Source organism: Rathayibacter sp. AY1F3 (assembly GCF_002931975.1).
Classification (GTDB): Bacteria; Actinomycetota; Actinomycetes; order Actinomycetales; family Microbacteriaceae; genus Rathayibacter.
This window is the reverse complement of record NZ_PSVF01000006.1, coordinates 56,095-136,996: the sequence shown is the minus strand read 5'-3', so window position 1 is coordinate 136,996 and position 80,902 is coordinate 56,095. Positions and strand designations below refer to the sequence as shown.

Here is an 80,902-nt window from a genome sequence, read left to right as displayed (position 1 = left end):
CGTACACCTCCGTCGGCGAGTCGCGTGCCGGAGCGGCATCTCGCGGGGCGCCCGACCCCTCCCCGCGAGATGCCGCTCCGGCACGCGACTCGCCGACGGAGGTGTACGAGAGCGGAGTCTCGCGGAGGGGAGACGGGGGCCGGTCACCCGTAGAGTGGCCGGGTGGAAGCAGCCGACATCGCCGACGACATCACCGAGGTCCTCTACACCGAGGCCGAGATCCACGAGCGGATCCGCGCCCTGGCCCGCGCCATCGAGCGCGACTACGCGGGCGAGAACCTGCTCATCGTCGGGGTGCTGCGCGGCGCCGTGATGGTGATGGCCGATCTGGCCCGCGAGCTCAAGCTCGACATCGTCATGGACTGGATGGCCGTCTCGTCCTACGGGAGCGGCACCAAGTCCTCCGGCGTCGTGCGGATCCTGAAGGACCTCGACTCCGACATCACGAACCGCAAGGTGCTGATCGTCGAGGACATCATCGACTCCGGCCTCACGCTCTCGTGGCTGCAGGGCAACCTCCGCAGCCGCGGCGCCGAGTCCGTCGAGATCTGCGCGCTGTTCCGCAAGCCCGCGGCCGCCAAGGTCGAGGTCGACGTGGCCTATGTCGGCTTCGACATCCCGAACGAGTTCGTGATCGGGTACGGGCTCGACTACGCCGAGCGCTACCGCAACCTCCGCGATGTCGCCGTCCTCGCCCCGCACGTCTACGAGTAGCCCCGCGGACACCGCGCAGGAGAGCCTCGAGCGGCTCTTCGCGGTGCCGCTGCTGGGCTACCACATGAGCTACCCGACCTCGCTGCGGGCCGACCTCGAGTTCAACTACTGGTGGCTCGCGCACGCGATCGACGCGGCCGTCGACGCCTTCGAGCGCACGGGCGACGAGGCGCACCTGGAGCGGGCCCGGCGGATCCATCGCGCGATCCGCCTCCGAAACGGCGGGCGCCTGGTCAACGGCTACTTCGACGACATGATGTGGCTCGGTGGCGCGCTCGCCCGCCTCGGGGAGGCCTCGGGCGACCCGCGCTTCCTCGACCGGGCCGACCGCCTGTGGCGCTTCGCCGTCGCGAAGGGCTGGAACCTCCGCCACGGGGCGAGCCTCGCCTGGCGCCGCCGGCAGCTGGACTACAAGAACGCGCCCGCGAACGGCCCGTTCGCGATCCTCGGCGCGCGCCTGGAGCGGCTGCGGCCCGACGGCCGGGAGGAGCTCTCGCGCGCCGCCCTCGACTGGATGCACGTGCGCCTCCGCGACGACGACACCGGCTTCGTCGCCGACGGCATCGGCCGCGAGGGAGGTTCCGCGCGCGACGACTGGGCCTTCAGCTACAACCACGCCGTGTACATCGGCGCGGCGCTCGCCCTGCACCGCCTGCGGCCCGACCTCCGCCTGGTCGCCCACGCCTCCCGCACGGCCGAGGACCTGCTGGACCGGCTCGCCCCCGACGGCGTCTTCGTCGACCAGGGATCGGGGGACGGTGCCCTGTTCGGCGGCATCGCCTACCGGCACCTCGTCGACCTCGCCACGACGAGCGGAGTCGCGCCCGCGGTGGCCGCCCGCCTCCGCGGCTTCGTCGCCGGCAGCGTCGCCGCGCTGCAGAGCTCGAGCGTCCGCCGCGGCGTGCTGCTGGCCGGGCCCCGCTGGGACGCGCCTCCGTCGCTGCCCGCCACGCTCTCGGCCGAGATCGGCGCCGTGCTCGCCCTGGAGGCGTCAGCGCGACTGGACCGGTCGCCGGTGCCGTCAGACTGACGGGGTGAAGGCACCCGAGAAGCGCACCGTCGCCGTCGTGATCAACCCGAGCAAGTTCGACGACGTCGGCGCCGCGGAGGACCTGGTCGCGACGATCGCGCGCCGCCACGGCTGGAACGAGCCGCTCTGGTTCGAGACCAGCCCGGGCGACTCCGGTGCCGCCGCGGCCCGCGCCGCACTCGAGGCGGGCCCGGACCTGGTCTGCTCGATGGGAGGCGACGGCACCGTCCGCGCCGTCGCCACGGTGCTGCGGGGGACCGGCGTCCCCTACGGCCTGCTGCCCAGCGGCACGGGCAACCTCCTCGCGCGGAACCTCGGGATCCCGCTCGGCTCGCTGCCCGAGGCGGTCGAGATCGCCCTGCTCGGGCAGGACCGCGCGATCGACGTGGGCACGGCCGCGTTCGACGACGGCGAGGAGCGGGTGTTCATGGTGATGGGCGGGGTGGGCCTGGACGCCGAGATCATGGACAAGACGGACGAGGAGCTGAAGAAGCGGGTGGGCTGGGGCGCCTACTTCGCGGCGGGGGCGCCGGCGATGTTCAAGGCCGGATTCGAGGTGACCCTCACGATCGACGGCGCGGAGGAGCCTCCGCAGCGCTGCTTCATGGTGCTGGCCTGCAACTGCAGCTCCGTGGTGGCGAACATCGAGCTGGCCGCGGGCGCGGTGCTCGACGACGGCGACCTGGAGCTGGTGCTGCTGCGTCGGCGCTTCGGCCTCGCGCTGGATGTCGCGACCGGCAACCGCAACGGGCTCGCCTCCCTCCGGCAGTGGCCCGGCCGCGAGTTCTCGTTCGAGCTCGACCAGCCGGTGCTCGCCGAGCTGGACGGCGATCCGGTCGGCCGCACCCGCTCCGGGCGCTTCGGCGTGGATCCGGGCGCCCTGCTCGTGCGCCTGCCGGTGCCGACGCCGCGGAGCCCGGGACTGACTCCGCACGACTCGGTGATCGTCGACACGTCCGCCATCGCGACGCTGCTCCCGGAGCCGCCCTCCTCCTGACGCTTGCGCGCTCTTCTTTACGGTTGTAAGTTATCTGACGGACGTAAAGAAGGCGCTCCTCGCGCCGGGAAGAAGGACCCCGTGACCGATCCGCGGCTCACCCGCTCGCGCGAGCTCCTGCTCACCGCGATCACGACGGCCCTCGACCGCCCGGGCGACGACCAGCCCTCCATCACGGAGCTCTGCGGCGCCGCGGGCGTCAGCCGCCCCACGTTCTACCAGCATTTCGGCGATGTGCCGTCCCTGATCGAGGCCGCCGCGGTGGAGCGGATGCACGCGCTGTTCGGCGACGTCGCTCCCGGCACCGCCCCCGCCGACTGGGAGGGCGCGGTCCCCCGCATCGTCCGCGGGCTCCTCGAGGGCCTGCTCGTGCACGCCGACTTCTACCGCCGCGTGCTGAGCGGAGGCACGGCCCGCGCCGTGCAGGAGTCGGTCGTCGCGTTCCTCGCGCAGCGGCTCCTCGCCTTCTCGCCCCTCGCCGAGCGCGGATCGGGCGGCGGCGACCACGCACGCGTCGAGCGCTTCGCCGTCCTCCTCGCCGCCGGCACCACCTGGCTTGTCGTCGGCTGGCTCCTCGACGGCGACGCCCGCCGTCCCGCGGCCTCGGCCTCCGCCGACATCGCCGAGCTCCTCGTCACCGGAGTCGCCTCGCCGCGGCTCGCCGCCCTGCACTCCACGAAGTAGAAGGACCATGACCACCTCCCCGCTCCGCCGCGCCCTGCGCGCCGTGAACCCGCGCCTCGTCGTCGTCTTCGCCGCGATCGCGCTCATCCCGCTGATCTACGCGGGACTGCTGACCTCGGCCAACCTCGATCCCACGCACCACCTCGGCACGGTGCCCGCCGCGATCGTCAACGAGGACACCGGCGCGACCGCCTCGGACGGCTCCGCGCTCGCCCTCGGCGACGACCTGACCGAGCAGCTCACCACCGACACGTCCGGCTCGGACTTCGCCTGGACGGCGACCGGTGCCGACGAGGCGTCCCGCGAGCTCGCCTCCGGCGACGTCCTCGCCGTGCTGACGGTGCCGGCCGGCTTCTCGGCCGACGTCGCCTCCGTCGGCGGCGACGACCCCGCCGCGGCCGTGCAGGCGAAGCTGTCGATCGAGACGAACGACGCGGCCAACCTGATCGTCGGCAACATCGCCTCCACCATCGGCACCACCGTGACGAAGACGCTGGAGGAGAAGGTCGGCGCGACCTACCTCGAGAACGTCTACCTCGGCTTCACCGACGTGCACTCGAGCCTCGAGCAGGCGGCCGACGGCGCCGCTCAGCTGGCGGACGGCGCCGGGACCGCCGCGTCCGGCTCCTCCGAGCTGGTCGTCGGGCTCGCGCAGCTGCAGGACGGCACCGCGCAGCTGGCGACCGGCGCCGACTCCCTCCGCTCGGGCACGGGGAGCGCGGCCTCCGGAGCGTCCGACCTCTCGTCGGGACTCCAGCGGATCGCGAGCGGGACCGGGCAGCTGCCCGACCAGGCGGCGGCGCTCGACACGGGAGCCCGCACGGTCGCCGCCGGCGCCCAGCAGCTCGACGGCGGAGCGGCGTCGCTCGCCTCGGGCGCCACCGACCTCGCCGCGGGGACGTCGACCCTGAAGGACGGCGCGGTCTCGGCGGCATCCGGTGCCGCGGCGCTGGCCACCGGGTCCGCCTCCCTCTCCGACGGAGCGGGGAAGGCCCTCGCAGGAGCCCAGCAGCTCGCGACCGGCGCGGGAGCGCTCGCGACCGCCACTCCGCAACTCGCCACCGGAGCGACCGGAGTCGACTCCGGCCTCGCCTCCCTGCTCTCGCGGTACGACTCGCTGTCCGACGCCCAGCGCGTGGCCGAGCTGACCGCCCTCGAGCAGGGTGCGGCCGCTCTCGCGGGCGGAGCCGCCTCGGCGGACGCGGGCGCGCAGACGCTCGCCTCCGGTGCGACCGCGCTCGTCGGCGACGACGGGAGCGGACTGACGGCGCTCGCCGCCGGTGCCGCCACGGTCTCGGGCGGAGCCGCCGACCTCGCGACCGGCACCGCCGCTCTGTCCACCGGGGCGACCTCCGCCGCCGACGGCGCCCAGAAGCTGCAGACCGGTGCGCAGGCCCTCGCCCAGGGAGCTGCGACCCTCGACGGCGGAGCCGCGCAGGTCGCCGGCGGAGTGGACACCCTCTCCGGCGCGGTCGGCCCGCTCACCAGCGGCATCGCGTCCGCGGCCGCCGGCGCCTCCGACCTCGCCTCCGGGACGGCCGCCCTCGCGACGGGCGCCTCGGACCTCGCGGACGGCGCCGAGACCGCCGCGACCGGCTCGGCTGACGCGGCCACCGGTTCGCAGGACCTCGCCGACGGGATCGACTCGCTCGCCTCGGGATCGCGCACCCTCGACACGAAGCTCTCGGACGGCGCGGACGACGTGCCCACCTACACCGGCGAGCAGGCTCAGGAGCTCAGCATCGTCGCGGCCGCCCCGGTCGGGATCGACGCCGAGCGGATGAACCGCGTGCCGTCCTACGGCTACGGCCTCGCCCCCTACTTCATGGCGCTCGCGCTCTGGGTCGGCGCGCTCGCCTTCTACCTGATGAGCGCCCCGCTCAGCTCCCGCCTCCTCGCCGCGCGCCGGCCCGCCTGGGTCAGCGCGCTGCGCAGCTACCTGCCCGGCGCGCTGATGGCGGTCGCCCAGGGCGTCCTGGCCGCGCTCGTCATCCGCTTCGGAGTGGGCGTCGAGGCGTCGAACCTGCCCGGGCTGATCGGGATCGCCGTGCTCACGAGCCTCACCTTCGTGGCGATCAACCAGGCGCTGATCGCGCTGCTGGACGCCCCGGGCCGGTTCCTGGCGCTGCTGATGATCGTGCTGCAGCTGTCCTCGGCCGGAGGAACCTACCCGGTCGAGACCGCGCCCGCGTTCTTCCAGGCGATCCACGGCGTGCTGCCGCTGACCTGGACGGTGGAGGCGTTCCGCTCGCTGATCGCCGGCGGCAGCATCGGAGTCGCGCACGCGGTCCTGGTGCTCGTGCTCTGGCTGGTCGGGGCGCTCGCCGTGACCGTGCTGGCCGCCGCCCGCCGCCGCCGCGGCCTCGTGCCCGTCCTCCGCGACCCGGAGCCCCTCCTCGAGTCGGCCTGACCCGGGCCGGGCGGGCCCGGCCTGCCCGGTCCGCGCCTGCTGCCCCTTCTCGCGGCACGCCCCGCTCGGACGCCAGCGCCCCCCGAGACCGCAGTAGTTGTCGCTGTCGAGCTCGAGTGCGACAACTCCTGCGCTCTCGCGGCGCGCCCTGCCCGTGAAGCACCCGCCTCCACCCGCAAGGCAGAGGACGCGGACCGGGAAACGCGTGTCAGCGTTTCCCGGCAGTCCGACGAGACCCGCTCTGCGGAACGCACCCCGTCGCGAAGCCGACCGCGCGCGGGGATGCGGCCCGCCGCATCCCCGCCAGACCACACAGCCCGCGGCCGTTCGGCCCACGGCGAACGCGTGGGCGGCGCTCAGAGTGCGGGAGGTAGCCTGGCAGGCACAATCTCCTCGTCAGAAAGGCGCCGGGTGTCGCACCCGCAACAAGCATGAACGTGAAGCGCATCTTCCGGGGTCCCATCCTCTACGTCGTCCTGGCGATCGTCGCGGTGTGGATCGGCTCCTCGCTGATCACCATGTCCGGCTTCCGGCCGGTCACGACGCAGGAGGGTCTCGACCTCCTGAAGGACGGCAAGGTCGACTCGGCGAAGATCGTGGACGGCGAGCAGCGCGTCGATCTCACGCTCAAGCAGGCCGACGGCGACAACGGCACGCAGGTGCAGTTCTACTACGTGGCCCCTCGCGGCGCGGAGGTCGTCGACGCGGTGTCCGCGGCCGATCTCGGCAGCACCGGCTACAACGACGAGGTCCCGCAGACCAACTGGTTCCTCTCGGCTCTCGGCTTCCTGCTCCCCATCCTGCTGATCGGCGCGTTCTTCTGGCTGATGCTCTCGGGCATGCAGGGCGGCGGCAACCGCGTCATGCAGTTCGGCAAGTCGAAGGCGAAGCTCGTCTCGAAGGAGTCGCCCAAGGTCACGTTCGGCGATGTCGCCGGCGCCGACGAGGCGATCGAGGAGCTGCACGAGATCAAGGAGTTCCTCAAGGAGCCCGCGAAGTTCCAGGCAGTCGGCGCCCGCATCCCGAAGGGCGTCCTGCTCTACGGCCCTCCCGGCACCGGCAAGACCCTGCTGGCGCGCGCGGTCGCGGGCGAGGCGGGCGTCCCCTTCTACTCGATCTCCGGATCGGACTTCGTCGAGATGTTCGTCGGCGTCGGCGCGAGCCGTGTCCGCGACCTGTTCCAGCAGGCGAAGGAGAACTCGCCGGCCATCATCTTCGTCGACGAGATCGACGCCGTCGGCCGTCACCGCGGCGCCGGCATGGGCGGCGGTCACGACGAGCGCGAGCAGACCCTCAACCAGCTGCTGGTCGAGATGGACGGCTTCGACGTCAAGACGAACGTCATCCTGATCGCGGCGACGAACCGCCCCGACATCCTCGACCCCGCACTGCTGCGTCCGGGCCGCTTCGACCGCCAGATCGGCGTCGACGCCCCCGACCTGCTCGGCCGCAAGCGGATCCTCGAGGTCCACGGCCGCGGCAAGCCGCTCGCCGGCGGAGTCGACCTCGAGGTCGTCGCCCGCAAGACCCCGGGCTTCACCGGCGCCGACCTGGCCAACGTCCTCAACGAGGCCGCACTGCTCACCGCCCGCTCCAACGCGCAGCTGATCGACAACCGCGCGCTCGACGAGGCCATCGACCGCGTCATCGCGGGGCCGCAGCGCCGCACGCGGGTCATGCGCGACAAGGAGAAGCTGATCACCGCCTACCACGAGGGCGGACACGCTCTGGCGGCGGCGGCGATGCGCCACACCGACCCCGTGACCAAGGTCACGATCCTTCCGCGCGGTCGCGCCCTCGGCTACACGATGGTGCTCCCGCTGGAGGACAAGTACTCCACGACCCGCAACGAGCTCCTCGACCAGCTCACGTACGCGATGGGCGGCCGCGTCGCGGAGGAGATCGTCTTCCACGACCCCACCACCGGAGCGTCGAACGACATCGAGAAGGCGACCTCCATCGCCCGCAAGATGGTCACCGACTACGGCATGTCCGCGAACGTCGGAGCGGTCAAGCTCGGCCAGTCGTCGGGCGAGATGTTCCTCGGCCGCGACATGGGCCACCAGCGCGACTACTCCGAGCAGATCGCCGAGACGGTCGACGCCGAGACGCGCCAGCTCATCGAGCAGGCGCACGACGAGGCGTGGCAGGTCATCAACGACAACCGCGACATCCTCGACCGCCTCGCGATGGAGCTGCTCGAGAAGGAGACGCTCGACCACGACCAGCTGGCCGAGATCTTCAAGGACGTCCGCCGCATCGACGAGCGCCCGCAGTGGCTCTCGAGCGACAAGCGCCCCCTGTCCGACCTGCCGCCCATCGCGGTCCCGGTCGCCAAGGCGCCGATCGACTCGGGTGCGACCGACGGGGGAGTCTCCTCCGCTGGTGCCGACGAGGTCGCGCCGAAGCGCCCGCCGCTGATCAACCCGCGCCCCGCGACGGCGTAGCGCGCGCGTGCCCGTCGACAAGGCGCGCATCGAGGCGGCCGTCGCCGAGATCCTCGCGGCCATCGGGGACGACCCGGGCCGCGAGGGACTCCTCGACACGCCGCGGCGGTTCGCCGAGGCGTACGAGGAGTTCTTCGGCGGGTTCGACGACGACGCCGCGGCCCAGCTGACCGAGACGTTCGCGGTGGTCGAGGGCGGCCAGGAGTCGCCGCTCGACCAGACGGTGATCGTGCGCGACCTCGCCTTCCGCTCCGTCTGCGAGCACCACCTCCTGCCGTTCCTCGGCGTCGCGCACATCGCCTACCGGCCGCAGGAGCGGGTCGTCGGCCTCGGCCGGCTGCCGCGCGTGGTCGAGACGGTCGCGTCGCGACCGCAGATCCAGGAGCGGATGACCGAGCAGATCGCCGACGCGCTCGAGCAGGGCCTCGCTCCCGAGGGAGTGCTCGTCGTGGTCGACGCCGAGCACGGCTGCGTGCGGATGCGCGGGCCGCGCCAGACCGCGAGCTCGACCGTGACGGTCGCCGCCCGCGGTTCCCTCGCCGACCCGGCCGCCCGCGCCGAGATCATCGCGCTGATCGGCGCCGCGCGGGGGGAGTGACGTGGCCACCACCGTCGCCGACCTCACGCCGACCGGCCGCGCCGCGCTCCTCGGGATCCTCAACGTCACTCCGGACTCGTTCAGCGACGGCGGACGCTGGCTGTCCGTCGACGACGCCGTCCGTCACGGCCTCGACCTGACCCGGCCCGCCGGGGACGGGCCCGCCGCGTTCGGCGCGGACCTGGTCGACGTCGGCGGAGAGAGCACCCGCCCCGGTGCGGCGCGCGTCGACTCCGCCGCCGAGCAGGGCCGCGTGCTGCCCGTCGTCCGCGCCCTCGCCGCGGAGGGGGTGCGCGTCAGCATCGACACGATGAGCGCCGCCACGGCCGAGGCCGCCCTGGATGCCGGCGCCGTCGTCGTCAACGACGTCTCCGGCGGCCTCGCCGATCCGCGGATGCTCGCGCTCGTCGCCGAGCGCGGCGCCGTCTACATCGCGATGCACTGGCGCGGGCACAGCGCGGGCATGACCGCTCTCGCCTCCTACGGCGACGTGGTGGCGGACGTCCGCGGCGAGCTCGAGCGCCGCGTCGACGCCGCCCGTGAGGCCGGGATCCGGGACGACCGCCTCCTGCTCGACCCCGGCCTCGGCTTCGCGAAGGTCGGCGCGCACGACTGGGCGCTGCTGGCCGGGCTCGACGCGATCGTCTCGCTGGGCTTCCCGGTCCTGGTCGGCCACTCGCGCAAGCGGTTCCTCGCTCCGTTCGCCCCCGCCGGCGCCCCGGCCGCCGAGCGCGACGAGGTCTCCGCCATGCTGAGCCTCATCGCCGCCGAGCACGGCGCCTGGGGCGTCCGGGTCCACGACGTCCGCTCGTCCGCCCGTGCCCTGGCCCTCGCCGCCCGACTCCAGGAGGAGACCCCGTGACCGCGATCGACCCCGCCGCCCTCGCCGTGCGCGACTCCATCACCCTCACCGGGCTGCGCGTGCGCGCGCACCACGGCGTCTTCGACTTCGAGCGCGAGAACGGACAGGACTTCGTGATCGACGCGACGGTCTGGCTCGACACCGCGCCGGCGGCCGAGGACGACGCGCTGGCCGAGACGGTGCACTACGGCGAGCTCGCGATCGCCCTGGCCGACGCGGTGACCCGCGACCCGGTCGACCTCATCGAGACCCTGGCCGAGCGCCTCGCCCGGGTCGCCCTGGGCTTCGCCGCCGCCGACGTCGTCCGCATCACCGTCCACAAGCCGGACGCGCCGATCCCGCTGCCGTTCGAGGACGTCGCCGTGCAGATCACGAGGACCCGCTCGTGAGGCCACGGCAGGAGCGCGTCCGCCCGGTGCGCCACGTCGTGCTCGCGCTCGGCAGCAACCTCGGCGACCGCCTGGCGCACCTCGAGGAGGCGCTGCGGGCCCTCGCCACGACGCCGGGCCTGCGCATCGAGGCGGTGTCCAAGGTCGTCGAGTCGCCCGCGTGGAAGCCCGAGGGCGTCGACGAGGACGCGCCCGGGTACCTCAACGCGGTCGTGACCGGCTCGACCGTCCTCGAGCCCGACGACCTGCTCGCGGCGACGGCGGCGATCGAATCGGCCGGCGGCCGGATCCGCGGCGAGGGCGAGGAGCGCTGGGGCGACCGGACCCTCGACATCGACGTGATCGCGGTCGGCGGCGTGCTCCGCGACGACCCGCACCTGACCCTCCCGCACCCGCGGGCGGCCGAGCGGGCCTTCGTGCTCGAGCCCTGGCTCGACGCCGAGCCGGCGGCGGTCCTTCCCGGAGCCGGACCCGTGGCCGAGCTGCGCGCACGGGCGACCGACCGCGTGACCGACCACCCGGCCGGGCTGACCTGGCCTGGGCGCGACTCCGCCCGCGGCAGCACCGCCGACCCCGAGAGCAGGACCCCGTGAGGCGCACCCGCATCAGCACCCTGCTCGGACTCGGCCTCGCCGGGGCCGTCGCGGGGTTCCTCCTCGACCTCGCGATCGCCGCCGCCGGCCGCCCCGTGCTCATCCCGCCGCTGACGGTTCCGCTGACCCTGATCGTGGTCGCCGCCCTCGTGCTCGGCTTCGCCGTGCCGATCCACCGCGCCACGAAGGGCACGCTGCGCCGGGCCATCGATCCGTTCCGGGCGATGCGCGTCGTGGTGCTGGCGAAGGCGTCCAGCCACGTCGGTGCTCTGCTGCTCGGAGCCTCCGGCGGCATCCTGGTGTACCTGCTGAGCCGTGCGATCCCTTCGCTAGGCTCCGTGTGGCAGGACGTCGCGACCATCGTGGGTGCGCTCGTCCTGCTGGTGGCCGGCCTGGTCGCCGAGCATCTGTGCACCATCCCGCCGAGCGACGACGACGACAGCGCCGTCGGCGAGGTGAACCACGCCTGACGCCGACGCCCGGATCGCCGCGGGCAGTGAGGACGACGCCATGCCCGCCGAGCCCGAGGACGCGTCGCCGACGACCCGCCGCGACGCGAGGGGACGCCGGCGGGACCGCCTCGACATCACGGGGGAGTGGCGCCGCGTCTCGCCCCGGTACGTCGCGGTCGAGATCGTGTCGGCCGTCGTGTCGAGCGTGCTGCTGCTCGCCGTGCCCGTGGTGCTGATGCTGATCGGCCTGCCGTGGGGCTGGATCCCGCTGGCCGCCGCGGCCGCACTCGCGGTGACCCTCCTGATCGTGGCCCCGCGCCGTGCGCGCGCCTACGGCTACCTCCTGCGCCAGGACGACCTCCTCTTCCGCCGCGGCATCATGTTCCAGCGCTTCGTGTCGGTGCCGTACGGGCGGATGCAGCTCATCGACGTCAACCGCGGGCCACTCGCCCGGGCGCTCGGCCTCGCCGACCTCCGCTTCGTCACCGCCGCCGCGGCCACCGGCGTCAGCATCCCGGGCCTGGCCGAGCAGGACGCGGAGGAGCTCCGCGACCGCCTGGTCGAGCTCGCCGAGTCGCGCCGGGCCGGCCTGTGACCGAGCTCCGCGCCGTCGAGACGGACCTCGCCGACGGGGAGTGGCACCGCCTGCACCCCGCGACACCGGTCCTCAAGGGCGGGATCGGCCTGCTGGTCGTCCTCGGCATCGTGATCACGAACCTCCGCGAGCGCCTGGTCGAGCTGTTCCTGCCCGGGCCGGAGGGGTACGAGAGCGGCGATCCGGTCGACGAGCTGCTGCGCCGCGGTCTCGTCGGCTGGGCGCTGCTGGCGGTCGCGGTGGGCCTGGCGGTCGCCGTCTTCGCGTTCTGGCTGTCCTGGCGGATGCACACCTTCCGCATCACGGACGAGCTCGTCGAGGTGCGCTCCGGCGTGCTCTTCCGGACCAACCGGCGGGCGCGGCTGGACCGCATCCAGGGCATCGCGGTGCAGCGTCCGCTGTTCGCCCGGCTGTTCGGGGCCGCGAAGCTCGAGGTGAGCGTGGCCGGGCAGGACGCGAACGTCCAGCTGTCGTACCTCGGGTCGCGCTTGGTTGACGCCCTGCGCCGCGACATCCTGCGGCTCGCGTCCGGGGTGCGCGAGCGGGAGGCGACGGTCGACGGTGCGGCTCCGGCGGGCGGCTTCCTGGCGCGCCGGCTGGAGGAGTTCGGTGAGCCTCAGGACGAGACGCCGCCCGAGTCGGTCGTCTCGATCCCGCCGGGCCGACTCCTCGGCTCGCTCGTCTTCAGCGGCTTCACGCTGTTCCTGGCCGCCTCGGTCGTCGCCGTGGTGTTCGTCGCCGTCTACGGCTCGCCCTACGTGCTCTTCGCGATCCTGCCGGGCCTGATCGGCTCGGGCAGCTACTACGTCCGCCAGTTCGTGCGCTCGCTCCGGTACTCGATCGCCGCGACGCCCGACGGCGTGCGGGTCGGCTACGGCGTGCTCTCGACCAGCAGCGACACGATCCCGCCCGGCCGGATCCACGCCGTCGAGATCACTCAGCCGCTGCTCTGGCGCCCCTTCGGCTGGTGGCAGGTGCGGATCGACCGCGCCGGCCACGCGGCCTCCCGCGGGGCGAACGGCGAGCCGAACACCACGATCCTGCCCGTCGGCGACCTCGCCGCGGTCGAGCGCGTCCTCGCCCTCCTGCTGCCCGGACCGGCTGAGGGAGCGGAGTCGACGCCCGTCGGAGACGCACTCCGGCACCGCGACGCGGCCGGCTTCACCCGGGCGCCGCGCTCGGCGGTGTGGCTCCGCCCCTTCTCGTTCCGGAGGACCGGGTACCGGCTGACGGACGAGGTCGCGATCCTGCGCAGCGGAGCGGTCTGGCGGCGGGTCGCCGTGGTGCCCCTGGCGCGGATGCAGAGCGTCGGGGTTCAGCAGGGACCGCTCCAGCGCCTGCTCGGGCTGGCCTCGGCGCGCGTGCACACGGTGGCCGGCCCCGTCACTCCGCTCGTGCCGGTGATGAGCGCGGCCGACGGACTCGCCTTCTTCGAGAGCCTCGCGACGGCCGGAGTGCGGGCCGCCGACCGCGACGCGAGCCACCAGTGGGGGCGGCGCGCGGCCGCACCCGCCCTGCCCGACTGGCCCGCTCCGGAGGGGGAACCGCATGCCTGAGAACCGCCGCGACGGACGCCTGGGCGTCGGCGTGATCGGTGCCGGACGCGTGGGCCCGGTGCTGGGTGCCGCGCTCGCCGGGGCCGGCCACGCCGTGATCGGGATCGCCACCACCAGCGAGAGCGGCCGCGAGCGCGCCGACGCGCTGCTCCCCGGAGTCCCCGTGCTCGCGATCCCCGAGCTCGTCGAGCGCAGCGAGCTGGTGATCGTCGCCGTTCCCGGGAGCGAGATCGCCGCCCTGGTCGCGGGGCTCGCCGCGACCGGAGCGTGGCAGCCCGGCCAGCTGGTGCTGCACACGGCGCCCGAGCACGGCTACGGGGTGCTCGCGCCGGCGCTCGCCTCCGGGGTCATCCCCCTGGCAGTCCACCCGGCGATGGCCTTCAGCGGCACCAGCCTCGACCTGGCGCGCCTCGCCGAGACCTACTTCGCCGTGTCGGCGCCGGGCCCGGTGCTGCCGATCGCGCAGGCGCTGGTGGTCGAGATGGGCGGGGAGCCGGTGACCGTGGCGGAGTCGGACCGCGCCGCGTACGCGGAGGCCGTCTCGACCGCCACGACCTTCTCGACGGCGATCGTCGACCAGGCGGCGGGTCTGCTGGCGGGCATCGGCGTCGAGAAGCCGGGCTTCTTCCTCTCCAGCCTCGTCCGCTCCTCCGTCGACGACGCCCTGCGCCGCGCGGCGGGCTGACGGGCGGCGCCGCTCGAGACGCCGCTCCCGGGTGGGACGCCGCTCGGGAGGCGGTGCCTCGCGGAGGAGCACGGCGTCTCCGTGCCGAGGGCCCCCGGTGGTCGCGGGCCCGCCGGTAGCATCGTCGGGTGATCAGCACCGTCCACCGCATCGGCGACCTCCGCGAGCGGCTGCAGGAGGCGCGGCGGGCCGGTCGGCGCATCGCGCTCGTGCCGACGATGGGCGCCCTGCACGCCGGGCACCTCGCCCTCGTCGAGCGGGCGCGCGAGCTGGCCGACGTCGTCGTCGTGTCGGTGTTCGTGAATCCGCTGCAGTTCGGCCCGTCCGAGGACCTGGACCGCTACCCGCGCGACCTCGAGGGCGACACCGCCCTGCTCGACGCGGCCGGGGCCGACCTCCTCTTCGCTCCGGGAGTCGCCGTGATGTACCCCGACGGGCCGTCCTCGACGCGGGTCGTCGCGGGCGAGGTCGGCGGCCTCTACGAGGGGCGCGCGCGGCCGGGGCACTTCGACGGGATGCTCACCGTCGTCGCCAAGCTCCTGAGCATCGCCCAGCCGGACGTCGCGGTCTTCGGGCAGAAGGACGCGCAGCAGCTGTTCCTCGTGCGCCGCATGGTCCGCGACCTCGACCTGCCCGTGGAGATCGAGGGCGTCGGCATCGTGCGGGAGGAGGACGGGCTCGCCCGCTCCAGCCGCAACCGCTACCTCGACGAGGAGCAGCGCCGCGCGGGCCTCGTGCTGCCGCGCCTCCTCGCGGCCGCCGCGGAAGCCGCGGACCGCGGTGCCGCCGCGGCGATCGAGGCCGCCGAGGCCGTCGCGCACGCCGAGCCGCTCGTTAAGCTGGACTACCTCGTCGTCGTGGATCCCGCGACGCTCCTCCCGGTCGACGCCGACCACCGCGGCCCGGCACTCGTGCTCGTCGCCGCGATCGTCGGCACCACCCGCCTCCTCGACAACGCCCCGATCCTGCTCGCCTGATCGCGGCCGTCCGCCCCGAACCGAAAGCACCGCGACCCCTCATGGCCGACACCCCCGACGTCCCCGAGTCCACGACCCCCGCCGCCGAGCAGTCCGACTCCGAGCAGGCCGCCGCCGAGCAGGCCGCCGCCGAGCGGGCCGCGCAGCAGGAGGCCTCCGAGCAGAAGGCCGTCCGCCTCGCCAAGCGCGAGCGCCTGCTCGAGCTCGCGGGCGACGACCTCGGCGCCGGCGCCTACCCCGTCGCGGTCGGAGTCACCGACACCATCGCGGCCGTCCGGGCGCGCCACGAGGGCATCGAGCCGGACGTGAAGACCGGCGAGCGCGTCGGCCTCGCGGGCCGCGTGGTGTTCCAGCGCAACACGGGCAAGCTCTGCTTCGCGACGCTGCAGGCCGGCGACGGCGAGCGGATCCAGGCCATGGTCTCGCTCGGCGACGTGGGCGAGGAGTCGCTGGCGGCGTGGAAGGAGCTCGTCGACCTGGGCGACCACCTCTTCGTCGAGGGCGAGGTCGTCTCGAGCAAGCGCGGCGAGCTGAGCGTGTGGGTGTCGGAGTGGACGATCGCCGCGAAGTCGATCCTGCCGCTGCCGAACCTGCACAACGAGCTCGGCGACGAGACCCGGATGCGCCAGCGCTACCTCGACCTGATCGTGCGCCCCCAGGCCCGCGAGACGGTCGTCACCCGCGCCCACGTGAACGCCTCCCTCCGCGACACCTTCGCCTCCCACGAGTTCCTCGAGGTCGAGACCCCGATGCTGCAGGTGATGCACGGCGGCGCCTCCGCCCGCCCCTTCGCCACGCACTCGAACGCGTTCGACACCGAGCTGTACCTGCGCATCGCGCCCGAGCTCTACCTCAAGCGGGCGGTCGTCGGCGGCATCGACCGGGTCTTCGAGATCAACCGCAACTTCCGCAACGAGGGCGCCGACTCCACCCACTCGCCCGAGTTCGCGATGCTCGAGGCCTACCAGGCGTACGGCGACTACAACTCGATCGCCGACCTCACCCAGGAGCTGATCCAGAACGCGGCGCAGGCCGTCGCGGGCTCGCACGTGGTCACCTGGGCCGACGGCACCGAGTTCGACCTCGGCGGCCGGTGGGACCGCATCTCGATGTACGAGAGCCTGTCGCTCGCGGCCGGCATCGCGATCACGCCGGAGACGGAGCTCGCCGAGCTCGAGACCCTCGCCGCGCGCGAGGGCGTCGAGGTGCACGTCCCCACGCACGGCAAGTACGTCGAGGAGCTGTGGGAGCACTTCGTGAAGGGCGGCCTGACGCGTCCGACCTTCGTGATGGACTTCCCCGTCGACACCTCGCCGCTCGTGCGCGCGCACCGCAGCATCCCGGGCGTCGTCGAGAAGTGGGACCTCTACGTCCGCGGCTTCGAGCTGGCCACCGGCTACTCCGAGCTGATCGACCCGGTCGTGCAGCGCGAGCGCTTCGTCGAGCAGGCCCGCCAGGCCGCCGCGGGCGACGACGAGGCGATGCGCCTGGACGAGGACTTCCTCCGCGCCCTCGAGCACGGCATGCCCCCCACCGGCGGCATGGGCATGGGCATCGACCGCCTCCTGATGGCGATCACCGGGCTCGGGATCCGCGAGACGATCCTGTTCCCGCTCGTCAAGTAGGGTCGCAGGAGCCGAGGGGGAGACATGGTCAGGGCATCGAGCATCGTCGCGGCCGTCGCGGCGGGCGTCCTCACGATCGCGCAGTTCGGAGTGGGGACCGCGGTCGCCGCGAGCGTCCTCACCTCCTCCGGCGACGTCGGCACCGCGCTGGCCGACCGGCGGGCGGCCGAGGCGTTCACGCCCGACCCCACGATCGCCGGCTTCGCGGAGCGGACCGCCATGTCCGACCGCGGCCGCGCCCTCTACTACGCGTCGAGCCCGTCGGTCGAGCCGACCGCCGGCTTCAACGACCTCTGCGGCTACGGCGCCTCCGACGACATCGTCCTCGGCTGCTACACCGGCACCAGCATCTACATCTCGGACGTCGCCAACCCCGACCTCGACGGGATCCGCGACGTGACGGCGGCGCACGAGATGCTGCACGCCGCGTGGGTGCGGCTCGACGCGGAGGAGCAGGCCGAGCTGGGCGACGAGCTCGAGGCCGCGTACGAGACCCTCCCTCAGGACGGCACGATCGCCGAGCGCCTCGAGCTGTACCGCACCGGCGGCCTCGGCGAGCGCGTCAACGAGCTGCACTCGATCCTGGGGACCGAGGTGGCCGACCTGCCGCCGGCGCTCGAGGCGCACTACGCCGAGTTCTTCGACGACCGCTCCGTCGTCGTGGGCCTGAACGCCCGCTACGAGGCGGTCTTCACCGATCTCGAGAACCGCATCGAGGACCTGGTCTCCCGGATCGAGACGATGTACGCGGACCTCACGGCGCGGGTCGACGCGAACAACGCCGAGTACGACGCGCTCAACGTCGAGATCGACGACTTCAACTCGCGCGCCGACAGCGGCGACTTCGGATCGACGGCCGAGTTCGAGACGGAGCGCGCCGATCTGCTCGCCCGCAGCCAGGCCGTCGACGCCACCCGCGCCGCCATCGACGCGGACATCGCTGTGTACGACGGCCTGCGCTCGGAGCTGGAGGGCCTCAACTCCGATGCCGCGGCGCTGAACAAGTCGGTCGAGAGCCAGTAGCGCCCAGCGCCCGCGAAGGCCGCTGGGCGCACGGGCCTCCGGGCTCACGGCTCCCGCGCCGGTGCCGCGGGTAGGATCGCCGCATGGACTGGGAGCTGTGGAACCAGGGGCTGTGGGCCCTCGTGCCGACGATCACGGTCGGAGCCATCTTCTGGTTCGTGATGCGCGCCCTCATCCGCTCGGACCGCAACGAGCGCCGCGCGTACGACCGCATCGAGGCCCGCGAGCGCGAGCGCCGCGGCCTGCCTCCCCGCGACGCCTCCTGACCACCGCCGCCGCGCGGGTGCCTCCCGCGCCCGCTGAGCGGCTCCGCACGACGAACGAGGAGGCGCGGTGCCCGCACCCGACTGGGCCGTGATCCTCCCGATCGCGGCCGTGGTCGTCGAGCTCGTGGTCCGCGTGATCGCCGTGATCGTCGTGCCGCGGAACCGTCGTCCGACCACCGGCCTCGCCTGGCTGATGGCGATCTTCCTCATCCCGTACGTCGGCATCCTGCTGTTCCTCTTCATCGGGAGCTACCGGCTGCCGCGCAAGCGCCGCCGGAAGCAGCAGGAGATCAACCGGTTCATCCTGGAGTCGACCGACGGCATCGACCGCGTCGCCCGGGAGCACCCGTGGCCGCAGTGGCTGGAGTCGGTGGTCACCCTCAACCGCAACCTCGGCGCCATGCCGCTGGTCGGCGGGAACGACGCGCGCCTCCAGGGCGACTACGAGCAGACCATCCGCGCGATGGCCGCCGAGATCGACCGCGCCCGCCGCTACGTGCACTGCGAGTTCTACATCCTCGCCGCCGACTCGACCACCGCGCCCTTCTTCGACGCGCTCGACCGCGCGGTGGCGCGCGGGGTGCGGGTGCGGATCCTCCTCGACCACATCGCGTCGATCCGCGTGCCCGGCTACTACAGCGGCACCCACCGCCGGCTGCGCGCCCTCGAGCGGGCGGGCGCCTCGTGGTCGTACATGCTCCCCGTGCGGCCGTGGCGCGGGCAGTACCAGCGGCCGGACCTGCGCAACCACCGCAAGCTGCTGATCGTCGACGGCAACGCGGCCTTCATGGGCTCGCAGAACGTCGTCGACTCCAGCTACAACAAGCGCGGCAACATCCGCCGCGGCCTGCACTGGCACGACCTGATGGTGCGCCTCGAGGGGCCGGTGGTGCAGGGCATCAACGCCATCTTCATCACCGACTGGTACAGCGAGACCGACGAGCTGCTCCTGCGGGAGTCGGAGCCGATGGAGGCGCTGCAGCAGCGCGACACGATCGACTGCCAGGTGGTGCCGAGCGGGCCGGGGTTCGAGGGCGAGAACAACCTGCGCCTGTTCCTGACGCTGCTCTACTCGGCGCAGAAGTCGATCATCATCACCAGCCCGTACTTCGTGCCCGACGAGGCGATGCTCTACGCGATCACCACGGCGACCCGGCGGGGCGTGCACGTGGAGCTCTTCGTCTCCGAGATCGGCGACCAGGCCGTGGTCTACCACGCCCAGCGCTCGTACTACGAGACGCTGCTGACCGCGGGCGTGCGCATCTGGATGTACCGCAAGCCGACCATCCTGCACGCGAAGCACTTCACGATCGACGACGACGTCGCCGTGATCGGCTCGAGCAACATGGACATGCGCTCCTTCACGCTCAACCTCGAGGTCTCGCTCATGGTGCGCGGCTCGGAGTTCGTCGAGGACCTGCGCCAGGTGCAGCAGGACTACCGCGAGCACTCCCGCGAGCTGACCCTCCGCGAGTGGCGGCAGCAGCCGCTCCGCTCGACCCTGCTCGACAACCTGGCGCGGCTCACCTCGGCACTGCAGTAGCGCGGCTCCCGTCCGCCCGCAGGCGGAGGATGCGCGGCCCCGACTCGTCGCGCAAGTCCCTGTGCGGGCCGCCGCGCCCCGCGTAGCGTCGGAGCGTCCTCAGCACCATCCGGTTCCGCCTGCCCGGCGCCGGGTTCGAGAAGGGAACGGACATGACGGCATCCCGTACGACGCGCATCCTCATCCTCGGCGGCGGCTACGTCGGCCTGTACACGGCCTGGGGCCTCGAGAAGAGACGGGGGGAGGCGCCGATCGACGTCACCGTCGTCGAGCCGAACCCCTACATGACCTACCAGCCGCTGCTGCCCGAGGTCGCCGGCGGCCACGTCCAGCCGCGCCACGTCACGGTGCCGCTGGTCTCCGCGCTCAAGCGCACCCGCGTGATCCGCGGCGCGATCACCGGCGTGAGCCTCGCCGAGCGCAGCGCCACCGTCGCCGCGATGGACGGCTCCACCCGCACGATCGAGTTCGACCAGGTCGTCTTCGCGCTCGGAGCCGTCACCCGCACGTTCCCCACGCCGGGCCTCGCCGAGCACGGCATCGGCTTCAAGACGGTGGAGGAGGCGGCGCACCTGCGCGACCGCGTCATCGAGAACATCGCGAAGGCGGCGCTCACCACCGATCCCGCCGAGCGCCGGCGCCTGCTCACCTTCGTCTTCGTCGGCGGCGGCTACACCGGCGTCGAGGCGCTGAGCGAGCTGCTCGACCTCAGCCGCAAGACCCTCGCCGCACAGCCCTCCCTCTCGATGGGCGACGTGACCTGGCACCTCGTCGAGGCGCTGGACCGGGTCGCCCCCGAGGTCGGTCCCGAGCTCTCGAAGTGGACGCTCGACCACCTCCGCTCGCGCGGCGTGCACGTGCACCTGAAGACGACGATGCCCTCCTGCGAGGACGGCGTCGTGGAGCTCTCCTCGGGCGAGCGCATCCCGACGGCCACGATCGTGTGGACCGCCGGCGTGAAGCCGAACCCGATCCTCGACGCGACCGACGCGCCCCGCGGGCCGAAGGGCCACGTCATGGCGGATGCGCGCCTGCGGGTCATCCGCGAGGACGGCGAGCCGGTGGGCGGCGCCTGGGCGGCCGGCGACGGCGCGCAGGTGCCGGACCTCACCAGTGAGAAGCAGCCCGCGTACTACCCGCCGAACGCGCAGAACGCGGTCCGGCAGGCCAAGCTCCTGGCGCGCAACATCATCGCCGACCTCACCGGAGGCACCGTGGAGGAGTACCGCCACGCCTCCGTCGGGACCGTCGCCGAGTACGGCATCGGCAAGGGCGCCGGCCTGATCAAGGGCGTGAAGCTGCGCGGCCTCCCCGCCTGGCTCGCCCACCGCGCCTACCACGGAGCGGCGATGCCGACCCTGGATCGCAAGTGGCGGATCATCACGGGCTGGCTCGTCGACGCCGTCACTCCGCGCGACCTCTCGCCGATGAGCGCGCTGCAGGATCCTCGCCGCGCCTTCCGCGAGACGGCCGAGGCCACCGACCGCGAGGCAGCAGCGAAGGCCGCCGCGAAGAAGGAGTCGGACGCGTCCTGACGCGCCGGTGAGAGCGCGGGAGTCGCGGTGGTCGAGCGGGATCATCGCGACTCCCGCGCTCCCGAGTCGTGGGCCCCGCCTCGGAGCGCCTCGGCCTGACGGTCTCGGCTCAGGCCCGGCGGCGCGGCTTGAGGCGCACGGTCGGCAGCACGGGCGCGGGGAGCGCGCGTCCGCCGTACCCGTCGACGGTGCCGAACGGTCCCGCGGGATCCGCCCCGGCGATCACGTCGGACTGCCAGCGCTCGCGGGCGGCCGCCACGTCGTCGTGGCTGCGGCCGACGAAGTTCCACCACATCACCAGCTCCTCGGCGAACGGCTCGCCGCCGAGCAGCACCACGCGGGCTCCCGCGTCCCCGGCCGTCAGCACCAGGTGCGAGCGGCCGGGCGCCAGGTAGGCGAGGTCCGAGCGCGGGACGTCCGCGCCCTCGACCGCCACGGGGCCGGCGTCGACGAGCACGCCGTACTCCCACGACTCCTCGACCGGCAGCTCGACCCGGGCGCCCGGCTCGAGGTCGATCTGGGCGGCGACCAGCGGAGTGAAGGTGCTCGCGGGCACCGACGCGCCCAGCATCCCTCCGACGAAGACGCGCACCAGCGCGCCGGGCAGATCCACGGGCACGCCGCGGTGGTGCTCGAAGAACGGATCGACGAGCCGCGCCTCCTCGGGCAGCGCGACCCAGAGCTGCACCCCGTGCAGGACGGGCGCGCCCCCGGTCGAGACCTCCGAGTGCGAGATGCCGCGTCCGGCCGTCATCAGGTTGAGCTCGCCCGGGCGCACCACGGCGAGGCTGCCGACGCTGTCGCGGTGCTCGATCTCGCCCTCGAAGAGCCAGCTCACGGTCTGCAGGCCGGTGTGCGGGTGCGGCGGGACGTCCATCCCGGCCTCCTCGCCGAGCCGCACCGGGCCGTAGTGGTCGGCGAAGCACCATGCGCCGATCGTCGAGCGCGAGCGCTGGGGGAGGGTGCGGCGCACCTCGATCGCGCGCGGACCGCCGAGCGGGACGAGTCGCGCCTCCAGGATCTCGACCGCGCCGGACTCGCGAGGGACCGGCTCCGCGGCGACGGGGAGCTCGTCGGGATGCTCCTCCAGGTTGCTCATGCGGGAAGTGTATGCCTTCGCATGGACCGGTGAACGGGACCGCCGCCCGCACCCCTCCGGATCGCGTGCACGCCCAGGGCGAACAGGCCTGCTCACCGGGGGGAGCGCTGGTTACAGTCGACGTATCGGAGCCCACCCCTGCGGGTTCTGTAGGGAGTGACAGCATGTTCGAGAGATTCACCGATCGCGCGCGGCGCGTCGTCGTCCTGGCCCAGGAAGAGGCCAAGATGCTCAATCACAACTACATCGGCACGGAGCACATCCTGCTCGGCCTGATCCACGAGGGCGAGGGAGTGGCCGCCAAGGCGCTCGAGTCCCTCGGGATCTCGCTCGACGCTGTGCGCGAGCAGGTGCAGGACATCATCGGCCAGGGGCAGCAGCAGCCGACCGGCCACATCCCCTTCACGCCTCGGGCGAAGAAGGTCCTCGAGCTGTCCCTGCGCGAAGCGCTGCAGCTCGGCCACAACTACATCGGGACCGAGCACATCCTGCTCGGCCTCATCCGCGAGGGCGAGGGCGTCGCCGCTCAGGTGCTGGTCAAGCTCGGTGCCGACCTGAACCGCGTGCGCCAGCAGGTCATCCAGCTGCTCTCCGGCTACCAGGGCAAGGAGCAGGTCGCCGTGGGCGGTGAGCAGCAGCAGCCTCAGGGGGGATCGCAGATCCTCGACCAGTTCGGCCGCAACCTCACCCAGGCGGCGCGCGACAACAAGCTCGACCCGGTCATCGGGCGCGAGAAGGAGATCGAGCGGGTCATGCAGATCCTCTCCCGCCGCTCCAAGAACAACCCCGTCCTGATCGGCGAGCCCGGCGTCGGCAAGACCGCCGTCGTCGAGGGCCTCGCCCAGGCGATCGTGCGCGGCGACGTGCCCGAGACGCTGAAGGACAAGCAGCTCTACACGCTCGACCTCGGGTCGCTCATCGCCGGATCCCGCTACCGCGGTGACTTCGAGGAGCGCCTCAAGAAGGTCACGAAGGAGATCCGCACCCGCGGCGACATCATCACCTTCATCGACGAGATCCACACCCTCGTCGGCGCAGGGGCCGCTGAGGGCGCGATCGACGCCGCCTCGATCCTCAAGCCGCTGCTCGCCCGCGGCGAGCTGCAGACCATCGGCGCGACCACGCTCGACGAGTACCGCAAGCACTTCGAGAAGGACGCCGCTCTCGAGCGCCGCTTCCAGCCGATCCAGGTCGCGGAGCCGTCGCTGCCCCACACGATCAACATCCTCAAGGGCCTGCGCGACCGCTACGAGGCGCACCACAAGGTGTCCATCACCGACGGCGCGATCGTCTCGGCGGCCAATCTGGCCGACCGCTACATCAGCGACCGCTTCCTCCCCGACAAGGCGATCGACCTGATCGACGAGGCCGGCGCACGCCTGCGCCTCTCGATCCTCTCGGCGCCGCCGGAGCTGCGCGACTTCGACGACCGCATCGCCGTTGTCCGCTCCGCCAAGGAGGCCGCGATCGAGGACCAGGACTTCGAGAAGGCCGCGTCGCTCCGCGACGAGGAGAAGCAGCTGCTCGGTGAGCGCCTGCGCCTCGAGAAGCAGTGGAAGTCGGGCGACGTCAAGGCCACCGGCGTGGTCGACGAGGGCCTGATCGCCGAGGTCCTCGCCCAGGCGACGGGCATCCCGGTCTTCAAGCTCACGGAGGAGGAGTCCTCGCGGCTCGTCTTCATGGAGAAGGCCCTGCACCAGCGCGTCATCGGCCAGGAGGAGGCCATCGCGGCACTCTCGCGGACGATCCGCCGCACCCGCGCGGGCCTCAAGGACCCCAAGCGCCCCTCGGGCTCGTTCATCTTCGCCGGCCCCACGGGCGTCGGGAAGACCGAGCTGGCCAAGGCGCTCGCCGAGTTCCTCTTCGACGACGAGAACGCGATGATCTCGCTCGACATGTCGGAGTACGGCGAGAAGCACACCGTCTCGCGGCTGTTCGGCGCCCCTCCCGGGTTCGTCGGCTTCGAGGAGGGCGGCCAGCTCACCGAGAAGGTGCGCCGCAAGCCGTTCAGCGTGGTCCTCTTCGACGAGATCGAGAAGGCGCACCCGGACATCTTCAACTCGCTCCTCCAGATCCTGGAGGAGGGTCGACTGACCGACGGCCAGGGCCGTGTCGTCGACTTCAAGAACACCGTCATCATCATGACCACCAACCTCGGTGCTCGTGACATCGCCGGTGGTCCCGTCGGGTTCCAGATCGAGGGCGACAACGCCACCGGCTACGACCGCATGCGCGGCAAGGTGAACGAGGAGCTCAAGAAGCACTTCAAGCCCGAGTTCCTCAACCGCGTGGACGACGTCATCGTCTTCCCGCAGCTGTCGAAGCCCGAGCTGCTCCAGATCGTCGACCTCTTCATCAAGCGCCTGGGCGACCGCCTGCTCGACCGCGACATGACGGTGGAGCTGACGCAGCCGGCCAAGGAGCGCCTGATCGAGGTCGGGTTCGACCCGGCCCTCGGTGCGCGCCCCCTGCGCCGCGCGATCCAGCGCGAGATCGAGGACCAGCTGTCCGAGCGGATCCTGCACGGCGAGCTCGGCGCCGGAGACCACATCCACGTGGACTTCGCCGAGAACAGGTTCGTCTTCACCACGACCCCGCGTCTGATCTCGATCAGCGCCGGCGCGTCCACCGGAGCGGCCACGGCCGGCCCGGCGACGCCCGACCTGATGTCGTAGCAGGCTGCCGAACGACCCCGTGCCCGTCCCCTCTCGCGAGGGGGCGGGCACGTCGTCGTCCGGGGGGGTGGGCGCCTGCTCGCAGGATCCCGCGCCCTGTGCGGCCTAGGCTTGTCGAATGGCCGATTGGAAGTACCCGGTGCGCCGCGCGCGCACGAGCGATGTCCCCTTCATCCAGGAGCTGAGCGAGCCGCTCGTGAACGAGCGCATCCTCCTGGGCAAGGACCGCGTGGTGCTCTACGGCGCCGTGCAGGAGTTCCGCATCGCCGAGGACGGCCATGGGACGGCGATCGGCTGCGGTGCGCTGCATGTGATGTGGGACGACATCGCGGAGGTGCGCACCCTCGCGGTCGCGCAGGACTGGCTCGGGAGGGGTGTGGGCCACCACATCCTGGAGCGCCTCGAGAACGACGCGCGCGAGCTCGGCCTGAAGCGCCTGTTCTGCCTCACCTTCGAGGTCGACTTCTTCACCCGCCACGGCTTCGAGCCGATCGGCGAGAAGGTCGTCGACCCCGAGGTCTACGCCGAGCTGCTCCGCTCTCCCGACGAGGGAGTCGCCGAGTTCCTCGACCTCGCCCGGGTGAAGCCGAACACGCTCGGCAACACCCGCATGCTGAAGACGCTCTGACCGCCGCCACGTCGTAGCCTGTCCCGGTGACTCCGCCGCCCCGCCGCCTGCCCTCCCGGGTCTACCGGCGACGCCGCGCCGGAGTGCTGCTCGCGCTGGTCGTCATCGTCGCGGGCCTGGCGGTGGTGCTGTCGCTGCTCCCGCGGATGACCGGCTCCGACGCCGCGTCGAGCCCCACGCCGACCGTCGTGCTGCCGACGCTCTACCCGACCACCTCGCCCGGTGCGACGCCCGGCGCCGCACCCGCCTGCTCGGCCGACTCCGTCGCCGTCACCGCGGTCACGGACGCCACGAGCTACGCGCCCGGCGAGGATCCGCAGCTCTCGCTCTCGCTGGCCAACATCTCGAGCACCGACTGCGTGATCGACGCGGGCACGAGCAAGCAGGTCTTCACGATCACGAGCGGCTCCGAGCAGATCTGGACCTCCACGGACTGCCAGACCGGCGCGGCCGATCTGCCGGTGCTCCTCCAGGCGGGCCGCTCGGTGATGGGCAGCGCGCTGACGTGGGACCGCACCCGCTCCTCCGCCGACACCTGCTCCGGCGGACGCGAGGCGGTCGAGGCGGGCGGCGCCGCCTACAACCTGTCGGTGTCGGTCGCCGGCATCCCCTCGGGCTCGCCCACGCAGTTCCTGCTCCAGTAGTCCGCCCGGGGGACGTGCCGGGCGTGCGTCGGCGCGTAGCATCGCAGGCATGTGGGGGCTGCTCGGCACGATCCTGTCCGCCTCGACCGGCCGGGCGGGGGTGGTCGCGCGGCGCGCGGCGGCCGTGGCCCTCGCGGTTCCGCTGCTGGTCGGCGGGGCGGCGGCGCAGGCCGTGGCGGCTCCGCAGCCCGTCGCGGGTGTCGTGCGCGCGGATGTGGACGGCTTCCGGTTCTCGGAGTACTCGGCCGACTTCCGCCTCGACCGCGACGAGGAGGGCCGCTCGACGCTGACGACTGTCGAGACCTTCGTCGCCGAGTTCCCGCCGTCGCAGAACCGCGGCATGCAGCGCGCGATCCCGCTCGACTACGAGGGGCACCCGACCGACGTCGACCTGGTGTCCGTCACCGACGGCGACGGGGCGGCGCGGCCGGTCGACTCCGAGCGCGAGGACGGCTTCCTCCTGGTCACCAGCGCGGCGGACGAGTTCGTCAGCGGCAGCCAGACCTACGTCTTCACCTACACGCAGCACAACACGACCCTCCCTGGATCCGGCACGCGCAGCGGCGAGGACGAGTTCTACTGGGACGTCAACGGCACGGGCTGGCGCCAGTCCTTCGACCGCTACGACGTGCGCGTCGAGCTCGCCGGGTCGCTGGCCTCCGCCGCGACGGGGACCGTCAGCTGCTACCGGGGACCGGAGGGCTCGACGACGCCCTGCCCGATCGGCCGCGACGGCGCGGTCGTCACGGCAGCGGGGGAGTCGCTGGCTCCGGGGGAGAACGTGACCGTGGCGATCGGCTTCGCTCCCGGGACCTTCACGCCGCGCGACGACCGCTACCTCGCCTCCGGCTGGTCCTGGGTGCAGCTGGGCGGCCTCGCCGCGGTCCTGATCGGCCTCGCGCTCGCCGTGCACCGCCGCCGGACCGTGCTCCGCGACGCTCCCGGCCGCCCGACCGTCGTCGCCGAGTACGACCCGCCCGCGGAGGGGCTGTTCCTCTCCGCCGCGCTGCTGCGGAAGACGTCGAAGGCCCCCGCGGCCGGACTCCTGGACGCCGCCGTCCGCGGTCTCGTGCGCATCGAGGAGACGGGGGAGGGGCGGAAGCAGGAGTACGCCGTGCGGGTGCTCGACCCAGCGACGACGCCGACGCGACGCGCGGGACGCCCGCGGCCCCTCGCCTCCGACGACCGCGAGTTCCTCGACATCGCCCTCGGCCGGGCGCCGGGGACGGTGCGTGAGCTCTCGGGCAAGGACAAGGAGTTCGGCAAGGCCGTCGGACAGTTCCAGACCGCGCTGGGCAACCGGGTGACCGAGGCGGGACTGAAGAAGGCCGGGACGATCGGCGGCAGCGTGCTCGTGATCGTCCCGCTGCTGCTGGGTGTCATGGCCGCCTTCCTGGGCGCGATCCTCCTGATGACCCGCTCCTTCGGCGGAGCGCTCCCGCTCGTGCTGATGCTCGTCGCGATCGTCGCGGGCGTCGTGGGGACGATCCTGGTCTCGAGGGTGCCGCTGACGCCCGCGGGGGCTGAGTTGCGCGACCATCTGCGCGGGCTCGAGCTGTACATCCGCCTGGCCGAGGCCGACCGGATCGCGATGCTGCAGTCGCCCCGCGGGGCGGACCGGCGCACGGTCGGACCGGTCGAGGTGGTCGAGGTGACGGAGCGCCTGCTGCCGTGGGCCGTGCTCTTCGGTCTCGAGAAGGAGTGGTCGGCGGAGCTCGCGTCGGCCTACGAGCGCACCGGCGAGGAGCCGGTCTGGTACTCCGGACCGAACGGCTTCCACGCGGCGGCCTTCGCCGGCAGCGTGTCCTCGTTCTCGTCGTCGACGTCGAGCTACGTCGGATCCTCGTCGAGCTCCTCGAGCGGCGGCGCGGGCGGTGGCGGCAGCTCGGGCGGGGGCGGCGGAGGCGGCGGCGGAGGCGGCGTCTAGGGGCAGGCTGCGACGGGCGGCCGCGGCGGATCGGACGCGTGCGGTGGTCGCGGGGAGCCGTCGGGAAGTGCCCACGGAGCCGGTGTTCGCCTCCGGTGTCGATGCTCGACGATGCGGTGGACGGGGGCACCCGCGGCTCCGAGCGGTGGACGGGCGCCTGTGCAGCGTGCCGGGGACGCGGCCGTCAGTGCGTGGGGACCCGCTCCGGACGGATGCGCTCGGGAACGGGGACGAGCGCGTGGGTGATCGCGCTTGAGAGGGTGAAGGCGCTGGAGTCGAGGTGCGAGGAGTGCCCGAGTCGTGTCGCTTCGGAGGCGCGCTGCTTCGCTCCTGAGGCGGGCCGGATGTCTCCCGAGAGGCTGATCTCGCCGAACGCGGCGATCCCGGGCCGCAGCGGCGTGTAGGCGTGGGCGGAGGCGATGGCGACCGCGATCGCCAGGTCCGCCGCCGGCTCCATGAGCTTCACGCCGCCGACGGTCGACACGTAGACGTCGCAGCGCCGCAGGGGGATGCCCGCCTGCCGCTCGAGGACCGCGAGGATCATCGCGACCCGGGACGCGTCGACTCCGTTCGTGACGCGGCGGGGGTGCTCGCCGTCGTTCGCGATCACGAGCGCCTGGATCTCGACGGGGAGCGCGCGGCGTCCCTCCATCGCGACCGTGACGCAGATGCCCGGGGTGGGGAAGCGGGTGCGGCTGAGGAACAGACCGCTCGGGTCGGGGATCTCGGCGATGCCCTCGGCGGTCATCTCGAAGCAGCCGACCTCGTCCGTCGGGCCGAAGCGGTTCTTGAGCGAGCGGACGAAGCGCAGCGCCGTCTGCCGGTCGCCCTCGAAGTGGCAGACCACGTCGACCAGGTGCTCGAGCAGGCGCGGCCCCGCGATGGAGCCGTCCTTCGTGACGTGTCCGACGAGCACGAGGGGGAGCGCCCGCTCCTTGCAGACGCGGATGAGGGTCGCGGCGACCTCGCGGACCTGGCTGGGACCGCCGGGCAGGCCGTCGACGGTGTCGCTCGCGACCGTCTGCACCGAGTCGACGATGAGCAGGTCCGGCCGGACCTCGTCGATCTGGCCGAGCACGGTGGCGAGGTCGGTCTCGGCCGCGAGGAAGAGGCTGTCGTGCATCGCGCCGGTGCGCTCGGCCCGCATGCGCACCTGCGCGGCCGACTCCTCCGCGCTGACGTAGAGGACCCGCTGGCCCTCGGCCGCGGCGCGGCTCGCGACCTCGAGCAGGAGGGTCGACTTGCCCACGCCGGGCTCTCCCGAGAGCAGCACGACCGCACCGGAGACGATCCCGCCGCCGAGCACGCGGTCGAGCTCGCCCACGCCGGTGGGGCGGTGCGCCGCCGACGTGGTCTCGATCTCGGTGATGGGCCGCGCGATGCGGCCGGCGGCCGGAGCCACAGCGGCGACCGCGCGGACGAGGCCGGTGCGCTCGGTGCTCTCGATCACGGAGCCCCACTGCTGGCACTCGCCGCAGCGGCCGACCCACTTCGCGGTCGTCCATCCGCACTCCGAGCAGCGGTACGGGGCGGTGCGCGTCTTCGAGGAGGCCATGAGGTCCTTTCGGGGCGGAGGAGGGGGACGAGCGCGACGCTACGGGGGACCCCCGACACAGCCGCTCGTTCGAACGTGTCTTCGACAGTACAGTCCACCACCGACGCCGCGAGCGGGGCGCGCCAGGCCGGGGGAGAGGTCTCGTGGAAGCCGTTTATGGAGGAGCGTCGTCGCGGGGGAGCGGAGGCGGAGGATCGCGCCACGGAAGACGACGCCGCCCCGAGCGCCGCCCCGTCGGCGTCGGACGTCTGCGGGAGACTGGGGGACATGCCCTCGACAGTGCACGTCCTCAAGTCCGGCCGCCCGCTCGGAGTCAGCTGGTCCGGCCCCGAGGGCGCCGAGCGGGTCGTCGTCCTGGCGCATCCTGCTCCCGGCTCCTCGGACCTCGACCCCGACCCGGAGGCGACCGCGCGCCACGGGGTGCGCCTGCTCTCGTTCGACCGCCCGGGCTACGGCGCCTCCTCCCTTCTGACCGACCTCGACCCCGCCGGAGCGGGCGTCGGAGCCAGCCCCGAGCAGGCCGCCGCCGACATCGCCGAGTACCTCGCGACCGTCGGCATCGCCTCCGTCAGCGTCGCCGGCTGGTCGGCGGGAGGCCGCGTGGCCCTCGCGCTCGCCGCGAACTACCCCGGCCTCGTGGAGCGCGTCGCCCTGATCGGCACGCCCGCTCCCGACAGCGCCGTGCCGTGGGTCGGCGACGAGAACCGCGCCGAGCTCGCCCGCCTGGCCGACCTCCCGCTCGACGAGGCCGTCCGCTCGCTCACCCGCACCCTCGAGGGCGCCTTCGGCCCGACCCCCGCCCCGGACGCCCTGCTCGGGATGCTCGGCTCCGGCGACGCCGACACCGCGGTGCTCGAGACCCCCGAAGTCCGCGAGCGCCTCTCGCGCATGCTCGAGCGCGCCGCCGCCCAGGGCGCCCTCGGCATGGCCGCCGACCTCATCGGCTACGGCGTGCAGGAGTGGGGCTTCGCCGTCGAGTCCGCCGAGCCGCCCGCGCTCCTCCTCTACGGCGCCGAGGACGCGGTCGCCGGCCGCCGCCACGCCGAGTGGTACGCCGCCCGGCTGCCCGACTCCCGCCTCGAGGTCGTGCCCGGACGCGGCCACCTGCTCGCGATCCCGGAGTGGGACCGCGTGCTCGGCTTCCTCCTCCCCGCCTGACGGCGGCCCGTCCGCTCGATTGGCGCGACTTCCGGCCGTCGCGTACACTCGACCCCGGTACCGTGTCCGAGCGGCCGAAGGAGCATGTCTCGAAAACATGTGTGGGCTTGCGTCCACCGTGGGTTCAAATCCCACCGGTACCGCCAACGAGAAGAGCCTCAGATCCCGTCATGACGGGCATCTGAGGCTCTTTCGCTTTTCTTGACGACTGATCGGCGACCTAGCAATAACTGAGTTTTAATCGCACGTGCAGGCACCCGCAATATGAGGCCGCTTCAGAGCGCCGCTGATCGCAGGAAGAGACTTGTCGGGCACCTTCCTCGGAGGCCGTGGCCTAGCGGTGATGCGGTTTACCGGCAGTCATCGCCGTCATCGAGTGGTCGAGCTCCCGCGGTTGCGGCGAGCGGCCACCGTCGGTGTGGGACGTTCCCTTCTATCGGGCTAGTGCTGCATCGTCGGCGGATGCGGACGACGAACCAATAGCGTCGACGGCGATCGGGTCTTAACCGACTGTCGAGGATGACGACGCGAAAAGGTGCGGACGGAAGGGCTGTCGGCGGTCGCGGACCATCATCTGCAGCTCGGCTTTGTGCACAAAAGCGGCGATAGCTGTTTTGGTGTCGGGGTCGCTGGCGAGCATCCACGCCGTATCGGGGATGCCAATTTCCTCAAAGTAGTACCGCACGACACGACATTGACTAAGCACATGCGCGCGGTACGTGACGACGACCGTCTCCGCGTTCGGTGGCTCGGCGAGCGCTTTTGCGCGCCGTTGCCGGCTGGCTCGATGGGGCGACTCAGGTGGTCGGAGGGCCTGCGGGAGTGGATGACGTACGTCCCTGACGGCCCTAACCCCTTCGCAACCAGCGCTGGCGCGTCGGTACATTGAACTCGGCGGATGCTTACTCAATCGTCATCGGCAGTAATACTCGATAGCTCTACGAATTTTTACGTTGACGTTGATACCGGGGTAAGTGCATTTGCTGCCGCACTCGGACGAGGCCTATGACATCGGTTTCCCTTCGCCACTCGCGCGAAAATCGCCAGCAAAGCCTCTCCTTGCCGTTCTCGCCGAACAGCAAGTGAAGATTCGACTGGCGTTGCGCGACTGTTGGTCTTCCCTAGATTAGCCGGCTATCAAGCTAGAAGATCTTCGAGTAGTTTTTTCAGATCCGCTGCGAGAGGAGCGCCAAGAGATGATGGAATTACCTTTCCGAATTGCGCGCTCTGCAAGAGACCGCGACTTTGAGTAAGATCGCGTAGTCCTGCCATCATCGTTTTTCCGAGGACCGTGAATTGAGGGCCATCTATTGAATATTCCGTGATTACATCCGTGTCGCCGTAGTGAGGTAGTGACCCCTTGCTGTTTACAACTTGTAACGCTTCACTACGTTTATTTCGCATCTTCTTGAGCGCTACGCCGTCCGTGTTCGCTTTATTAATAGCGTCTTGTAGCAAAGTCTCCGCCTCAAGATCCGTCAAGCCGAAGTGGCGAGCTACGACCTCGTTGCTCATCCAATAGGCCTCGATGTCTGAATACTTGGTAGGCCAAAGTGTGTGGTCCTGGGCTGCGTAAGGGGCGACAATCTTATCAACCTCGAGGGGCATCATGAAGTCTCGATCTCGATGAACGAGGAGCTTCACATCACTCCCTAGAAGGCTCCTTAGTCCAGTTAGAGTTTCGGGTGGCGGAAGTTTCGCTGAACCATGGAAGGGCCAGATTGCTACGAAGCGTTCTATATCGGGCCACTGAGCGATAATTCGTTGAAGCATTTCAGTGCCTGTGTCTTCCGTCAAAACCAAGACCCTACGATCGAGCAGACCCCAGCCCATAAGCCGACGGCCTTCGTCGTTCCCCTCCGGATGGACGGATCCGTTCTCCATCCAAGTGACCTTGGATTCTTTTGGTAGTGACCGAACGATGGACGGGCTGTGGGTGGAGAGGAGAACCTGAGAGTCGAAGCGCTCTGCTGCCGCTGCAAGTACCCGAACTAGTCGTTCCTGCGCGACCGGGTACAGGTGTGCGTCGGGTTCGTCGACCAAAAGTAGAACGGGCTGAAAGTAGACAAGGTAGGCAAAAATCTGAAGTACCTGAAGATATCCAATGCCAGCTAGCTCGAGCGGTCGGTATAAGCGGTCATCTGTCTTTTTCATCTCTCCGGTCCGGAAGGATGCGACGATGCGGGTATGCTTCTCCTCATTAAATTCGACTTTCAGTGAAAATTCGCCCATGACTTGCGAAACCAGCTCTTCCACCACTGCAAGACCGTTCTGGCCTTTCACAGTTACCTGCTCTAGCAAGGCGAGCATATTCCGCAGCACAGTGTTTGCATCGCCAGCGGCGGCGGAACGGTGCACCAAGAGCTTCGAGCGCTTCTCCTCGATGAGAGGGATCCCCGCTACACCGGGAATGTAAGCACTGAACTCGCGCCCGCGGTCACGGATCGCAGCCGTAATTCGATTGCCCGTAGGGATGTGGACCGAGATCCCCTCGTTGCGGGCAGACTTTAACCATAAGTCGGCCGAAAGGGCTGTCCCGTCCTCGTGTAAGGCTTCCACGCTGAGGTCGAGTTGTGGTTTGCCTTGATTATTTCCATACTCACTCCCGTGCCCTGCGCTCCGATAGTCCGGCGAAGGCATGAAGATCGCGTCCTGTTCGGAAAGCGTGGACGCAAGTCCAACAGCTCGGGGTTCAACGTTTACGTTACGGCCCGATTGGAAAATCCAATGCAATGCTTGAAGTACGGAACTCTTCCCCGACCCATTCGCGCCTACCAGAACGTTCATGGTCGGATGAAGCTTGATAGAGGTGTTTTTAATTGCTTTGAAATTTGATATTGAAATTGAGGTAATTTTCATACTTTCGTCGATCCTCCCTGCGCTACTTGCCTCGCGCCGAACAGATACGGCACTGCACCGTTGCCGTGCAAGCCCCATCCAGATGTCTCAATGAGGCGTGATCAGGGTATAGCAAAAAGGTAAATTTCTCCGCGCAGGTGGAAAGGTGAGTGCGGAGGCGAGGCGACCCGACGGGAGCTAGCGGTAACGTGCCGTTGGCGATGACGTGTCGCGAAGTGAGGCCATTCGCTTGGGTCCACCGGGTGTTCAATCACCACGGGTACCGCCATTGAAAGGGCCCCGCTTCCCCGGGAGCAGGGGGCCTTTCTCGTTCCCAGGCCGAGCGCGAGTCCGGGTCAGCCGGCGCGGAGCAGCCAGGAGCGGCCGGCGCGCAGGGCCCGGTACAGGCGCGTGACCGCGTGGTCGGCCTCGGCCGAGCCGACGTCCGAGAAGGAGCCCGCCCCGCCCCAGAGCCCGAGCGCGTCGGCGGCCGCCGCCCGGACCTCTCGGCGGGTCGTCGCTCCGGCGAACATCTCGTCGAGCCGGTCCGCGACGCGGGCCCGCGCGCCGTCCTGCTGCGACCGCGCGACGTCGCGCACCTCAGCGACGGCCGCCGTGATCTCGGCGAGCACAGCGGGGATCGTGCGGTCCATCCTCCTGAGCCTAGGAGCGGGAGCGCGAGCGCTGCGAGGCGGCGTGGGTCAGGAGCGTCGCCACGACTCCGACGAGCACGCCCAGCGCGGTCTCGAGCGCCCGGTCGCGCAGCAGCACGAGCTCGTCGACGGGATGCGCGAGCTCCACCATGAGGATCGCGAGCGGAGTGACGAAGGCGAGGGTCAGGCCGTAGTTGCGGCCGACGACGAGCTCGGCGGTCATCTGGAGGAGCACCACCACCACGATCACGGCGAGCGGGGAGAGCGGCAGGGCCAGGAGCGCGGCCGCGATCAGCACTCCGACGATCGTGCCGAGCATCCGGTGTCCCGCGCGCACGAGCCGGGCGCCGGCGTCCGCTCCTGAGACGGCTGCGACGGCGGAGACCATCGCCCAGTAGGGGTGGCCCAGGCCCGTCGCGGTCGGGACGGTGCCCGCCACCAGGACGACGGTCCCGAAGCGGAGCAGGGCGGCGCGCGTCGCCGGACGGGCCGCCGCTGCGCGGAACGAGGTGCGCCACGGCGTCGGGGCGAGGCGGCGTGCGCGGGGGAGCGCGAGACCGCTCAGGCCGACGACGAGCGAGAAGGCGGCGGAGCCCGCGGCGAGAGCGACGGCGAGCGGGATCCGCGAGGGCTCGGACGGGACGGACGCGCACGCCGTGACGGCGAACACCGGGAACAGCGGGCCGGGCGGATGCCAGTGCAGGGCGTCGCTGAGATAGGCGGCCGCGACGGTCACGGCGACCACGACGGGGATGATCAGCCAGTCGCGGTGAGGAGAGAGGGAGACGACGGTGCCGAGGGTCACGGTGGTGACGAGGAACGCGGCTGCCGACAGCTGCATCAGCAGGCGCGGCCGGTGCGTGTGCTGGCGTCCGTAGAGGGCCGTGAAGGCGCCGAAGGTCGCGTAGAGGGCGAGATCGGTGCGGCCGAGCGCCCAGAGGACGAGCAGCGGGACGGCGATCGAGACGCCGGCGCGCAGGGCGACGCGATGGGCGCCGGCGTGCGGGCCGAAGGCGAGGAGCTCGCGGGGGTGGGGCAGAACGGGGGTGGCGGCCATCGGGTCCTCTGATCGGGGTCCGAGCGGCGGCGGCCGGAGAAGTGTTTCACGGGTGAAGCAGATATACTTTACGTGTGAATCAGTCTGAAAGCCAGCCGGGCGACGCGGTCGACGAGATCAGGGCGGGCTGGGCGGTGCTGCGGCCCGAACTCGACACCTCCGCCGTCGACGTCGTCGGGCGGGTGATCCGCGCCTCCGCGCTGATCGTCCGGGCGACGGAGGAGCTGCTCGCCGCCCACGGGCTGACCCGAGGCGAGTTCGACGTGCTCTCCACGCTGCGTCGCGCCGGCGCTCCGCAGTCGCCGACGACCCTCCGGACCATCGCCCTCGCCTCCGCTCCCGCGATCACCAAGCGCGTGCACTCGCTGGAGCGGCGGGGCCTGGTGCGGCGGGCCGCGAACCCGGCGGACGGGCGCGGCTCGCTCATCACGCTGACTCGCGAGGGGGAGGAGCTGGTCGACCGGGCCTTCCCCGAGGTGCTCGACGCCGAGCGGGCGCTGCTCTCGGGGGTGCCCGCCGATCTGCGGGCGGAGGCGTCGCGCTCGCTCCGCGCGGTGCTCGCGAGCGTCGAGACCGCCGCGAGCCGGTGACCCGCGCGGGGACCGCGAGGCAGCGGGCGCTCGCTACCGTGGTCCCATGCGCCTGACCTCGAGCTTCACCGTGCCGACGCGGCCGCCGGTGCTGCAGCTGGTCAAGACGGCGGCGGCCACGGTCGTCACCTGGCTCCTCGCCGGCGTCGTCTTCCCGGGGACGCTGCCCGTCTTCGGCGCGATCGCCGCGCTCCTCGTCGTCGCGCCGAGCATCAACCAGTCGTTCTCCAAGGCCCTCGAGCGCTCGGTCGGCGTCATCATCGGCGTGATCGTCGGATCAGTGATCGGCACGGTGCTCGGCGGCGAGAGCATCATCGTTCTCCTCGCGATCGTGGCCGCGATCGCCGTCGGGTGGGCCGTGCGCCTGACCCCCGCCTCCGCGGTGCAGATCCCGATCAGCGCGATGCTCGTGCTCTCGGTGGGCGCGGTCACGCCGAACTACGCGCTCGACCGCATCCTCGAGACCCTCCTCGGCGCGGCGGTGGGAGTCGTCATCAACGTGCTCATCGTCCCTCCGGTCGTGCTGGCACCGGCCGAGCGGGCGATCGGAGACCTCACCGCTCAGCTCGCCGCCGCCCTCGACGACCTCGGCGACGCCCTCCAGGCCCCCGTCCCGCGACGTCGGCTCGACGAGCTGCTCATCAACGCCCGGCTGCTGCAGACCATGCAGAGCAAGGCGGAGGAGGCGATCGCGACCGGCGAGGAGTCCCTCCGCCTCAACCCGCGCCGCTCCGCCCACCGCGACCGGCTGCTGGCCCTCGACTCCGTCGTCCCGCGGCTGGGGCGCATCGTGACCCGGGTCCGCGGCATGACGCGGACCGTGCACGACCTCTACGACGACGAGCTCGTCGGGGAGCCGACGATCGCCGACATCGCCGTCCAGCTGCACCGGGCCGCCCACGATCTGCGGCTCCTCGTGCAGTCCTCGGTCGACGTTCCCGAGCCGGAGGCGATCACGGACGAGCTGCCCGCTCTCACCGCGCCGCTCGTGATCGCGACTCCGCACCCGCAGCACTGGATCCTGCTGGGGGCGCTCGCCGAGGACCTGCGGCGCATCCGCGAGGAGATCGTCGGCGCGGAGTCCTGACGGGCGGGCGCCGAGTGGCGTCGGTGAGAGGGCTGCTCTTGCTGCGCTCGGCGTCTCACGCCGCGCGACGTGCGGGTGGTGGCGGCCTGCGGTGGTCAGCCGTCCTGCTCGCCGTCCTTCCTCGGTCCGCCGCCCTCGACGAGTTCGCCGTCGCCCGGGTCCGGAGCGACCTGGTGCAGTGCCTCGGGATCGCTCGCCTCGGCGTGGAGGGTCTTGCCCTCGGCGATGAGGGAGTCGTCGTCCACGAGGATCCCGGCCAGCTCGGTGATGCGTCCCCGGAGAGCGCCGATCGGGTCCTCGGTGGGCGCGTCCTCCTCGGCGTGATCGACCTCCGAGTCGGGGTAGCGGCGGAGGGCGGCCTCGTCCCGGTCGGGCCGCGGTGCACGGGCGTGCTCGACGCAGAGGCGGGCGACCTCCTCGGCGTGCGCGTGCATCACGGAGTGGGAGGCGTCGGGGATCTCCCAGGCCCGCGCATGCGGCATCGACCGGGCGATCTCCTCCGCCCACTCGCGCGGAACGAGCCGGTCGAACTCGCCGCGGATGACGAGGGCGGACGCGCGGATCCGGGGGACGGTCTCCTCGATCCGGTAGTGCATCATCTCGGGCAGCACGCGGGAGAACCAGCGCGGTCCGCAGAGGAGGTAGGCGCCCGCGGCGAGGATCGCGACCTTGAGGGGCTCGCGGACGCTCGACTGGGCGAAGCGGAGCGCGGCGGTCGGGAGGCGGCGCTCGTGCCGGTTCATCACGGGTCCGAGCAGGACGATGGTGGTCAGCTCCGGACGGCGCGCGGCGAGCTCGGCCACCACCTGCGTCCCCATCGAGTGGCCGAGGACGACGGGATCGTCGAGGCCGAGCTCGTCGATGACGGCGCCGACCAGCTCGGCGTAGTCGCCGATGTCCATGCGCCGCGCGTCGATCGGGTGCGGCACGCCGCCGAAGCCCGGCAGGTCGAGAGCGTGCACCGGGCCGAACTCGTTGAGCGCGGGCGCGAGGCGCTCGAAGTACGTGGCCGCGACTCCGATCCCCGGCACGAGGACGAACGTGCGCTCGCCGTCGCGCCCCACTGTGCTCACCCGCGCCCAGACGTCGCGGTGGTGCACGCGCTGGACCGAGACGTCGGTGCTGCGGGTGCGGCGGTGAGGATCCCGCCCCCGGGAGCGCGTGGTCGCGAAGACGTCGCGGACTCCGCGCCGGAGAGTCGTGGCGAGAGTGGGGAGGAGGTCGCTCGGGCGGAGCACGGGGCCTCCTTCGATCGGGGGAGTCGGTCGCTGCGAGCCTAGGCGCTCGCCGCCGGGCTCAGATCAGCATGTCGTCCGACCTGTGGAGGATCAGGCGGGCCGGCCCGGTGTGGAGGACGCCGTTGGTCAGGGGGGCGGTCCGGACGCCGCCGCGCCTCCGCATCGCCCGGAACGCCCCGGGGGCGAGCACGACGTCCATCCAGGCGCAGGGGTTCGCCGGTCGTCCGCCCTGGAACTCGATCCGCTCCCCGCCCTGCTCGATCGCGAACGTGCGGCCGGCGAGGGCATCGACGTCGGCGCCGCGGACGATGATGTTGCGGCGGGCGTCGGCGGGGTCGAAGGGCCCTGCGCCGAGCTCGGCGGCGATGTGCTCGAGGGTCTCGACCGCGAAGAGCGTGATCGCCGCGGGGCGGTGCGCGCGCTGGGCGAAGAAGCGGTCGCCGACGATGCCGAGGCCTGCGCGGATCTCGATCCGCTCGGGCTGCTCGTTGCCCTCGGACGGCACCGGGCCATCGGCGGGGCGGCCCTCGTAGCGGTGCAGCGGAGAGACGACGAAGCCCACGAGCTCGATCGCGGCGGCCTCCATGAGCCCACGGTACGCCGTGAGGGGGAGCAGCGGCGTCCGCCCGTCGGAGGCTCTGCGAGGCGCTCCGGGACACCGCGACGGAGCCTGGGTCCTCGTGGCTGCGGCGGCGTCCCGAGAGGGAGCCGTCTGCGCCGCCGCCGCCGATTCGCGGAGGGGGCTCCCGGCATGTATAGTCGTACCTCGTTGCGTGCGCCTCTGGCCCACGCGATGGACTGCGCCCGTAGCTCAACGGATAGAGCATCTGACTACGGATCAGAAGGTTGGGGGTTCGAATCCCTCCGGGCGCACTCTGGTTGAGACAGAGCAGAACGGCCCGCTTCGGCGGGCCGTTCTCGTTTTAACGGTCGCTCGTTCCGGTGGCTGTCGGCGTCGGTCTCCCGGTGAGTGCAGGGCGAGGGAACAGCCGGTTCTCCGCCTCGCAGGACGCCTCTTCGCGCCGTCGACGACGTCGACCGTCTTCCGCCCGCATCCGCGATCAGTCCGCGCCCGTGCTCGCGATCAGTCCTCGCAGGCTCTGCGATCACCCGTCGCGAGCACGCCGCTCGGCTCTTCTCGCGCGCCGTTTCCTCCTCCACAGCGCCCATCTCGCGCCGTTCTCCACGGATGCAGCCGTACCGGCCGCGGTGACGTCGAACCGAGCAATACTCTCCTTCCGTGGGGCTGAACGGTCGCCGCCGACGCAGTGCGCTCGGTCGGCAGAGGAGAGGACATCGGATGAGTCGAACGGAACAGTCGGGGCAGGACGAGCGCGGACGACCCCGAGCGCGGACGGCGCGAGCGCTGGTCGGCACGACGGCGGGCTGCGTGCTCGTGAGCGGGCTGCTGGGCGGAGGCCTCGCGCCGCCGCCCGCCCTCGCCGCCGACGGTCCTCACACGACGATCGAGAACACCCTCCTGCAGGGAGGCGCGACGAACGCCGGAGTGACGACCGTCTCGGCCTGGGTCCAGAAGGGCGAGACGCTCCGGGTGGACCTCCACCCGCTCCAGGCGGGCTCGGGCGCCGGCGAGGGCGAGACCGGCGGCGGTACCGCCCGGGTGACGGCTCCGGGCGGAGTCGTCCTCGACGAGCAGGACTTCGCGCCCGGAGCGCCGCCCTCGGTGTCCGCCGGCGGCTCGTTCGTGGCGGACGAGACCGGCGTCTTCCAGATCCGGGTGTCCGACGACGACGTGACGGCGCCGGTGAACCTCGTCTGGAGCATCGGCGTCCAGGACGCGCGGGGCGCGGCGGTCGCGGGCCGGGTGTGGTCCGACTCCTATGCGATCCAGTCCGGGGCGAAGGAGTCCTACTCCTCGCCCGAGGAGCGGCGCTCCTCCTTCACGCTCCACGCCGTCACGGAGACGGGCGCCCGCTACGAGCTGGGGCTGCGCGGCTACGACGGGGTCGCCTCGACGGTCCAGGCCACGAACAAGGGCAACGTGAAGGCCGGGTCGTCCGATCCGTCCTACCTCTCGGTCCCCATGCCGCAGTCGAGCGAGGCGGGCGGGATCGGGGCTCAGTACGTGCAGGCGTCCGGACGCTCCGGGATCAACGGCCTGCAGACCTACAAGCTCTTCCTGGACCCGCCGTCGTCCGACCTGCCGGAGTCGATCGCTCCGCCCTACCAAGCGCCGACGATCGAGGGCCTCGCCTTCCGGCGGTCGTCCGCCGGCTCCGACGCGGGCACGCTGACCGGCGTCCTGGGGACGCAGCCGGGCACCGTCGTCGTGGACGTCGATGCGGACGGGGACGGCTCCTACGACGGCGAGCGCGACGTGCACCTCACCCGGATCGCGGGGACGACCGGTCCCTTCTCGGTCGACTGGGACGGACGGGACGCGAAGGGCGGGACGGTCGACGTGACCGACCCCGACGTCACCTTCCGCGCCTCCATCGGCCGCACGAACGAGTTCCACTTCACGCGGGTCGACGCCGAGACGTCCGCCGGCGGCGTGTCCGTCGTGAGGTCGACCGGCGGCGGCGACGACCCGTCGATGGTCCACTGGGACGACTCGCTCCTCGCCGGATCGAACTCGGAGCGGTACTCCGGCACCTCCGCGGTGACGTCCGGCGACGGCGGCACCGACTCGTCCGGCGGGGTGCACCGCTGGGAGGGCGACGACTCCGGGCGGGGCCGCGTCCCCAACGCCAACGACTCGGTGCACGGCTCCTACGGCGACCTGCGGGCGATCGACGACTGGGCCTACGGCTCGGACGGTGCGGTCGCGGTCGCACGCCTCGATCCGCTCGCGCCGCACGTGAGCATCGCGAAGACCTCGTCGGTCGACTCCGCCACTCCGCTGCTCCGCGGCGCCCGCGTGCCCTACCGGGTGACGCTGACCTCGGACGGGACCGGGGACTACTCCGACGCCGCCGTCATCGACTACCTCGACAAGGGCGTGCTCGACGACGCCGAGCTCGACGCCGGCTCCCTCCGCGCCTCGCAGGGCACGGCCACGATCGACGCGGAGACGGGCCGCATCTCCTGGGCGGCCGGCAGCCTGCCGGTCGGGGCGACGGCCGAGCTGACCTTCGACGTGATCGTGACCGCCGAGGGGGACCGTGCGCTGACGAACACGGCCTGCCTCGCCGGTGCGCCCTTCGCTCCCGCCTCGTCCGGCACGGGGACCGACGCGAACCCCTGCGCCACCGTCCCGCACGACATCGGCGAGGGGTCGCTCCTGATCCGGAAGACCGCGTCCCAGGCGAGCGCCGAGCACGGCGGCACGGCGGGCTTCGACATCGTCGTGGCGAACACCGGAACGGTCGACGCGACGGACGTGACCGTGACCGACGTCCCGACGCTCGACCACCTGCTCGAGGCGACCATCGAGAACGGCGCCGGAGGAACGCAGCCGGCCACGGAGCCCGTCACGGGTCTCGACATCCCCGCCGGCGGCCAGGTGTCGCTGCACGTCAGCGGCCGGGTCGCCGACGGGTACGACTCCGCGACCCTGCCCAACCGCGTCTCGATCACCCACCAGCCCGAGGGCTTCGACCCGCCGACGGTCGAGAACGCCTGCGCTGACGATGCGACGTCGTCCTGCGCCGAGATCCCGGTGCCGCCCGTCGAGGGCAGGCTCTCCATCGAGAAGACGGCGATCGGGAATCAGGTCGACCACGGCGGGCGTGCCGGGTTCCGGATCGTGGTCGCCAACGAGGGGGCTCGGCCGGCGGACGGGGTGACCCTCACCGACATCCCCGAGCTCGCGCACCTGAGCGACGTCACGATCTCCCGGGACGGCGGCCCGGCGTCGTCCGACCTGACTGTCGAGAACCTGTCTCTGGCACCGGGAGCGTCGACGACGTTCACCGTGACCGGACGGGTCGCCGACGGCGTGGACGCGTGGACCATCCCCAACCGGGCGCGCCTGACCGAGGTCCCGGAGGGCTTCGATCCGACGACCGTCCTGCACCCGTGCGCGGACGACGGCGGAGCCAGCTGCGCCCAGGTGGCGGTGCCTCCGGTCGGACTCGTGCCGACGGTCCTCGCCTCGACGGGAGCGGCGGCCGGGCCCCTCGCGGCCGGAGCCGGCGCTCTGCTCCTGGCCGGCGGCGCCCTGACGGCGCTGCGCCGTCGCTCGACCCGCATCTCGTGAACCGGAGCCCGGGCCGCTGCAGCGCGGCCCGGGCTCCCGGACCTTCTCCTCGAAAGGCACTACTGCATGACCGAGCACGGCCTCCCCTACCGCATCACCGAGCGCTTCCCTCTCCCCGATGGACGCGTCGGCGTCAGCACCTGGTGGTCCGCCGACCCGGAGCAGCTGGAGCAGCAGCTCCGCACGCGCTCCGGGCATCCGCATCCCGAGAGGGAGCCGATCCGGAGACTGCACCTCGCGACCGCGACGATCGTGCTGATCGAGGAGCGGACCGCGGGAGGCTTCCGCCCGCTCGACCCCCGCCTCCGGGCCCGCACCGATCCGCGCTGGCGCCGGGCTCTCCTGCGGTCGCGCAGGTCGGCCCGGCTCCGACAGATCATCGGTCCGCGGGACCTGCCGAGGACGGATCCGCCGTCGAGCGTCCACCGATCGGTCAGCTGAGACCCATCGGTCGGAGCACGAGTTGTGGCACTTTCCGAGCGCCCTGCTTGGGACCTAGTGTCGCATTGTGACTGCCCCCGCCGGTTGGTACCCGGATCCGACAGATCCCACCCTCCTTCGATACTGGGATGGTTCCGCTTGGACTGACCACACGCATCCGCTAGCAGCAGTGCAGCAAGAGGCTCGGGAGTCGCAGAGTTCGGCGTCGCAGCCCTTGTCCCGTCGCGAGCGGCGGGCCGCGGAATCCCAAGAGCAGGCGGAGCGGGAACAGATTCGCGGAGGCGTTGACCGACAGGAGGAGCAGCGCGGCGAATCCTCCGAGGTGACGAGAGAAGGAGCCGCGCCGGTCCGACCTCCTTCCGGCGGGGATACGAGCGAGGCCCGCTCCGGCGGAGACGTGCCGTTCTTCGGGGCTCGGAAGATCGCCAGAGAACTTCAGGCGCGAGTGGCGGAACTCGAAGCATCGATGGACCGCTACGGTCTGCTGGAGCTCGCGGCACTCGACACGGAGAAGAGACGGCGACGAGAGGAGATCGCAGCGGATCAGCGTGCACACGAGGTCGAAGCGGCGCAGGTCGCCGCCGCGGCGCACCGTCGAGAATCGGAACTCGAAGCTGCGCTGACCGCTCTACAGGCCGAAATCGCCGCGCGGAGGACGGAGTTGGCGGATCTGGATCGCGAGATCATCGGGGTCCGTCACTCGATCGAGGTGCAGGAGCTCGGCCTCTACGACTACGAACACCCCGCCGAGTCGTCCGCCGACCTCGCTACTCGATTGGAAGCGCTGCGCTCCGAGATCAAGAGCGCCGTTCGAGAGAAGCGGGCTGCCCACGCAGCTAGCAATTTCACCTTCAACAACTCGCAGGCGCAGGGGCGCAAGTTCGTCGGTGACATGACCAAGATCCTGCTGCGGGCGTACAACGCGGAGGCGGAGAACTGCGTGAAGTCGGTTCGAGCCGGAAATCTTGCAACGGCTCAAGCCCGCCTGAGCAAGGCTTCGGAGATGATCGAGCGTCAGGGCTCGATGGTGTCGCTCACGATCGATCCGCAATACCACCACCTGAGGCTCACTGAGATCCAGCTCGCCAACGACTATCTCCAAGCACTTCAGCGGGAGAAGGAACTGGAGCGGGCGCGACGCGAGGAGCTCCGCGAGCAACGCAAAGCGGAGCAGGAGCTGGCCCGTGAACACGAGCGTCTCGATAAGGAACGCGCGCATTACATCGCGACGCTTTCCGCCCTCGAAGCGAACGGAGACGTAGACGGGGCAGCCAGGCTGCGCGCCCGGATCGAGGACGTGGACAGGGCGCTACACGACGTCGACTACCGCGCGGCGAACATTCGAGCAGGGTACGTGTACGTCATCTCCAACGTCGGCGCGTTCGGCGACGAGGTCGTCAAGATCGGTATGACGCGTCGACTCGAGCCGATGGACAGAGTGAACGAACTGGGCGACGCCTCCGTTCCCTTCCGCTTCGACGTACACGCGCTGTTCTTCGCAGACGACGCCGTCGGCATCGAGGCGATGCTGCATCAGACGTTCGCGGACCGACGCGTGAACCGGGTCAACCTTCGCCGGGAATTCTTCTACGTCAAGCCGGAGGAGGTACTGGCGCAACTGAAGATGCATTCCGTCGAGATCGTCGAATTCCGGACCGATGTCGCTTCGGAGGAGTATCGGGCGAGCGTCGCGCTTGCCGCGCCTGCTCGCTGACGCGCGCTCCGCTTATCAGGCGGCAGCGGTGAGGTCGAGGTCCGCATCGTCCGCCGAGCGGTCTCCATGAGCGTCGTCCTCGACTGGGGATGCCGAGGCCGCGATGCGCGAGCGCTCGAGCCCGGCGAGGAGCACGGCGAAGGCCTCCTCGAGCTCGGCGGTGTCGCGGAGCAGGACGCGCTCACCGCTCGTCGGATCGAGGCGGACCGTCCGATAGGCCGGGCGGGGGAGGTCGGAGACCAGGGTGATGATGCCGAGGACGACGCCGCTGCGGCGGGCGCGCGCGGTCCAGCGGTTGGCGTGGGTGCGGAGAAGGATCATGACCGGGGCCGTCCTCGGTGACGTGGTGCAGGAGCGGGGGGAGGGGGTGTCGCTGGCGGTGCGGGGATCCTCTCGAAGCTTGCTGCACGAAGTGCCTCCGCTTCCTGTGCTTGACAGCAGAGCCGAGCAGCGGTCACCGGCGCCGGGCGGCCGCCGCGGCGTGCAGGGCCCGCAGGAACTCGGGGACGACCGGGTTTCCGGTGTCGCGGGCGAGCACACCGATCTCACGGCTCGCGCCCGGATCGTCGATCGGGATCTCGCGGACGTCGTCGTCGACCGAGGACGGGCTCGGCGGCAGGATCGTGAGTCCGAGGCCGGCTGCCGCGAGTCCCCGGGCGGCGCGGTAGTCGCCGACCTCGAACGCCGGCACGGGGTCACGGCCGTCCACGGCGAGCAGGCGCCGGGCCGACTCGTGGAGGCCGTAGCCGGGCGCCAGCATGATCAGGTCGAGGCCGCGGAGGTCCTCGACCGTGACCGAGCGCCGCGAGGCCAGCGGATGACGGGGGTCCACGACCGCGAGAAGAGGCTCCGAGTAGAGGGTCGTCGTGGTGGTGCCGGGGAGATCGGGCGGATCCGCGACGATCGCCAGCTCGGACTCGCCCTCCGCCACGGCCCTCAGGCAGAGGGCTCGGGAGCCGTGACGGAGCCCGAAGCCCACCTGCGGCCAACGTCGGCGGAACCGGCGGATCACATCCGGCACGAAGCTCTCCCCGAGGAGCGTCTGGAAGGCGAGGTCGATCCGGCCGTGCTCCACGTCGCCCGCCTGCCGCACCTCCGCGAGGCCGGCGCGGATCACCGACATGCCGTCCTGAGCGACCTCGGCGAGACGGGTCCCCGCCTCCGTCAGCACCACCCCGCGGCCCTCCCGGCGGACCAGGGGAGTGCCGACCAGGGCGGACAGCCGGGCGAGCGACCGGCTCGCGGTCGGCTGCGGGATCCCGAGCTCGGCGGCCGCCGCCGTGACGCTCCCGGTCTGGGCGACCGCGACGAGCAGGGGCAGGAGGCGGAGGGCCGCGGGCCAGTCGTCGGACACGCCACCACCCTAGATCCGGACATGACCAGAACGCATGAACAGTACGAGAAAGGGCATTAGTGATGCACCCGCAGGCGGTCTACCGTCGGAATCATGAGCACCGCCGCACGCACCCGACCGATGCGCGCAGCGGCGCCCTTCTCGCAGCGGCGGCTGACCATCGCCCTCCTCGCCGCCGGGGTCGCGACCTTCGCCGAGCTCTACGCCGTGCAGAGCGTCCTCCCGCAGCTCGCGCGGGAATGGGCCCTCGCCCCGTCCGACGCCGCGCTCACCGTCTCGGCCGCGACCCTCGGACTGGCGCTCTCGGTGCTGCCGTGGGCCTCGGTGGCCGAGCGCATCGGACGGCTCGAATCCATGCGGATCGCGGTCCTCACGTCCGTGGTCCTGGCGCTGCTCGCCTGCGTCGCCCCGACCTTCGAGCTCCTGCTCGTCCTGCGCTTCCTCGGGGGAGCGGCACTGGGTGCCGTCCCGGCGCTCGCCGTCGCGGCGATCCACGACCGGGTCGGGGGCGCCGGAGCGACGGCCGCCGCGACCGCCTACGTCTCCGGGACCACGATCGGCGGTGCCGCCGGACGCCTGCTCGCCGGACCGCTCGCGGCGGCGCTCGGATGGCGCGGAGCCCTGCTCGTCGTGACGGCCGTCTGCGCAGCGGCGGCGATCGTCTTCGCCGTGCTCGCGCCCCGGGGCGGCGGCGCGCGCGAGACTGCTCCCGGCGGCTGGCGAGCAAAGACGGCGCAGGTGCTCCGCGATCCGATGCTCGTCGCGATCGCGCTGCAGACGTTCCTCGCGGTCGGCGTGTTCGTCGCGGTCTACAACTACCTGGCGTTCCGGCTCGAGGCGCCCCCGTTCGCACTCGCGCCCGCGCTCGTCTCCCTCCTCTTCGCCGCCTACCTCGCGGGAACCGTCTCCTCCCGGCTCGCGGGGAGATGGGGGCCGCGGATTGGCCCCCGCCTCGTCATGCGGATCGGCGTCGCCCTGATGATCGTCGGACTGCTGGTGATGCTCGCCGAGAACGTCGCCGTGGTGATCGCCGGACTCCTCGTCTTCACGGCCGGCTTCTTCGCCCTGCACGCGACCGGCGCCGCCTGGACGGGAGCGCGCGCGGCTCCGGCACTCCGCGGGCACGCCGGCGCGGTCTACACGATCGCCTTCTACGCGGGCTCGGCCGCCGGCGGGTGGCTCCTCGGCCTGGCCGTCGGAGCCGGTGGCTGGCCGGCGCTGACGGCGGTGACGATCGGCCTGCTGCTGGTCGGAGCGGGGATCGTCAGCCTCCCGTCGCGCACCACCGCGGCCGGGCGCTGAACCCCCGCCTCCGTCGACCGCACCCGGTCGCCGCCCGGCACCTCCCCGCAGCGGGCGAGGTGCGACATGATGGCCCGACTGCACGAAGCGGGGGACGGCATGGCGCGGAGCACCGGAGCGGACGGCTTCCCACGCGAGAGCGGCGGAACGGACGAGGGCGGCACCGACCCGCGCTACCACGCGGGCTTCCAGCGCGGCTACGACGGACGCGAGGCCGAGCGGCGCGGCAGCGGCGAGGAGCGCCTCCGCTCCCCGTTCCTGTCGGGCGGGACCTCGGGCATCGGGCGATCGGCTGTCCGGAGAGGCGGCGGGTCCGCTCCCGATCAGGAGGACGTGCGATCGGTCGGCGGTCCGACGGGCTCCCGAGTCTCCGGCCGACGGACAACTCCGGAGCGCGCGAGAGCGGCGGTGCGGGCCGTCCCGACACCCGCGGAGCCGACCGCGCCCCGACCCGCGGAGCCGACAGTTCCACTCCCGACCGAGCCGACCGTCCCGCTCCCCACCGAACCCGACTCCGCTCCCGGCGACGCGGCACCCGACTCCGGTGACCGTCGCGACGCGACCGACGCCGACCCCCGCCCCGCCGTCCCCACGCGCCGCATCGCCGGAGCCCTGGCGGTCGTCGGCGCCGTGAGCGTCCTCGTCGGACTCCTCGCCCTCTGGAACAGCTCCCACAGCTGGTACGACTACTCGCCGTCGCAGAGCGCCTTCGGGCCCGAGCAGTACCTCCGCGTGCTCAGCGACAACGCGATCGGACCGTTCCTCACCGTCGGCCTGATCGCGCTCGGCCTGGCGGTCGTGGTCCCGCTGCTGAGGGCTCCCCGCCGATGACGCGGGTCCGCCTGCTCTGGGCCGCCGCCATCGCGGTCACCGTCGTCCTCTGGGCCGCAGTGCTCGCGCTCCCGGTCGTCGTCCTCCTGCTGCCGAACCAGTACCAGGGCGACTCGATCACGGTCCCGCCGGAGCTCTACGTGCGGCAGGCGCTCGCGATGGTCGCGCCGCCGCTCCAGACCGCCGCCCTGGTGATGCTGGGGGCGCTGATCGTCGTCGCGGTCGCGCGGCGCCCGCCGGCGAAGGCCCGTACGACGGACGCGGCGAGCGGCTGGGACGACGCCGTGCTCCTCGACCCGGACGGCCGCGAGCAGCACGGGACGGGCCCCGCAGGCCACTGAGCATCCCCTGCTCGATCGGAATCCGCCTTCGGGAGCACCCGCTCCTCCCCGGTCGGAAGCCGCTCCTCCGGACGGACCCGCCCCTCACGCCGGCAGCAGCTGGAACCGCTCCCGCGCCGCCCCGCCGGCGACGAGGTCCGCGAGCAGCTCGCCCAGGACCGGTCCGAACGTGAAGCCGTGCCCCGAGAACCCGGTCGCCAGAGTCACGCGGCCCACGCGGTCGATCACGAAGTCCTCGTCGGGCGTGCTGTCGTAGAGGCAGCTGATCGGAGCGGCGCTCGCCGCGTCCACGCCCGGGATCCACTCCGCGACGTAGCCGACGAGGCGGGCGAGCGCTCCGGGCCCGGGCTCGAAGGTGCGCTCGTCCGGATCGACGACGACACCGGTGCTGTGCTCGCCCACCTTCACCCCGACTCCGGGCGTCGCGAGCCCGTAGACGACGGGCAGGCCGGCGCGGTGGTGGGCGAAGCTCGGCCAGGAGTCGAGGGGCAGGTCGGTCGCGAAGTGCGCGGGCTGCTCCTGCGTCACGCGCAGCGGAGGGAGGCGTCGGCCGGCCGCGCGGACGAGGCCGTCCACGAGCGGAGGCGTCCAGGATCCGCCGGCCACGACGACCGCGTCGGCGTCGAGGGCGCCGTCGGTGGTCAGCACGCGCACGTCGTCGGCGCGCTCCTCGATGCCTAGCACTCGCGTCCGCGTCCGGAGGACGGCGCCGCGTCCGAGGGCGGAGTCAAGCATCGCGTCGATCGCGGCCGCCGCGTCGAGGCGTCCGCCCTCGGGGTGCAGCAGGACGTCGGTCTCGAAGCGGAGTCCCGGCCAGCGCCGCTGCGCCTCGTCCGCCCCGATCCGCACCACGGGGATCCGGTCGCGCAGGAGGACCGCCTCGACGGCGGCCAGGACGGCGGGGTCGCCGTGGTCGATCGCGCCGACCGGATGCAGCAGGCGGCGGCCGGTCTCGGCCTCCAGCCGTGCCCAGGCGCGCCCGGCCCGTCCGGTGAGGGCGCGGTAGTCGTCCTCGAGGTAGCCGCGGCGGAAGATGCGCGTCTCGCCGTGGGACGAGCCGCGGTCGTGGCCCCGCTCGAACTGCTCGACGAGCACCACGCGATCGCCGCGCTCGGTGAGGGCGCGGGCTGTCGCCGCTCCGACCAGGCCGGCTCCGACGACGACGACCTCACGGGTCACGGGGTCTCCCGGGAGGCGCGGCGCACGCCGAGCAGGACCACCAGACGGAGGAACCCGACGAGTCCCATGCCGATCAATGCGGCGATCAGCATCAGCACGGCGACACCGGCCACCCAGGTCGTGTCGCCGGTCACCGACTGCGCCGCGAACTCGGTGCAGAACAGCGCCAGCCCGGCGTAGCTCAGGATGAGGACGGTGATCGTCCCGGGACGGCGGAGGCGCTGCGCCGGCGTCCGCCAGAGGGCCGGCGGCTCGAGCCAGCGGCGCAGCAGCCGGATCACGAGAGTGCCGACCAGGCCGAGGAAGCCGGCCGCGATCAGGATGATGCCCGCGCCGCCCAGCCCCGACGCCTCGACGCCGGCCAGCTCGAGGGCGATCCCGATCGCGACGCCGACGGCTCCTGCGCCCCCCGCGATCATGGCCGCCCACACCCCGAATCCGCCGCGGAGGACGCTCTCACGCTCGGGACGCGACGGTTCGGCGTCCATCGGACGCTGCTGACGCGGACGGATCGGCGCAGGAGGAGCCGACGACGGCGCTGCTGCCGGAGCGGCCGCGGCCTCGGACACGCCCCAGACCGGAGCGGCGTCCGGCGTCTGCGACTCGATCACGTTCTCGCGCACCGGCACGTAGCGCAGCGGCGCGTCGATCCGCACCTGCGGCCGCCCGCGCACGACGATCGTCGCCCCCAGGTCGGCCCCGCGCTCCAGCGCGACGGGTCCAAGCAGGAGCCCGACCGCCGGATCGATCCGCCACGCGTCCGACCGGGGAGCCGAACCGTACCACTCCGCCGACACGGCCCCGCCGAGATCGACCGAGATCGGCCGCCCGTCGCTGTAGCTCGTCACCGGCACGAGCGACCGGCCGGAGTTGCGCACCCGCGCGCCCACCCGCCACCAGTCGTCCCCGGCGTGCGTCAGCCGCACCTCGACGTCGACCAGCGACGCCGGCACCGCCCGCCGCCGTCCGATGACCACCGCGACGACCGCGAGCCCGGCGATGACCAGCCCGCCGAGCAGGCCGACCACTCCGATGAAGATCTCCATGGGAGCAGTCAATCAGGCGCGGGTCGACGGCGCGGGCGCGACGAGATGGCCTCCGCGACGCTCGATCCCGGCCGTCGACGCCGTCGCTCCGCGCGGCCGCCACCCCTGTTCCCGACCCTCCGCCCGACCGTCGAGCCCGGAGCGGGTCACTCCGCATACTGAGGAGGCGCGTCGCGTCGACCGCATCGCGGGTCTCGTGGCAGGAGGGGTCGATCATGCGCCACTGGCCTACGTCCCCCGTGCGCCGGCGCCCTCGTCGACGGGCCGGTGCGATCCTCGCTCTGCTGGGGGCTGCGGCGCTCGCCGTCGCAGCCGTCGCACTGTCGGACACGGCGGGAGGAGGCGGACCGGAGGCGGTGCCCTCCCCGGCCGGTGCTTCTGCGGCGTCGAGCAGTCCGGCTGCTCCCGCGCCGAGCAGCCCCTCGGCGGACGTCGAGCCGTCCGCTCCGGAAACGGAGCCGTCCGCTCCGGAAACGGAGCCGTCCGCTCCACAAACGGAGCCGTCCACTCCGCCCCTCGCGACGCTGGCCGCTCTCGCCTCGGTCGAGGGCCCCGCCGCCGTCCCCTACGACCGCGACCTCTTCGGGCAGGCGTGGTCGGACGTCGACCGCAACGGCTGCGACACCCGCAACGACGTCCTCGGCCGCGACTTGCTCGCCCCCGTGTTCAAGCCCGGCACCCGCGACTGCAAGGTGCTCACCGGTACCCTGATCGACCCCTACGACGGCGCCTCGGTCGCCTTCGTCTCCGGGACCGACACGTCCCGCCTCGTGCAGATCGACCACGTCGTCGCCCTCGGCTGGGCCTGGCACCACGGCGCCTGGTCGTGGACGGACGACCAGCGCCTCGCCTTCGCGAACGACCCCGCGAACCTCGTCGCCGCCTCCGAGCAGACCAACCGCGCGAAGAGCGACGCCGGCCCGGGGGAGTGGCTGCCACCGGCCGCGGAGCTGCGTTGCGGGTACGTGGAGCAGTTCGTGGAAGTGCTCAGCGTCTACGGGCTCGGGATCGACGCGCGGGACCGGGCGGCGTCGGAGGCGGTGCTGGCGGGGTGCGGGGAGTGAGGGGGAGAACCTCTTTCCTCTGATGGAGGGTCGTCCCGACGCCGCAACAGCGGCAGGCGTGACCGCAATAGCGTCGTTCAACTCTGCGATAGTGAGTAATGGTCTCTTCTGTGACCTCTCTTCTGGGACACATGCGGCACAAAGTTCAGCACTTAGGCAATATGAGTAACTCTGTCGCTAACACGAGTACATCTCGACAGAACGTGCTCCGAGCATTCCTAGTCTCGCGAGATGCCTCCCGTTACTCCCGCCACACTCTCACTTGAACTGGGCGTTTCTCAGCGTCGAATCCGAAGCCTCCTCCGCTCCTCCTACGGAACTCTTCCGGCTGAGGAATCTCGGTGGGATCTGACCGAAGCGCAGGCGGAGGCTGTCCGCTCCCGTCTGCTTCGACGAGACACCACCGAGCGTCGGTTCACCTTGGAAGTGGGCGACCAGGTCCTCCGACGTGATATTCACCGCGCATACGGAGGGCAGCAGCAGCAGGGAATCGTGACGCCGCGAGCGCTCCGTGAAATCTTCATCTTCACCGATCCGGCGAAGGGAGCTCGATACGGCTACGACCGGTTCGAGGGACTTCGCGAGGACGGGTCCTACTCCTACACGGGAGAAGGGCAGGTCGGTGACCAGGTTTTTCTTCGCGGCAACAGGGCTCTCCGGGACGCGGCACAGGATGGGCGGGTGCTTCGACTCTTCACGGTGCAGGGAACGAGCGTGACCTACATCGGTGCCTTCACGACAGGGACTCCGACCTACCGGTGGGAGATCATCCCGGACACCGAAGGGACGCAGCGACGCGGCATCATCTTCACTCTCCTGCCGCTTGCGGCGGACATCACTCGGCTGCCGACCTACGGTGGCACACAGGAGTCCGCCGCCTCGCTCGGCGACTGGACGCCTCCCGAGCACTCCGACATCGTCATCGCGGGTGCGGATGTCAGCCCTCTCGATGACCGGGTCGTCTCCCGAATCGAGTTCGAGCTGCAGTCCGACTTTGGGCTCTGGCTGACCGAGAACGGCACGCCGCCCAGTCGTCTGACGCTCCCGGTCGGCAGCTCACGGGTCGAGCCGGACCTCTACGTCCGATCGAGCGGCTGGATTGTCGAAGCCAAGAAGTCGACCGCCCGGTCCTTCGTCCGCATGGCCATCGGGCAGGTGCTCGACTATGCCCATCTTGCGCAGCGCGAGGGCTACGCGGCAGTCCCCGTCATCCTGCTTCCCGGTCGCCCGGAAGAGGACATGCTGGATCTCATCCGCAGCCTCTCGATCATCACAGCGTTCAGGTCTGACGAGGGCTTCGACCTCATCGATCCGTAGAGGAAAGAAGCCGAACGGCCGGCAGATCGGGGTGGGCCCACTCCAGTCCGGGGAGTTCGCTCGGAAGGAGCCAGAGGAGTTGGTCGTGGTCGGTGCTCTCCGTGGGGCGTGGGCCACGAACCACGGCTCGGAAGCAGTGCAACCGAATGGTGAGAGCGCCGACCTCCGTTTCGTCTGACGTCAGCTTGGGGCCGACCTCGATCTCCACGCTCAGCTCCTCGCGGATCTCCCTCGCGAGGGCGCCTTCAGCCGTTTCGCCAGGTTCTCTCTTGCCGCCGGGAAATTCCCAGAGCCCGCCCGCCGCCTTGTCCGCCCGCCGACGGCAGGCGAGAATACGGCCGCGATCGCTGATGACCGCCGCAACGACGTCGAGAGTGTCCACGTGTCCATCATGCCGACACCGGTGCAACGACCGCCCTATACGCGATGGCCGTGCGCACCCCCCCTCTTTGACGCCCCACCCACCCCCGTGTTACGTTCGCTCTCGGACATGTGACTGGTCGTGCAGGCAGGATCCGACGAAACGCGTAATGAGCGTCGTCGGGTCCTTTTTTTGTGCCCGGATGCCTCCTGACGCTCCGCCGGAGCACCGATGACGGTGCCGGAGGGGGCGGGGACGGCGACGGACGGCCGGGCAGCACAGCGCAGGGAAGCGCGCGTCCCCACACACCCGGAGGAGTACCGATGAGTACCCAGGAGAGCGCGAAGGCGATCCTCGAGCACGTCGGCGGCGCCGCCAACGTGGCGAAGCTGCAGCACTGCTCGACCCGTCTGCGGTTCGCGCTGGCGGACGACGCGAAGGCCGACGTCGAGGCATTGAAGGCGGTGCCCGGCGTGATCGGCGTCGTCACCGGCCCGCAGACGCAGGTCATCGTCGGCAGCGGCGTCAGCGAGATGTACGCGGCGGTCGAGAAGCTGCGCGGCGGCACCACCGCATCCGCAGAGCAGGCGAAGCGGCCGCGATCCCTCAAGCGCCTCGGCGCGACGATCATGGACTTCGTGGTCAGCGTGTTCACGCCGATCATCCCGGCCATCGCGGGCGCCGGCATCTTCAAGTCGTTCCTCGTCCTCGCCTCGGCGCTGGGCTGGCTCGACCCGGCCTCCGACAACTTCAAGCTGCTGTCCGCCATCCCGGACGCGGTGTTCGGCTTCCTGCCGCTGCTCGTCGCGTACACGAGCGCGAAGAAGCTCGACGTGAACCGGCCGCTGGCGCTCGGGCTCGTCGGCGTCCTGGTCTTCCCGGCGTTCACGACGCTGCTCAACCAGGAGGGCGGCGTCGCGCTCTTCGGCATCCCGGTGCCGGTCATCGCCTACAACGCCCAGGTGTTCCCGGCGATCCTGGCCGTGCTGCTGCTCTCGTTCGTCGAGCGCTTCTTCACGAAGCACTCGTGGGGCCCGATCCGCACGTTCTACGTGCCGCTGATGTGCCTCGTGATCGTCGCTCCGGCCACGATCTTCCTGCTCGGCCCCCTCGGCTACTGGCTCGGCTCCATGCTCACCGGCGCGATGATCGGCCTCTACGGGGCGCTCGGCTGGGTGGCCGTCGCGCTGCTGGCCGGCGTGCTCCCGCTGATCATCTCGGTCGGCATGCACAAGGCGTTCATCCCGCCGACCATCGCGACGATGGCCAGCGCGGGCAAGGACACCTTCTACCTCGCCTCGTCGCTCGCCCACAACGCGGCGGAGGCCGGCTCCAGCCTCGCGATCGCCCTGCGCACCAAGAGCGCGACCCTCCGCGCCACCGCCTTCTCGGGCGGCCTCTCGGCCCTCTTCGGGATCACCGAGCCGGCGCTCTACGGCGTCACGCTGCAGAACAAGCGCGCCCTCGTCTCCGTCATCACGGGCAGCGTGGTCGGAGGCGCCTACATCGGCGCCACCCAGGTCGCCGCGTTCGCCCTGGTCAGCCCCGGCGTCGCCAGCATCTCGATGTTCATCGACGGGCTGAACCCCTGGAACCTGCTCAACGCCGTGATCGGCCTGCTGATCTCGGTCGCCGTCTCGTTCGTCGTCTCCTTCGTCATCTGGCGCGACGACGCCTCCGCCAGCGTCCAGGCGCTCGGCGACGTGGCGGCCGACGCCGGGAGCCCGCTCGCGCTGCAGGCGCCGCTCACCGGCTCCGTCATCCCCCTCTCGGAGGTGCCGGACCCCGTGTTCTCGGCCGGCGTGCTCGGCGAGGGGCTCGCGATCCGCCCCACCGACGGAGCCGTCCGGGCGCCGTTCGCCGGCGAGGTCATCGCACTGCTGTCCTCCCGCCACGCCGTGGGGCTCCGCCGCGCGGACGGCGTCGAGGTGCTCATCCACGTCGGCATCGACACGGTGCAGCTGGACGGCGCGCCGTTCGAGGCGCACGTCGCGGTCGGCGACCGGGTCGAGGCCGGGCAGCTGCTCCTCACCGCCGACCTGGCCGCGATCACCGCGGCCGGCTACGACACCACGACCCCGGTGCTCGTGACCAACTCCGCCGAGTACACCGTGCTCGTCGAGGCCGCCGAGCGGATCACCGCCGGCGACCGGATCATGACCGTGACGCAGAGAGAGAAGGAGCTCGCTGATGGCGCTTCCTGACGGATTCCGATGGGGCGGCGCCCTCGCCGCCAACCAGGTCGAGGGCGCGTGGCGCGAGGGCGGGCGCGGCCCGGCGGTCAGCGACGTCGCCTCCTACAAGCCGAAGGCGGACCCGAAGGAGTACGCGATCCACCACCGCAACACGGTGGAGAGCATCACGGCGGCGATGTCCGACGACGACACCGAGTACTACCCCAAGCGCCGCGGCATCGACTTCTACCACCGCTACCCCGGCGACCTCGCGCTGTTCGCCGAGATGGGCTTCACCACCCTCCGCGTCTCGATCGCCTGGACCCGCCTCTACCCGACGGGGGAGGAGGCGGAGCCGCTCGAGGAGGGCATCGCCTACTACCTCGCCCTCTTCACCGAGATGCGGCGCCTCGGGATCGAGCCGCTGGTCACGCTCTCGCACTACGACCCGCCGCTCGCGCTCGCGCTGAAGCACAACGGCTGGGTCGACCGCCGCACGATCGGGCTGTTCGAGCGCTTCGCCCGCACCTGCTTCGAGCGCTTCGGCCACCTCGTCGACATGTGGCTGACCTTCAACGAGATCGACGGCATCATCCGCCACCCGTTCACCTCGGGCGGGATCATCGAGGAGACCGTCGAGGGCAGCCTGGAGCAGGCCTGCTACACGGCCCTGCACCACCAGTTCGTCGCCTCCGCCTCGGTCACGAGGACGCTGAAGGAGCTGTGGCCCGAGTCGCGGATGGGCTGCATGCTCACGATGCTGACCACCTACCCCAACACCTGCCACCCCGACGACGTCGCGGCGACGCAGGCGAAGGAGCGGATGCTCTACCTCTGCACCGACGTCCAGGCGGGCGGCGCCTACCCGCGCCTGGCGCTGCGGGCGCTCGAGAGCCGCGGGGTCGAGATCCCGTTCGAGGCGGGCGACGTCGAGCTGCTGCGCGAGCACCCGGTCGACTTCATCTCGTTCAGCTACTACATGTCGATGACGGAGTCCGTCCGCCCCGACGCCGAGCGCACCCCCGGCAACACGGTCCTCGGCGTCAAGAACCCGTTCCTCGAGTCGAGCGAGTGGGGCTGGCAGATCGACCCCGTCGGCCTGCGGATCTCGCTGATCGACCTCTACGACCGCTACGGCAAGCCGCTGTTCATCGTCGAGAACGGGCTCGGGATGCGCGACGAGCTGACCGAGGACGGCCGGGTCCACGACCCGTACCGGATCGACTACTTCCGCGCGCACTTCGAGCAGATGATCCAGGCGGTGGACGAGGGCGTGGAGCTGCTCGGCTACGTGAGCTGGGCGCCGATCGACCTGATCAGCGCCTCCAGCTCGCAGATCTCGAAGCGCTACGGGTTCGTCTACGTCGACATGGACGACCTCGGCCACGGCAGCACCGAGCGCTACCGGAAGGACTCGTTCTTCTGGTACCAGAAGGTCATCGCCTCGAACGGCGCGGATCTGGGATGATCCTCCTCTGCCCGGAGGCGCCGTCCGGCTCTCCGGGCAGAGGCCCCGCCACCCCCACCCCAGCCCTGACGCGGCCGTCGACGGAGACACGCATGCAGACCATCAAGAAGGTGCTCAACTCGAGCGTCGTCCTCGTCGTCGACGAGCGCGGCGTCGAGCGCGTGCTCCTGGGCAGGGGGATCGGCTTCGGAGCGAAGGCCGGCGAGGCGATCGAGCCCTCGAGCGTCGACCAGGTGTTCGTGGCGCTGGACGACTCGGATCAGCGCAACCTCGTCGAGCTCCTGGCGCAGATCCCGCCGGAGTTCGTCGAGCTCACCCGCGCGGTCGTCGCCGACGCGGAGGAGCAGGGGCTGAAGCTCGACCCGCACGTGTACCTCGCGCTCACCGACCACCTGCACTTCGCGGTGGAGCGGCAGCGGCGCGGGCTCTCGGTCGCCAACCGGCTGGCCTGGGAGATGCGGACGGTCTACCCCGTGCAGTACGCGGTGGGGGAGCGGGCGGTCGAGCGGATGCGCGAGCGCCTGGACGTGGAGCTGCCCGCCGACGAGGCCGCGAACGTCGCGTTCCACCTCGCCAACGCGGAGCTCGGCAAGGTCGGGATCGACTCGCTCCGGATCGTGCAGCTCATCCGCTCGGTGACCGCGATCATCCAGCACTCCAGCGGAGCCGCGCTCGACCGCGACGACCTCCGCTCCGCCCGCTTCGTGGCGCACCTGCAGTACTTCGCCGAGCGCTTCTTCTCGGGCGGCCTGCTCGAGAGCGAGGACGACTTCCTCTTCACCAGCCTCAGCGCCCGCTACCCGCGCGCGATCGCCTCCGCCGAGCGCGTGCGCTCCTTCGTGGCGGCCGAGTACCAGGCCGCCCTGCCCAACGAGGAGGTCGCCTTCCTGGCCCTCCACATCGCGCGCGCCGCTCCGGAGTAGCGCGCTGACCCCGGAGAACCGCATGCACCGCACCACCCCCGCCCGTCCGACGACGCCCGCGAGCGCGCGCCCGTGAGCGGCACGATCCACCTCGTGCGCCACGCCGAGACCCTCTTCAACGTCGCCGGCCAGCTGCAGGGCTGGTGCGACTCGCCCCTGACCGAGCGCGGCGAGCGCCAGGCGGCGGCCCTCGGCGAGCGGATGCGCGAGGTGCCGCTCGTCGCGGCGTTCACGAGCGACCTCACCCGCACCCGCACCACGGCGGCGGCGGCGCTCGCCGGGCACCCGTCGCTCGAGGCCGAGCCGATGGTCGAGCTCCGCGAGTGGCACTTCGGCGCCTTCGAGGGGCAGCCGAACGCGTCGCTCTGGGAGCCGGTGTTCGCCGATCACGGCTACTCCTACGTGCCCTCCTCCGCCGACTGGCCGCGGATGACCGACGCCGGTCTCGACTCGGTACTCGACGCGATCCACCGCCACGACCCCTCCGGCCGGGCCGACAGCAGTGCCACCGTGCGCGCCCGCGTGGAGGCCGCGATCGCGCGGTTCGCGCCGGCGGCCGAGCACGGGGACGTGCTGGTCGTGACGCACGGAGCGGTGCTCGGGAGCATCCTCCGCGCGCTCGACCCCGCGCACCGGCCGCAGCGGGGCTACCCGAACTGCGCGGTCGTGTCGGTGACGGACGGCGTCATCGGCGAGGTCGACGGGAGCTGCGCGACGGCCTGACCCCGCTCCTCCTCCTCCACGGACGCCCCTGTGCGCTCCGGTCGCCGACCGGACGAGCACGGGGGCGTCCGTCGTGCTCGGGACGCCGGCGGCCCGCACCCGGGCCGCCCCCGGACCTGCACGCGCGGCCGCCTCGGGACCTGCACGTCCGGTGATCCGGGACCTGCACTTTCGGCCACCTCGGCGCTGTACCGAAGTACAGGAGCCCGTCGCGAGAGCGTCCGTAGCGTCTGAGGAGTCAAGAGAAACGACTTCGAGGAGATGACATGCGAGGGCTTCAGCTCAGCGGCGTGAGCCGTGCATTCGGCGGCCACCGGGTCCTGCACGACGTGGACCTGTCCGTGGGCCGCGGCGAGATCGTCGGCTTCATCGGCGGCAACGGCGCCGGCAAGACCACGACGATGCGGCTGATCCTGGGCCTGCTCACCCCCGACACGGGGACCATCACCTGGGACGGCGCGCCGATCACCGCCGAGGACCGCCGCTCGATCGGCTACATGCCGGAGGAGCGCGGCCTCTACCCGCAGATGCGGGTCCGCGAGCAGGTGATCCACTTCGCTCTGCTCGAGGGGCACGACGCCCGGGGAGCCCGTGAGACCGCCGAGGAGGTGATCGACGCGCTGGGCCTGGCCGAGCGGGCCGACACCCTGGTGCAGGACCTCTCGCTCGGCAACCAGCAGCGCGTGCAGCTGGCCGTGTCCCTGGTGGGCGATCCGTCGCTCCTGGTGCTGGACGAGCCCTTCTCGGGGCTCGACCCGGTCGCCGTGGAGACGATGGCCGGCCTGATCCGGCAGCAGTCCGCCCGCGGCGTCGGCGTGCTCTTCTCCTCCCACCAGCTCGACCTGGTCGAGCGCCTCTGTGACACCGTCTGCGTGCTCGACTCCGGCCGCGTGACCGCGAGCGGAGCGGTGGCCGAGCTGCAGGACGACGGCCGCAGCCGCTGGCAGCTGCAGTTCTCCCGCCCCCTGGACGACCTGCTCGTCGCCGAGCTCGGCGTCACACCGGGACTGTCGGCCGAGCCGGTCCCCGGTGAGCCGGAGTCGCTGCTCGTCTCGATCGAGGGCAGCGGCCGGGACGTCCCCGAGCAGGTGCTCGCGACCCTCACCCGCCACGGCGGCCTCCGGAGCATCCGCACCGCGCAGCGCTCGCTGACCGAGCTGCTGTCCGAGCGGCTCACCGCCGCCTCCACCCCTGCGGCCGAGCGCCGCCTCGAGATCCAAGGAGCAGGACGATGACCACCACGCACCCCCGCGCCGCCCACGCCCGGACCGCCGAGAGCTCCGCTCCTCCGACGCCGGCCCGGGGAGCCGCGACGATCGTCCGCCGCGAGATCCTGACCCGCACCGGGAACCGCACGATCCTCACCGCGACCCTCGCGCTGGCCGCGATCGCCGGCCTCGGCGCCGGGATCGGCGGCTGGTTCCTGGTCGACGCGACGAGGGAGGCGGGGACCGTGGTCCTCGACACCCGGATCCTGTTCGCGACCGCGATGATCAGCGCCCTGCTCGCCGCGATGGTCTACTCCTCGTCGAGTCTGGCCTCGGGGGTGGTCGAGGAGAAGTCGTCCCGGATCGTCGAGATCCTGCTGACGAAGATCGGCGTCGCCCCGCTGCTCGCCGGGAAGATGATCGGCGTCGGCCTGGTGACCCTGGCCCAGCTGCTCGTGATCGGCGGCGCCGTCGTCGGCGGGTTCAGCGTGGTCGGCGGGTGGTCGGTCCTCGAGATCGAGCTCGGCCCGAGCCTGGTCTGGTTCCTCGTCTGGTTCCTGCAGGGCTACGTGCTCTTCGCGCTCCTCAGCACCCTGCTCGCCTCGACCGTGTCGAGGCAGGAGGACCTGGGCACCGCCGCCATGCCGCTCTCCGTCGTGCAGATGGCGCTGCTGATCATCGCGCTCTACGTGGTGCCGGCGAACCTCGACGAGGCCTGGGTGCACGCGCTCTCCTTCGTCCCCCTCTTCTCCTCCTACCTGATGCCGATGCGCTTCGGCCTCGACTCGGTCGGCACCCCCGAGATGGTGATCGCCGCCGTCGTCGCCGCGATCACGGTGCCGCTGCTGTTCCGCCTGGTCGTCCGCGTCTACCGCAACAACGCGCTCCGCACCGGCTCCCGCGTCTCGCTCCGCGCCTCCCTCAAGGCCGCCGACGCCTCCTAGGCCCGGCTCCCGATATCCACCACCACCACCCCTCGGAAGGACACCACCATGACCACCTCGCGCACCGCCTCGACCCGCCCCTCGCCCCTCAAGAAGCTGCTCGTCAACACCGCCCTCCTCGTCGGGGGAGCGGGCGGCGCCTACCTCGTCGTCACCTACCTCTTCTGATCCGCTCGACCGACCGAAGGACACGATCGTGACTCTCCTCGCGACTCCCGGGCTCCGCCCCGCGACCCCTGGGCACCGCCCCGCGGATCCGGCGGCCCTCCGGGCGGCGGCCTCGACCGAGCGGCTGCTCGGCGGCGGACGCCACCGCGTCGCCGCGATCGACCGCCCCGCCTTCGCCGGCCGGAACGCGTCGTGGACGATGACCCTCGACGACGGCGCCCGCGTCTTCGTCAAGCACGTCTCGCCCCGGACGGCGGGCCCCGCGGCCTTCCGCCGCTCCAGGGACTTCGCCGGCTTCGCCGCCCGGAGCCCCGAGCACGCCCCGGCCGGACCCCGCCTGCTGGCGGCCCACGAGGACGACTCCCTGCTGGTGTTCGAGCACTGCCCCGGCACCAGCCTGGCCCTCCTGCTCGTGGAGGAGCGCGTCCCCGCGGACTTCCCCGAACAGGCCGGCCGGCTCCTGGCCCGGCTGCACGCCGGCCCGGTGGCGGGCCTCACCGCGACCTCGCACCCCAGCCCTCCCGTCGAGATGCTGCGCGTCGGCATCCCGCACACCCGCTACGTCGACCTCACCCTCGCCGAGCTCGCCTTCTGGGGCGACCTGCAGCACGACGAGCAGCTCGTCTCGGCCACGGAGGATCTCCGCGAGTGGGAGAGCGGCAACCGCACGGCCCCGATCCACGGCGACCTCCGCCTCGACCAGTTCCACCTCCGCGACGGGCGCCTCCAGCTGCTCGACTGGGAGGAGTTCGGGATCGGGGATCCGGCCCGCGACCTCGGCACGCTGGCGGGGGAGTGGATCCACCGCGCGGTGCTCGACACCGTGACCACCCGGGAGGGCGCCTCCGCTCCTCCCCTCGCCTTCGACACCGCGGCCGCGGACGCCCGCATCGCGGAGCGGATGGCGGCACTGGTCCCGAGGATCCGGCGGATGTGGCTCGCCTACGCCGCCGAGACCGCCGGCGCGGACGACGCTCTCGCCGTCCGCGCCACCGCCCACCTGGGCTGGCACCTCGTCGACCGCACCCTCGCCCGGGCCTCGATGGTCTCCCGCCTCCCCGGGATCGAGCGGGCCGCCGCCGGCATCGGCCGCCGCGTCCTGCTCGCCCCCTCCGCCTACTCCACCGCCCTCGGATTCGACAGGAGCCCGCGATGACCGCCCTCACCACCCGCTCCGTCCTCGACGAGGCCGTGATCAGCGTCGACGCCGCCCGGCTGCGGGCCGAGGTCGACGGGACCGTGATCGAGGCCACCGGGCCGATCGAGCTGCGGGCCCGACTCGCCGCCACCCTCTACACCCACCTGCACCTCCGGAACCCGCTGCTCGGCGAGACCGCCGGAGGCGACGGCCAGGACCTCGCCCCCCGGCTGATCGACGCGATCCCGCACCGCACGGTCCTGCAGCCCGCTCCCTCCGGGGTGCTCGGCTCCGCCACTGTGCAGGGGGAGGAGCGCCGGGTCGTCGAGCTGGGCCGCGTCCGGGTCCTCGTGCCCGAGGTCGATCTCGTCCGCTCCGCCGACGGGGCCGTCGCCGGCGTCCGGCTGCCGAGCTGGCGCACCCGCACCACTCCCGGCTACCTCCTCGCCCTCGGCCCGATGGGACTCGATCCCGCCGACCGGGTCGTGCGCCTCTCGCTCGTCGCCGACTCGGCGGAGGACGCGCTCGCCCTGTGGGGCCCGCTCCTGGAGGCGCTCGCCGCCTCCGGAGCCCGCCACCAGGCCAAGGCGCTCTCGGACCCGCGGGCCTTCCCCCGCTCCGACGCCCTCGTCGTCTACCTGCCCGCCGACTCCGCCGACGACGTCGCCCGGAGGATCACTCCGCTGCTCGATGCCCGGCCCTCGCCCCGCACCGCCGTCTCGGCCTTCGCCGAGAGGCTCGCCGACGGCCTCGCCTACGCCGAGGACCCGGCCGACGAGCGCTCCTCCTACCGCGGACTGAGCTTCGGCCAGCACCGCTCCCGTGTCCTCGCCGAAGCGCTCCTGCGCTCCTCGGCCGAGACGATCCCCGCCGCCGACGCCTGGGCCGACGCCGCCCGCGCCGCGCGCATCGACCCGGACCGCCCGGGACTCACCGCCCGCTAGGGCCCCACGAACCTCCCCTCGATCCCGAGGGGACCACCACCTCAGCCCGAGGTACTCCACGAAAGGGACACATCATGACCACCATCTCCACCGACGCCCAGTCCGCCGACCTCACCGCCCTCGCGGGAGCGCATGACACCTTCGCCACCGTCGACGAGCTCGGCTCGGACGCCGCGACCGAGGCGCCCGCCACCACGCCCCTGTGCGTCGGCATCATCGTCGGCGCCACCCTCGGCGCGGGCTGCTGACCCGGCCCTCCTCCCGCCCGGGTGCTCCCGCAGCACCCGCTCCCCGGCCCTCCGGCCGGACCACCCGCACCACTCCCCGCACGACCCGGCGGATCCGCCGCCACCACTCATCCAAGGAGAACACCATGTCGACCATCACCGCCCAGACCGTCCAGCCCGCCGACCTCGCCGAGCTCGCGACCGCCCACGACACCTTCACCGCCGCCGACGAGATCGGCACCGACGCCGCCTCCGAGGCGCCCGCCACCACCCCGTTCTGCGCCGGCGTCATCATCGGCGTCACCCTCACCGCAGGGTGCTGACGGGCACGGGGCGACCGGTCCTCGACCGCGTCGCCCCGGCCCCTCCCGGGCGCGTGCCGTCCGCTCGCGCCGTCCGCCCATCCCCGTCCGCCCTTTCCGCGGGCACGGTCCGCCCGTCCGCCGCCGTCCTCACCGCCGGCCGTGACCCGATCCGCCCTCCCGCCCGCCGCCCTCTGAGGAGACCGCCATGACCACCCCGCCCGGTGCGCAGAGCGCCGCACTCTCCGACCTCTCGCTCGGCCGCTTCGGCTACTCCCGGGTGGCCCTCGTCCTGACCGGCTCCGCCATGACCCAGGTCATGCCCTACTGGATCCAGTGGGCGCGCGCCGCCGCTCCGGCGACCGAGTTCCGCGTGCTCGTCCGCGACTCGGCCTACCGCTTCACCACCCGGCACAACCTGGAGTCGCGACTGCGCGGCCGGATCCAGGACGACCGCTGGGACGACGAAATCGTCGTCGCCCACGTCGACCTCGCCGAGTGGGCCGACCTCATCCTGATCTACCCGGCCACCCTCGACTACGCCTCGCGCCTCGCGCACGGCATCACCGACTCCCCATCGCTGCTCGCGGCCCTCACGACGGAGGCGCCGGTGTGCATCGCTCCGTCGCTCCCGCCGCGGGCGCTCGGCAACCCGGTCGTCGAGTCCACCCTCGCGCTGCTGCGCGAGCCGGCCAACTTCACCGTCATCGACCCCGTGCCCGGGCCGAGCGAGTCCAGCGACACGGCGCTCGCCTGGGTGCCGCCTGCGTTCCCCGCGGTGCTGCGCCACCTGGAGTCGCTGCGCACGGCACCGGCTGCCGCGGAGGAGGCGAGGTCGGCGTGAGCACCACCGCCCCTCCGCGGGCCCTCGTCACCGGGCTGCTCGTCACCGAGCTCTCGGCCGGACCAGACGGGACCACCGTGTGGACCCGCCGCCTCGGAGAGCAGGCGCCGCTGCCGTTCTCGCCGGTGCCCGTCCGCCTCGCAGCGCCCGATCCCCGGATCGTGCCGGGAGGCGCCGACCCGTCGGTCCGCCGCTACCGCACCACCGCCCGCGCCCTGCTGCCCGCGCTCCTCCACGAGCTGTCGGAGGAGGCGCTCGTCTCCGTCGGCCGCGAGTGGAAGGGCGCGCTGGACGCGCTCCACGGCGCCCGGCCCGCCGGGGAGCCGCTCCCTCCGCGTCCGCTGCAGCGCGCCCGCGGCTGGCTCGCCGGTGGCTGGGCGCCCGCCGCCGAGGAGCTCGGCGCCGGCGGTCTCCTCGAGCTCGCCGACTGGGCGGAGGCGGTCGTCGCCTCGCCGGCCGCGGTCGTGGTCCACGGCCACCCCGGCCTCGCCCACCTCGTCGTCGGCGGGACCCGCGTCGCTCTGCTCACGGGCGAGGACGTCGGGCTCGCCGACCCGGTCTGGGACGCCGCCTGGGTGCTCGGGGAGCTCGCAGAGCTGCACGCCTTCCACCCCGCGCTCCGCCCGGCCCTCGACGCGCTCCGCCGCGGACTCTCGCTCGAGGAGGACCACGACGCCGAGCTGCTGCGCGTCGGCACCGCGTTCCGGCTGGCCCAGCACGCCGTCGACTGGCACCGCTCCGGGGGCGCCAGCAGCGATCAGGCGCGGCTGCTGCTGAGCCTGTCCGCCGCACAGCTGGGGGAGCGGGCGGAATGAGCGCCCGCGACGTCCCGACCCTGTCCGCCGCCCTGCCCTCCGGCGCCCGCGCGCTCGTCGTGCACCGGCCGGAGGTCCGCAACGACTCGGTCGCCCTCGCCGTGCCCGCCGGTATGCGCCACGAGCGCGACGGCGAGGAGGGGATGCTGCACCTGATCGAGCACCTCGTCTACCAGGACAGCGAGGGGGTCGCCGGTCTCGTCCGGCAGACCCGCGTCGCCGAGAGCGGCGGCGTCCTCGGCGGTCACACCCACCTCGACTACTCCGAGTTCTTCGAGACGGGCTCTCCCGGGTCGGCCGCCGTGATCGCGGAGCGGCTCGTCGAGCAGGTCTTCCGCCCCGCCTTCCTGCCGGAGCAGATCGCGGAGCAGATCCGCGCGGTCGCCTCTGAGCGGGCCGCGCGCCTCGCCCCCGCTCCGGGCGGCGTGCTGCCGTGGCCGCACCTGACCGCCCGCTACTGGGCCGACGCCCCCAACGCGCACGACGGCAGCGGCGACCTCGACCTCGAGGGCCGCGCGACCGAGCCCGTCCTGCGCGCGCTGCACCGGCGTCACTACAGCCCGGCCGGCTCCGTGCTGGTCGGCGTCACGGCCGACGACCCCGCCCGGCTCCTGGACCGCCTGGTCGCGGCCCTCGCGGAGGCGCCCGATCGCGCGGCAGGACCGGTCGCCGTCCCACCTGGGACGGCCCGCCCCGAGTACCGCGCCGAGCCCGCCGCCCGCCGGCTCGCCGCGACCGCCGCCGCGCCGTCGACCCGCGTCTCCGACGAGCTGCTCGGCGACCTGATCGCCGCCGAGGCGCTCGCTGCGCAGGCCGGACTCGACGCGAGCGCCGGACTCTTCGGCCCGGGCGACACCGTCGCCGACGACCTCTTCGTGCTGGTCGACGACACCGCCGTGCCCGTCGATCCGTGGCACCGCCTCCGCGCCCTCGCGGTGAGCGACGACTCCGCCCTCGAGCACGCCCGGCACCGCGCGGTGCTGCGTGCGGAGCGGCTGGTGCACGACGACGAGCGTCTGGCCCGCACCGTCGCCCGGGATGCCCTGCTGCGCGGTGCGCCCGGCTTCGCGGGCGAGCTCGTCGACTCCCTCGCCGCGCGGCCGCCGCGCCCGCTGCTCGCGGACGCCGCGGCCCGCCTGGCCGAGCAGCCCTTCGCCGCACTGGGCGTTCCCGCCGCCTCCACCCGTCCCGGAAGGAGGAGCCCATGACCGCCGCACCCCCGCTCGCCGTCGTCGACGAGCGCTCCCGCTTCGCCGTCGTCGCCCTCGGCTGGCGCGACCCGGCCGGAGACGACGGGCCCGACCGCGCTGCCCGCCTCCGCTCGGCCGTTCCCCCCGGAGCGGTCTCGCTCGCGTGGACGGCGACGGCCGGGGCGCAGAGCCTCACCGCGGTGCTCCCTCCGGAGGGCGCCGCGGCCTGGACCGCCCTGACGCTCGAGCGCGCCCAGGGAGCCGGGGATCCGGTGCTCGCCGTGGTCGGGCCCGAACGCGCCGTCCGCGAGACGTCCCGGCCCGTCTCCGTGCCCGCCGCGGCTCCGCTGCCGAGCGCTCTGCACCAGTCCCGCGAGCAGGGCTACGAGAGCACGATCGTCACCGGCGCGGACCCGTCCGGCGAAGTCGGCCACGCTGCGACGTTCCTGGCGCTGTGCCGCCTCACCGCGGGGGCCGAGCCGCTCGTCCCCGCCGCACTGCGCTCCGCCGGCGGCGATGCGGTCGCCCAGGTCGCGCGGGGCCTGCGCTCGAGCCGCCCCTCCCTCACCTGGCAGGTCGTCTCCCCGGCCGGCCAGGGCATCCCGACCCTCGAGACCGTGCTGCGCACCGTCCTCGACGGCCGCGCCGCGCACGGGGAGGGAGCACGCGCCGCGCACGCGTTCGCGCGGGCGAACCTCCTCCGCGCCTGGCGGTCGCCCGAGACGCTCGCGCGCACCCTGGTGGAGTACGAGGTGATGGGCTGGGGCGGCGCCCTGGTGCTCGATCCGGAGTCGGCGCTCGCCGCGGTCGACGAGAGTGCGCTCGAGCGGGCGGTCGCGGGGCTCCTGCGGCCCGTCGCCGACGTGGTCGGCTGGGGCTGAATCCGGCGGGCTCGATCAGCTCCGGCCGGGACGCGTCCCCAGGTCGACGAGCCCGTGCTCGATCGCCGAGACCAGGATCTGCACCCGGTCGCGCACGCCCAGCTTCTCCATCACCTTCACGAACCGCGCCTTCACGGTCGACTCGGTGACGAACAGCTCCTGCGCCATCTCGCGGTTGCTCATCCCGCGGGCGAGCAGGCGGATCACCTCGAGCTCCTTCTCGGTGAGCGCCTCGAGCAGATCGGGGTCCGGCACCGTCTCCGCCGGCACCGACTCCTCGAGCCCCTTCACCACGTGGCGCGTGACCTCGGCGGAGAGCACGGACTCGCCCGCGAGCACCGCGTGCACCGCCGCGATGATCTCCCGCGGCTTCGTGTCCTTGACCAGGTAGCCGGAGGCGCCCGCGCGGAGCAGGTCGACGACGTAGCGGTCCGTGGTGAACGTGCTGAGCCCGAGGATCGCGATGCCCGGGTGCTCGGCGTGGATCCGCTCGGTCGCGGCGACGCCGTTCATGACCGGCATCTGCATGTCCATCAGGATCAGGTCGGGCTGGAGCGTCGCCGCCTGCTGCACCGCGATCCTCCCGTCGGAGGCCTCGCCCACCACCTCGATCGCCGGGTCCTGCGAGAGGTAGTCGCGGAGGATCTCGCGGGTCATCGATTCGTCGTCCACCAGCAGCACGCGGGTCATCGCTCTCGTCCTTCGTCGGTCGCCCCCGCGACGAGCGCACCGGACGCCCGGCCCTCGAGGGGGATGGTCATGGTCGTGGTCCAGCGGCCGCCGCGGGCTCCCGCGTCCAGCCGCCCGCCGAAGACGGCGCAGCGGGCCGACATCGCCTCGATCCCGAGGTGCGAGGAGACGATCGGAGCCGCGGAGGCGATCGCGTTGGAGGAGCTCAGCTGCACCTCGCCCCCCGACACCTCGAGCCGGAGCTGCACCTCACCGGCGGTGTCGCCGTGCTTGAGCACGTTCGTGCCCAGCTCCCGGACCGTGCGCCGCAGCACCTGGCGGAGGCTCGCGGGCACCTGCGCCACGGAGCCCGCCACGTCGAGGCGGACCCGGAAGCCCGCGCGCTCGATCGCGTCGGCGACGTTCCGCACGTCGTGGACGAAGCCGACAGCGGTGGTCGTGGCGCCCGAGACCTCCGGGGTCCCGAGCAGGTCGGAGTCGCCGCGGGCGGGAGCGCCTGCCTCGTCCTCGTCCTGGAGGAGCGTCACGAGGCTCCGCAGATCCTGCAGCGCCTGCTGCGCCGCGTCGCCGATGCTCTCGAGGATGCGCTCGGTCTTGGCCGGGTCCTCGACCGAGGTCGCGCGGCGGGCCTGCATGGCGATGATGGTGACCTCGTGCGCGACGATGTCGTGCAGCTCGTGCGCGAGCCGGGTCCGCTCCTCGTTGCGGATCCGCGCCTGCTCCTCCTGGATGCGGTCGGCCCGGCGCTCGCTCCGCTCGCTGCGGCCCCGGAAGGCGTTCAGGCCCAGCCCGGCGGTGCCGCCGAAGAGGACGAACGCGCCCAGGACGTAGACGGCCGTGCCCATGGCGCGGTCGACGAGCAGCACCGCGGGCAGGAGGACGAGGGTGCCGAGCACGAAGACGAGCCCCGCGCGCCAGGGGAGGAGGAAGGTGACGAAGCCGACCACCACGATGGTCGGGAAGATCAGCGCCGCGAGCAGCAGCGGCGGGGCGCCGAGCATCAGGACGACGGCGTAGACGAGGTAGAGCGAGACCGCCGCGGGGATCGCGCCGGCGAGCAGCGCCAGGAGCGGCAGGTAGGGGAGCGCCAGCTCGATCCAGCCGCGGACCGACGTGAGGTCGACGCTGCCGCCCATCAGGTCGATGACGACGAGGAGCGTGAAGGAGCCGAGGAGGAGGGACCGGGTGATCCAGCCGCCGGGCAGCGTCCGCACGTCGTTCGTCCACCGCGTCGTCCCCACCACGGGACCAGGGTACCGAAGCCTTCTCCGAGCCCCGTCGGCCTTCCGTACAAGGGCGGACTGGTCTTTCGTACAGGAGCGGTGCGACGGGGCGTCGCCATGCTGGTGGAGCGGTCGAGCCGATCGCACCCCTCGATCACAGGAGAACGACCATGGCCCCGATCCTCGCCGCCGCCGCACTCGCCCTCGGAGCCGTCCTCGCTCCCGCCGCTGCTCCTGCCGCCGCTCCCGTGCAGGCCGCCTCGTCCGCCGGCGTGCAGACGGTCGCCGCCTCCTACGAGCTGCCGAAGGTGCAGAAGCCGGGCGGCATGGAGTCGATCCAGGACCGCGGCGCCCTCTGCAACCTCTTCGGGATGTGCTGAGCGCAGCTCTCGGACCGGGTCAGCCCTTCAGCGGGTCGTTGCCCCAGTTCATCAGGGAGTAGCGCCACTTCGTCTCGGTGACATCGCCCGAGGGACGCTGCTTCGCGTGCCGGTGCACGTAGCCGACGACCTTCGTCATGTGGGCGTAGTCGTCGTCGCTCAGGTCGGCCTGCTTCGTGCCGAGCAGCTCGACGATGCGGCGCCCGCTCTCGTGGCCGACGGACTCGCCGCCGCCCTCCGGCTTCTGGCCGACCTCCTTCGACTCGTCGGTGCCGAGCCACTCCTCGAGCTCCTTCGCGGTCATGTTCACGGCGTCGTGGAACTCGTCGCGGGTCGTCCGCTTCTCGTCGTCGGTGGGCATCGCGGGGCTCCTCGGGTCGGTCGGTCCGGGTCGGTCGGTGACCTCCAGCGGAGCGTGTCGGAGGGGGAGAGGTCAAGCCCCGTGCGCGGTTCCAGGGCGCGCGTAGCGTCGGAGGAGTCCGCACCAGCCGACCACCGCCGGCGTCCGCCGCCGGCAGAGAAGAGGCCCACATGCCCTCCCGCAACACCCTCGTCCGCAGTCTCCACGACCTCGGAGCCGCCGCCTGGTTCGGCGGCTCGCTCATGGGCGCCGTCGGCCTGAACGGCGCCGCGTCCACCTCGTCCGACCCGGCGGAGCGCCTCCGCCTCTCCTCGAACGGCTGGGCCCGCTGGACCCCCGTGCAGCTCGCCGCGATCGCCGCCCACGGCGTCGGCGGCATCGGCCTCGTCCTCGCCAACAAGACCCGCCTGGCCAACCAGCAGGAGAGCCGCACGAACACCGTCGTCAAGACCGTCGTGACCGGGCTCGCCGGTGCCGCCTCGGTGATCGCCGCGGTCGCCGGAGCGACGCAGGCCAAGCACGCCGACGAGGGCGCCCCCGGCGTGACCGAGGCGTCGGAGCAGAACTCGCAGGAGCTGACCACGGCCCTCCGCGTGCAGAAGGTCACCCAGTGGGCCATCCCCGTGCTGACCGCCGTCATCATCGTCCTCGGCGCCCAGCAGGGCGAGCAGCAGCGCCCCGTGAAGGGCCTCTTCGAGACCACGGCGCGGATGTTCCGCAAGTAGTCCCCGCGCTCGCGCGCAGAACGTCGGCCGAGAGTGCCCGCCGTCCCCCGAGGGTGGAGGGCGGCTGCTCTCGGCCGACGTTCTGCGTGCGGGGTCCGGCTAGCGGCAGTGTCCGCGGCTGCTGCGGGGTCGCCGTGGGGATCGCCGAGGCGGACGCGCCTGTGCTGATCTGCTCGGCGACCACCCCGCCGTGAAGGGTGATGCGGCAGCTGATCCCAACCTGGTCATCGGAGTTTCAAGGCGCCGATCCCGCCGATCAGGGAAGCGGGGGCGGGGCCGACGCCGGTCCTCCTCGGACGGGGGCGGCGCAGTCGTCGAACGTTTGAGGGCCCGACCGAGGCCGAGGAGTGGCGTGGAATCGCCCGGACGCACGGAGGCGGTCCGATTGACCCCGCTATCTCTACATAGGTAGCGTCATCCGTGTGCAGCCACTCCCTCGCCTCACGCCCGCCACCGCGGACGTCCTCCGGACCCTCCTCGATGCCGACGGCCCGACCTGGGGCATGGTCGTGATCAAGGCCACCGGGCGACCGGCGGGCAGCGTCTACCCGATCCTGGAGCGGCTCGAGGGAGCGGGCTGGGTGGTCTCGGAGTGGGAGGCCGCGAGCGAGCGGAGCGGCCCGCGTCGCCGGCTCTACGAGCTGACCGCGGAGGGCGCCCCGGCAGCCCGGGCCGCCGTCGAGCGGATGCGGTCGACCGCGCGGACGGCGCCGCGAGCGGCGGAGGCGACCGCATGAGCGCGCTCCTGCGGCTCCTGTCGCTGCTGCTGCCCCCGCTCGCACGCGAGCGCTACCTCGAGGAGTGGCGGGCCGACCTGGCCGGGGCCGCCGAGCTGGGACTGCCCCGGCGCGGCGTCGTCCTCGGAGCGCTCGCCCTGCTGGTGAGCGTCGACCGCGACCTGCCCGCGCACACCGGCGAAGCGCGGGGCACGCTCCCGCGCCGCCTCGCGCGCCGCGGACTCGCGCTCTTCGCCGCGGCCGCGCTCATGCTGAGCGGCATCGCGCTGACCGGCGGCGGAATCGTCCCCGAGCCGGGTGCCGCCTCCGACACCGCCCTGGCCGCCGTCGGCGCCGTGCAGACCGCGGTGCTCCTCGCCGCCGTCGCGGTCGCGGTCCTCGGCGCGGTCCACCTCCTCGGCGCTGCGGCGTCGGCCCGCACGGTGCTCGCGCGGATCTCCCTGGTCGCCGCCGTCGTCGGCCCGGTGCTCACCGCGGCCGGCCTCCTCCTCCCCGGACCCCTCGCCCTCGTCGGCCTGCCCGTCTCCCTCGCCGGACTCGTCTGCGGGGCGATCGTCCTCGGCGGCTCGCGGACCATCGCCCTCGCACCGCGGACGGCGACCCGCGCTCAGCGCCTCCCCGTCGCCCTCGCGGGCCTCGCCCTCGTGGCGGGCGTCACGGTGGTGGGCGCCGTCGATCTGCTGGTCTGGAATCCGCAGGCGAAGGTCCCGGGCGTGGCCCTGGCGGAGATCTACGCGACCATGTCCGAGCGCGACGGCTTCGAGTTCGGCTCCCACGCGATCTGGGTCACCGGGTGGGCCGCGTTCTGGACGGCCGCCGCGATCGTCGTGACGGTCGGCGCCCTCGTCGGCCGGAGGTCGCCGCTCACTCCGCGGCGGATCGCGGTGCTCATGCTCGCCCTGGTCGCCGGCGCCGTCGTCTTCCGCTTCTTCGCCGGGTTCGGCTTCGGGATGTCGGTCGCCGACACCTTCGTCACCTCCGGCGGCGACGGCTCCCTGGTCTCGGCGATCCTGCCGCCGCTCGGACAGCTCGCGCTCGCCGGCGCCGCGATCGCGGTGGGCTGGGCGCCCCGGGTCGCCCGGCCGGCGGCGGCCTCCGCGGCCTGACAGTGCTCGTGCCGGCGGAGACTTTCGCCCTGGCGGCTCGGGATCCGCGAGAACGGGACTGCCTGCCGACGTACTTCCCTTCGTGGTGAACACGAACGGCCCGTTCCGGCGCGGCCGAGCGCCCTCCGACCTACTCCAACCGGCGCAGGAAGCGGGCCGGCTGGTCGAGGAAGCCGCGCCAGGTCCGCACCAGGTCGAGGTCGTCGTAGCGGCAGCGGCGCAGGCCCGTCTCGTCGAGCTCGTAGAGGTCGGCTCCGGGGAGGGCGGCGAGGATCGGCGAGTGCGTGGAGAGGACGACCTGCGAGCCGCCGGCGACCAGGTCGCGCAGCTGCCCGATCAGGGCGAGGCAGCCCGACACTGAGAGGGCCGACTCGGGCTCGTCGAGGAGCCAGAGTCCGCTGATCCGGGAGCGGTTCGCCACGATGTCGAGGAACGACTCGCCGTGGCTCCGCTCGTGGTACCCGCCGTCGATCCCCACCTCCTCCAGGTAGCTGAAGAAGCCGTGCATCGTCTCGGCGCGGAGGAAGAAGCCGCGCTTGGACGCCCCGGCCCCGCGGACCAGCTGGAGGTGCTCGGCCAGGTCCGACTCCGAGGCGCGGGAGGAGTGCATCGCACCCGTGGATCCGCCCTCCGCGTTCAGCCCGTAGGCGAGGGCGACCGCCTCGAGCAGCGTCGACTTGCCCGAGCCGTTCTCGCCGGTGATCACCGTCACCTGGCCGAGATCCCAGCCCTCGGCCAGCACCTGCCGCACGGGCGCGAGCGTCGCGGGCCAGCGCGCGAGGTCGGCGGGGTGCTCGGGTCGGGCCTGCACGCGGCGCACCGGGAGGGTCGAGAACACCCGGTCAGTCAAGCAGGTCGACGCTCCAGCCGGCCTCGGCCAGCGCGCGGGCCGTGTCGGCGCGGGGGGAGTAGGGGAGGTCGTCGGCGCCGACCACGCGGTAGTCGGTGTCGCCGGGGCCGACCCAGAGGACGGAGTCGGACGGGCCGGCCCGGTGCAGCGCGGCGCGGACGGCGGCGGCCGGCTCCGCGATCTCGAGCACCTCGCAGCGCTCGACGCGGCGCGCGCCGTCGACCAGGGCGCGGCGGATCCGCGCCGGGTCCTCGAAGCGCGGGTGGTGGTCGGTGACGATCACCAGGTCGGCGCGCTCGGCGGCGGTCCGGCCCATCGGCGCGCGCTTGCTCGGGTCGCGGTCGCCGTCGGCGCCGAGGAGGACGAGCACGCGGCCGGGCGTCACCTCGCGGAGGGCGTCGACGGTGCGCGCGACCGAGTCGGGGGTGTGCGAGAAGTCGAGGAAGACCCGCGGCCCGTCGGCGCCGGACACGAGCAGCGTCCGCCCGGGCACGGTGACGTCGATCCCGGAGCCGACCGCCGCGGCCACCCGGTCGCGCGCGTGGCCCGCCTCGATCAGCATCACCAGCGCGAGGGCCGCGTTCGAGGCCATGTGGCGGCCGAGGAGCGGGACGGAGGTGGTCGTCGACCAGCCGTCGCGGGCGGTGAGCCGGAAGCGGGTGCGGTCGACCGCGGTCTCGAGCACGTCGATCCGCCAGTCGGCACCGTCCCCGGCGGAGAGCGTCACGACCGGGACGGAGGCCTCGCGGGCGACCCGGCGCCCCGCCTCGGTGTCGACGACCACGACGCCGCGGCGGCTCCGCTCGGGCGTGAACAACCGCTGCTTGGCGCGGAGGTACTCGTCCAGGTCGCCGAAGTCGTCGAGGTGGTCGTGGCTGAGGTTGGTGAACCCGGCGACGTCGAGCACGATCCCCTCCATCCGGGAGCGCACGAGCGCCTGAGCGCTGACCTCGATCGCCGCCGCCTCGACGCCGTCCTCCGCCATCCGGGCGAGGAGCGCGTGCAGCTCGGAGGCCTCGGGCGTGGTGAGGCGGCTGGCGACCACGTGGTCGGCGCTGCGGCGCTCGGCGGTGGAGCTCAGCCCCGAGACGACGCCCAGCTGCCGGAGCACCGCGTCGAGGAGGTGCACGGTGCTGGTCTTGCCGTTGGTGCCGGTCACGCCGAGGAGCACCGGTCCGCTCCTCGTGCCGTACACCTGCGCGGCGACCGGGCCGAGGGCGGCGCGGGGGTCGTCGCTGAGGAGGACGGGCAGTCCGGAGGCGCGGGCCTCGTCGAGCCCGCCCGCGTCGGTGAGCACGGCGACCGCTCCTGCCGCCGCAGCGTCGGCCGCGAACCGGGCCCCGTGGCTCCTCCCTCCGGGGAGCGCGGCGAAGAGGGCGCCGGGCCCCGCCTCGGTGTGCGCGACGGTCACCGCGGTGATGCGGACGTCGGAGCCGTCGCCGTGGAGGCGGAGCCGATCGCTCGCGAGGTCGGCGAGCGCGACACCGGCGGCGTGGAGCGGTTCGAGGAGCCGGAACACCGGCATGCGGGCCTCCTGCGGGGCGGGCGGGGCGGCGTCGCCGAGGGCCCGCGGGCGCCGCCGGGCGACCGGAGGGGGAGGGCCGAAGGGCCCAGCCCCCAGCCTGCGCGCCGCTCCCCCCGATCGGGGAGGCCCTTGCCACCGCCCGCCCGGGGCGCTACCCGCCTCCGCCTACTGCCGCGAGAACGCTTCCTGGTACAGCGCCGCGAGCTCGGGGGAGCTCTCACCGCTGAGGCCGCAGGTCAGGATCGTGTCACCGTCGGCCGCGACCAGGTAGTCGACCCCGGTCTCGAAGACGATGGGGGCCCCGTCCACCGCCGTCTCCCTGCCCTGGGTCACCGTGACGCCGTCGCCGACCTCGCCCGCGTAGCGCTCGAGCACGTGCAGGGTGACGGTGCTCCCGTCGATCGAGCGGACCTCGGCCCGGAACGCGAGCTGAGCGGGGGCCAGCGCGGCGGCCGTCACCGGCGAGCACGCGGCCATCGGCCCGCCCGTGCTCGGCAGGATCAGCGTCGAGGTGCTGCCCCCGCCCACGCCGAGCGCGAAGGGCAGCAGGAGGGAGGCGGCGGCCCCGGCGCTCAGCGCGCCGACTCCCACGATCAGCCAGGGGGAGCGGCGGCGGGAGTGCACCGTCCGCGTACCCTCGCCGGTGGCGGCGGCGATCTGCTCGGCGAGCTCGTCGCGGTCGAGCGCGGGGAGGCTCCGCGCGGGGTCGACCGTGCGGAGGAGACGGCGGACGTCCTCGTCGTCGGTTCCGGTCATCGGAGTCCCCCTTCGGGCGCGTGCGGGTCGGTGGAGTCGTAGAGCTCGGCGAAGCGGCGCCGCGCGCGATGGAGGCGGATCGAGACGGCGTTCGCCGTGACTCCGAGGACCGCGGCGATCCCGCGGACGTCGAGCTCCTCCCACGCCCAGAGGCGCAGCAGCTCGGCGTCCTGCTCGCGCATCCGGGCGAGCACGAGGCGCACGGTCTCCTCCGCGCCCGAGGCTTCGCCCTCGTCGATCTGCACCTGCGGCGGATCGACGACCGCGATCCGCTGGGCGAGCATCACCTGGCGGCGCTGCATCCGCCGGGCGTTCTGCAGCTGGAGCCGGGCGACGCCGATCGCCCACGGCACCGGGTCGTCCTCGGGGACGTCGGCGCTGCGGCGCCAGAGCACCGAGAGCGTCGCGGCGAGCACGTCGTCGGCGGTGGCGGAGTCGGTGCGTCGCCAGAGGTAGCGGCGGACGGGATCGGCGACCGCGGCGGCGACCGCGGCGAACCGGTCGGGACCCGCGAGGGGAGCTGGCATGTGCCTCATGCTCCCTCCTGTCCGGGATCGGCGCACATCTTTCACCGGCGCGCCGGGCGGGACTCCGCGCTCTCCCAGCAGCGCAGGAGCGCGGGTCGGCGCTCAGCGCCGCGAGGCGCCCACGAACTCCAGCCAGCCGGCCACGAACGGCTCGATGTCGTCCACCTCGTTCAACGCGAGAGCGTCCAGGTCGACTCCGCGGCACTCCAGCGTGAGGACGTGCCCCCGCACCCAGGCGGCCGCGCGCACGGCCCCGGCTCCCTCCCACACCTCGAAGGGCTCCGGAGCCCCGTCGACCGGGATCTCCGCGATCCGCGTGGGAGCGGGCAGCGCCTCCGGCTGCACGAACGAGACGGGCGCCTCCTCCCGGCAGCAGAGCAGCGCGACGTCGTGCCGCGGATCGCCGAGGGTCGTGCGGATCTCGACGGAGGGCCCCGGCCCGCCCGGGACCGCGTCGTCGGCGAGGAACGAGAGCCCCCGCGGGCCGCCCGTCAGCGTCCACTCCGCCAGCAGCCGCGGACCGTTCCAGCCCGAGACCGCCCAGAGCGGGAGGTCGCCGAACGACCCGCGGATCCGCGCGACCCGCTCGGCGAGGTGCGCGGAGAACTCCTCCTCGCCGAGACGCCGCGCTCCGTCCATGGCCCGATCGTAGGTCGGGTGCCGCGGCACGGCCAGACCCCTCGCTACTGTGAACGTCGACCCCCGCCTCCCTTCCCCGCCGAGGAGCCCCATGCCCATCTGGACCCTGCACGGAGACGGCCGCACCGTCGAGCCCGGCGCCGTCGTCGCCCCCGGCGAGCGGCTTGCCTGGCCGGCGACGATCGCCATCGGAATCCAGCACGTCGTCGCCATGTTCGGAGCGACGTTCCTCGTGCCCGTGCTCACCGGGTTCCCGGTCGCCACGACCCTGCTCTTCTCCGGAGTCGGGACGCTGCTGTTCCTCCTGATCACGCGCAACCGGCTCCCCAGCTACCTCGGCTCGAGCTTCGCGTTCATCGCGCCCGTCACAGCCGCGACCGCCGTCGGAGGGACGGGGTCGGCGCTCGCCGGAGTCGTCGCCGTGGGCCTCCTCCTGGCCGCCGTCGGCGTCCTCGTGCAGGTCGTCGGCCTCGGCTGGATCGACAGGCTGATGCCGCCGGTCGTCGCCGGCGCGATCGTGGCCCTGATCGGGTTCAACCTGGCTCCGACCGCGTACCTCAGCTTCAAGCAGGCGCCGATCACCGGGACGATCACGCTCGCCGCGATCATCCTGTCGAGCGTGTTCCTCCGCGGTTTCCTCGGCCGCGTCTCGATCTTCCTCGGCGTGGTCATCGGCTACGTCGTCGCCCTGCTGCGGAACGAGATCGACTACTCCGCGGTCGGTGCGGCCGACTGGTTCGGGCTGCCGCCGTTCACCTTCCCCGACTTCGCCTCCGGATCCACGTGGTCGGGCATCGCGATGTTCCTGCCGGTCGTGCTCGTCCTCATCGCCGAGAACGTCGGACACGTCCGCGGCGTCGCGACGATGACCGACGCCTCCGCCAACGCCAGCACCGGCCGGGCCCTGATCGCGGACGGCGTGGCGACCACCCTCTCCGGCGCCTTCGGCGGCTCCGGCACCACGACCTACGGCGAGAACATCGGAGTGATGGCGGCCACCCGCGTGTACTCGACGGCCGCCTACTGGGTCGCCGGCGTCACCGCGATCCTGCTCAGCCTCTCGCCCAAGGTCGGCGCCGTCTTCAACTCGATCCCGGCCGGAGTCCTGGGCGGCGCCACCACCGCGCTCTACGGCCTGATCGGCGTGATCGGCATCAAGATCTGGATCGACAACCGCGTCGACTTCTCGCGCCCGGTCAACCAGTACACCGCCGCGGTCTCCCTCGTGATCGCGATCGCCGGCTTCTCGTTCTCCTCCGGCGGCTTCGAGCTCGGCGGCATCGTCCTCGGCGCCGGCGCCGCCCTCGTGATCTACCACCTGGGCAACGCCATCGCCCGCTGGCGCCGCACCGGCGCCGACGACGGCGGCCCCCTCCCCGCCATCGGCCAGCTCGGCGGGGACCCGCAGGACCGCTGACCGCGGCCTGCTCCGGCCTGCCTCTCCCGAGACGCCGCCGTGCCGTCCGGACGCCGCCCTCCCGCGGACGTCCCGGCGCGCACGGCGGCGTCTCGGCACCCGACGGAGCCGTCCCGGCGCGCGCACCGCAACACCGCCTCCGCTTACCACGTTCGGGTCAGTCCGCAACCCGGTGCGCTCCCAGGCGGCTCCCGCCTAACGTCGAGCGTGACGACCGCAGCAGCGGAACGCCGCACACCGAGTGAGACAGCAAGGAGCACCACCGTGCCGCAGATCATCGAGACCGTCGACGTCAACGTCCCCGTGTCCGTCGCCTACAACCAGTGGACCCAGTTCGAGGAGTTCCCGCGCTTCCTCGACGAGGTCGAGTCGATCCAGCAGGTCACCGACACCCTCACCGTCTGGAAGGTGAAGGTCGGCCCCGTCGAGCGCGAGTTCGAGGCGAACATCACCGAGCAGCACCCTGACGAGCGCGTCGCGTGGAACAGCACCGGCGGCGAGACCGACCACGCCGGCGTCGTCACCTTCCACAAGCTCTCCGACACCGAGACCCGCGTCACCGTGCAGCTCGACTGGGAGCCGAAGGGCTTCCTCGAGACGCTCGGCTCGCTCGTCGGCGCCGGCAGCCACGCTGTGAAGAAGGACCTGAACAACTTCAAGGAGTACATCGAGAAGCAGGGCACCCCCGACGGTGCCTGGCGCGGCGACGTCGAGGCCTGAGCCGTGACCGACGCAGCCACCTCGTCCGAGGGCGAGAAGAAGGCGAACGGTCTCGGCGACGACGAGACCATCCCGCACTCCGAGGACGGGCTGGCGGTGGGGGTCTCCGGAGACTCGCACTTCAACCCCGAGGAGGACGCTCCCGAGGAGCCCTCCGAGAGCTGACGCTCTCCTCCGGGGAGCCCGACCGCTCTCCTCCGCGAGATGCCACTTGTGCACATGACACGCCGCGAGGCGTGCGCACAGGTGGCATCTCGCGGTTGAAGGCTCAGCGCCAGGCCCGGGTGTACTGCGGCGGCACCGGCAGGTCCGCGCCGAGCTCGTGCGCCATCCGCACCGGAGCGTTCGGATCGCGCAGCAGCTCGCGGGCGAGCAGCACGACGTCGGCGTCGCCGTTCGCGACCACGCCCTCCGCCTGCTCCGCCGTGGTGATGAGTCCCACGGCGCCGACCAGCGCACCGGTCGCCTTCCGCAGGTCGCGCGCGAACGGCACCTGGTAGAGGGGCGCCACCGGGATGCTGGCGTGCACGAGTCCGCCGGTCGACACGTCGAAGAGGTCCACGCCCTCGGCGCGCGCCCACTCCGAGACGGTGATCGTCTCCTCCAGTGTCCAGCCGCCCTTGGCCCAGTCGGTCGCGGAGAAGCGGACGAGCAGCACGAGCTCCCCGATCTCGGCGCGGACCGCGCGGACGACCTCGAGCAGCAGGCGCGCCCGGTTCTCGAGCGAGCCGCCGTAGGAGTCCTCGCGGGTGTTCGAGAGCGGCGACAGGAACTGATGGAGCAGGTACCCGTGCGCGGCGTGCAGCTCGATCACGTCGAAGCCGGCGTCCGCGGCGCGGCGGGCGGAGGCGCGGAACGCCTCGACGAGGCCGGGCAGCTCGTCCGCCGCCAGCTCGCGCGGCTCCGCATAGCCCTCGAACGCGACGGCCGAGGGAGCGACGGTCGGCCAGCCGCCGTCCTCCAGCGGCACGGATCCGCGTCCGCTCCATTCGCGGTAGGTCGACGCCTTCCGGCCCGCGTGAGCGAGCTGCACGCCCGCGAGCGCGCCCTGCCCGTGCACGAACTCGACGATCGGAGCCCAGGCGTCGCGCTGCTCGTCGTTCCACAGCCCGGTGTCCCAGGGGCTGATCCGCCCCTCGGGGACGACGGCGGTGGCCTCCGCGATGACGACGCCCGATCCGCCGCGCGCGAGCCCGCCGAGGTGCACGAGGTGCCACGAGGTGGGCACGCCGTCCTGCGCCTCCACCGAGTACTGGCACATCGGTGCCGCCCAGAGGCGGTTGCGCGCGGTCCTCGAGCGGAGCGTCAGCGGCTGGAACAAGGCGGTGTCGGTCATGTCTCTCCTGTCGTGCTTCTCCGCGGAACGCCGCTTCGGTAGGCGATACGCCGGTGAGGGCGCACGCCGGCGGCATCTCGCGGAGGGGGTCACGTGCTCCAACCGGGAGGAGAGCCCGGCTATGCCCGGATCAGCGCGGCCAGGTCGCCCCGGGCGCGTCCTGCCAGACGGTGCTCGGCGGAGCGAGCGACTCCAGCTCCTCGAACAGCGCGTCGGGGATCTCGAGCGCGTCGTCGGCCACGAAGGAGTCGTAGTGCTCGGCGGAGGTGGCGCCGACGACCGTCGTCGTCACGCGGGGGTCGCGCGTCGAGAACTGCAGCGCGGCGGCGGCGAGCGGCACGCCCGCCCGGTCGCAGGCCGCTCCCATCGCCGCGACGGCATCGACGATCTCGCGCGGCGCCGGCCGGTAGGCGTAGGAGGCGACCGGCTCCGGCCAGCGCGCGAGGGCGCCTCCGCCGTAGACCGCCGCGTTGACGACGATCACGCCGCGGTCGACGGACGCGTCGATCAGCTCCTCGGAGGAGCGGTCGACCAGCGTGAAGCGGTTGTGGGTGATCACGGCGTCGAAGAGGCCGGTGTCGACGTAGTGGCGCAGCATCGGCGCGGGTCCGCCCGAGATCCCGATCGAGAGGGCGACGCCCGCCTCCTTCATCGCGACGAGCGCGCGGACCGGGCCGTCCTCGGCGAAGGCCTCGTCGTACGAGATGCGCTCCGGGTCG

At 72.5% G+C, this 80,902-nt stretch carries 78 protein-coding genes, 2 tRNA genes and 1 pseudogene (1 of these 81 cut by a window edge); 59 read left to right on the top strand and 22 right to left on the bottom strand.

Going from position 1 to position 80,902, the window contains the following annotated elements:
* The first annotated feature begins 162 nt into the window (after positions 1-162).
* From hpt to C5C39_RS05945, 20 genes are all read left to right on the top strand, one after another.
* Positions 163-714: a hypoxanthine phosphoribosyltransferase gene (gene hpt, locus C5C39_RS06040; protein WP_104238400.1), complete on the top strand. Its 552-nt coding sequence runs from the start codon at positions 163-165 to the stop codon at positions 712-714.
* Positions 680-1,744, top strand: coding sequence for a glycoside hydrolase family 76 protein (locus C5C39_RS06035; protein ID WP_104352890.1), 1,065 nt, complete (start codon positions 680-682; stop codon positions 1,742-1,744). Before hpt ends, C5C39_RS06035 begins: the two co-directional genes overlap by 35 nt.
* Before the next feature lie 4 nt (positions 1,745-1,748).
* Positions 1,749-2,741, top strand: coding sequence for a diacylglycerol kinase family protein (locus C5C39_RS06030; protein ID WP_104234307.1), 993 nt, complete (start codon positions 1,749-1,751; stop codon positions 2,739-2,741).
* Positions 2,742-2,822: 81 nt separating this feature from the next.
* Complete coding sequence (locus C5C39_RS06025; protein WP_104248069.1) at positions 2,823-3,425, top strand: TetR/AcrR family transcriptional regulator; 603 nt, start codon at positions 2,823-2,825, stop codon at positions 3,423-3,425.
* A gap of 7 nt (positions 3,426-3,432) precedes the next feature.
* Positions 3,433-5,835, top strand: a complete 2,403-nt coding sequence (locus C5C39_RS06020) for a YhgE/Pip domain-containing protein (RefSeq protein WP_104352889.1) — start codon at positions 3,433-3,435, stop codon at positions 5,833-5,835.
* A gap of 431 nt (positions 5,836-6,266) precedes the next feature.
* The gene (ftsH, locus tag C5C39_RS06015) at positions 6,267-8,282 is read left to right on the top strand and encodes an ATP-dependent zinc metalloprotease FtsH (RefSeq protein WP_104224104.1); all 2,016 of its coding nucleotides are present in this window, start codon (positions 6,267-6,269) and stop codon (positions 8,280-8,282) included.
* A gap of 7 nt (positions 8,283-8,289) precedes the next feature.
* Entirely contained in the window at positions 8,290-8,880 is a 591-nt protein-coding gene (gene folE, locus C5C39_RS06010) for a GTP cyclohydrolase I FolE (protein ID WP_104352888.1), read from the top strand.
* Between the two features lies 1 nt (position 8,881).
* A complete protein-coding gene (gene folP / locus C5C39_RS06005; RefSeq protein WP_104287740.1) occupies positions 8,882-9,742 on the top strand; it encodes a dihydropteroate synthase in 861 nt (286 codons plus the stop codon).
* Positions 9,739-10,131 (top strand): dihydroneopterin aldolase, encoded by a 393-nt coding sequence (gene folB / locus C5C39_RS06000; RefSeq protein WP_258075781.1) that lies wholly within the window; start codon positions 9,739-9,741, stop codon positions 10,129-10,131. Before folP ends, folB begins: the two co-directional genes overlap by 4 nt.
* Positions 10,128-10,724: a 2-amino-4-hydroxy-6-hydroxymethyldihydropteridine diphosphokinase gene (folK, locus tag C5C39_RS05995; RefSeq protein WP_104255533.1), complete on the top strand. Its 597-nt coding sequence runs from the start codon at positions 10,128-10,130 to the stop codon at positions 10,722-10,724. Before folB ends, folK begins: the two co-directional genes overlap by 4 nt.
* Entirely contained in the window at positions 10,721-11,194 is a 474-nt protein-coding gene (locus tag C5C39_RS05990) for a DUF3180 domain-containing protein (RefSeq protein WP_104226009.1), read from the top strand. Before folK ends, C5C39_RS05990 begins: the two co-directional genes overlap by 4 nt.
* Positions 11,195-11,234: 40 nt before the next feature.
* A complete protein-coding gene (locus C5C39_RS05985; RefSeq protein ID WP_104234302.1) occupies positions 11,235-11,771 on the top strand; it encodes a PH domain-containing protein in 537 nt (178 codons plus the stop codon).
* On the top strand, positions 11,768-13,327 hold the full coding sequence (locus C5C39_RS05980) for a PH domain-containing protein (protein ID WP_104327245.1): 1,560 nt from the start codon (positions 11,768-11,770) through the stop codon (positions 13,325-13,327). Before C5C39_RS05985 ends, C5C39_RS05980 begins: the two co-directional genes overlap by 4 nt.
* Entirely contained in the window at positions 13,320-14,012 is a 693-nt protein-coding gene (locus C5C39_RS05975; RefSeq protein ID WP_104224097.1) for a Rossmann-like and DUF2520 domain-containing protein, read from the top strand. Before C5C39_RS05980 ends, C5C39_RS05975 begins: the two co-directional genes overlap by 8 nt.
* Before the next feature lie 128 nt (positions 14,013-14,140).
* A complete protein-coding gene (panC, locus tag C5C39_RS05970) occupies positions 14,141-14,989 on the top strand; it encodes a pantoate--beta-alanine ligase (protein ID WP_104352887.1) in 849 nt (282 codons plus the stop codon).
* 41 nt (positions 14,990-15,030) lie between these two features.
* Positions 15,031-16,614, top strand: coding sequence for a lysine--tRNA ligase (lysS, locus tag C5C39_RS05965; RefSeq protein WP_104352886.1), 1,584 nt, complete (start codon positions 15,031-15,033; stop codon positions 16,612-16,614).
* A 24-nt stretch (positions 16,615-16,638) separates the two neighbouring features.
* On the top strand, positions 16,639-17,637 hold the full coding sequence (locus tag C5C39_RS05960; RefSeq protein WP_104255539.1) for a hypothetical protein: 999 nt from the start codon (positions 16,639-16,641) through the stop codon (positions 17,635-17,637).
* 83 nt (positions 17,638-17,720) lie between these two features.
* On the top strand, positions 17,721-17,903 hold the full coding sequence (locus C5C39_RS05955) for a hypothetical protein (RefSeq protein WP_104224094.1): 183 nt from the start codon (positions 17,721-17,723) through the stop codon (positions 17,901-17,903).
* Positions 17,904-17,970: 67 nt separating this feature from the next.
* Complete coding sequence (gene cls / locus C5C39_RS05950; RefSeq protein WP_104224093.1) at positions 17,971-19,446, top strand: cardiolipin synthase; 1,476 nt, start codon at positions 17,971-17,973, stop codon at positions 19,444-19,446.
* A 152-nt stretch (positions 19,447-19,598) separates the two neighbouring features.
* Entirely contained in the window at positions 19,599-20,981 is a 1,383-nt protein-coding gene (locus C5C39_RS05945) for an NAD(P)/FAD-dependent oxidoreductase (protein WP_104272976.1), read from the top strand.
* A gap of 109 nt (positions 20,982-21,090) precedes the next feature.
* Here C5C39_RS05945 and C5C39_RS05940 read toward each other — a convergent pair whose 3' ends face one another.
* Positions 21,091-22,080, bottom strand: a complete 990-nt coding sequence (locus C5C39_RS05940; protein ID WP_104352885.1) for a pirin family protein — start codon at positions 22,078-22,080, stop codon at positions 21,091-21,093.
* A gap of 164 nt (positions 22,081-22,244) precedes the next feature.
* Here C5C39_RS05940 and C5C39_RS05935 point away from each other — a divergent pair, with 164 nt between their 5' ends.
* From C5C39_RS05935 to C5C39_RS17435, 4 genes are all read left to right on the top strand, one after another.
* Positions 22,245-24,755, top strand: a complete 2,511-nt coding sequence (locus C5C39_RS05935; RefSeq protein ID WP_104226003.1) for an ATP-dependent Clp protease ATP-binding subunit — start codon at positions 22,245-22,247, stop codon at positions 24,753-24,755.
* A 118-nt stretch (positions 24,756-24,873) separates the two neighbouring features.
* Positions 24,874-25,383 (top strand): amino-acid N-acetyltransferase, encoded by a 510-nt coding sequence (locus C5C39_RS05930; protein WP_104234293.1) that lies wholly within the window; start codon positions 24,874-24,876, stop codon positions 25,381-25,383.
* Between the two features lie 26 nt (positions 25,384-25,409).
* Complete coding sequence (locus C5C39_RS05925; RefSeq protein ID WP_104224088.1) at positions 25,410-26,027, top strand: hypothetical protein; 618 nt, start codon at positions 25,410-25,412, stop codon at positions 26,025-26,027.
* Between the two features lie 49 nt (positions 26,028-26,076).
* Positions 26,077-27,954 (top strand): DUF2207 domain-containing protein, encoded by a 1,878-nt coding sequence (locus C5C39_RS17435; protein WP_181136330.1) that lies wholly within the window; start codon positions 26,077-26,079, stop codon positions 27,952-27,954.
* A gap of 184 nt (positions 27,955-28,138) precedes the next feature.
* On the opposite strand, the gene radA is transcribed toward C5C39_RS17435, so the two are convergent.
* Positions 28,139-29,509: a DNA repair protein RadA gene (gene radA, locus C5C39_RS05915; RefSeq protein ID WP_104224086.1), complete on the bottom strand. Its 1,371-nt coding sequence runs from the start codon at positions 29,507-29,509 to the stop codon at positions 28,139-28,141.
* A gap of 267 nt (positions 29,510-29,776) precedes the next feature.
* On the opposite strand from radA, the gene C5C39_RS05910 reads away from it, so the two are divergent.
* Positions 29,777-30,667, top strand: coding sequence for an alpha/beta fold hydrolase (locus C5C39_RS05910; protein WP_181136329.1), 891 nt, complete (start codon positions 29,777-29,779; stop codon positions 30,665-30,667).
* A gap of 56 nt (positions 30,668-30,723) precedes the next feature.
* Positions 30,724-30,813 (top strand) — tRNA-Ser (locus C5C39_RS05905).
* Between the two features lie 991 nt (positions 30,814-31,804).
* On the opposite strand, the gene C5C39_RS05895 is transcribed toward C5C39_RS05905, so the two are convergent.
* From C5C39_RS05895 to C5C39_RS05885, 3 genes are all read right to left on the bottom strand, one after another.
* Positions 31,805-33,526 (bottom strand): ATP-dependent endonuclease, encoded by a 1,722-nt coding sequence (locus tag C5C39_RS05895; protein WP_181136328.1) that lies wholly within the window; start codon positions 33,524-33,526, stop codon positions 31,805-31,807.
* 335 nt (positions 33,527-33,861) lie between these two features.
* Complete coding sequence (locus C5C39_RS05890; RefSeq protein WP_104352882.1) at positions 33,862-34,158, bottom strand: hypothetical protein; 297 nt, start codon at positions 34,156-34,158, stop codon at positions 33,862-33,864.
* Positions 34,159-34,168: 10 nt separating this feature from the next.
* On the bottom strand, positions 34,169-35,215 hold the full coding sequence (locus C5C39_RS05885; protein ID WP_104345438.1) for an FUSC family protein: 1,047 nt from the start codon (positions 35,213-35,215) through the stop codon (positions 34,169-34,171).
* Between the two features lie 74 nt (positions 35,216-35,289).
* Here C5C39_RS05885 and C5C39_RS05880 point away from each other — a divergent pair, with 74 nt between their 5' ends.
* Both C5C39_RS05880 and C5C39_RS05875 read left to right on the top strand, forming a co-directional pair.
* A complete protein-coding gene (locus tag C5C39_RS05880) occupies positions 35,290-35,805 on the top strand; it encodes a MarR family winged helix-turn-helix transcriptional regulator (RefSeq protein WP_104352881.1) in 516 nt (171 codons plus the stop codon).
* A 46-nt stretch (positions 35,806-35,851) separates the two neighbouring features.
* Entirely contained in the window at positions 35,852-36,892 is a 1,041-nt protein-coding gene (locus tag C5C39_RS05875) for an aromatic acid exporter family protein (RefSeq protein ID WP_104225996.1), read from the top strand.
* 95 nt (positions 36,893-36,987) lie between these two features.
* On the opposite strand, the gene C5C39_RS05870 is transcribed toward C5C39_RS05875, so the two are convergent.
* Together C5C39_RS05870 and C5C39_RS05865 are read right to left on the bottom strand one after the other, a co-directional pair.
* Positions 36,988-38,130 (bottom strand): alpha/beta fold hydrolase, encoded by a 1,143-nt coding sequence (locus C5C39_RS05870; RefSeq protein WP_181069075.1) that lies wholly within the window; start codon positions 38,128-38,130, stop codon positions 36,988-36,990.
* 58 nt (positions 38,131-38,188) lie between these two features.
* On the bottom strand, positions 38,189-38,716 hold the full coding sequence (locus C5C39_RS05865; RefSeq protein ID WP_104248232.1) for an MOSC domain-containing protein: 528 nt from the start codon (positions 38,714-38,716) through the stop codon (positions 38,189-38,191).
* Between the two features lie 214 nt (positions 38,717-38,930).
* On the opposite strand from C5C39_RS05865, the gene C5C39_RS05860 reads away from it, so the two are divergent.
* The 5 genes and pseudogenes from C5C39_RS05860 to C5C39_RS05845 all read left to right on the top strand — a co-directional run bounded on the left by C5C39_RS05860 (position 38,931) and on the right by C5C39_RS05845 (position 44,447).
* Positions 38,931-39,003, top strand: a tRNA-Arg gene (locus C5C39_RS05860).
* 427 nt (positions 39,004-39,430) lie between these two features.
* The gene (locus C5C39_RS05855) at positions 39,431-42,292 is read left to right on the top strand and encodes a DUF11 domain-containing protein (RefSeq protein ID WP_104352880.1); all 2,862 of its coding nucleotides are present in this window, start codon (positions 39,431-39,433) and stop codon (positions 42,290-42,292) included.
* A gap of 66 nt (positions 42,293-42,358) precedes the next feature.
* Complete coding sequence (locus C5C39_RS05850) at positions 42,359-42,733, top strand: hypothetical protein (RefSeq protein WP_104352879.1); 375 nt, start codon at positions 42,359-42,361, stop codon at positions 42,731-42,733.
* Between the two features lie 67 nt (positions 42,734-42,800).
* Positions 42,801-42,896: pseudogene (locus C5C39_RS17965) on the top strand (DUF2510 domain-containing protein); the annotation flags it as partial.
* Between the two features lie 6 nt (positions 42,897-42,902).
* Complete coding sequence (locus C5C39_RS05845; protein ID WP_374953671.1) at positions 42,903-44,447, top strand: DUF4041 domain-containing protein; 1,545 nt, start codon at positions 42,903-42,905, stop codon at positions 44,445-44,447.
* Positions 44,448-44,462: 15 nt separating this feature from the next.
* Here C5C39_RS05845 and C5C39_RS05840 read toward each other — a convergent pair whose 3' ends face one another.
* Together C5C39_RS05840 and C5C39_RS05835 are read right to left on the bottom strand one after the other, a co-directional pair.
* Positions 44,463-44,768, bottom strand: coding sequence for a hypothetical protein (locus C5C39_RS05840; protein WP_104352877.1), 306 nt, complete (start codon positions 44,766-44,768; stop codon positions 44,463-44,465).
* A gap of 133 nt (positions 44,769-44,901) precedes the next feature.
* Positions 44,902-45,801: a LysR family transcriptional regulator gene (locus C5C39_RS05835; protein WP_104352876.1), complete on the bottom strand. Its 900-nt coding sequence runs from the start codon at positions 45,799-45,801 to the stop codon at positions 44,902-44,904.
* Positions 45,802-45,894: 93 nt separating this feature from the next.
* Here C5C39_RS05835 and C5C39_RS05830 point away from each other — a divergent pair, with 93 nt between their 5' ends.
* The 3 genes from C5C39_RS05830 to C5C39_RS05820 all read left to right on the top strand — a co-directional run bounded on the left by C5C39_RS05830 (position 45,895) and on the right by C5C39_RS05820 (position 48,275).
* Positions 45,895-47,103, top strand: coding sequence for an MFS transporter (locus tag C5C39_RS05830; protein WP_104296085.1), 1,209 nt, complete (start codon positions 45,895-45,897; stop codon positions 47,101-47,103).
* A gap of 66 nt (positions 47,104-47,169) precedes the next feature.
* Entirely contained in the window at positions 47,170-47,934 is a 765-nt protein-coding gene (locus C5C39_RS17820; RefSeq protein WP_181136332.1) for a hypothetical protein, read from the top strand.
* Positions 47,931-48,275 (top strand): hypothetical protein, encoded by a 345-nt coding sequence (locus C5C39_RS05820; protein WP_104352875.1) that lies wholly within the window; start codon positions 47,931-47,933, stop codon positions 48,273-48,275. The genes C5C39_RS17820 and C5C39_RS05820 overlap by 4 nt, the downstream gene beginning before the upstream one ends.
* Before the next feature lie 84 nt (positions 48,276-48,359).
* Here the strand turns inward: C5C39_RS05820 and C5C39_RS05815 are convergent, their stop codons facing one another.
* Together C5C39_RS05815 and C5C39_RS05810 are read right to left on the bottom strand one after the other, a co-directional pair.
* Positions 48,360-49,454, bottom strand: coding sequence for an FAD-dependent oxidoreductase (locus C5C39_RS05815; protein WP_104352874.1), 1,095 nt, complete (start codon positions 49,452-49,454; stop codon positions 48,360-48,362).
* Positions 49,451-50,500 carry a hypothetical protein gene (locus C5C39_RS05810; RefSeq protein WP_104345433.1) on the bottom strand — a complete coding sequence of 350 codons (1,050 nt, stop codon included), beginning with the start codon at positions 50,498-50,500 and terminating at the stop codon, positions 49,451-49,453. Before C5C39_RS05810 ends, C5C39_RS05815 begins: the two co-directional genes overlap by 4 nt.
* Positions 50,501-50,715: 215 nt before the next feature.
* On the opposite strand from C5C39_RS05810, the gene C5C39_RS05805 reads away from it, so the two are divergent.
* Positions 50,716-51,564: an HNH endonuclease family protein gene (locus C5C39_RS05805; protein ID WP_104352873.1), complete on the top strand. Its 849-nt coding sequence runs from the start codon at positions 50,716-50,718 to the stop codon at positions 51,562-51,564.
* Positions 51,565-51,990: 426 nt separating this feature from the next.
* Entirely contained in the window at positions 51,991-52,881 is an 891-nt protein-coding gene (locus tag C5C39_RS05800) for a hypothetical protein (RefSeq protein WP_258060464.1), read from the top strand.
* Here C5C39_RS05800 and C5C39_RS05795 read toward each other — a convergent pair.
* On the bottom strand, positions 52,868-53,263 hold the full coding sequence (locus C5C39_RS05795; protein ID WP_104345430.1) for a (deoxy)nucleoside triphosphate pyrophosphohydrolase: 396 nt from the start codon (positions 53,261-53,263) through the stop codon (positions 52,868-52,870). The two genes, C5C39_RS05800 and C5C39_RS05795, sit on opposite strands and share 14 nt — an antisense overlap.
* A gap of 302 nt (positions 53,264-53,565) precedes the next feature.
* On the opposite strand from C5C39_RS05795, the gene C5C39_RS05790 reads away from it, so the two are divergent.
* From C5C39_RS05790 to C5C39_RS05735, 14 genes are all read left to right on the top strand, one after another.
* Complete coding sequence (locus C5C39_RS05790; protein WP_104352872.1) at positions 53,566-55,446, top strand: beta-glucoside-specific PTS transporter subunit IIABC; 1,881 nt, start codon at positions 53,566-53,568, stop codon at positions 55,444-55,446.
* Positions 55,433-56,884 carry a glycoside hydrolase family 1 protein gene (locus tag C5C39_RS05785; protein ID WP_104352871.1) on the top strand — a complete coding sequence of 484 codons (1,452 nt, stop codon included), beginning with the start codon at positions 55,433-55,435 and terminating at the stop codon, positions 56,882-56,884. Before C5C39_RS05790 ends, C5C39_RS05785 begins: the two co-directional genes overlap by 14 nt.
* 92 nt (positions 56,885-56,976) lie before the next feature.
* Positions 56,977-57,807, top strand: coding sequence for a PRD domain-containing protein (locus tag C5C39_RS05780; RefSeq protein ID WP_104225973.1), 831 nt, complete (start codon positions 56,977-56,979; stop codon positions 57,805-57,807).
* A 72-nt stretch (positions 57,808-57,879) separates the two neighbouring features.
* Positions 57,880-58,530 (top strand): histidine phosphatase family protein, encoded by a 651-nt coding sequence (locus C5C39_RS05775; protein WP_104352870.1) that lies wholly within the window; start codon positions 57,880-57,882, stop codon positions 58,528-58,530.
* Positions 58,531-58,796: 266 nt separating this feature from the next.
* A complete protein-coding gene (locus tag C5C39_RS05770; protein WP_104225128.1) occupies positions 58,797-59,765 on the top strand; it encodes an ABC transporter ATP-binding protein in 969 nt (322 codons plus the stop codon).
* Entirely contained in the window at positions 59,762-60,682 is a 921-nt protein-coding gene (locus tag C5C39_RS05765; RefSeq protein WP_104225127.1) for an ABC transporter permease, read from the top strand. Before C5C39_RS05770 ends, C5C39_RS05765 begins: the two co-directional genes overlap by 4 nt.
* A 196-nt stretch (positions 60,683-60,878) precedes the next feature.
* Entirely contained in the window at positions 60,879-62,006 is a 1,128-nt protein-coding gene (gene lxmK / locus C5C39_RS05760; RefSeq protein ID WP_258074014.1) for a class V lanthionine synthetase subunit LxmK, read from the top strand.
* The gene (locus C5C39_RS05755; protein WP_104237819.1) at positions 62,003-62,932 is read left to right on the top strand and encodes a T3SS effector HopA1 family protein; all 930 of its coding nucleotides are present in this window, start codon (positions 62,003-62,005) and stop codon (positions 62,930-62,932) included. Before lxmK ends, C5C39_RS05755 begins: the two co-directional genes overlap by 4 nt.
* Positions 62,933-63,006: 74 nt before the next feature.
* Positions 63,007-63,180, top strand: coding sequence for a hypothetical protein (locus C5C39_RS17425; RefSeq protein ID WP_181027122.1), 174 nt, complete (start codon positions 63,007-63,009; stop codon positions 63,178-63,180).
* 125 nt (positions 63,181-63,305) lie between these two features.
* On the top strand, positions 63,306-63,482 hold the full coding sequence (locus tag C5C39_RS17420) for a hypothetical protein (RefSeq protein WP_181028725.1): 177 nt from the start codon (positions 63,306-63,308) through the stop codon (positions 63,480-63,482).
* Positions 63,483-63,669: 187 nt separating this feature from the next.
* Entirely contained in the window at positions 63,670-64,305 is a 636-nt protein-coding gene (locus C5C39_RS05750; protein WP_104225100.1) for a flavoprotein, read from the top strand.
* Positions 64,302-65,120: a hypothetical protein gene (locus tag C5C39_RS05745; RefSeq protein ID WP_104352869.1), complete on the top strand. Its 819-nt coding sequence runs from the start codon at positions 64,302-64,304 to the stop codon at positions 65,118-65,120. The genes C5C39_RS05750 and C5C39_RS05745 overlap by 4 nt, the downstream gene beginning before the upstream one ends.
* The gene (locus C5C39_RS05740; RefSeq protein WP_104350076.1) at positions 65,117-66,328 is read left to right on the top strand and encodes a pitrilysin family protein; all 1,212 of its coding nucleotides are present in this window, start codon (positions 65,117-65,119) and stop codon (positions 66,326-66,328) included. Before C5C39_RS05745 ends, C5C39_RS05740 begins: the two co-directional genes overlap by 4 nt.
* On the top strand, positions 66,325-67,191 hold the full coding sequence (locus C5C39_RS05735; protein ID WP_104256258.1) for a hypothetical protein: 867 nt from the start codon (positions 66,325-66,327) through the stop codon (positions 67,189-67,191). The genes C5C39_RS05740 and C5C39_RS05735 overlap by 4 nt, the downstream gene beginning before the upstream one ends.
* Positions 67,192-67,206: 15 nt before the next feature.
* Here the strand turns inward: C5C39_RS05735 and C5C39_RS05730 are convergent, their stop codons facing one another.
* A complete protein-coding gene (locus C5C39_RS05730) occupies positions 67,207-67,881 on the bottom strand; it encodes a response regulator transcription factor (protein ID WP_104225096.1) in 675 nt (224 codons plus the stop codon).
* Positions 67,878-69,125 carry a sensor histidine kinase gene (locus C5C39_RS05725; RefSeq protein WP_258059356.1) on the bottom strand — a complete coding sequence of 416 codons (1,248 nt, stop codon included), beginning with the start codon at positions 69,123-69,125 and terminating at the stop codon, positions 67,878-67,880. Before C5C39_RS05725 ends, C5C39_RS05730 begins: the two co-directional genes overlap by 4 nt.
* 149 nt (positions 69,126-69,274) lie before the next feature.
* Between C5C39_RS05725 and C5C39_RS05720 the strand changes: the two genes are divergently transcribed.
* A complete protein-coding gene (locus C5C39_RS05720; protein ID WP_104225965.1) occupies positions 69,275-69,484 on the top strand; it encodes a hypothetical protein in 210 nt (69 codons plus the stop codon).
* 19 nt (positions 69,485-69,503) lie between these two features.
* Here the strand turns inward: C5C39_RS05720 and C5C39_RS05715 are convergent, their stop codons facing one another.
* Complete coding sequence (locus tag C5C39_RS05715; RefSeq protein ID WP_104237815.1) at positions 69,504-69,845, bottom strand: DUF3140 domain-containing protein; 342 nt, start codon at positions 69,843-69,845, stop codon at positions 69,504-69,506.
* A 170-nt stretch (positions 69,846-70,015) separates the two neighbouring features.
* Here C5C39_RS05715 and C5C39_RS05710 point away from each other — a divergent pair, with 170 nt between their 5' ends.
* From C5C39_RS05710 to C5C39_RS05700, 3 genes are all read left to right on the top strand, one after another.
* Complete coding sequence (locus tag C5C39_RS05710; RefSeq protein ID WP_104225093.1) at positions 70,016-70,570, top strand: hypothetical protein; 555 nt, start codon at positions 70,016-70,018, stop codon at positions 70,568-70,570.
* 422 nt (positions 70,571-70,992) lie between these two features.
* On the top strand, positions 70,993-71,307 hold the full coding sequence (locus C5C39_RS05705; RefSeq protein ID WP_104225962.1) for a PadR family transcriptional regulator: 315 nt from the start codon (positions 70,993-70,995) through the stop codon (positions 71,305-71,307).
* Positions 71,304-72,413: a hypothetical protein gene (locus C5C39_RS05700; protein WP_104352868.1), complete on the top strand. Its 1,110-nt coding sequence runs from the start codon at positions 71,304-71,306 to the stop codon at positions 72,411-72,413. Before C5C39_RS05705 ends, C5C39_RS05700 begins: the two co-directional genes overlap by 4 nt.
* A 130-nt stretch (positions 72,414-72,543) precedes the next feature.
* On the opposite strand, the gene C5C39_RS05695 is transcribed toward C5C39_RS05700, so the two are convergent.
* The 5 genes from C5C39_RS05695 to C5C39_RS05675 form a co-directional block, all read right to left on the bottom strand.
* Positions 72,544-73,251 carry an AAA family ATPase gene (locus C5C39_RS05695; protein WP_258063910.1) on the bottom strand — a complete coding sequence of 236 codons (708 nt, stop codon included), beginning with the start codon at positions 73,249-73,251 and terminating at the stop codon, positions 72,544-72,546.
* 4 nt (positions 73,252-73,255) lie between these two features.
* Positions 73,256-74,788, bottom strand: a complete 1,533-nt coding sequence (locus C5C39_RS05690) for a Mur ligase family protein (RefSeq protein ID WP_104352867.1) — start codon at positions 74,786-74,788, stop codon at positions 73,256-73,258.
* A gap of 165 nt (positions 74,789-74,953) precedes the next feature.
* Positions 74,954-75,544 (bottom strand): hypothetical protein, encoded by a 591-nt coding sequence (locus C5C39_RS05685; RefSeq protein ID WP_104237812.1) that lies wholly within the window; start codon positions 75,542-75,544, stop codon positions 74,954-74,956.
* Positions 75,541-76,071 carry an RNA polymerase sigma factor gene (locus C5C39_RS05680; RefSeq protein ID WP_160033683.1) on the bottom strand — a complete coding sequence of 177 codons (531 nt, stop codon included), beginning with the start codon at positions 76,069-76,071 and terminating at the stop codon, positions 75,541-75,543. Before C5C39_RS05680 ends, C5C39_RS05685 begins: the two co-directional genes overlap by 4 nt.
* A gap of 102 nt (positions 76,072-76,173) precedes the next feature.
* The gene (locus C5C39_RS05675; protein ID WP_104352866.1) at positions 76,174-76,710 is read right to left on the bottom strand and encodes a hypothetical protein; all 537 of its coding nucleotides are present in this window, start codon (positions 76,708-76,710) and stop codon (positions 76,174-76,176) included.
* Positions 76,711-76,801: 91 nt separating this feature from the next.
* Between C5C39_RS05675 and C5C39_RS05670 the strand changes: the two genes are divergently transcribed.
* The 3 genes from C5C39_RS05670 to C5C39_RS17415 all read left to right on the top strand — a co-directional run bounded on the left by C5C39_RS05670 (position 76,802) and on the right by C5C39_RS17415 (position 79,012).
* A complete protein-coding gene (locus tag C5C39_RS05670) occupies positions 76,802-78,127 on the top strand; it encodes a uracil-xanthine permease family protein (RefSeq protein ID WP_104225956.1) in 1,326 nt (441 codons plus the stop codon).
* A 264-nt stretch (positions 78,128-78,391) separates the two neighbouring features.
* A complete protein-coding gene (locus C5C39_RS05665) occupies positions 78,392-78,847 on the top strand; it encodes an SRPBCC family protein (RefSeq protein WP_104224157.1) in 456 nt (151 codons plus the stop codon).
* A 3-nt stretch (positions 78,848-78,850) separates the two neighbouring features.
* Positions 78,851-79,012: a hypothetical protein gene (locus C5C39_RS17415; RefSeq protein WP_167299017.1), complete on the top strand. Its 162-nt coding sequence runs from the start codon at positions 78,851-78,853 to the stop codon at positions 79,010-79,012.
* A gap of 103 nt (positions 79,013-79,115) precedes the next feature.
* Here the strand turns inward: C5C39_RS17415 and C5C39_RS05660 are convergent, their stop codons facing one another.
* A complete protein-coding gene (locus C5C39_RS05660; RefSeq protein ID WP_104352865.1) occupies positions 79,116-80,183 on the bottom strand; it encodes an NADH:flavin oxidoreductase/NADH oxidase in 1,068 nt (355 codons plus the stop codon).
* Between the two features lie 130 nt (positions 80,184-80,313).
* Positions 80,314-80,902: the 3' portion of an aldo/keto reductase gene (locus C5C39_RS05655; RefSeq protein ID WP_104249740.1), read on the bottom strand. The gene runs 383 nt beyond the window's last position; the window shows 589 of its 972 coding nt (coding positions 384-972); the start codon falls outside the window, past its right edge; its stop codon occupies positions 80,314-80,316.

Coding starts and splice junctions, on each gene's coding strand:
- C5C39_RS06035 (WP_104352890.1), top strand. CDS start 680: ATGTCGCCGTCCTCGCCCCGCACGTCTACGAGTAGCCCCGCGGACACC.
- C5C39_RS06020 (WP_104352889.1), top strand. CDS start 3,433: ATGACCACCTCCCCGCTCCGCCGCGCCCTGCGCGCCGTGAACCCGCGC.
- ftsH (WP_104224104.1), top strand. CDS start 6,267: ATGAACGTGAAGCGCATCTTCCGGGGTCCCATCCTCTACGTCGTCCTG.
- C5C39_RS05985 (WP_104234302.1), top strand. CDS start 11,235: ATGCCCGCCGAGCCCGAGGACGCGTCGCCGACGACCCGCCGCGACGCG.
- C5C39_RS05975 (WP_104224097.1), top strand. CDS start 13,320: ATGCCTGAGAACCGCCGCGACGGACGCCTGGGCGTCGGCGTGATCGGT.
- lysS (WP_104352886.1), top strand. CDS start 15,031: ATGGCCGACACCCCCGACGTCCCCGAGTCCACGACCCCCGCCGCCGAG.
- C5C39_RS05960 (WP_104255539.1), top strand. CDS start 16,639: ATGGTCAGGGCATCGAGCATCGTCGCGGCCGTCGCGGCGGGCGTCCTC.
- C5C39_RS05955 (WP_104224094.1), top strand. CDS start 17,721: ATGGACTGGGAGCTGTGGAACCAGGGGCTGTGGGCCCTCGTGCCGACG.
- C5C39_RS05945 (WP_104272976.1), top strand. CDS start 19,599: ATGACGGCATCCCGTACGACGCGCATCCTCATCCTCGGCGGCGGCTAC.
- C5C39_RS05940 (WP_104352885.1), bottom strand. CDS start 22,080: ATGAGCAACCTGGAGGAGCATCCCGACGAGCTCCCCGTCGCCGCGGAG.
- C5C39_RS05935 (WP_104226003.1), top strand. CDS start 22,245: ATGTTCGAGAGATTCACCGATCGCGCGCGGCGCGTCGTCGTCCTGGCC.
- C5C39_RS05930 (WP_104234293.1), top strand. CDS start 24,874: ATGGCCGATTGGAAGTACCCGGTGCGCCGCGCGCGCACGAGCGATGTC.
- C5C39_RS17435 (WP_181136330.1), top strand. CDS start 26,077: ATGTGGGGGCTGCTCGGCACGATCCTGTCCGCCTCGACCGGCCGGGCG.
- radA (WP_104224086.1), bottom strand. CDS start 29,509: ATGGCCTCCTCGAAGACGCGCACCGCCCCGTACCGCTGCTCGGAGTGC.
- C5C39_RS05910 (WP_181136329.1), top strand. CDS start 29,777: ATGCCCTCGACAGTGCACGTCCTCAAGTCCGGCCGCCCGCTCGGAGTC.
- C5C39_RS05895 (WP_181136328.1), bottom strand. CDS start 33,526: ATGAAAATTACCTCAATTTCAATATCAAATTTCAAAGCAATTAAAAAC.
- C5C39_RS05890 (WP_104352882.1), bottom strand. CDS start 34,158: ATGGACCGCACGATCCCCGCTGTGCTCGCCGAGATCACGGCGGCCGTC.
- C5C39_RS05885 (WP_104345438.1), bottom strand. CDS start 35,215: ATGGCCGCCACCCCCGTTCTGCCCCACCCCCGCGAGCTCCTCGCCTTC.
- C5C39_RS05875 (WP_104225996.1), top strand. CDS start 35,852: ATGCGCCTGACCTCGAGCTTCACCGTGCCGACGCGGCCGCCGGTGCTG.
- C5C39_RS05865 (WP_104248232.1), bottom strand. CDS start 38,716: ATGGAGGCCGCCGCGATCGAGCTCGTGGGCTTCGTCGTCTCTCCGCTG.
- C5C39_RS05855 (WP_104352880.1), top strand. CDS start 39,431: ATGAGTCGAACGGAACAGTCGGGGCAGGACGAGCGCGGACGACCCCGA.
- C5C39_RS05850 (WP_104352879.1), top strand. CDS start 42,359: ATGACCGAGCACGGCCTCCCCTACCGCATCACCGAGCGCTTCCCTCTC.
- C5C39_RS05840 (WP_104352877.1), bottom strand. CDS start 44,768: ATGATCCTTCTCCGCACCCACGCCAACCGCTGGACCGCGCGCGCCCGC.
- C5C39_RS05830 (WP_104296085.1), top strand. CDS start 45,895: ATGAGCACCGCCGCACGCACCCGACCGATGCGCGCAGCGGCGCCCTTC.
- C5C39_RS17820 (WP_181136332.1), top strand. CDS start 47,170: ATGATGGCCCGACTGCACGAAGCGGGGGACGGCATGGCGCGGAGCACC.
- C5C39_RS05820 (WP_104352875.1), top strand. CDS start 47,931: ATGACGCGGGTCCGCCTGCTCTGGGCCGCCGCCATCGCGGTCACCGTC.
- C5C39_RS05810 (WP_104345433.1), bottom strand. CDS start 50,500: ATGGAGATCTTCATCGGAGTGGTCGGCCTGCTCGGCGGGCTGGTCATC.
- C5C39_RS05805 (WP_104352873.1), top strand. CDS start 50,716: ATGCGCCACTGGCCTACGTCCCCCGTGCGCCGGCGCCCTCGTCGACGG.
- C5C39_RS05790 (WP_104352872.1), top strand. CDS start 53,566: ATGAGTACCCAGGAGAGCGCGAAGGCGATCCTCGAGCACGTCGGCGGC.
- C5C39_RS05785 (WP_104352871.1), top strand. CDS start 55,433: ATGGCGCTTCCTGACGGATTCCGATGGGGCGGCGCCCTCGCCGCCAAC.
- C5C39_RS05780 (WP_104225973.1), top strand. CDS start 56,977: ATGCAGACCATCAAGAAGGTGCTCAACTCGAGCGTCGTCCTCGTCGTC.
- C5C39_RS05770 (WP_104225128.1), top strand. CDS start 58,797: ATGCGAGGGCTTCAGCTCAGCGGCGTGAGCCGTGCATTCGGCGGCCAC.
- C5C39_RS05765 (WP_104225127.1), top strand. CDS start 59,762: ATGACCACCACGCACCCCCGCGCCGCCCACGCCCGGACCGCCGAGAGC.
- C5C39_RS05755 (WP_104237819.1), top strand. CDS start 62,003: ATGACCGCCCTCACCACCCGCTCCGTCCTCGACGAGGCCGTGATCAGC.
- C5C39_RS17425 (WP_181027122.1), top strand. CDS start 63,007: ATGACCACCATCTCCACCGACGCCCAGTCCGCCGACCTCACCGCCCTC.
- C5C39_RS17420 (WP_181028725.1), top strand. CDS start 63,306: ATGTCGACCATCACCGCCCAGACCGTCCAGCCCGCCGACCTCGCCGAG.
- C5C39_RS05750 (WP_104225100.1), top strand. CDS start 63,670: ATGACCACCCCGCCCGGTGCGCAGAGCGCCGCACTCTCCGACCTCTCG.
- C5C39_RS05740 (WP_104350076.1), top strand. CDS start 65,117: ATGAGCGCCCGCGACGTCCCGACCCTGTCCGCCGCCCTGCCCTCCGGC.
- C5C39_RS05735 (WP_104256258.1), top strand. CDS start 66,325: ATGACCGCCGCACCCCCGCTCGCCGTCGTCGACGAGCGCTCCCGCTTC.
- C5C39_RS05730 (WP_104225096.1), bottom strand. CDS start 67,881: ATGACCCGCGTGCTGCTGGTGGACGACGAATCGATGACCCGCGAGATC.
- C5C39_RS05720 (WP_104225965.1), top strand. CDS start 69,275: ATGGCCCCGATCCTCGCCGCCGCCGCACTCGCCCTCGGAGCCGTCCTC.
- C5C39_RS05715 (WP_104237815.1), bottom strand. CDS start 69,845: ATGCCCACCGACGACGAGAAGCGGACGACCCGCGACGAGTTCCACGAC.
- C5C39_RS05710 (WP_104225093.1), top strand. CDS start 70,016: ATGCCCTCCCGCAACACCCTCGTCCGCAGTCTCCACGACCTCGGAGCC.
- C5C39_RS05700 (WP_104352868.1), top strand. CDS start 71,304: ATGAGCGCGCTCCTGCGGCTCCTGTCGCTGCTGCTGCCCCCGCTCGCA.
- C5C39_RS05690 (WP_104352867.1), bottom strand. CDS start 74,788: ATGCCGGTGTTCCGGCTCCTCGAACCGCTCCACGCCGCCGGTGTCGCG.
- C5C39_RS05685 (WP_104237812.1), bottom strand. CDS start 75,544: ATGACCGGAACCGACGACGAGGACGTCCGCCGTCTCCTCCGCACGGTC.
- C5C39_RS05680 (WP_160033683.1), bottom strand. CDS start 76,071: ATGCCAGCTCCCCTCGCGGGTCCCGACCGGTTCGCCGCGGTCGCCGCC.
- C5C39_RS05675 (WP_104352866.1), bottom strand. CDS start 76,710: ATGGACGGAGCGCGGCGTCTCGGCGAGGAGGAGTTCTCCGCGCACCTC.
- C5C39_RS05670 (WP_104225956.1), top strand. CDS start 76,802: ATGCCCATCTGGACCCTGCACGGAGACGGCCGCACCGTCGAGCCCGGC.
- C5C39_RS05660 (WP_104352865.1), bottom strand. CDS start 80,183: ATGACCGACACCGCCTTGTTCCAGCCGCTGACGCTCCGCTCGAGGACC.